The 112,834-nt window shown below is 72.0% G+C and carries 105 protein-coding genes and 9 pseudogenes (2 of these 114 only partly in view); 68 read left to right on the top strand and 46 right to left on the bottom strand.

The window, feature by feature from the left end:
- The 7 genes from NEH16_RS32855 to NEH16_RS32825 form a co-directional block, all read right to left on the bottom strand.
- On the bottom strand, positions 1-265 hold the 5' portion of the coding sequence (locus NEH16_RS32855) for a hypothetical protein (protein ID WP_265546808.1). The gene continues 416 nt to the left of window position 1, outside the view; 265 of the gene's 681 nt are visible here — the first part of the coding sequence; its start codon is at positions 263-265; its stop codon lies off the left edge, out of view.
- Entirely contained in the window at positions 262-672 is a 411-nt protein-coding gene (locus tag NEH16_RS32850) for a hypothetical protein (RefSeq protein WP_265546806.1), read from the bottom strand. Before NEH16_RS32850 ends, NEH16_RS32855 begins: the two co-directional genes overlap by 4 nt.
- 112 nt (positions 673-784) lie before the next feature.
- Positions 785-1,525: a hypothetical protein gene (locus NEH16_RS32845; protein WP_265546804.1), complete on the bottom strand. Its 741-nt coding sequence runs from the start codon at positions 1,523-1,525 to the stop codon at positions 785-787.
- Positions 1,526-1,627: 102 nt separating this feature from the next.
- A complete protein-coding gene (locus NEH16_RS32840; protein ID WP_265546802.1) occupies positions 1,628-2,152 on the bottom strand; it encodes a DUF6197 family protein in 525 nt (174 codons plus the stop codon).
- A gap of 418 nt (positions 2,153-2,570) precedes the next feature.
- Positions 2,571-4,688 (bottom strand): chromosome segregation protein ParM, encoded by a 2,118-nt coding sequence (locus tag NEH16_RS32835; protein WP_265546800.1) that lies wholly within the window; start codon positions 4,686-4,688, stop codon positions 2,571-2,573.
- An 81-nt stretch (positions 4,689-4,769) separates the two neighbouring features.
- Entirely contained in the window at positions 4,770-5,186 is a 417-nt protein-coding gene (locus NEH16_RS32830; RefSeq protein WP_265546798.1) for a conjugal transfer protein TraB, read from the bottom strand.
- 17 nt (positions 5,187-5,203) lie between these two features.
- Positions 5,204-5,815, bottom strand: a complete 612-nt coding sequence (locus tag NEH16_RS32825) for a hypothetical protein (RefSeq protein WP_265546796.1) — start codon at positions 5,813-5,815, stop codon at positions 5,204-5,206.
- 1,049 nt (positions 5,816-6,864) lie between these two features.
- Here NEH16_RS32825 and NEH16_RS32820 point away from each other — a divergent pair.
- On the top strand, positions 6,865-7,251 hold the full coding sequence (locus NEH16_RS32820) for a hypothetical protein (RefSeq protein WP_265546794.1): 387 nt from the start codon (positions 6,865-6,867) through the stop codon (positions 7,249-7,251).
- Positions 7,252-7,507: 256 nt separating this feature from the next.
- On the opposite strand, the gene NEH16_RS32815 is transcribed toward NEH16_RS32820, so the two are convergent.
- The 10 genes from NEH16_RS32815 to NEH16_RS32770 all read right to left on the bottom strand — a co-directional run bounded on the left by NEH16_RS32815 (position 7,508) and on the right by NEH16_RS32770 (position 13,247).
- Positions 7,508-7,981, bottom strand: a complete 474-nt coding sequence (locus NEH16_RS32815; RefSeq protein ID WP_265546792.1) for a hypothetical protein — start codon at positions 7,979-7,981, stop codon at positions 7,508-7,510.
- Between the two features lie 123 nt (positions 7,982-8,104).
- Complete coding sequence (locus NEH16_RS32810) at positions 8,105-10,312, bottom strand: hypothetical protein (protein WP_265546791.1); 2,208 nt, start codon at positions 10,310-10,312, stop codon at positions 8,105-8,107.
- A gap of 66 nt (positions 10,313-10,378) precedes the next feature.
- Entirely contained in the window at positions 10,379-10,666 is a 288-nt protein-coding gene (locus tag NEH16_RS32805) for a hypothetical protein (protein WP_265546790.1), read from the bottom strand.
- 190 nt (positions 10,667-10,856) lie between these two features.
- A complete protein-coding gene (locus tag NEH16_RS32800; protein ID WP_265546789.1) occupies positions 10,857-11,243 on the bottom strand; it encodes a hypothetical protein in 387 nt (128 codons plus the stop codon).
- A 106-nt stretch (positions 11,244-11,349) separates the two neighbouring features.
- Entirely contained in the window at positions 11,350-11,670 is a 321-nt protein-coding gene (locus NEH16_RS32795) for a hypothetical protein (protein WP_265546788.1), read from the bottom strand.
- Positions 11,671-11,811: 141 nt separating this feature from the next.
- Complete coding sequence (locus NEH16_RS32790; protein WP_265546786.1) at positions 11,812-11,958, bottom strand: hypothetical protein; 147 nt, start codon at positions 11,956-11,958, stop codon at positions 11,812-11,814.
- 19 nt (positions 11,959-11,977) lie between these two features.
- Positions 11,978-12,172 (bottom strand): hypothetical protein, encoded by a 195-nt coding sequence (locus NEH16_RS32785; protein WP_265546784.1) that lies wholly within the window; start codon positions 12,170-12,172, stop codon positions 11,978-11,980.
- Positions 12,173-12,178: 6 nt separating this feature from the next.
- Positions 12,179-12,310: a hypothetical protein gene (locus NEH16_RS32780; protein WP_265546783.1), complete on the bottom strand. Its 132-nt coding sequence runs from the start codon at positions 12,308-12,310 to the stop codon at positions 12,179-12,181.
- Positions 12,307-12,708, bottom strand: a complete 402-nt coding sequence (locus tag NEH16_RS32775) for a hypothetical protein (RefSeq protein ID WP_265546781.1) — start codon at positions 12,706-12,708, stop codon at positions 12,307-12,309. Before NEH16_RS32775 ends, NEH16_RS32780 begins: the two co-directional genes overlap by 4 nt.
- The gene (locus NEH16_RS32770; RefSeq protein WP_265546779.1) at positions 12,705-13,247 is read right to left on the bottom strand and encodes a WhiB family transcriptional regulator; all 543 of its coding nucleotides are present in this window, start codon (positions 13,245-13,247) and stop codon (positions 12,705-12,707) included. Before NEH16_RS32770 ends, NEH16_RS32775 begins: the two co-directional genes overlap by 4 nt.
- A gap of 653 nt (positions 13,248-13,900) precedes the next feature.
- Here NEH16_RS32770 and NEH16_RS32765 point away from each other — a divergent pair.
- The 3 genes from NEH16_RS32765 (at position 13,901) to NEH16_RS32755 (ending at position 18,601) form a co-directional block, all read left to right on the top strand.
- Entirely contained in the window at positions 13,901-14,266 is a 366-nt protein-coding gene (locus NEH16_RS32765) for a putative quinol monooxygenase (protein WP_374215716.1), read from the top strand.
- Positions 14,263-15,516 carry a helix-turn-helix domain-containing protein gene (locus NEH16_RS32760; protein ID WP_265546778.1) on the top strand — a complete coding sequence of 418 codons (1,254 nt, stop codon included), beginning with the start codon at positions 14,263-14,265 and terminating at the stop codon, positions 15,514-15,516. The genes NEH16_RS32765 and NEH16_RS32760 overlap by 4 nt, the downstream gene beginning before the upstream one ends.
- A 619-nt stretch (positions 15,517-16,135) precedes the next feature.
- The gene (locus NEH16_RS32755) at positions 16,136-18,601 is read left to right on the top strand and encodes a hypothetical protein (protein ID WP_265546776.1); all 2,466 of its coding nucleotides are present in this window, start codon (positions 16,136-16,138) and stop codon (positions 18,599-18,601) included.
- A 179-nt stretch (positions 18,602-18,780) separates the two neighbouring features.
- Here NEH16_RS32755 and NEH16_RS32750 read toward each other — a convergent pair whose 3' ends face one another.
- A complete protein-coding gene (locus NEH16_RS32750) occupies positions 18,781-19,041 on the bottom strand; it encodes a hypothetical protein (protein ID WP_265546775.1) in 261 nt (86 codons plus the stop codon).
- 191 nt (positions 19,042-19,232) lie between these two features.
- Between NEH16_RS32750 and NEH16_RS32745 the strand changes: the two genes are divergently transcribed.
- The 5 genes from NEH16_RS32745 (at position 19,233) to NEH16_RS32725 (ending at position 22,293) form a co-directional block, all read left to right on the top strand.
- The gene (locus tag NEH16_RS32745; protein ID WP_265546773.1) at positions 19,233-19,589 is read left to right on the top strand and encodes a hypothetical protein; all 357 of its coding nucleotides are present in this window, start codon (positions 19,233-19,235) and stop codon (positions 19,587-19,589) included.
- 42 nt (positions 19,590-19,631) lie between these two features.
- Positions 19,632-19,814: a hypothetical protein gene (locus NEH16_RS32740; RefSeq protein ID WP_265546772.1), complete on the top strand. Its 183-nt coding sequence runs from the start codon at positions 19,632-19,634 to the stop codon at positions 19,812-19,814.
- A gap of 83 nt (positions 19,815-19,897) precedes the next feature.
- Positions 19,898-20,296 (top strand): DUF3307 domain-containing protein, encoded by a 399-nt coding sequence (locus tag NEH16_RS32735; protein WP_265546770.1) that lies wholly within the window; start codon positions 19,898-19,900, stop codon positions 20,294-20,296.
- 690 nt (positions 20,297-20,986) lie between these two features.
- On the top strand, positions 20,987-21,274 hold the full coding sequence (locus NEH16_RS32730) for a helix-turn-helix domain-containing protein (protein WP_265546769.1): 288 nt from the start codon (positions 20,987-20,989) through the stop codon (positions 21,272-21,274).
- A gap of 284 nt (positions 21,275-21,558) precedes the next feature.
- Positions 21,559-22,293, top strand: a complete 735-nt coding sequence (locus NEH16_RS32725; protein ID WP_308286073.1) for a restriction endonuclease — start codon at positions 21,559-21,561, stop codon at positions 22,291-22,293.
- A gap of 39 nt (positions 22,294-22,332) precedes the next feature.
- Here NEH16_RS32725 and NEH16_RS32720 read toward each other — a convergent pair whose 3' ends face one another.
- A complete protein-coding gene (locus tag NEH16_RS32720; RefSeq protein WP_265546768.1) occupies positions 22,333-22,674 on the bottom strand; it encodes a hypothetical protein in 342 nt (113 codons plus the stop codon).
- Between the two features lie 50 nt (positions 22,675-22,724).
- Between NEH16_RS32720 and NEH16_RS32715 the strand changes: the two genes are divergently transcribed.
- Complete coding sequence (locus NEH16_RS32715; protein ID WP_265546766.1) at positions 22,725-23,051, top strand: DUF6233 domain-containing protein; 327 nt, start codon at positions 22,725-22,727, stop codon at positions 23,049-23,051.
- A 424-nt stretch (positions 23,052-23,475) separates the two neighbouring features.
- The gene (locus NEH16_RS32710; RefSeq protein ID WP_265546764.1) at positions 23,476-23,910 is read left to right on the top strand and encodes a RapZ C-terminal domain-containing protein; all 435 of its coding nucleotides are present in this window, start codon (positions 23,476-23,478) and stop codon (positions 23,908-23,910) included.
- Positions 23,911-23,924: 14 nt separating this feature from the next.
- Here the strand turns inward: NEH16_RS32710 and NEH16_RS32705 are convergent.
- Positions 23,925-24,038: pseudogene (locus tag NEH16_RS32705) on the bottom strand (IS5/IS1182 family transposase); the annotation flags it as partial.
- 210 nt (positions 24,039-24,248) lie between these two features.
- Here NEH16_RS32705 and NEH16_RS32700 point away from each other — a divergent pair.
- Complete coding sequence (locus tag NEH16_RS32700) at positions 24,249-24,467, top strand: hypothetical protein (RefSeq protein ID WP_265546763.1); 219 nt, start codon at positions 24,249-24,251, stop codon at positions 24,465-24,467.
- A 321-nt stretch (positions 24,468-24,788) separates the two neighbouring features.
- Here NEH16_RS32700 and NEH16_RS32695 read toward each other — a convergent pair whose 3' ends face one another.
- Together NEH16_RS32695 and NEH16_RS32690 are read right to left on the bottom strand one after the other, a co-directional pair.
- Positions 24,789-25,109, bottom strand: a complete 321-nt coding sequence (locus NEH16_RS32695; RefSeq protein WP_265546762.1) for a DUF6115 domain-containing protein — start codon at positions 25,107-25,109, stop codon at positions 24,789-24,791.
- Positions 25,106-26,017, bottom strand: coding sequence for a replication initiation protein (locus tag NEH16_RS32690; RefSeq protein WP_265546761.1), 912 nt, complete (start codon positions 26,015-26,017; stop codon positions 25,106-25,108). Before NEH16_RS32690 ends, NEH16_RS32695 begins: the two co-directional genes overlap by 4 nt.
- Before the next feature lie 1,180 nt (positions 26,018-27,197).
- Between NEH16_RS32690 and NEH16_RS32685 the strand changes: the two genes are divergently transcribed.
- From NEH16_RS32685 to NEH16_RS32650, 8 genes are all read left to right on the top strand, one after another.
- Positions 27,198-27,371 carry a hypothetical protein gene (locus NEH16_RS32685; RefSeq protein WP_265546760.1) on the top strand — a complete coding sequence of 58 codons (174 nt, stop codon included), beginning with the start codon at positions 27,198-27,200 and terminating at the stop codon, positions 27,369-27,371.
- Between the two features lie 355 nt (positions 27,372-27,726).
- Entirely contained in the window at positions 27,727-29,154 is a 1,428-nt protein-coding gene (locus tag NEH16_RS32680; RefSeq protein ID WP_265547507.1) for a hypothetical protein, read from the top strand.
- A 147-nt stretch (positions 29,155-29,301) separates the two neighbouring features.
- Positions 29,302-29,529 (top strand): hypothetical protein, encoded by a 228-nt coding sequence (locus tag NEH16_RS32675; protein ID WP_265546758.1) that lies wholly within the window; start codon positions 29,302-29,304, stop codon positions 29,527-29,529.
- Between the two features lie 116 nt (positions 29,530-29,645).
- Complete coding sequence (locus NEH16_RS32670; RefSeq protein WP_265546757.1) at positions 29,646-29,912, top strand: hypothetical protein; 267 nt, start codon at positions 29,646-29,648, stop codon at positions 29,910-29,912.
- Positions 29,881-30,414, top strand: a complete 534-nt coding sequence (locus tag NEH16_RS32665) for a DUF6879 family protein (protein ID WP_265546756.1) — start codon at positions 29,881-29,883, stop codon at positions 30,412-30,414. The genes NEH16_RS32670 and NEH16_RS32665 overlap by 32 nt, the downstream gene beginning before the upstream one ends.
- A 16-nt stretch (positions 30,415-30,430) precedes the next feature.
- A complete protein-coding gene (locus NEH16_RS32660) occupies positions 30,431-31,279 on the top strand; it encodes a helix-turn-helix domain-containing protein (RefSeq protein ID WP_265546755.1) in 849 nt (282 codons plus the stop codon).
- Positions 31,280-31,375: 96 nt separating this feature from the next.
- Positions 31,376-31,558, top strand: coding sequence for a hypothetical protein (locus tag NEH16_RS32655; RefSeq protein ID WP_265546754.1), 183 nt, complete (start codon positions 31,376-31,378; stop codon positions 31,556-31,558).
- Between the two features lie 44 nt (positions 31,559-31,602).
- Positions 31,603-32,001: a DUF6415 family natural product biosynthesis protein gene (locus NEH16_RS32650; protein WP_265547480.1), complete on the top strand. Its 399-nt coding sequence runs from the start codon at positions 31,603-31,605 to the stop codon at positions 31,999-32,001.
- 57 nt (positions 32,002-32,058) lie between these two features.
- Here the strand turns inward: NEH16_RS32650 and NEH16_RS32645 are convergent.
- Both NEH16_RS32645 and NEH16_RS34045 read right to left on the bottom strand, forming a co-directional pair.
- A pseudogene (locus NEH16_RS32645) lies at positions 32,059-34,976 on the bottom strand (Helicase associated domain protein).
- A gap of 1,150 nt (positions 34,977-36,126) precedes the next feature.
- Positions 36,127-36,365 (bottom strand): annotated as a pseudogene (locus NEH16_RS34045) (IS5/IS1182 family transposase); the annotation flags it as partial.
- Positions 36,366-37,232: 867 nt separating this feature from the next.
- Between NEH16_RS34045 and NEH16_RS32630 the strand changes: the two are divergent.
- A complete protein-coding gene (locus NEH16_RS32630) occupies positions 37,233-37,877 on the top strand; it encodes a hypothetical protein (protein WP_265547478.1) in 645 nt (214 codons plus the stop codon).
- Between the two features lie 28 nt (positions 37,878-37,905).
- On the opposite strand, the pseudogene NEH16_RS32625 reads toward NEH16_RS32630, so the two are convergent.
- The 7 genes and pseudogenes from NEH16_RS32625 to NEH16_RS32595 all read right to left on the bottom strand — a co-directional run bounded on the left by NEH16_RS32625 (position 37,906) and on the right by NEH16_RS32595 (position 46,801).
- Positions 37,906-38,850, bottom strand: a pseudogene (locus NEH16_RS32625) (helix-turn-helix domain-containing protein).
- A 1,171-nt stretch (positions 38,851-40,021) separates the two neighbouring features.
- A pseudogene (locus NEH16_RS32620) lies at positions 40,022-40,731 on the bottom strand (ParB/RepB/Spo0J family partition protein); the annotation flags it as partial.
- A pseudogene (locus NEH16_RS32615) lies at positions 40,728-41,965 on the bottom strand (ParA family protein). The pseudogenes NEH16_RS32615 and NEH16_RS32620, both read right to left, overlap by 4 nt.
- Before the next feature lie 213 nt (positions 41,966-42,178).
- Positions 42,179-42,562: a DUF6009 family protein gene (locus NEH16_RS32610; RefSeq protein WP_073969596.1), complete on the bottom strand. Its 384-nt coding sequence runs from the start codon at positions 42,560-42,562 to the stop codon at positions 42,179-42,181.
- A gap of 123 nt (positions 42,563-42,685) precedes the next feature.
- Positions 42,686-44,224, bottom strand: a complete 1,539-nt coding sequence (locus NEH16_RS32605) for a DNA primase family protein (RefSeq protein ID WP_073969595.1) — start codon at positions 44,222-44,224, stop codon at positions 42,686-42,688.
- Positions 44,221-45,246 carry a bifunctional DNA primase/polymerase gene (locus tag NEH16_RS32600; protein WP_265547477.1) on the bottom strand — a complete coding sequence of 342 codons (1,026 nt, stop codon included), beginning with the start codon at positions 45,244-45,246 and terminating at the stop codon, positions 44,221-44,223. Before NEH16_RS32600 ends, NEH16_RS32605 begins: the two co-directional genes overlap by 4 nt.
- 688 nt (positions 45,247-45,934) lie before the next feature.
- Positions 45,935-46,801: an NAD(P)H-binding protein gene (locus NEH16_RS32595; protein WP_265546752.1), complete on the bottom strand. Its 867-nt coding sequence runs from the start codon at positions 46,799-46,801 to the stop codon at positions 45,935-45,937.
- A gap of 125 nt (positions 46,802-46,926) precedes the next feature.
- Between NEH16_RS32595 and NEH16_RS32590 the strand changes: the two genes are divergently transcribed.
- The gene (locus tag NEH16_RS32590; RefSeq protein WP_073969592.1) at positions 46,927-47,598 is read left to right on the top strand and encodes a ScbR family autoregulator-binding transcription factor; all 672 of its coding nucleotides are present in this window, start codon (positions 46,927-46,929) and stop codon (positions 47,596-47,598) included.
- Positions 47,599-47,628: 30 nt separating this feature from the next.
- Here NEH16_RS32590 and NEH16_RS32585 read toward each other — a convergent pair whose 3' ends face one another.
- From NEH16_RS32585 to NEH16_RS32570, 4 genes and pseudogenes are all read right to left on the bottom strand, one after another.
- Positions 47,629-49,125 carry an FAD-dependent monooxygenase gene (locus tag NEH16_RS32585; protein WP_265546751.1) on the bottom strand — a complete coding sequence of 499 codons (1,497 nt, stop codon included), beginning with the start codon at positions 49,123-49,125 and terminating at the stop codon, positions 47,629-47,631.
- 113 nt (positions 49,126-49,238) lie between these two features.
- Positions 49,239-49,631 carry a DUF6009 family protein gene (locus tag NEH16_RS32580; protein WP_073969590.1) on the bottom strand — a complete coding sequence of 131 codons (393 nt, stop codon included), beginning with the start codon at positions 49,629-49,631 and terminating at the stop codon, positions 49,239-49,241.
- Positions 49,628-51,114, bottom strand: a pseudogene (locus NEH16_RS32575) (DNA primase family protein). Before NEH16_RS32575 ends, NEH16_RS32580 begins: the two are co-directional and overlap by 4 nt.
- Before the next feature lie 17 nt (positions 51,115-51,131).
- Entirely contained in the window at positions 51,132-52,247 is a 1,116-nt protein-coding gene (locus NEH16_RS32570) for a bifunctional DNA primase/polymerase (RefSeq protein ID WP_276103097.1), read from the bottom strand.
- Positions 52,248-52,791: 544 nt separating this feature from the next.
- On the opposite strand from NEH16_RS32570, the gene tap reads away from it, so the two are divergent.
- Together tap and tpg are read left to right on the top strand one after the other, a co-directional pair.
- A complete protein-coding gene (gene tap / locus NEH16_RS32565; RefSeq protein ID WP_265547476.1) occupies positions 52,792-54,939 on the top strand; it encodes a telomere-associated protein Tap in 2,148 nt (715 codons plus the stop codon).
- Positions 54,940-54,951: 12 nt separating this feature from the next.
- A complete protein-coding gene (tpg, locus tag NEH16_RS32560; protein WP_073969587.1) occupies positions 54,952-55,506 on the top strand; it encodes a telomere-protecting terminal protein Tpg in 555 nt (184 codons plus the stop codon).
- 213 nt (positions 55,507-55,719) lie between these two features.
- Here the strand turns inward: tpg and NEH16_RS32555 are convergent, their stop codons facing one another.
- A complete protein-coding gene (locus tag NEH16_RS32555; protein ID WP_265546748.1) occupies positions 55,720-56,676 on the bottom strand; it encodes a ScbA/BarX family gamma-butyrolactone biosynthesis protein in 957 nt (318 codons plus the stop codon).
- Positions 56,677-57,119: 443 nt separating this feature from the next.
- Between NEH16_RS32555 and NEH16_RS32550 the strand changes: the two genes are divergently transcribed.
- The 9 genes and pseudogenes from NEH16_RS32550 (at position 57,120) to NEH16_RS32510 (ending at position 64,993) form a co-directional block, all read left to right on the top strand.
- Complete coding sequence (locus NEH16_RS32550; protein ID WP_265546746.1) at positions 57,120-57,704, top strand: ScbR family autoregulator-binding transcription factor; 585 nt, start codon at positions 57,120-57,122, stop codon at positions 57,702-57,704.
- Positions 57,705-58,055: 351 nt separating this feature from the next.
- On the top strand, positions 58,056-58,862 hold the full coding sequence (locus tag NEH16_RS32545) for an AfsR/SARP family transcriptional regulator (protein WP_265546745.1): 807 nt from the start codon (positions 58,056-58,058) through the stop codon (positions 58,860-58,862).
- Between the two features lie 139 nt (positions 58,863-59,001).
- A complete protein-coding gene (locus tag NEH16_RS32540; protein WP_343299528.1) occupies positions 59,002-60,930 on the top strand; it encodes a condensation domain-containing protein in 1,929 nt (642 codons plus the stop codon).
- 84 nt (positions 60,931-61,014) lie between these two features.
- Entirely contained in the window at positions 61,015-61,212 is a 198-nt protein-coding gene (locus NEH16_RS32535; protein ID WP_265546742.1) for an acyl-CoA carboxylase subunit epsilon, read from the top strand.
- Between the two features lie 40 nt (positions 61,213-61,252).
- On the top strand, positions 61,253-62,839 hold the full coding sequence (locus NEH16_RS32530) for an acyl-CoA carboxylase subunit beta (protein ID WP_265546740.1): 1,587 nt from the start codon (positions 61,253-61,255) through the stop codon (positions 62,837-62,839).
- A gap of 108 nt (positions 62,840-62,947) precedes the next feature.
- Positions 62,948-63,780: pseudogene (locus NEH16_RS32525) on the top strand (AfsR/SARP family transcriptional regulator).
- Between the two features lie 43 nt (positions 63,781-63,823).
- Entirely contained in the window at positions 63,824-64,471 is a 648-nt protein-coding gene (locus NEH16_RS32520; RefSeq protein ID WP_265546738.1) for a ScbR family autoregulator-binding transcription factor, read from the top strand.
- Position 64,472: 1 nt separating this feature from the next.
- A pseudogene (locus tag NEH16_RS32515) lies at positions 64,473-64,589 on the top strand (acyl carrier protein); the annotation flags it as partial.
- A gap of 128 nt (positions 64,590-64,717) precedes the next feature.
- Positions 64,718-64,993, top strand: a complete 276-nt coding sequence (locus NEH16_RS32510; protein WP_265546736.1) for an acyl carrier protein — start codon at positions 64,718-64,720, stop codon at positions 64,991-64,993.
- Here NEH16_RS32510 and NEH16_RS32505 read toward each other — a convergent pair.
- Positions 64,975-65,964 carry an AfsR/SARP family transcriptional regulator gene (locus tag NEH16_RS32505; protein WP_265546735.1) on the bottom strand — a complete coding sequence of 330 codons (990 nt, stop codon included), beginning with the start codon at positions 65,962-65,964 and terminating at the stop codon, positions 64,975-64,977. The genes NEH16_RS32510 and NEH16_RS32505 overlap by 19 nt on opposite strands.
- Positions 65,965-66,268: 304 nt before the next feature.
- Here NEH16_RS32505 and NEH16_RS32500 point away from each other — a divergent pair, with 304 nt between their 5' ends.
- The 6 genes from NEH16_RS32500 (at position 66,269) to NEH16_RS32475 (ending at position 71,699) form a co-directional block, all read left to right on the top strand.
- The gene (locus NEH16_RS32500) at positions 66,269-67,090 is read left to right on the top strand and encodes an AfsR/SARP family transcriptional regulator (protein ID WP_073969577.1); all 822 of its coding nucleotides are present in this window, start codon (positions 66,269-66,271) and stop codon (positions 67,088-67,090) included.
- 94 nt (positions 67,091-67,184) lie between these two features.
- Positions 67,185-67,949 carry a thioesterase II family protein gene (locus NEH16_RS32495; RefSeq protein WP_265546734.1) on the top strand — a complete coding sequence of 255 codons (765 nt, stop codon included), beginning with the start codon at positions 67,185-67,187 and terminating at the stop codon, positions 67,947-67,949.
- Positions 67,946-69,211: a beta-ketoacyl-[acyl-carrier-protein] synthase family protein gene (locus NEH16_RS32490; protein WP_265546732.1), complete on the top strand. Its 1,266-nt coding sequence runs from the start codon at positions 67,946-67,948 to the stop codon at positions 69,209-69,211. The genes NEH16_RS32495 and NEH16_RS32490 overlap by 4 nt, the downstream gene beginning before the upstream one ends.
- Positions 69,208-70,461, top strand: coding sequence for a beta-ketoacyl synthase N-terminal-like domain-containing protein (locus NEH16_RS32485; RefSeq protein WP_073969574.1), 1,254 nt, complete (start codon positions 69,208-69,210; stop codon positions 70,459-70,461). Before NEH16_RS32490 ends, NEH16_RS32485 begins: the two co-directional genes overlap by 4 nt.
- A gap of 74 nt (positions 70,462-70,535) precedes the next feature.
- A complete protein-coding gene (locus NEH16_RS32480; RefSeq protein ID WP_073969573.1) occupies positions 70,536-70,799 on the top strand; it encodes an acyl carrier protein in 264 nt (87 codons plus the stop codon).
- Complete coding sequence (locus NEH16_RS32475; protein WP_265546730.1) at positions 70,800-71,699, top strand: MBL fold metallo-hydrolase; 900 nt, start codon at positions 70,800-70,802, stop codon at positions 71,697-71,699.
- A 15-nt stretch (positions 71,700-71,714) separates the two neighbouring features.
- Here NEH16_RS32475 and NEH16_RS32470 read toward each other — a convergent pair whose 3' ends face one another.
- A complete protein-coding gene (locus NEH16_RS32470) occupies positions 71,715-72,203 on the bottom strand; it encodes a nuclear transport factor 2 family protein (protein ID WP_073969571.1) in 489 nt (162 codons plus the stop codon).
- A gap of 156 nt (positions 72,204-72,359) precedes the next feature.
- Here NEH16_RS32470 and NEH16_RS32465 point away from each other — a divergent pair, with 156 nt between their 5' ends.
- From NEH16_RS32465 to NEH16_RS32395, 15 genes are all read left to right on the top strand, one after another.
- Positions 72,360-73,934 carry a class I adenylate-forming enzyme family protein gene (locus tag NEH16_RS32465; RefSeq protein WP_265546729.1) on the top strand — a complete coding sequence of 525 codons (1,575 nt, stop codon included), beginning with the start codon at positions 72,360-72,362 and terminating at the stop codon, positions 73,932-73,934.
- Between the two features lie 43 nt (positions 73,935-73,977).
- A complete protein-coding gene (locus NEH16_RS32460) occupies positions 73,978-75,681 on the top strand; it encodes an FAD-dependent oxidoreductase (RefSeq protein ID WP_265546728.1) in 1,704 nt (567 codons plus the stop codon).
- A complete protein-coding gene (locus NEH16_RS32455) occupies positions 75,678-76,472 on the top strand; it encodes an SDR family NAD(P)-dependent oxidoreductase (RefSeq protein ID WP_265546726.1) in 795 nt (264 codons plus the stop codon). Before NEH16_RS32460 ends, NEH16_RS32455 begins: the two co-directional genes overlap by 4 nt.
- 62 nt (positions 76,473-76,534) lie before the next feature.
- Positions 76,535-77,491 (top strand): aromatase/cyclase, encoded by a 957-nt coding sequence (locus NEH16_RS32450; protein WP_265546724.1) that lies wholly within the window; start codon positions 76,535-76,537, stop codon positions 77,489-77,491.
- Between the two features lie 142 nt (positions 77,492-77,633).
- Positions 77,634-79,409: an acyl-CoA dehydrogenase gene (locus NEH16_RS32445; RefSeq protein WP_265546722.1), complete on the top strand. Its 1,776-nt coding sequence runs from the start codon at positions 77,634-77,636 to the stop codon at positions 79,407-79,409.
- The gene (locus NEH16_RS32440) at positions 79,406-80,236 is read left to right on the top strand and encodes a 4'-phosphopantetheinyl transferase family protein (protein WP_073969565.1); all 831 of its coding nucleotides are present in this window, start codon (positions 79,406-79,408) and stop codon (positions 80,234-80,236) included. The genes NEH16_RS32445 and NEH16_RS32440 overlap by 4 nt, the downstream gene beginning before the upstream one ends.
- A gap of 227 nt (positions 80,237-80,463) precedes the next feature.
- The gene (locus NEH16_RS32435; protein ID WP_265546720.1) at positions 80,464-82,233 is read left to right on the top strand and encodes a condensation domain-containing protein; all 1,770 of its coding nucleotides are present in this window, start codon (positions 80,464-80,466) and stop codon (positions 82,231-82,233) included.
- Positions 82,234-82,651: 418 nt separating this feature from the next.
- Positions 82,652-83,863, top strand: coding sequence for a methionine adenosyltransferase (metK, locus tag NEH16_RS32430; protein ID WP_265546719.1), 1,212 nt, complete (start codon positions 82,652-82,654; stop codon positions 83,861-83,863).
- 40 nt (positions 83,864-83,903) lie between these two features.
- Positions 83,904-84,887, top strand: coding sequence for a carbohydrate kinase family protein (locus NEH16_RS32425; protein WP_265546717.1), 984 nt, complete (start codon positions 83,904-83,906; stop codon positions 84,885-84,887).
- Positions 84,884-88,354, top strand: a complete 3,471-nt coding sequence (metH, locus tag NEH16_RS32420; protein ID WP_265546715.1) for a methionine synthase — start codon at positions 84,884-84,886, stop codon at positions 88,352-88,354. The genes NEH16_RS32425 and metH overlap by 4 nt, the downstream gene beginning before the upstream one ends.
- Complete coding sequence (gene metF, locus NEH16_RS32415; RefSeq protein WP_265546714.1) at positions 88,354-89,229, top strand: methylenetetrahydrofolate reductase [NAD(P)H]; 876 nt, start codon at positions 88,354-88,356, stop codon at positions 89,227-89,229. Before metH ends, metF begins: the two co-directional genes overlap by 1 nt.
- On the top strand, positions 89,219-90,670 hold the full coding sequence (gene ahcY / locus NEH16_RS32410) for an adenosylhomocysteinase (protein ID WP_265546712.1): 1,452 nt from the start codon (positions 89,219-89,221) through the stop codon (positions 90,668-90,670). Before metF ends, ahcY begins: the two co-directional genes overlap by 11 nt.
- Before the next feature lie 166 nt (positions 90,671-90,836).
- Positions 90,837-91,646, top strand: coding sequence for an NmrA family NAD(P)-binding protein (locus NEH16_RS32405; protein WP_265546711.1), 810 nt, complete (start codon positions 90,837-90,839; stop codon positions 91,644-91,646).
- Between the two features lie 84 nt (positions 91,647-91,730).
- The gene (locus tag NEH16_RS32400) at positions 91,731-92,432 is read left to right on the top strand and encodes a hemerythrin domain-containing protein (protein ID WP_265546710.1); all 702 of its coding nucleotides are present in this window, start codon (positions 91,731-91,733) and stop codon (positions 92,430-92,432) included.
- The gene (locus tag NEH16_RS32395) at positions 92,429-92,956 is read left to right on the top strand and encodes a DUF1772 domain-containing protein (RefSeq protein ID WP_265546708.1); all 528 of its coding nucleotides are present in this window, start codon (positions 92,429-92,431) and stop codon (positions 92,954-92,956) included. The genes NEH16_RS32400 and NEH16_RS32395 overlap by 4 nt, the downstream gene beginning before the upstream one ends.
- 62 nt (positions 92,957-93,018) lie before the next feature.
- Here NEH16_RS32395 and NEH16_RS32390 read toward each other — a convergent pair whose 3' ends face one another.
- Genes NEH16_RS32390 through NEH16_RS32370 form a run of 5 tightly spaced genes read right to left on the bottom strand, consistent with a single transcriptional unit; the run spans position 93,019 to position 98,380 of the window.
- Entirely contained in the window at positions 93,019-93,867 is an 849-nt protein-coding gene (locus NEH16_RS32390) for an alpha/beta fold hydrolase (protein WP_073969556.1), read from the bottom strand.
- Positions 93,864-94,394, bottom strand: a complete 531-nt coding sequence (locus NEH16_RS32385) for an SRPBCC family protein (RefSeq protein WP_265546706.1) — start codon at positions 94,392-94,394, stop codon at positions 93,864-93,866. Before NEH16_RS32385 ends, NEH16_RS32390 begins: the two co-directional genes overlap by 4 nt.
- Before the next feature lie 28 nt (positions 94,395-94,422).
- Positions 94,423-95,916: an FAD-binding protein gene (locus NEH16_RS32380; RefSeq protein ID WP_265546705.1), complete on the bottom strand. Its 1,494-nt coding sequence runs from the start codon at positions 95,914-95,916 to the stop codon at positions 94,423-94,425.
- Positions 95,917-95,935: 19 nt separating this feature from the next.
- A complete protein-coding gene (locus tag NEH16_RS32375) occupies positions 95,936-97,492 on the bottom strand; it encodes a flavin-containing monooxygenase (RefSeq protein ID WP_073969553.1) in 1,557 nt (518 codons plus the stop codon).
- 9 nt (positions 97,493-97,501) lie between these two features.
- Entirely contained in the window at positions 97,502-98,380 is an 879-nt protein-coding gene (locus NEH16_RS32370) for a class I SAM-dependent methyltransferase (protein WP_073969552.1), read from the bottom strand.
- Positions 98,381-98,572: 192 nt separating this feature from the next.
- Here NEH16_RS32370 and NEH16_RS32365 point away from each other — a divergent pair, with 192 nt between their 5' ends.
- Genes NEH16_RS32365 through NEH16_RS32355 form a run of 3 tightly spaced genes read left to right on the top strand, consistent with a single transcriptional unit; the run spans position 98,573 to position 100,576 of the window.
- Positions 98,573-98,827: a hypothetical protein gene (locus tag NEH16_RS32365; RefSeq protein ID WP_073969551.1), complete on the top strand. Its 255-nt coding sequence runs from the start codon at positions 98,573-98,575 to the stop codon at positions 98,825-98,827.
- Between the two features lie 10 nt (positions 98,828-98,837).
- Positions 98,838-99,824, top strand: a complete 987-nt coding sequence (locus tag NEH16_RS32360) for a 3-oxoacyl-ACP synthase III family protein (RefSeq protein WP_073969550.1) — start codon at positions 98,838-98,840, stop codon at positions 99,822-99,824.
- The gene (locus NEH16_RS32355) at positions 99,821-100,576 is read left to right on the top strand and encodes an SDR family NAD(P)-dependent oxidoreductase (protein ID WP_073969549.1); all 756 of its coding nucleotides are present in this window, start codon (positions 99,821-99,823) and stop codon (positions 100,574-100,576) included. The genes NEH16_RS32360 and NEH16_RS32355 overlap by 4 nt, the downstream gene beginning before the upstream one ends.
- Positions 100,577-100,710: 134 nt before the next feature.
- On the opposite strand, the gene NEH16_RS32350 is transcribed toward NEH16_RS32355, so the two are convergent.
- Positions 100,711-101,568 carry an AfsR/SARP family transcriptional regulator gene (locus tag NEH16_RS32350; protein WP_265546701.1) on the bottom strand — a complete coding sequence of 286 codons (858 nt, stop codon included), beginning with the start codon at positions 101,566-101,568 and terminating at the stop codon, positions 100,711-100,713.
- Between the two features lie 378 nt (positions 101,569-101,946).
- Between NEH16_RS32350 and NEH16_RS32345 the strand changes: the two genes are divergently transcribed.
- From NEH16_RS32345 to NEH16_RS32295, 11 genes are read left to right on the top strand one after another with little or no spacing between them, the layout of a single operon-like run.
- Positions 101,947-103,164, top strand: a complete 1,218-nt coding sequence (locus tag NEH16_RS32345; RefSeq protein ID WP_073969547.1) for an aminotransferase class I/II-fold pyridoxal phosphate-dependent enzyme — start codon at positions 101,947-101,949, stop codon at positions 103,162-103,164.
- Positions 103,165-103,210: 46 nt separating this feature from the next.
- Positions 103,211-104,461 carry a beta-ketoacyl-[acyl-carrier-protein] synthase family protein gene (locus NEH16_RS32340; protein WP_265546700.1) on the top strand — a complete coding sequence of 417 codons (1,251 nt, stop codon included), beginning with the start codon at positions 103,211-103,213 and terminating at the stop codon, positions 104,459-104,461.
- Entirely contained in the window at positions 104,458-105,291 is an 834-nt protein-coding gene (locus tag NEH16_RS32335) for a MaoC family dehydratase (RefSeq protein WP_276103120.1), read from the top strand. The genes NEH16_RS32340 and NEH16_RS32335 overlap by 4 nt, the downstream gene beginning before the upstream one ends.
- Entirely contained in the window at positions 105,288-106,817 is a 1,530-nt protein-coding gene (locus NEH16_RS32330) for an AMP-binding protein (protein WP_265546698.1), read from the top strand. Before NEH16_RS32335 ends, NEH16_RS32330 begins: the two co-directional genes overlap by 4 nt.
- The gene (locus tag NEH16_RS32325; RefSeq protein WP_265546697.1) at positions 106,814-107,071 is read left to right on the top strand and encodes an acyl carrier protein; all 258 of its coding nucleotides are present in this window, start codon (positions 106,814-106,816) and stop codon (positions 107,069-107,071) included. The genes NEH16_RS32330 and NEH16_RS32325 overlap by 4 nt, the downstream gene beginning before the upstream one ends.
- A 2-nt stretch (positions 107,072-107,073) precedes the next feature.
- On the top strand, positions 107,074-108,114 hold the full coding sequence (locus NEH16_RS32320) for a hypothetical protein (RefSeq protein ID WP_073969542.1): 1,041 nt from the start codon (positions 107,074-107,076) through the stop codon (positions 108,112-108,114).
- Positions 108,107-108,943, top strand: coding sequence for a tryptophan synthase subunit alpha (gene trpA, locus NEH16_RS32315; RefSeq protein WP_265546696.1), 837 nt, complete (start codon positions 108,107-108,109; stop codon positions 108,941-108,943). The genes NEH16_RS32320 and trpA overlap by 8 nt, the downstream gene beginning before the upstream one ends.
- A 2-nt stretch (positions 108,944-108,945) precedes the next feature.
- Complete coding sequence (locus NEH16_RS32310) at positions 108,946-109,320, top strand: ectoine synthase (RefSeq protein WP_073969540.1); 375 nt, start codon at positions 108,946-108,948, stop codon at positions 109,318-109,320.
- A gap of 35 nt (positions 109,321-109,355) precedes the next feature.
- Positions 109,356-110,501, top strand: coding sequence for an acyl-CoA dehydrogenase family protein (locus NEH16_RS32305; RefSeq protein WP_265546693.1), 1,146 nt, complete (start codon positions 109,356-109,358; stop codon positions 110,499-110,501).
- Positions 110,498-111,253, top strand: coding sequence for an N-(5'-phosphoribosyl)anthranilate isomerase (locus NEH16_RS32300; protein WP_265546692.1), 756 nt, complete (start codon positions 110,498-110,500; stop codon positions 111,251-111,253). The genes NEH16_RS32305 and NEH16_RS32300 overlap by 4 nt, the downstream gene beginning before the upstream one ends.
- Positions 111,250-111,966, top strand: a complete 717-nt coding sequence (locus NEH16_RS32295; protein ID WP_073969537.1) for an indole-3-glycerol-phosphate synthase — start codon at positions 111,250-111,252, stop codon at positions 111,964-111,966. The genes NEH16_RS32300 and NEH16_RS32295 overlap by 4 nt, the downstream gene beginning before the upstream one ends.
- A gap of 60 nt (positions 111,967-112,026) precedes the next feature.
- Here NEH16_RS32295 and NEH16_RS32290 read toward each other — a convergent pair whose 3' ends face one another.
- Together NEH16_RS32290 and NEH16_RS32285 are read right to left on the bottom strand one after the other, a co-directional pair.
- The gene (locus NEH16_RS32290) at positions 112,027-112,662 is read right to left on the bottom strand and encodes a DUF6875 domain-containing protein (RefSeq protein WP_265546691.1); all 636 of its coding nucleotides are present in this window, start codon (positions 112,660-112,662) and stop codon (positions 112,027-112,029) included.
- On the bottom strand, positions 112,659-112,834 hold the final stretch of the coding sequence (locus tag NEH16_RS32285; RefSeq protein ID WP_265546689.1) for a hypothetical protein. Its footprint extends 466 nt past the window's final position; the window shows 176 of its 642 coding nt (coding positions 467-642); its start codon lies off the right edge, out of view — the gene reads right to left on this strand; it ends in the stop codon at positions 112,659-112,661. Before NEH16_RS32285 ends, NEH16_RS32290 begins: the two co-directional genes overlap by 4 nt.

Genomic DNA, 112,834 nt, shown 5'->3' with positions numbered 1-112,834 from the left:
CGCGGGGCTCGGCGTGCCAGTCGTGCTCGTAGCGGGGCACGTCGTCGGCGAGGAGCTGCCACATCCGCCGGTCGTCGATGTTGAGGATGTCGCGCGTCCTGGTCCAGACACCCTGTTCGGGGTGATGGCGGCGTGGGTCGCGGAGGGTGGCCCAGCCCAGCGCGAGGACCAGGTCACGGGTGCCGGCCGGGATGCGGCGTTCCTCGTAGACGCGGGCGGCGAGCTGGTCGTAGCGGACCATTGCCTCACGGTCGGTCGCGGTCACGGTGCTCCCGGGACAGCGAGAGGCATCTGCGTGACGGTGGTGGTGACTTCCACCAGCTGATGCTCGTAGTGCGGCCACCGCTGCCGTGCCTCAGCGAGATGGGCGAGGGCCTCGGACTGGTTGGTGCAGGACCAGCGGACGCCGATGCCCGCCGTGCCCGGCTGCCACACGTCGTCCTCGCACTCTCGGTACTCCAGCCGGTAGGTGACCCGGACGTGCGGGGCGTCCGCGTCGGCGAGGTACTGCTGTTCGCGCGCGATCATCCCGGCGTGCGCGTGGATGCGTTGGCGGGCGGTGTCCGCGTCCAGCCCGGCCTGCAGCAACAGGTTGAACAGGACGGTGCCGGGGTGCTCCTGTGGTCTGCGAGGAGTGGGCGACACGGTAGGGGTGACGGACTCAGTGATCACGAATCCTCCGAGGAGATCCGGTGCGAAGGGGAGTTCAGGCCGGTCGGCCTGTCCGACCCTTGCCCCGTCCCGCGGCTGCGGGACGGGGCAAGGACCAGGCGGAGCGACCGGGTCAGTGGTTCAGGTGGCGGACGTTGTCCGGGGCGGAGCCGTCGGACTGGGCGGGGATGTGGATCTGAGGCTGGAGGGTGACCTGCGGGGCGCCGGTGTGCACGGAGGAGTGGAACTGCGGGCGGAGGCTGAGCCCGCGCAGGGCGAGGGCTGATGCGGTGGTCCAGGCGAGGACGGCGATGGCGGTAGCGACGGTGCGGGAGGTGTCCGGGGTGGTCGTCCAGACCATCGCGATGCCTGCGAGCCCCCAGCATGTCCAGGTGAGCCGGATCCCGTTGTTGCGGGTGATGAACCCGGCGAGCAGGGAGAACAGGCCGGTGATCTGCCACAGGGTGTAGACGGTGGAGGCGGTGATGGGCAGGCCGGCGGTGTGGGCGGCGATGTAGGAGCGGACCGGGTTGTCGATCGTGGCCCAGACGCCGGTGGAGGTGTTGTTGCCGACCTGGACGTCGGGGACGGCGGTCAGGATGCGGTGCGCGGTGTCCAGCAGGACGCCGACGGCGCCGTTGAAGAGCAGGATGACGAGCGAGGCTCCGGCGATGGCGGCGACGGCCTTAATCCAGTTGGCCATGCCGTGCCATCCCGCTCCGGGTGCGCGCCGCACGTCCTCCCACTTCTCGTGGAGGGTGCCGCCCTCGTCCCACGCTTCACTCCACCAGGCGCGGGCTGCGGCAAAGCGGTCCTTGTTGGGCTTCGTCGGGTGGTCGTTGTCGACGGCCTGGGCGGGGTCGTTGGGTGTCACGGCGGGGCTGCTCCTTCAGGGGCGGTGGTAGAGGCCGGGCGGCCTGGCACGCACCCGAACCGTTCGCGGTCGGGTGCGAGGCAGGTGGTCCGGAGCGGTGGGTCAGATGCTGCGGGCGTGGGCGAGGTCGGCGGCCTGACCGAGGAGACGGATCGGGACGCGGCCGTCGCTGCCTTTGTGGGCGTCGTTGAAGGCCACCGCGGACTGGAAGCGGTCGCCGAACTGGCGGCGGATGGCGTCCAGCAGCACGTCCATGGCGGCCATCTCCAGCCGCAGGTCGAAACGCGCTTCGGTTCGGACCGCGCCGAACAGGCACAGGGCTCCGTTCTCGTCCTCGAACCGTCCGGCGCACCAGCCGCCGGTGAGCAGCCGGTGGTGGGCTCGCTGCAGGAGGGCCGCGACCGGCGTCGGGTGCGGAGTCGGTGGCTGGAGGGTCGGGGTCAGCGGGAGAGTGACGAGGTCGGCCAGGTCGACGGGCTCGGTGGTGATGTGTGCGGTGTTGACCTCGTAGGCAACGGCGGCTTCATCCAGCCGGGCGGTCATCTCCGTGTTGGCGAGGGCGAGCCGTTCGTCGAGGGATAGGGCCGGGGCGGGGGTCGGAGTGGGGGAGAGCGTGGTGTGGGGCATCGGGGGCTCCAGGCAGGGCACGGCAACGGGAGCCGCCGTAGGGGGTGTGGGTGGCGTCCTTTGGGCAGGGTGGTGAGGTGTGGCGGACGGGCCTGTGCAGCTCGTCCGGCCTGGGTGCGTTGTGCTGGTGCGCTGGGCGGGCAGCCCCTGTATGCGGGCAGCCTGGGCTGGGAGGGGCCGGGATGGATTTCGTCTTCTTGTGCGGCTGGTGCGGGGAGGAATGCGTGATGTTCTGTCCGCGCGCGGGGTTCTGGGGGACTCGTTTCGAGGATCCGGGGGAGTTCGACTGCTGGTCGTGCGGGGGCACGAGCACGACGCCGGACGGGCCGTGGACGCCCGCCGACTGACTGCCGGCGGGCGGGTGATCGGTAGGGGCCGACCGCGCTCGGGCGACTGGCCCCAGGGGTGCGCGTGTGTGTCAGATCCCGGAGAGGTTCTTGATGGCTTCCAGGGCCTGGCGGGGTGAGGTGACCGTGTCGCGGCGTGTGGCGGGCTTCCCTCCGCCGTTGCGCCCCTGACCGCCGCGCTTCTTGGGCGCCTCGATGTCGCTGTCCTCGTCGTCGGGTTCGGGGCCGAACTCACCGGGCCGGGGCGGTTCGGTCCAGTCGAACCACAGGTCGCGCGCTTCGAGTTCGCGGATCTCGTGGTCGGTGAGGGTGGCGACGGTGTCGGGGAAGAAGCCGTCGATGCCGGCCTTGAAGTCCATGTAGAGCGTGCGCAGGACATCGGGCTGTTTGCCCTCGATGATCCATCCGGCGCCGCCGGTGTTGGAGTCGGAGGGCGGTTCGGGCTGCCCGGCCATCACCCGCTCGATCCGGCCGGCTTCCTCCGGGGAGAAGCTGCGGGGGAGGGGGTCGGGGGTGTTCTCGGAGGGGATGCCGAGGGCTTTGAACATCTCGCCGACCTTCTTCGGCGCGACCTTCAGTACGACGGGGATGCAGTTCTCGCGCAGGTTCTCGCAGAGCAGCTGCGTGAACCCGTCCTGGACGTAGATGGACTGGCCGGCGACTTTGAGCCCGACGCCGTATTTGCGGCCCTTGACCGAGACGAGCTCGGCAAGGTCCATGATCTCCGGGCCGTAGTCGCCGTGGCGGGCGGCGGAGAGGAACTCGTCGAGGTAGGCGGAGAGCATCCGGTAGGGGCAGCCGGGCCGGGTCGGGTCCCACTCGTGGATCTGGCCGTCCTCCCAGATCATTTCGCCGCGGATCTCCATCAGCGCGTTCATGACCCGCAGGAGCCGGATCATGAACAGGGCGCCGACGCCGTAGCGGGCGGTGTGCTCGCCCAGGGCCAGGGTCTTCTCGTCCGGTGCCTCGGTGGCGAGCATGACCACGGCCCCGAACAGGGCGTCGGCCGCGACGTGCAGGGCCATCAGCTGGGTCTTGCCGCCGCCGGAGGGGGCGACGAACAGGCCGTGGGCTGCGCCCCGGTCGGTGTAGACGCGGTTGCGGGCGGGCTGTCCGTTGCCGAGGTAGCCGGTCACCCACCGCCCGTCCTTGTCCGGGGTCAGCAGCTCCCGCGTGGCGGGGAAGACCTGGGCGAGCGGGCTGGAGTCCCACAGGGAGACCAGGACCTGGCTGCCGTCGACGGTGACGAACAGCCGGCCCTCGTCGTACTTCGTCTTCAGTGCCGCGGCCAGGGCGTGCTGGTTGACGCGCGGCTCGCCCAGCTCGTCGGGGACCTGGGCGATGTAGTGCGTGACGCGGCGGCGCTCGTCGCGGACCTTCTTGACGAATTCGGAGCCGGGGACGCCGCCGCCGGCGGCGCCGATACGGTCGGCCCACCACTCCTGGGCGGTGGGCGCCTTGCTGCGGCGCTCGTTCAGGTCGGGGGTGACGTGGACTTCCTTCCAGCCGGGGCCGCCCTCTCGCCCGTACTGCCGGGCCACGTCCTCGATGCGCACATCGCTGACGTCGACGCCGAACGCGGCGGCGACGGCCTCCTGGGTGAGGCCGGAGACCGGGCGCCCGGCCTCGGCCGCGCGCAGCAGGAGGCTCAGGTCGTGTGGCATGCCCGCGTGCGGGGTGGCCTTGGCGACGATGGTCCGGCCGGGCATGCCGCGGGCCTCCCACAGCTGGCGGACCTGCCGGGTGAAGGAGTCGGCGCCGTCGGCCGGCTGCGTCAGGACCGGCTCGGGGGCGGCGGGGTGGAGCTGTGGTGCGGGGGCCGGGCCGGCGAGGGCGGGGCGGTGATGGCGGCGGGTGTGCCGGGAGAACGGCATCACCGCCCATCCGGCCGCAGCCCAGGCTGCGGCGAGGATGCCGTCCAGGCACCACGGTCCCCAGCCGATTGTGTTCCTCGCGGCGATATCGACGGCGGCCGCGAGGACCAGCGGCGACCAGCGCAGGATCTTGCGGCCGGCGCCGGACTCGTCGCTCTTCACGGCCAGCACCCAGCCGCCGATCCCGGCGGCGCCGGCCAGCTGGACGACGGTGTTGACGGGACTGTCGGGGGAGAGGTTCGGGGCCGCGGCGAGAACCGGCGCGGCCAGGCTGTAAAGGGTGCGTTCCAGGACGACGCTGCGCGGCACGGACACCGGGGTTCTCCTTCTGGATGTGGTGAAGGGGCGGACCGCCGTCATGGCGGCCGGCCCTTCAGGGGGCTGGGGTGGGTGGGGTCAGTGGGCGAAGAATCCGGGCTTGGGGGTGCGTTCCTTGCGGCCGGAGCGGATGGTGTCCAGGCCCTCGTACAGACGCGCGTGAGTACGGCGGGTGTCGTGGGCGAGGCCGGAGACCTCCCGGGCCGTCTCGTGGAGGTTGCGCACCTCGACGGCGGCGCCGCCCAGGGCGAGGGAGACCTGGTTGGTCATCTCCACGAACGTCTTGTCGAGTTCGGCGTTCGCGATGTCGACGGCCAGGCCCTCGGAGCGCTGCGCGTTCATACGCATGCTCCACTGGAGCCTTTCGAGTTCGTTGCTGGCCATGTCCATGGCCGTGCCCAGTGTCCTGAGTTTGTGCTGGACAGCCTTGTACCGGTTGTCGCCGTCGGTCGGGGCTGCTGCGCCACCCTCGGGGTGAGGGGTGAGGTCGCTCATCAGGGCGTTCCCTTCTGCTAGTCGTGGTGGGTGGCGGAGGAGGCGTTGGTCAGACCGGCGTTGTCCATGGCGTGGATGTCCTCGCTGTAGGTCCGGCCGACCGCCGTGGCGGCGGTCAGGGCGGCCTCGGCGGCGTCGTCGCACGCCGCCGCGCACCGTTCGGCCAGTGCCTTCATGCGGGATGCCGCGTCGGCCAGGTCCGTGATCTGGCTGACGACCCGGGTGTCGATGTTGTGGTCGCCGCCCAGGTCCGTTGCCATGTCCCGCAGCGCGTTGGAGACCTTGCCGAGCGCGCCGGCCAGGCTCTGGGCGTGGTCCTTGTCCCTCCCGGCGTCGACCGCGATGTTCACGATGTCCGTCAGGTACTCGCCGAACGTGATGTCGGTACGGTGCTGGGCCGCCATACCTGTCTGGGTCGGGACGGGTTTGCTGACCTGGGATGCCACGGGTTCCTCCTGTGCGGTGGGGCGGGTCGTGCCGGGTCGCTGGGTGTGCGGCTCCGGGGCCGGGGGGAGGCCCTTGGCGCCCGGTGTCAGGGCCGACGGCTGGTCAGGAACGATGTCCGCGTCGACGATGTCCTCCTGATGCCGGGCGTCGCGGCGCGGCGGGCGGTCGTAGCCGGGGGCCACTGCGGGGTTTCCCTGCGGTTCCCCGCCCATCCCGGGCCCTCGGCCGAGGCGCCGCCGGCGCCCGCCCCAGGACCGTTCCGCGAGCCGCCTGACGGGCGCTCAGCCCGCTCGGACCTACCTCCCGGACCCGATGGCCGACGCTGCTCCTTCGGGCCGCCTGAGGGACGCTTGGGGCCGTTCCTGGGGTCGTTCTTCGGGGCCCTCGCCCCGGTGCCCTTTCCTGCACGGTGCGCGGCGTTCACGCAGCGGCGGCAGCGGCACTGATGCTCGACGTATGCCTCCGCGCTCCCATGCCGTACCCCGGGCGGGAGGTCCTTCGCCTTGCCGTACCGGACGGTGCGGTCCCGTTCGTCCTTGCTGCCCGGGCCACCGCCCGCGCCCGGGCCTGGGGCCTTCCCGCCGCCGCTCCCGGTGCCCTTCGTGCGCTCGGGTGTCTTCTTGCCGTCGCGCTTGGACAGGTCGACCTTCCGGCCTCCTGTCCGGTCATCTGTCCTTGACGCCGGCGGCTTCGGAGCCGGGGCTTTCGGCGCTGGGGCCGGGGCTTTGGGGACTGGCGGCTTCGGCGCGGGCTGCCTCGGAGCCGGAGCCTTCGGCCCGGGCGGCTTCGTGGCCGGTGCCGGGGTCTTTGGACCGGGCGGCTTCGGCGCAGGCGGCTTTGGAGTCGGAGCCTTCGGCGCTGGAGCCGGGGCTTTGGAGGCGGGCGGCTTCTGAACCGGCGCGAGCGGCTTCGGGGTCGGGGCGGTCGGCTTGGGCTGCTGCCTGGGAGCGGCTCCCTGTGAAGCGTTCTTTCGGCCACCCTTGTCCGCGCCCAGGCCGGACCCGCTCCTGCCACGGGCGCCCGCCTGGTCGGCGCGTGCCTTCAACTGGGCCGCCCGGAGCTTGTTCTGCTGTTCCAACAAGCCGACTTCCCGGGCCGTCCTCGCATTCAGCAGCTCTACTTTTCGGGCGATTTCCGCCTCGCGAAATGGCGCCTCGCCCTCAAAGCGCGCCTGCCCAAGAGAGATCCGGTATTCGAGCCAGTCACCCAGCCTTTCCGCCAGGGACCGGCGGTGAACATATTCGCTTTCGTCAGCACCGCCGGATTCTTCGTCGATTTCGGGGTCCGGAACCCCTTCCGAACGAAGGGCCATTTCCGGATCCATGGGGCGCGGGATTACCGGAAGCTGCAGGGTGATTTCCTCCGGGGCCTGTGGAGGTTCCTCCCGCACCGAAGGAAAAAGGCGTCCGGGATCCGGAAGTTCGGGTGGCTGATTGAGAACATCGGGTGCTGCGGGAAAGGCGATGAGCTGGGCGTCGGTGTCGTCGTTCGACACGAGATGCTCCCTCCCGAGGGGTTGACAAGGAGTGACGGCCTCGCGTACGCGTGTGCGCGCCTGGGCGTGTGGGCGCCTGGGCGCCTGGGCGTTGGGGACGCGCCGAGGGCCGCCGCTCAGTGAGCGGCGGCCCTCGTGGACTCGCCAAGTGGTTACGCGGTGTGCTTGAGGTAGAGCGCGTGCAGGTCGTGGGCCAGTGCACGCAGGGCCGCGGTGTCGCCGCGCTTGAGCGCTTTCCTGCCGTGCGTCTGAACCAGCATGACGAGGAAGTAGAAAGCGCCGAGGTCCTCGCCGTGTTTCTCAATAAACGCGGTCCGTTGAGCGAGAAGATATTCCCGGGACCGTTGCGTCTTGAGTTCGGATTTCAGGAGAGGCCTCGTCACGCCGACCGCCTGTCGAGGTCGTAAATCGACGCAGGACCACCATAGCCGGGATTCCGGCCGGTGTCACGCTCTTCTCCGCGATGGGGTGCGGCCTGGAGGGGCTGCGGGTTCTTCTTACGCTGCTTTTCGAGTTCCTTTTCCTTTCGCGTCTTGCCGGTATTCACGACGGTTTCGTCATGGGCGCGGCGCTTATAGGCGCTCTTCTCCAGGCCGTCCGTGAGGGAATTGACGCTCTTGAGAACGTCCCTGAGGGCCCTTTCGACGGGCAGGGCACGCAACCGGGCGTGGTACCAGCGGTCACCCTCCACGCCGACGCCACGGCAGTGCACACGGGTCTCACGCTGGAGGATCTCCAGGTTGGCGCCCATGTCGAGCAGGACGCGCTGCATGTCGGCGAGGTAGCGGGCGGTGGCCTCCGCGTTCTGCGCGACGTCGCGCAGGGGCGAGTGGTTCGGGTCGTTGCTGTTCACGAGCTCGGCCTCCAGGGGCGGTCGGTTCTGCTGTACTGGTGGAGGTGACTGCTTCCGGCAGTCGCAGCAAGGGCCAGCCCGCTTCCTTCGGGCTGGCCCTCACTGGTGTGTGCCGGACGGGGGTCAGGTCAGGTACTTGTCGGCGTCCTCGGGCCGCAGCAGGCCGGTCTCCTTCAGCAGCCGGACCGCGCGGGGCTGGTTGACCGAGAGGTCGGTACGAACCCGGTAGAGGGTGACGTAGCCGTCCTCGTCGCGCGGGAGCGCCTGTACGAGCGGGAGGAGTTCAGCGTCCGTCCGGGCGGGCGTGCCGGGGCGGTCCGTTCCGCCTGTACGGCCCGTCCCTCCGGTTCCGGTTGTACGGGAGTGACCGGTCGTCGTACCGGGACGCCCACCCTGTACGGGCTCACGGTCAGGCTGTGTACGGACGCTGACCGCACCGACGCGTCCCTGTACGGCTGCATGAGTCGTACCGGTACGCCTCGGGGTCGCTGCACCTGTACGCGCCGCCCCGTCCGGGGTGGTGTGTACGCCGTATGTACGGTCGCTGTACGAGCTGGTCAGCGCCCCTTCACCCGCGTCGTGGTGCGAGGGGTGGGAGGGGGCGTGAGCCGGGTCCGTACTGTCGTGTCCGACGCCCGTACCGTTCGGTCGTCCGCCGTCGTTCGCGGCGTACAGGCCGCCGCGTGCGGGCTGCGTACGGCCGGACGTCACGCTGTCCGTACCGTCCGTCCTGCGGTGCGTACCGGTACGGGCGGGCGTTCCGTTTCCGCCGTGGCCGTCCGTACCGTCGTTGTGCATGAGGGTGTGTACGCGCCAGATGACGGCCACGAAGATGAGCACGACGAACGTGGTCAGCTGCCAGGGAGCGGACTGGCCGTCCTGGACGATGTGGGCCTGTTCGGACAGGTGGTAGGTCACGTTCGCCGACGCCATCAGTGCGAGCGCCGCCGGGATGTCCCGCTTGGCGCGGAACGCGGTGACGCAGTAGACGTCGATCGACACGGGCAGGAGCGGGGCGACGTACTCGTTGATGCCGACCATGCGGGCGAGCTCGTACTCGCCGGAGGCGGCGAGCCCGACGCCGGCGGCCAGTGCGACCCACGGCGCCGCCTTCCACAGCTTGCCGCCGAGGTTCTGGCGCCAGCCGCGCCATTTCGAGGCGGCCTGCTTGGCCTCGCGGGCCTCGGTCAGCAGCCGGCGGGCGCGGGCCTCGTCGGCCTGCGCCCGCTCGGTGACGGCCGCGGCCTTGCGTTCGGCCTCGGCGGTGATGCGTGCGGCCTCTTTTTGGGCGGCCGCACGCAGCTCCTGGGCAACGGTCGTGGCCTCGGTCCGCAGCTTCTCGCGCTGCTGGTCGCACGCCGTTTTCAGTCCGGCGAGTTCCTCGGCCAGGGCCTTGCGCTTGGTGGCGGCCTCGCTGTCGAACTTCTCGCCGAGCTCGCGCAGCTCGGCGCGCAGCTCGGCGCGGGCCGTCTCCGCCTCGGTCTGGACGGCGGCGACGTGGGCGTCGGCCTCGCGGCGCCGTTCGGCGGCGGCCTCGACCGCGTCTGCGTACAGCGCCTCCGCCTCGGTGCGCCGGGCGTCGTACTGCTCGGCGGCGGCCCTGGCGAGCTGGGCGTGCCGCTCGCGGGCCTGCTCGACCTCCTTGTGGGCGGCGGCGAGCAGGGTGTCGGCCTCCTCCCGGGCGCGGGCGAGGATCTGCCCGGCCTCGGTGCGGCGGGCCTCGACCAGGGCGCCGATCTCGGTGAGGTCGGCCTCGGCCAGGCGCCGCAGTTCGGCAACCGCCAACGCGGTGGCCTGGTGCTCGGCGGCGGCCAGCTCGGTCAGCTCCACTACCTGCGCTCGCGCCTGGGCGAGGAACTCGTCGGCGCGGTCACGGGCTTCGGCCAGGAGCCGGTCAGCCTCGCCGCGCAGCTTCTGCGCCTCCTCGCGCAGCGTCTCGGATTCGGTGGCGGCCGCGGCCCGCTGGGCGGTGGCCTCCTCCTGGGCGCCGGCGGTGAGGGCCTCGGCGCGCGTGTGCGCGTCGGCCAGCAGGACGGCGGTCTGCTCGTGCGTGTCGGTGACGGTGCGCGCCGCCCGCTCTTCGGCCTGCGTCTGAAGGACGAGGGCCTGCTCGCGGGCGGTGTCGACGATGTCGGCAGCCCGATCCCGGGCGTCCGCGAACCTGGCCAGCGCCTCCCAGTCCATCTCCGGCACCGCCGCCGCCGTCTCCGGGGCCGGGGCCGGGGCCGGGGCCTGAGCGGGCAGGGTGGAGGCGGCGGGCTGCACGACCGTCGTGGCCGGCTTCTTGGTGCGGGCGGTGGCCCTTTTGTTCCGGGTTCGAGTGGCGGCCACGCCGCCTCCTTCCAGTTCGGGTGCCGCCCCGAAGGCCGGGGCGGCAGTTGTGCGGGGTGGGCGGGTTCAGCCGCGCGGGGCAGGCAGCTCGGGCGGCGTGTTGGCGGTGGCATGCTGCTGGGTGAGCCAGGCGAGCGCGGCCGCGGTCATGTCGTCGGCCGCCCGGTCGGTGTGCAGCGGGGCGGTGTCGATGTCACGCATCGCGTCGATCGGCGGCAGCAGCCGCATATATTCGGGCCGCGCGCAGGCGATCAGGCGGCCGGAGGACAGCGCGGTCAGCTCGTACGTGCCGCTCGTCCAGGCACGCGTGACCTTGCAGACGAAGGTGTGGCCGTTCTGCCCGGTCCAGAACATGGCCGGGTCGCGGTACAGGACGTAGTCGCCGTCCTCGAAGACGTTGACGACGAGGTGGTCTTCTCGGTGCTGCTGCGCACGATGACTCCTTCTCGGTGATGTGCGTCCGGACTGTCCGGCTCCCCGCTGCCCTGCCCGCGCCGGCTGGTCCGACGGTGCAGGCAGGGGAGGCAGTCGGCAGGCCGATGCATCAGTGCATCCAGCGGCCGTCCTTGATGACCTGGCGGCCGTCCTTCAGCGTGAGGTCGGTGATGAAGGCCGACAGGGTGGTGCCGTCCAGCACGCGACGGGTGTAGTCGGTCGCCCACACGTCCTCGCCGTCCCGGCGGCCCATCAGATGCACTCGGGTCTTGTAGGCGGGCTCCAGCGCGGCGGCGGCGTTCTCAGCCCGGGACTCGGTGGGCAGCACGATCGAGCCGCAGTTGTCGTTGATGCCGACCAGGAACAGGTCGTGCAGCGCGAAGCCCCGCACATCGAGGATGCTCAGCACAGGCTCGAGCGAGCCGTGGGTGTGGACGTTGTTCGGATGGGTTTTGACCCAGCGGCCGCCACCGAACTTGCTCATGTCGAACGCCATCGTGAACTCCTGTCGTAGCGAGGCGGTCCGGGCTGTCCGGCTCCCCTCGGCCCCGTCCGTACCGGCGCGGGGCCGGGACGGGCGGAGGAGGCAACCGACAGACGGGTCATTCGGCGTTGAGGAGGCGGAACGTCGCGAATGAGGTGGCGTGGGGGTCAGCCGTGGCCATGACGATGCGGTCGGCCTCGTCACCCTCGCCGCGGTTGACGGCGTCGGCGGCCGCCCTGGCTGCGACCCAGTCGATGCACGGGGTGTTCGGGGCGGGGCGGTGCAGCCGGGTGCGCAGCGTGTGCCAGGCCCGGCGGACCGGGTGGGGGCGGCGGGCCCGGTTCACCCGGGCGACGGCGTCTCGGTGTCCGAGCTCGTGGAGGATCTGCTGGGAGTCGTAGTCGGCGGCGGTCCAGCCGTCGCGGCGGATGGTGCGCATGGGCGCCTCCTGAGATGGAGTCGAACCGGGTCGATGCCCGGATCCGGGGATGCGAAGAGCCGGCCGCCCGTGGTGCGGGCGGCCGACCCGGTAAAGCAACTGGGGGCGGGAGCCCAGTTGGTGGTTCCTCCCGCCAGGCGGTCAGCGCTTGCGCCTCTGCTCGGCGAGGTAGGCGTCCTGCAGCCGGGCGAACCGCTCGAACAGTTGGGCGCCGGTCTCACAGTGCTGGCCGCTCCGGCAGGGCGAGCAGGTGTTGCGGTGGGTGCGCCAGGCGGTGCTGGCGGCCATGTATCGGGTGTGGAGGCTGTCAGCCACCGAGGTGTTTCCGATCAGGTTGTGCGGGGTGGATGTCGGTGACGCGGTGGCCTGCCTCCCATGCCTGCGCGGCCGCCGTGGCGGCGGCCGCGAGCAGGATGCGGGTGAGCGGGTGGGCCAGGCCGCGTGCGGTGATGGCCCGGGCCGCGCGTTGCTGCGCGGCCCGGGCGGCTCGTATGTGACGCACGCGGCTCTACTTCTGGCCGGTGCCGCCGCAGGAGGTGCAGGTCTGCATCTCGACGGACTGGTACGGGGTGCCGTCCCCGCCGACGTGGTTGACGGTGACCATCTTCTGTCCAGTCCCGCCGCAGGAGGAGCAGGTCATCGGGTCACCCCCGCCGTGCTCGCGGCCAGCACCGGGGGCGCGACCCCAGGAGGACAAGTGTTGGGGGTGCAGTTCCACCGGTCGCACAGCGGGCACGGGCCGTCTGCCGACCTGAACGTCAGCGGACCGACCATCCTCAGCACGGGCTGGCGCACATAGTCGGGCTGCATCTCGGCGAGCGTGCGACGGGCCCGTCGCCCGGCGGCCCGGGCGCGGGTGTCGCCGTCAGCGACCAGACGGTCGACGAGCTGGTGGTGCTGGTCGGTCTCGTCGCGCTCGTAGCCGCGGGCGTCGTCCTCGCTGCCGATGTCGTCGATCTTTCCGGCACGCGGGGCGACGATGGCGGGGGCGAGGCTGGCGCCGTTCAGAGCGCTGATCGGGGTGAGGGTCGTGGTCATGCCGCGACCTCCCAGCCGTTGCGGGCCCGTCGGGCCGACCGGAGTTCGCGGATCCGTGCCGTGAGGAGGCTGATCAGCACGTTCTGCTCGGCCTGCACCCGGCTGGGCGGGATCCGCTCACCCTCGACCGTGCGGTCGAGGGTGGAGGTGGCCTCGTGCTGGACCTGGGTGACCAGGTCGTTGAGCTCGCGCTGCTCGGTGTCCCGGTCCGCGGCGGTGGCGGCGGCCAGGCGTACGGCGTGGGCGGTGCGGACGGCGGCGAGTTCGGGGCCGGTCAGCCCCGCGCGGACCATGTCGTCCTGGCTGGCGCGGCCGTCGCCGTCGCGCAGGGCGAGCTCCTCGCAGGCCGCCCGGACGGGGCAGCCGGTGCAGAGCCGGATCGCCTCGGCGCGGCGGGCCTGCCACTCGCCGATCGGCTCGCGGTCGGCGCGGAAGAACAGGTCCGGGTCGCCGCTGACGCCGCTGGCGCAGCGAGCGCCGGCGTCGACCGCGGCCTGGAGTACGGCCCGGCGCGTGTGCCGGGCCTGAGTGGATGTCATCCTGTGCATGCGCGTTTGCCCTTCGAGAGAGGGTGAGCTGCGAAGACGCACCCCCGGGGGCCTAAGCCCGGGGGGTGCGTCGTGGTTGGGCCCTGCTGGCCCCCGCCGCCGCCGTACATGTACCGAGGTGCATGTACGGCGGCCACGGGTAGCGCAGGGCTACACGTAGTGGGTATTTGGCTCGGTGATCAGTGGTGTCCCCCTCTGACCCCAGATCTCGTGTGTGTGCGGAATCGCGTGGTGCGCCCTGAGAGATCCCTTCAGGCCGATGTCTGCCGCACACGTTCTTTTGCGTCGCGAGGGTGCCCACCCTCCGCACTAACCACCAGTAATCCGCACCAGGGCAGTTGCTCCCCTGGTCGCAGCTGACGCTGCGCCCGGCGGGTTGTCGTGCGTGTTGGCTACCACCACCACTGGTAATGGCGCCTCGCGACGGATCTCCACTCACCCCCGGCCGGCGTGGTCACAGCGGGACTGCGGTGGTGGATCGCTCTGTGGAGTTCTCAACCCGCGCTGCGCGGGGCAGGCGCTTCCATTCCGTGTCTGGAGTCCAGGCGTGTCCGGGCGCACCACAGAAGCTACTAGCACTTTTTGTGCGAGTCAACAGTTGGAGTGCTACCTAGCACTGCGGCGCCTGATGTGAGAATGTGTCCGTGACGCATCTGGATGAGAGAGCAGAGGGAGGGCCCGTGACTGGCGGTTTTGCGCTGATGGTGCGGTTCGCCCTACGAGACAGCGGAGCTGCCCAGGGGTTCGACGAGCTCGTCGAGCAGGCCGCCAGGGGCATCCGTAGGGAGCCCGGCACAGTCATCTACACCGTGCACGCGCCGGTCAACGAGCCGCTGGTACGGATCTTCTACGAGCTCTATGCCGACCGCGCCGCCTTCCAGGCGCACGAGGAAGCGGCGCATACCAAGCAGTTCCTCGCCGCGCGCGAGCAGTACCTCGTCAGCACCGAGGTGACCTTTCTGGATGAGCTGAGGAGCCTCAGCAAGCGTCCAGAGACGGAGGGGCCGTGAAGCCGACAGGAAAGGACGTCGATTCGACTGACCGAGCCTTCGGTCAGCGCGTCCAGAAGTTCCGCAAAGAACGCGGTCGTACTCAGATCAGCCTCGCGGCGGCGCTGGGGAAGACGAGCAGTTGGATGTCTCAGGTGGAGCGAGGTGTCCAACCCGTGCGGCGTGTTGATCTACTGCAGCAACTCGCAGATGAACTAGGGGTCTCTGTCCAGCAACTACGCCCCGGCGCGCCGTCGGGTATCGGCGCAGAGCTATCCGCTCCTGCCCCGCTCTCGCTGTCCAACGATCTAGACGAGACGCGTCGGCTCATCTCCGGCCACCCCGCGCTCCGAACTCTGCTTGCCGGCACGGATAGCGCGAACAGCCCAGTGGACACACTGCGCGGGGACGTCGATGACCTCTGGGACCTGACCCATGCGGGGCACCTTGCCCAGGTCAGCACCATGGCCGTCGACCTACTGCCAGCACTCGAACAGGCCGCTCGCACGGCTCCACAGGCGGATCGGACCGAGCTCTACTTGTTGGTGTCTCGGGCGTACCAGGCTCTTTCGGCGGCGTTCGTCCGCCAGGACGAAGCTGACGCTGCATGGGTGGCAGCCGACCGCGCCATCTTCGCCGCCGAGCGGTCAGGCGACCCGCTGCATGTGTGCGCGAGTGTCTTCCGCATGGTGCAGGCGTTTGTGCGGCTCCGTAGCCTTGGCCAGGCCGAACACGCGGCTCGCACGGCTATCGACGCTCTAGATGAGCTGGCGGACAGCTCGCCGCCGGCGCTATCGGTCCTTGGTTCACTCCATCTGGCCATGGCTCTGGTGCACGCGCGGGCAGGTGCCCGCGCCGAGGCCAAGAGAGAGATCAGCGCTGCCAGAGGTATCGCGGCCCGGCTTGGCGAGAACCGCAACTACTTCAACCTGGAGTTCGGCCCCGTCAACGTCGAGATCCAAGCTGTGAGCACTGCGGTGGACCTTGGCGACGCAGGCGAGGCCCTGGACATCGGACTCTCGATTGATCCCGAGGGCCTCTCGCCTGAACGTCAGGGGAGGCTGCTGATGAACTTGGGGCGAGCTCACGCGCAGAGGCGCCACGGGGGCGAGGCCCTCGACTGCCTACTGCGCGCCGAGGTAGTCGCGCCGGAAATTATCCAAACCCACCAGGCTGCACGCGCGACGATCCGTGACCTGGTCTTCATCGCTGGCCCGAACGCGTCGCGCGAATTGCTTGACCTGGCAGAACGAGCCGATGCCCTCGACTGAGTCAGCGCTCGACGGTTCCCAACTCCGCCACTCACAGCGGGGCATCAATTAGTGACAGGATGTGGCCATGATGAACTCTGCTCGATCCCCGTAGAACGAGCAAGGCCGTCCTTTCCCTGCCAGGAAAGAACGGCCTTCTAGCTACCGACTCGCACGCCTTCCACAGCTCCGAGTCGTGTCCGGTGAGGTGACCTCGCCGGGGTGATGCCCGTGGGCCTGTATAGGCCCGCGCAGTCACCTGTACCCAGAATAAGCGGTCCGTGTAGCAGTCCGCCACCATCCGGGTTTCCTGTCGGGTCACATCTGCTGGTCACGGCTCCCCTACCAGGGGAGTTCCACCCACCATGCGCCCCTCGCGCCACTGCTGGCGGCACCGTGTCACTGCCGCCAGCCGAAAAATTCCCAAGACCGGTGTCACGTTTCGCGTCCCGTCCACCCTTGTGCTGGGCGTGATCACGTCTGTCGCCCCTGATTTCACCGCCCCGACAGTGGCGGTGGTCCAATGAGCGCGGCCGCGGTGAGGCAGAGCGCTGTCCCGCTTGTCGCGGGGCCTCGGCGCGTCCTGAGGCGGACCCAGTTCGGGCCGGTCTCGCCACAGGCCGGCCCGGCAAGGGCCCCGGTGCCCGGTCATCCGCTGGCGCTCGGGCGTCGCACTCGGGCACAGCTGCGGGCTGCGGTGCACGCGCTGCTGGACGTCCCCGCTCTGGACGGCGCGTCGGACGCGGTACGTCTGGCGGTGCTGGTGCTGGCGTCGCGTACGCCGTGGGAGACCGGTGTGGTGGAGATCCGCACCTCCGAGCTGGGCCGGTGGATCGGGATGTCCGCGTCGTACACGGCCTCCGTGGTGGTCCCGGCGCTGAAGCGGTCGGGCGTGGTGTCCGCCGATGCGTCGGAGGGTGAGTTCCGCGAGAACACCGGTCTGGAGTGCAAGGTGCTGCCGCTGTGGGCGGCGCAGGACGTCGTCGGGCACCCGCTGGATCTCGCGAAGAAGGAGTACGCGACGTTGCAGCGGTTGTTCGAGGCCGTGATGGCGCCGGGCTGGAAGCACAAGGATGGCCGGGTCACTCCGGCCGGGCTGATCGGTACGCGTACCGGTCGGGGGGCTGCGACGGACCGTTTGGCGCTGCTGTTGCTGGTGCTGGAGGCGCGGGAGACCGGGCGGGTGCGGCAGTGCGGCGGGAGCGTGGACACCAAGCGCGGCCGCGCGGCGGCGACGGTGGCGCGGCTGCTGGGGTGTACGGCGTCGGCGGGGGAGCGGGTGCTGAAGCGTCTGGAGGACCGGGAGCTGGTGCTGCGGGTACGGCTGAAGACGGGCTCACGCATGCCGAACCGGTCACGGCTGATGGTGCCGGCGGTTGCCTCCGCGCACGGGCGTACGGTCGGCGACGACGTCCAGGAGGACCGCGCGGAGGCCCTGGAGTCCGAGTTTTCAGACCCCGACGTTGCGGCAGGGCCTAGTGAGGCGCCCAACCTGGCGGCGGAATCCCAGGTCAGCGGCGTGCCGGTGACTGATGGGGCGGATGTTGCAGAGCCCGACGTTGCGGCAGCCCTTCACTCTGACCACCCTTACCTGGTTACTCCTGTAGTTCCTCAGCAGCTCTCTGGTGGCTTTTCCGGCGAAGGCCGTGGAGCTGACGGCCGTCGGCCGGGACGCGTGTGCGTGCGCGAGGACCAGGCCTCCAACAACGAGACCGCCGTGGCCGAGCCCGGGAGCCAGGTGGCCGGGGCCGACCCGCTGCGCGGTGAAAAGCCCACCAAGTCACCGGTCGACAAGCAGCAGGCAGGCAGCGTCGGCGTTGGTGCCGGTGCCCGGCTGACGGTCGTGGGTGGTCGAAAGACGCAGCGGCAGGGGCGGCCGGAGCTTCCCGCCGATCTTGACCTGCGGGTGGCTCTGACGCCGGTGTCCTGGCTGTGGACGAAGCTGAACCGCTGGCAGCAGGACCGGGTCGTGGACGTCGCGAAGGCGGAGCTGGCACAGCTGCGGACCGTGCTGGAGTGGCCGACGCAGGCACCGTCGGTGCTGGCCGTCCGGCTGACGTCCCGGCTCGACGAGACCGGCGGCGAGGCCCTGATCGCGCGCCCGTACGGGTGGATCACCCACCGCGGGCTGGTGCGCCGACCATCGTGCTCGGACGTGCGGTGCGACGACGGCGTCCGGATCGACACCGGCGCCGACTGCGACAACTGCGACAACATCCTGCACGCGCGCCGGGCCTGGCGGGTGCGGATCGCGGCCGAGGTCGACCAGGAGCTGCCCGGCCTGGAGACGGACGCGCGGTTCCGGGAGATTGAGGCCCGGCTCCGCACTCATGCCGAGGCCGAGGCCGCCGACTTCGTGTCCCGTCAGGCCGAGGCCCAGCAGCGGGCAGCCCAGCGTGCGGCGGCCCGTGCCGAGGCCGAGGCGCAGGCCGCCATCGTGCGGGAGCGGGCGTCGGCCGACGCGGCGGTCCGGCAGGCCATGGCGTGCCAGGACTGCGGCCGGGAGCGGTCGGCCGGGCTGTGCGAGACGTGCGACCACCGGCGCCAGGCCGAGGCCCTGATCGGCGAGGCCGGTCTCCTCGCAGCCACATGGTCGGCCGACCCGACCAGCCCGGCCGCCGTCGCGGCCGTTGCCGCCGAGGTCCGCACGGCCATCGAGGACGCCATCGCCACCTCGTGGGCCCAGTTCCAGGAGATCACCGACCCGGCCGCTCTGGCGGCAGCCGGCCCGGACGCCGTCGAGGACGCCGCCGCGCACAACGCGTTCGTGACCGCTGAGAGCGCGGCCGCGGACTACCGGCACGAGGCCCTGGTGATGCTCGGTCGCAGCACGCAGGCCCAGGCTGAAGCCCGCAAGGCGTACGCCACCGAGCTCGCCAAGCCCTGGCACCAGGCGCTGCCCGACAGCAACGACGCCCAACGCGCCGCGACCGAGGCCGCCGCGAAGGCCCAGACCCGCACCGCCGAGCACCTGCTCGCCGTACGGCTGGAGCAGCTGCACACCCAGGCCCACCCCACCCCGGCCCGGCCCGCTCCGTGGCCGCAGCGCCTGCCCGAGCTCGCCGCCCGCCCGCTGGACGAAGAAGCCTTGGAGGTGACCGCGTGAACGCCGTCCCGGAGCTGTCCGGCGTCGACCTCGCCCGCCAGGCCCTGCTCGCCGCCCAGCAGGCGGCGAAGAAGAACGGCGCCCATCTGCAGGCTCGTCGCGTTCTGCCTCATCCCGAACGTCCTCGTCCGAATCGCTGTCGGTCGCCGCTGAAACGAAGCTGGGCCCGGCCTGGATGGTCAGGGGACATCGCCCTCCCAGACGAAGGGGCCCTCGATTTGGCCGGGAGCGGGTGCGTAGTCAGCACGGCCGCCGGGCCCGTACGCGCTGTGCGGGGTGATCAGGTAGGCGCCGCCGGCGAGCATGTCGTCGGTCCAGCCAGTGACGTCGAGCAGCTGGCCGTCCAGCGGTCCGCCCACCAGCTCGCGGTAGTCGTGGCCGGGCTCGGGCCCGGTGTCCGCCTCGCCGTCGCTGCCGTAGACCCGGGGTGCGTGCGTCATGCGGTCAGTGTGGCCCGGCGACCAGGCCCTCGTCCGCGAATCCGCCACGGCGCTGTTGCCGCGCCCGTCCGGCGGGGCGCCGGCCCACTTCCGGAATGGACCCGCCAACGGGCCTTGCACATTGTGCACACCTATGCCATTCTCTAGATGTGCACAAAGCGCACACCGGCACTGAGCAGGGGAGATACACCATGTCCGTCACCGTAACCAAGACGAGCGGCCACTCGGTGGAGATCACCTGGACCCCGGAGGACGACCCGCAGGGACTGATCATGCGGGCCATCGAGAGGGACCAACTCGCCGACGTGCTGGAGACCCTGGGCCGGGGCGTCGTCACCTCGACCGAGGGCCAGGAGGAAGCCGCCGCCAGGCACACGATCGAGTTCGGCAAGCTGATGGACCGCCGCGGCGCCGCCTACGTACTCCACCTGCGGGAGACGTACGGCACGTCCTGGCGCAACCTTGCCGAGACCCTCCTGGGCGACAAGGAACGACAGAGCGCGATCCGGCGCATGTACGACTCCGGCCGCCTCAACAGGGGCATCTGACCGGCCATCACCACCCGATCGCACATCTGAGAGGTCACTACCATGCGTTTCCACATCACCCGCTCCGACGCCGACCGCAACGCCGACAGCACCGACAACGGCGGCGAGGTGCCGGACCTGAGCGGCGCCACGATCAATGGCGGAGTGTTCGGCGGGACCAACCACGGCATCCGCGGCGGTGTCTTCCACGGCCGGATCATCGTCGAGGACGACGACAACAAGTAGATGCGCCACGGGGCGGCCGTAATCACTGCCAGGAGACCGGCCGCCCCCACGCCCCCGACAGCCCCAGCCACCGGAGAAGCCCTATGTTCGCATCCGTCTTCGTTCTGCTCTACGTCGCCCATTTACTCGCGGACTACCCGCTCCAGACCGACCACCAGGCCGAACACAAGGCCGCCCGCAATGCCGCCGGGTGGCGGGCGAACCTCACCCACGCCGGCACGCACGTCGCCGCTTGCTCGCTTGCCCTGGTCGTTGCCGCCGTCGTCCTGGACGAGAGCGTCGGCGTCCTGCCCGGCGCGGCCGCGGTCGCGCTGATCGGCCTGACGCACGGGTTCATCGACCGGCGCTGGCCCATCCAGTGGTGGATGACCCACACCCGCCAACCCGAGTGGGCCGCCAAGGGCGGCGCCGCGCACGTCGACCAGACCGCGCACGTCCTGGTCCTGGCCGTCGCCGCCCTCACCCTCACCGCACTGAGCTGACCACCCACCCGCACACATCTTGAGAACGGGAGACACCATGGACGCCCAGGAAATTCAGGAGCAGCTGCGCCGCGAGGCCGAAGAGACAGAGCGCGCGAGCCGGGAGCTGGCCGAGGCGCTGGCCGAAGCCGCCCGCCGGGACGGCGGGGCCTGAGAACGAGCAAGTCAGGGGCCGGTACGGATCATCCGTACCGGCCCCTGACGCGTTCACGATGTCGAAGAGCACTGTCAGCCGGCCACGGTAGCCACAGGTACGAGCTCCCGTTCTGATAGAACGGGGATTCGAGAGGAGGGCTCGTGACCACGCCCGCACCCACCCAGCGTTCGACGACCATCCTGACCTGCTCACCAGCCCAGGTAGGCCGGTGCGCGCGCTGCCACATGCCGTGTCACCGCTACGGCGCCGGCGGAAGCCCTCTGTGCGTCACCTGCCGCAAAGCCGTCGAGGCCGCGCGCAGCAAGAAGGCGTCATGAGCCGGCGCACCTCGACCATGGTTCGGCCCGCGTACACGTAGTCGGATCCCACCGGCCCCCACCGCCCTCGCTGCGGGGAGCGTCGCACACAGGAACGGTGCGGCACTGGAATCGGCCAGGTATCAGGCCAGAGCGCATGTTCTGCCCTCGGGGCGTCGCGGGTGGCGGGACGATGTGATCACCGGCTTCCACGCATACGTGATGCGGAGTGCGCATATGCCCAGTACAGAGCAGACGTTACGGCTCACCGTCGCCGCCCTGATGCGGCTGACCGGCGAGCGCCAGGCCGACCTCGCCGACGGCCTCCGGCTGAACCAGGCGCAGGTCAGCCGGAAGCAGGGCGGCTCCGCCTCGTGGTCCCTCGACGACATCGACCGCCTCTCAGCCCACTACGGCATCCCGGTCTGCGACCTGCTCGCAGGCGTCGACCGGGCCGTGCGCTGCCTGCCCGCCCGCCGTTACGCGCCCGCACCGGGCGCCGCCCAGCTCACCATCGCCCCGTAGCAGGAGACCGCCGGGACGAGCCCGTTCGCGGCCGCCCCCTGCTTTTCTTTGCCGTCCTGTGTCACGTTTCGCGCCTGGGTGCTCCTTGGGTCTGACGTGATCACCATTTCGGAGACAGCCAGTCGGCTGCGCGCTGTCGCACCTAGGCAGGTGCCTCGCCCGCAGCCGTACCGAAGAGAAGCCGACCGTCATCATTGCGCTCGCCCCGGGCGCGGCCATCGCCCCTGCCCCGGTGGGCGAAGGCATCACCGATTCCAGCCACTGACACCGCGGAGCGCTGCCTGATGCCCACTCGCCACCCGCGTCGCCGCCATCCCGCATCACGGCGGCCCCGGCCCGCGCGCCGCACGAGTCGGCGTCGCCGCTACCCGCGCTCCCGCCGCCAGCGCCGGCGCGACCGCCAGGTCCTCGTCCTCGGCGCCGGCGTCCTGTCCGTCGCCGCACTCTGGGCCGCCGTCGCCTGGCTGGTCACCCACCTGTGGGCCGTGGTCACGCTCGGGGCCGTCGCGGTCGTGACCGCGACCTGGTTCGTCAACCAACGCCGCCAGCAGCACGCCTGGAGCCGGGTCCAGCAACAGGCACTGCGCTACGAACTCCCGCAGCTCGACTCCTTGGACCACCGTGAGTTCGAGTACGCGATCCGGGACCTGATGCGCCGCGACGGATGTACCGACGCCCGCCAGGTCGGAGGATCCGGTGACAACGGCGCCGACGTCCTGGCCACCGACCCCCACGGCCGTGTCTGGGTCATCCAGTGCAAGCACCGCCGCGTCGGCGACCGCGGCTCCGCCGTCGGCACCCCCGACCTCCAGCGCGTCAACGGCACCGCCCGCCAGCTCTACGGCGCCGACATCGTCCTCGTCGTCACCAACGGACGCTTCTCCAACCGCTGCGCACCGCTCGCTCAGCAACTGCGCATGCACCTGGCCGACCGGCGGATGCTGGCCGCCTGGGCTGCCGGGAGTCGGCCACTGTGGGAGCTCCTGCCGAGGGTTCCCGCGCCGAGGTCCGGGAGCTGAGCGCGCCGCAAGCACCGGTTCCGCACGGGCCTGAAGAGATCAGGCCGCACCACAGTCGTCGCCGCACATGACCGTCACGGTCATACCGATCTCACCGGCCGCGGCCCGCACCACGGCGAGCACGTCCGCTACGGGCGGGCGTGGGCCGGGACTGCGGGTGGTGGTGGCGGCCAAGCAAGCTGTGCAGCGGTCCACCCAGCGGCGGCCGAAGCCGGCGTCCTCGATGACGCCGGCGACGGTCGCTGTGGCACCGCAGCGAATGCACGGATGCCGCTCAGTGAGCCGCTCGATATAGGCGGACCCACACGGTGTCCAGGGCGGGGCGGGGTCGAGGCTGGAGGGGGCGATGCCCAGGGCGTGCAGCAGGTTTGCGCTGGTCACGCACTCACCCCTCTCGGTCGGCTCGGGAAGGCGAGCGTAATATAGAACAAATGTACGATCTCCCGCCGGATCTGCCGCGTCTTCGGACATTGGAACAGCAGCTCACCATCTGGCTCGGGCACATCCGCAAAGCCATTGCCGCGGCCGAGCAGCGGGAGGCCGAGCAGCAACGGGGTGCCGAGCGGCGCTCGGCCGTGCCGGACTGGATCGTCGAACTCGGCATCGGGCAGGGGGCTCCGTCGATCGAGGTCCACGCGGGAGGGTGCCACGCGGCCGGCAAACGGCGCCGGGCCATCGACCGGGACCAGGCGCGCCGACTGATCGCCGATGGGTCAGGACGTGCACGCACTGTCAGCCGGATGTCGAGCTCCGGATGATCGACTAGAGACTGTTTCCCTGCTGTGTTCGTCGGTTGATCGAATGTGAGCTCCACGTCGCTGCCATCCTCATCTGGAGCCGGGGCCGAAAGCGCCGATACCAGACCGCCCTGCTCCCCGCCTCTGATACACGGGGCCCCTCCTCGATCGGATGGTTCCGCCGAACCACGGTTCCTGATACGCCCGTTTGTCCGATCCAGGAGGGGCCCGCCAGCGCCCAACCGGTCAGCTCTGACCCCCTTCCCGGATCAAGACCCACCAGAGAGCGCACAAGCACCAGCGCCAGGGCGCGCACGTCATCCACCGACCGGTGGGGAGGCTCGGCCCCCGATCCCGGGCCTAACCCCGGAGGCGGCTCCGTCCTCCGGTTCTGTCAACGGGCAACTCCTACCGCCGTGGTGGGCGTGCCGGAATCGTGGTGGGCATGAAGACCACCACCCTTGAGGGGCGCGGTTTCGTCACCGCTGTCATCCGTTCCATCGGCGCCCGCCACGACGGCGCGCACGATCTGGTCACCGATGGGCTCTACGTCGATCTGCGCCGGGCGCTGCGCAACCCGGCCGATGACCCGACCATGCGCTACCGCACCGGCCTGGACAACGACGTGTACGAGCACGTCCTGAACACCCCCGGCGCCCGCGACCTCATCAACCGAACCGCCGTCCAGCTCCGCCTCCTGGTCGACGAGGTGCCCGTCGGCCACGTCGCCCGCCTGACCGTGGCCTGCCAGGGCGGCCGGCACCGTTCGGTCGCAGTGGCAGAAGCGGTAGGACGCCGGGTCTGGGCGGCGATGGGTGGGGATTACGGGGTGGAGATCGAGCACCACCACATCGACCACCCCGTCCTACCTCCCGCCTAACGGGCGTCACTGCCCTTGCTGGACGCCCCCACGCTGCGATCACGGGTCGGCACCAGGGTGCCGTCGACGATGTAGACGGCACCCTCGCTCGGTCGGCGCGCAGGCGAGATGGGCAGCAACGGTGCTACCGCGGCGGCGGAACCCGACCGCGCCGGCGTCGTTTACCCGACGTGAAGCGATCGATTCTCCGGTCCCTCTTCGTGGCGGCCGCTACTGCGGTGAGCGCGGCCGGTGCCGTGCCCGCTCACGCTGCGGCCTCCGCCTGCACCCATCACTGGTCCGGTCCCCAGGTCTGCATCAGCGTCGACGGTGAGCCGGGCGAGGGTAATCCTGGCCATGTGACGACCGCCTGGACCAACCCGCCCAAGGGCCGCAAGACTGCGACCGTGTACGTCAAGGAGCCCGGCGGCTTCCGCTACGCCGTCCAAGCCCACCGGGTCCGTGGCCAGCTGATCGCCTCCTTCGTCCCGGGCCGCGTCATGGACGACGGAGAACTCTGCGCCCGCTACGCCGGCTCGACGCGCATGGCCTGCATCCGGATCATCAACCGCGTCTGAGGTGCGCCGGCTGAGGGGAGATGCGCGCCCCTCGGCTGCGGACGCCGTGCGGCCGGGGCGGCGCCGACCTGGAGGCGCCGCGAACCTGGAGCTTCCGACGCGCTCCCGGAGGCATCACTATGACCTGCGAGTGAGGCGGTCCGCTGTCGCGCGGCAGCACCACCGCCCCTCAATGCCGGTCAACGCGCTGCTGGTGGCCGGTGCGGCGTGCGCGTGGGCGGTGGTGCTGGGGCGGCCGACCGCGGGGTGAGTGACCCGGTCCGTACGCATCAGCCGGCCGTGGCGACACCGCTCAGAGGGAGCACCCTGAGGCTGACCCGGTCAGCTCGCCACGCGCTGGCCCTGTTCGTGGGCGTCCACGGCAGCGGCGTAACGGGTGAGGTCGACGCCGGCCGCGCGGGCCTCTTTGAGCCGGATGGACACCAGACCGGAGGAGACATTCAGCTTGCGGGCGATCTCGTACCCCTTCAGTCCCTGCCGGTGCAGTTCGACGATTTGGTCCCGCCGTTGCCGGGAGCGCTCCTCGTACGCCGCACGTTCCTCGGCCACCATGCGCTGCACCGTCCGCTCGGACACTCCGAACCGGTCCGCGAGCTCGCGGGCGGTCGCGGTGCGACGTTCACGCCTGGGTTCCTGCGTCACGGCTTCCCCCTCATGTACTCAAGCATGGCGTCGGTGCGCTCGGCCCGGCGTGCTACCCGCGCCGCCCCCGAAGCCCTTCCGCCCTTCTTCCCCCGGGCGGACTGGATAGCGACGAAGGTGGCCTCGTAGACAGCCGCACCGTCCTTCCACATCCTGGAGCGCGTCGTGATCCACCGGTGGATGCTGTTGGCGATCGCACGCGCCTCCACGGCCGGCAGCGGCTCCGCGAATTCGGCGTTACGGCTCTGTACCTCAGTGTGGATGGCGGTGTGGAGGGTGTCGGGGCTGCCGAAGTGGTGGCGTACCTCGCGGTACGCCCAGGTCCGGGCCGTCTCGAAGATCGAGCAATTGCGGCCCAGCCCGGTGACGTTGATGCGGAACCGTTTGGTCTCCCGCCAGCGGACGGGCGGCATGTGACTGCTCAGGGCCTCCTCCAGGCCGCCGAGCGTGTGGAGTCCACCGTGGAGCCACTCGGTACTCCAGTCCGTGTGCAACGGGTTCTTCGTCATCAGGCCCGAGTACGCCGCATCACCGTCCAGCGCGCGGCGCAGACCCTCAGTGACGGCGGCCGCGTAAGCCAGAGGCTTGCGCCGGGCGTACTCGGTCCGCGTCACCGCCTCCGCCAGCGCCCACACCGCATGAGCATGCCCGTTCACCGGGTTCTCCACGACCGCGTTGGGCAGCGGGTGCGACCCCACCGACGACACCGCTCGCAGCACCGCATCCGAGTGGTCCACATCCACGACGAGGAGGTTGCTCATCGCCGACGGGTTCGCCTCCACGTACCGACGCGTCATCGCCACCGGCCGCTGCTCACGCCGGATCCCCTCCTGCAGCCGGTTCGTCGCGTACGGCCGCAACGGCAGCCACAACTCGTCCCACTGCCCTGCGGGCAACTCCCCGTTCATACGCTGATCCTCGCGTGTCCGCCTCTCCCGACTCCGCCGGACACGCCGCAAAATTCAAAGTCCGCCACGAAGCCAAGTCAGATGGTTGGGGCTCCCGACCGCTGTCTCTGCACCTGCCAAAGCTGACGCCAGTAGGGCACATCTTTAAAGTCCGCCACGAAGCCAAGTCAGATGGTTCAGGTTTCCTGCGGTGTTCGCCTCTGCTCGCCCACTACGGCGGGAAGTGGCGGGGTGGCCGCCTCCGGGCCACCCCGGAACGGCGCAGGGCGGAGCATCGCGCCCGTGAGCACGAGGCCCGGGAACGTGAGCGCCAGGAGCAAGAGCAGTGGGCGGCGGAGCGGGAAGCTCAGTGCCCGGCGTGGGTGCGTTGCGGGTCGAAGTTCACCGACGAACGGTGGAAGGCGGCCCAGGCCACGTATTGGAGTAACTCCGGAGGACAGCCGCCCCACGTTCTGCGACCGGTGCAAGGGGCGGGCCGTCGCGGCCAGGCTGCTTGAGCAGACGGTTCGGGCCAGCATCGAGCATCGCGACCAGGAGGACCAGGAGCAGGCCGAGCCGGCGCGGAAGCCCGGCGGGTGGCTCTCACGTCGGCGGACCTGGGGAGCGGGGCGGCGGCCGTGACGCATCAGTACAACGAGGGGCCCCGTCCGTGCGGACTCGTTCGTGCGGACGGGCTCCCGGCACAGGACGGGAGCCCGTCCGCACGCGACCGGAGGCGTCCACGCCCGGGTCACGGTGCCGCCACATCGTAGAGCGCCCCCGTAGGCCGGTAGTTGCGGAGCTAGCACACGCATCCCGCACGGTGGGGCGGCGTGTGGCGTACATCACATGTGGGGCCCTAGGTCGGTGCCGCGCCATGAGTGCGTCGCGGTGACCTGCGGCGTTGAGTCCAGGAACCCCAACTTAGTGCACAAGTTTGTGCGTCGTGCCTGGTGAGAGGCGGTTTTCGGGGTTTCCGGGGGTCCTGCGGTGAGTTTCCGGGGGTCCTACAGTGAGGGGGTCGCAGCGCGCTCCGGACGCGCTGGCCGCGACGCCCCGAAGGGTGAACGGGCGCGCGGGTCTCTGACGCCCTTACCCCGGTCTAAGGGGGTTGCGGGGCTAACCGTCCGCCGTCGGATGGTGTGGCCGCCGCCCCCCCGTTGGGGCTCTCTGTCCATCTCGCTGATTCCGGAGATTCGCCATGTCCTCGTCCAATCTGCTGCTCAATTTGCTCCTGGTGCTCGTTGTCGTGCAGGGTCTCGGCGCGCTGGTCTATATCGCGTACCGCCACCCGCAGTCCCACGCTCCGCTGACCCTCGCGCTGGGCTACGCGGGTCTCCTCGCCGCCTGCGTCATGCCGATCGTGGTCCGGTGACCCGGCCGGTACCGGTGCGCCCGGCCGGGGCGGTCGGGTACGTCACCGCAGCCCGCTGTACGTCATCGGCATGACGTACAGCGGCCCCGCAGCCGTGTCGTGTCCGGCTGTGGGGCGGAAGCCGGGCGCCCCGCACCGGGGGTGAGGCTGACGGGCTGTTCGGCAGGGGTGGTGCGTGTCCCCCGGAAGGGTGTCTTTTCCCTCGCGTGCGCGTATGCGATTTCTGCGGTGTATGCCCAACTCACCCTGAAAATCTGAGTGTTGACAGTTGTTGTGATGGTTCGTCATGGTTTCGGCGTCGGCCCGGTCGGCGGGCTGCGATGTGTGGATGGGAGTGCGGGCTATGGGTCGTGTGGTGCGTGAGAGCTACGGCGAGATCGAGGCGGCTGTGCGGCTGCGGGTGCCGGTGGCGGCGTGGCGGTGGGCGGCGGCATCGGGCCTGGTCCCTCCGGCGGACATCGGGCCGGGGGTCTGGTCGCGAACGGTGGTGGAGGCCGCCGACGCGGAGGCGGTTCGGGCCGCACTCCGGCTGCTCGATGCGTGGGGGGCGGCGGACCGGCTCACCCGGGCGCTGAGGGAGCCGTTGGTGTGGCGGCCGGGGGTGACCGCTTCGGCGGTCGGTCACCTGGTGCGAGCCGGGCTGCTGGTCGGGCTCGGCGGGGACCGGGACACCCCGGACGTCCACGGGGACCAGCTCGACGCGCTCGCCCGCCGCCGCGACCTCCCGGCCCTGCTCGACCGGCACATGCCCCTGGGCGCGGGCCAGGCCGCCCGCCGCCTCGGCGTCCGCCGCACCGATTTCGACGCCGTGGTACGCCTCGGATGGGTCGAGCCGGTCTCCACGGTGGACGTCGACTACGGCAAGAGCCGGGGCGGCGCCGTGGCGGTCCCGCTGTACCGCGCCCTGGACGTCGCTCTCCTCCCGGTCGTGCACCCCGAGGTGGACTGGCGCGCGGTCCGGGCCGCCCGCCCCGGCACCCGTTCCTTGCTCACCGGCCAGGCGCCGACCGCGCCGGGCGGTGCCTGGCTGCCGCTCGCGGAGGTGGCGAGGATCTGCGGAGTACGCCGGGCGGCGGTGGTGAACTGGCGCCGCCGCCACGCCGACTTCCCTGCCCCGGCCGCAGGCACCGACCCGCACCCGGAGTTTGACCGGGCCGCGGTGGTCGCCTGGCTCCTCGACCACGACAAGATCGCGGTTCCCCTGGGGCCCGACCCGGCGCCCCTGGCCGTGCTCGGCGCCGGGCGCGCCGAATGCAGCATTCGGTTCTATGACGCGGTCCTGGACCTGGCCCACGACGCGGCCGGGGAGGACCGGGTCACCGCCTGGTGCACGGAGGCGGACGCCGAGGCCCTGGCGGAGCTCACGGCCGGGGAGTGCGGGGCGACCGTGCGCCGTCTCGCCGTCCCGGGCGCGGCACCGCTCGCGGTGACCGGCGAAGTACGGGTACTCAGCCGCTACCGGTCCGGGGAGGGCGCCGGGCTGCGCCTGACGCTGGCCTGGCCCGCCGGTCTGCGGGGCACCGCCGCACCGGTCGGAGGCGGCCTCGTCCGCCACGGAGCCCCGCTCGCCGCGCCGGGGGACGCCTGCTGGTGCACGCGGCACGACTGCGGCGGCCTTGTCCCCGCCTCCGGGTGCACCGAGCACGGCACCGCAGCCGCCCCGGCGATGGAGTGGCACCCCGGCGGCGGCATCCGGTGCGCCGACCTGGCCCGGCGGCGGCCGGGGAGTGCGGGGCGACCGTGCGCCCCCTCGCCGTCCCAGGCACGGCGCCGCTTGCGGTGACCGGCGCACGGGGTGGGCGGTACCGGTCGTCCCCGCGTTCGTTGACCGGTGGTGACCTCGGATTCAGCAGCAAGCCCCCCGGACTGGCGTCGGCGATACGTGGGCGCGTACGCCCGCGCACGGCGGATTCTGGAGGCGGCCCGGTGGGTGGGCCGGTGGGATGTCCCGCCGACCGGTGTCCTCCTCGGCCACCTGGAGGCGGGGGCGATCGAGGCGGCGGCAGCCGGTCTGCGCCGGCTGCCGCCGCCTGCCGCCCTCTCCCGCGCGGAGCGGCGGATCTGGCGCCGGGCCGCCGGTGCGGCTGAGGTCGCGATGCGCCAGGCCGCCCACGAGCGCGCCCGGTCCGAGGGGGGAGGGGGGCCTAGGGCTGGGTAGCACGTCATCGAATTGACCGTACGGGGGACATATTCGGTCCCGGTCTTGACTGGGGGCGCCGACTGGCGAGACGGTCGGCGCAACCAAGCGCAACAGACTCGACACGGGAGAGCGCCATGACGTTACGGTTCGTCGGGATCGACCCGAATACCGGCGGTGGTGGATCGCCGACGGTGTGGGTGGAGGAAGAGAGCGCCGACCTGGTCCTCCAGGGCCCGGAAGCCGAAGAGATTCTCCGGGCGCTGGTGGGCGGGACCCAGTGGGTGGCCGGCCATGCGGTGGGGATCCCGCCGCATGAGACGGTGATCCGGATTCCGGCCCGGATGATCTCGATTCTGAGGGAGGCGTGTGATGTCGCAGAGCAGCGTGCCCGACTTCGCTGAACTGCTGAGGGGCGCTCAGCACACGGCGGTCCACCTGGAGATGCGCGACCACTACGGCGTCGGCGACGAGGCCGAAGAGATCGCACTGTTCGCCCGGACCGGTCAGATCGACCTGGACCCCACGGCCCGCTGGTGGCCCGAGTGGCTCGGGCTGGTGAAGGAGACCCTGGCCCGGGGCGTGGCGATGCGCCGCGCACGGATCGTCTCGGAGCCGGTCACCGACTACATCCGGTGGGAGCACGCGGCCACCGTGCTGAACGTGGGCGCCGGTGAGCAGGTCCGCTGGCTGCCCCGCCGCAACGCCTCCGACATCGCCCTGCCCGGCAACGACTTCTGGCTGATCGACGACCGCCTGGTGATGTTCCACTTCTTCAGCGGCGACGGCGACTGGGTCGCCCCCGGCAGCGAGATCACCGAGGACCCGGCCGCGGTGAACCTGTGCGCGTCGGCGTTCGAAACGGTCTGGGAGCGCGGCATCCCGCACGAGAAGTACACCGTCTAGGCCACCGAGCAGCCCCGTGACCGTATCCCCGTCGTCCAGCGCACAGGCAGCCCGCGAGGCGCTCGCCGTGCGACTCACCCACCTGCGCAAGGACGCCGGCCTCACCGGCAAGGACCTCTCCGCCCGGTGCGGCTGGCATCCCGCGAAGACGACCCGCCTGCAGAAGGGCGCCGCTCCGCCCTCGGACGCCGACATCCGCACCTGGTGCACGGCGTGCGGCGCGGACGACCAGGCCGACGACCTCATCGCCACCGCCCGCGCCGTCGACTCGATGTACCTGGAGTGGCGCCGCCTGCACCAGGGCGGAATGCGCACGGTCCAGGAGGACTGGTACGCCCTGCACGAGCAGACCCGCATCTGCCGCGTCTACGTCTCCAACGTCCCGCCCGGCTTCTTCCAGACCCCCGGCTTCGCCACCGCCCTCATGGGCCAGATCACCGCCTTCCAGGGCACCCCGAACGACGTGGCCGAAGCCGTCGCCGCCCGCGTCGCACGCTCCCGGTTCCTCTACGAGGGCGGCCACCGCTACGTCGTCCTCATGGAGGAATCCATCCTGCGCTACCGCACCGCCGACCCCGACGCGATGCGCGGGCAGCTGCGCCACCTCCTGACCGTGATGCCGCTCGCCTCCGTCTCGCTGGGGATCATCCCGTTCACCGCGCAGCGCACCGTGTGGCCGCTGGAGGCGTTCTACCTCCACGACGACACCGTGGCCGTGGTGGAGACCCTGACGGCGGAGATCAAGGTGACGCAGCCCCGCGAGCTCGCCGACTACGCCAAGGCGTTCGCCGGCCTCGCGGAAATGGCCGTCTACGGCGACACGGCCCGCACCCTCATCCAGGCGGCGATCGACGCCCTGGAGTGAACCTCCGCAATTACCCGCAATCACCTTGAGGACCGACTCCCACGCTGCGTAGCGTCGAAGTCACCGACGGACCACCAGCCGGAGAGGCGGGGCCGCATGCGCGCACACCACGACACCACCGCCCCGGCCCCGGAGGACCGCGGCCTTCAGCCACCCGCGTACGGCATCCCCTCCCCGGCCCTGCTGGCCCGCGCGGACCGCGGCTTCGCCCGGTTCCTCGGTCGGCACGGCGAGGACCAGAACGACCGGGACGACGGCAGCGAGGACACCCCGCGGTGACCGCCGGCCACCCGCACGAGACGCTCCCAGCAGCGAGGCCCGCCATGCACACCAGCGCCCACACGGTCCTGTACGACCCCGACGGGCTGATCGAGGCGGAACTCCCACTCGACCGCGAACCGTACGAGTGCCTCGTCAAGGCCGTCCTCGCGTGGACCGACGAGGACACGCTCGCCGTACGCGACTACGAGCAGATCGCCCTCCAGCTGACCGGCCACGCCCGCGCGCTCGCCTCCGACATCCGGCGCCGCGCCAACCAGCTGCCCAAGAGCAGCGGACCCCGGGCACTCGCCGACATCGTCCTGCGCGAGGCGGAAGGCCAGCTGTCCGCGCCGATCGAAGGCACCGTGCACTGCGTTCAGAACCGCGCCCGCCTGGTCCGCGCCCTCTACGAACGTCTGGACCGCCTGGGGGTCGCGCCCGCCCGCACCGTCGGGCGGTGACGTACGAGACCCCGGGCCCTGTCGGTGGGCCCGGGGTCTCGTCGTGATGAGAGGCGGTCAGAAGTCGTCTCCGTAGCCCTCGCGTTCGGAGGGCGGCCCGAACCGCTTGATGGCCCAGCAGGTGCAGTTCCCGCCCTCGTACAGCTCCTTGTCGCACTCTTCGTGGTGCTCGCGCACCGCCCGCTTCGCCGGGGGCGCCGACGGCGCAGGCTGCGCGGCGGTCGGCTCCGAGGCGGCCTCGGCTGCCGGGGCCGCGCCCGCCCACACCATGCCCAGCGCCGCGAGGGCTGCGAGTTGCTGCCCGGTGAGCTTGTCCCGCCGTGCGCGGGTGTTGGAGAGCCATACGCCCAGTCGCACTGGCACGGTCTCGCCGTCGACGAGGACGTCCACGACCGCTCCGCGTGGGACGGGCCGGTCGGTACCTTCGTGCTCCACCCACTGGGTGAGGGCTGCCAGGCCGCGCTGGAAGGCGGCTTCGGCCTTGCTCCCGGGCTTCTTGGGGCCCTTGAGTGCGGCGGCCGGCTCGGGACGGAGCTCGGCCGGGGCCGTGGCCGTCACGGGGAGGGCCGCGCCCTGCACGCCCAGCGCCTCCAGGCGCTCGCGCTGCTCGGGCATCAGCTGTGCCCAGGTGCCCGGCTCTTGCTGTCGCCATCGCCAGGTGCCGATGTCGTCGCCGTCGAAGGTGACGCCGGGCGCGATGTAGGGCAGGTGGCCGTCGGCGTCGACGAGGTCGGCCAGGATGCGGTAGTGGCGTTGCCAGTTCAGTGGCCAGGGGCAGTTCCAGTCCTTGTCGATCGCGGCGAGCTGCGCGGCCCGTTTCGCGGCCCGGTCCGGGTCCTTGCCAAGGCCGTTCTTGGTGCCCGTGCGGCGGAGGTTGGCCATGTACTGTCCGATGGGTACGGACCCGGTGCCGGCCGGGTCGTCCCAGACCGCGTCCTGCCGGGGCGCGAGGTGTCCGGTGGCTCGCCGGTATGAGCGCAGGACGGCGAGCTTGGCCTCCCACGCCTCTTCGCCCGGCTCCCAGACCATGCCGGCTTCCGGCGCGTCGAGGAGTTCCTCGCGGTGCGGGTCGAGTTCCCCGGCCCTCAGGGATTTCCGCTGTTGGTGCACCCATCGGCCAAGGGGAACGACTTCGTCACGCCGACCTCGACCTTGACGTCGTAGGGAACGGCGTAGACGCCGGTGATCTCGTTCTCCTTGCGCCACTGGAGCAGGGCTTGGTAGCCCTCCAGCCAGACCAGGGATTCCGGGCGGTAGACCCGGGTGCGCAGGAACGCGGAGATCGTGGCCGCGTCGCGGGGGCTGGAGAAGTGCAGCAGCGCGGACTCGGCAGCGGCGTCGGTGTCGTCGCCCGGCTCCTGGTCCTCGCCGTCTTCGTTGCTTGCGCCGCCGCCCCCGACGATCCGTCCGTTCTCGTCGCGCTGGACGTGGATGGTGCGCTTGCCGCTGGTGAGGGCGCGGGAGGCGAGCTGCTCGACCAGGCGCTCATCGTGCGAGCGCAGGCCCTGGAGCACAGCGACCAGGCCGGCATATGAAGAGGAGGCGACCATGTCGGTTGGATCCTCGCCGGGCTCGAGGAACACCGGGACGATGATGCGGGCGACTTTGGTGGAGCCGTCGCGGTTGAGGCGGAGTGCGCGGCCGATGTTCTGGACGATCTCGACTTGGGAGCCGCGGGTGTCGGCGAAGCAGATGGAGTCGACTCCCCGTGTGCCGGTGATGTCGACGCCTTCGCCGAGGACGCGGCAGCTGGCGAGGAAGGCGCGGTGGACTCGGTGTCCGGTGGCGTCGATGCCGTTGGCGAATTGGCGCAGGACCTCGCGCCGTTCGGTGACGAGGTGGTCGCCGCACAGCCACGCTGACCACACCCGGTCCGGGGTACGTGGCGGCCGGCTTCCAGCTCGTAGAACTTCGCGTCGATGGATGACTTCGGCAGCTGGTCGGCGGCGGCCAGATCGGCGTCGGAGGCGTCGTTGACGTACAGCTCGGCTGCGGTCTCCGGCAGCTTGTCCGCGAACGCCTTCGCTTCCTCGACCTTCTGGTGGAAGGTCATGACGGTACGCAGGTTATGCGCGGCGGCGTGCTCCAGGAGCGCCGCCTGCAGCAGCGCCAGGCGCCGGCCGCGCCGGGCCTCGTCCGTCTCTCCGAGGGCGGGGAGGGGTCGCGGATCTCCAGGACGTCGATCTCGAATCCGGCGAGGATTCCCCGCTCGATTGCCTCCGAGAGTCCTAGCTCGGCGCCGGGAAGCCACGCGCCGTAGGTGCCCTTCGGGTCGTCCGACATCGTCGCGATCTCCACCTCCTGACTGTCCTCATCCTTCCTCGGCCGGGGTGCGGCGAGGATGCGCGGGGTTGCGGTGAGGTAGAGCCGGAAGTCCGCCGGGATCCGGGTGTTGTCGTGGATCGCCGCCCACGGGCGCCCGAGATCCCCTGCGGTTGAGTGGGCCTCGTCCACGATCGCGAGCGAGAAACCGTTCATGCGCTGCCCGTAGAGCCGTTCCCCGCCTGCCAGGGCGGCCTCCAGCGGTCCGCGGACCTTGCGTTGGCCCTCGGGTGCGTCGATGTCCTCGCGGTCGACGAGGGAGGCGTACGTGGCGAACACGACGACGGGTCCGTGGCCGGCCCACAGGGCGAGTTGGACCGGGTTCGTGGTCGTACGGACCCCGAGCGCGCGCAGGACCGGGTCGTTCTCCAGGGAGCACACCGCGACCATCGGTGCCCGGTGACCGACCGCCCGCCACGCCTGGGCGGTCTGGACGAGCAGGTCCAGGGTCGGCACCATCACGAGGATCCGGCCGCCGGCGAACGACTCCAGCGCGCATGCGGCGGCCGTGATCGTCTTGCCCGAGCCGGTGGCGGACACGATCGTGCCTCGGGCCCCTGCGGGGGCACGGATGATCTTGCAGGAAATCCGACCCACTTACGAAATGCCGCACGCTGGTCTACCTGGTGTTCCCTGAGCTGAATCGATGACATTTCATGCCTTCCCGAGCGCTGAATCCGTGTGGTCTTTTCAGCGGGCCGCGTGCGGAATGGCTGCCGCGCCCGAGTCGTTCCAGATCGATCCGTCCGCCTTGTGCCAGCCGCCGGGCTCCCCGCCCTGGCCGGCGGCTGGTTGGCCGGGTCGTAGTGCCCGGCATCGAGCGCGCACACGACGACGTCCCCGTCCGCGTTCCGCGTCCGGGCCGTGCACAGACCGCCGGCCTCGCCCAGCGCCTCCAGGACCTGGCGCCGCGCCGTGGTGTGAGGGTGGGTATTAGGCAGCACGCTCTCCCTGACGAACCGCTCCAAGCGCTCCAGCCGCACCGAGGCGGCCTGCTCTTCCAGCAGGGCCCGCTCGCCCCGTTGCCGCGCCATGTGCTCCGCGTGCTTGTCCAGGACCCGCTGACGCCGTTCCTCACGCTCACGAGCCCACGTCGTCCCCCGGGCGTCCTTCTCCGGGGTATAGACGCTCCATCCGCTTCGCTCCATCAGGTCCGCCAGGCGCTGCCACTCTGCGCGCTTGGCCGCCCATACCTCTGCCAGCCGCTCCAGATCCTGAGGGAACTCGGAGTAGACCTGAATACCGCGCCGGGCCTCCTCCGCCGTCTCCCGTTCCCGGACCGCAGCCTCCAAGGCGCGCTCCGAGACTGCTGCGGCATTCAGGCCGATTCCTGCACGGCGAACCGATTCCCTTGCTACATCCTCAGCACTCCACATAGCCAATCAACCCTCTCCAGGAAACCGAGGCCGCCCACTCCAGACGATTAAAGGGTGTCCCGTGTTTTCACCAACGGTACATGCTGAATCAATCTGATGCACGGAGTACGCTGGAACCCGACCCGAACGAGCGACCCCACCCCCTGCAGCCAGCCCGGCCCGCGTCAGCGGGCTGTTCCTGGCCCTGAAGGCGAAGCCGGAAGGGCCGGGGTGGAGCGGAGCGGAATCCCCCATCCCGCGTAGCGGGATGTCAGGGTGCCGCGAAGCGGGGCCCGTTCACTGGGGTTCTCGGAGCGGAGCGAAGAGAACCCCCGGCCCCTGGAGCGGAGCGGAGGGGGCCTTGCCCCGGCGCAGCCGGGGCTGCGGGGAGCGAAGCGAGCCGCGCCAGCACCCGCGGAGCGGGTGCGCGCCCCGCGAAGGACTCCTCCTTTGGGGCGATGCGGTGGGTGATACCGCGTTCGCGTAAACATCGTCGCAGGTGAGCGTAGTCGTAGCTCTGCCGGCGTGGAGCTTGGCGGGCTTGCGCCGCGCGGGCCGGGCAGACCGTCTCGTTCGGTGATCAGGTGGATCTGCGAGCCGTACTTACCTCTGCCGGCAGGATTCGGACCTGTCAGGCCCCCTTTTTTTCAGGGCTCGCATGTTCACCGAGTCGATCGCGCACCATGAGGACGGCACATTCACCGGTGGATCCGCTGGTGGCCGGACCGTCCGAAGCGAAGGCGCTCTCTCCCCCACCGACACGGGGCCGCGACGGCAAAGCAGGACAGCCCGGCGCGGCCGGGCTGTCCTGCATCCCGGCCGCCGCCTCCCGCCAGGGGCCCGACATCACCTGCCGGCGTCCCCGTCGTACGGCGGGATCTCAGGGGGCTCCCTCGAAACTCCCAGCAGGCCGGCCATCCGATCGTCCAGGGAGCGGTCGTGCGGGCATGCTGCGCGTTCCGCAAGAGGAGACGGCCGTCGGCTGACCCGTTGGCAGCCGCTGCGATCAGGAGTATCGCGTCCGGCCTGAAGCCGACGAAGCTGTTGTCCGGGATCAGGCGGGGTAGAGCTCCGCGAGCTGGTTCAGCAGCCGGGCGTACGCCTCGCGTTCCGGGCCGCGCGGCTCGGTGGGCTTCGTCGAGGATTCCCAGGCGGAGACCGTGGCCCGTCGCACCTGAAGTGCTTGGAACAGCCTGGTCGGCGCCGCGCAATGTTTCGGGGACCGGTCTGCTGGCCGGGAGCGCGACGGAGCAGCAGCTGCAGTCGGAGCTGGGCTGTGGCCGGGCGCGTGGCCGTCGGCGCCGAGCCGCCAGGACGGCGGCATCCGTCCGATGCCCGTTCCTGGATTCGGCCCTGGCCTGAGACCGGCGCGAGGTCTGGACGGCGCGGCGGCGCGCGCCCGGCATGAGGAGAGCCGGCCGGACCGGCGGGCGGCCTGACCTCACTCGTCCTGCTGACCGGCTAGTGCTGTGACCGCATACGTTGACCGGGTTGGGCGACCGTGAGGTGGTGGGGGCCAACCTCGCGGTGGGAACGTCCGCTTATGCTCAGCTCGTGCAGCCGCCTTTCGATAGAAGCGATCCGTTGATCACGGCGTTCCCAGTGGAGCTCGCGGGAGACACTGAGGCATTTCTGGCGGTCATGCCTGCTTCTCGCCTCCGCCCGGCAGCGTCGTTTTCGGTCGTTGTAGAGGGCCAGCAGGTGACCATCCCGGGGCGTCTCTACAACGACGAGCCGCCGCCCGGCGCGATGGCGTCGCTCTCGTCGCGTCAACGGCAACTTCTGCACTGCCTGTACTCAAGGCACTGCGACGGGATGGTCAGGCAGCGCCACCTGGCGAAGGTCGTTGACTCCACGGACCCGTGGGTCGTCCCGTTCGTCGTCCAGCTGGTCGGCGAGTACGTCTTGGAGATCCTCGTCGACATCTGCGACGGGCTTCGTGATCTGGCCGCTCCGGGCGCCCGGGGCCACGTCGCCTATGGGCAGTTCATCGTGGACAACCCGGCCTTCTTCGACCGTACTCAGCGGCGGGTCGTGAGCTACTGGAGCTGCTACTACCGTTCCGCCTATTCGAGTTTCCGGGGCTACCCAGGGTCTACTTTGCTTGACCTCCTTCGGTCCGCTGCCTCCGACAGGGCAGGGCATCCCTGGCCCGATCTCGCTCCTTCAGCAGGCGCCAGGGTGGACGGCTACCGCTAAGGCCGGCCGGCAAGGTTCACCGGGTTGATCAGGCTGCGACAGCGGCAGGTCGTCCGCCCCAGCGGACGCCCTTCTCGCTGCGGACCCGGACGCGCTCACGGCGTTGAGCTGCAAGGACAGCGGGATGTCGTGCGTTCTTGTTGCGCCAGTGCAGGTAGGCGTGCAGGGCTCGGGTCTGGACTATGTGGTTGCCGTGGTGGGAGTTGGCGATGGTGAACTGCCGCAGCGGCCCGAAGTGGGCCTCGATCGGGTTGGCCCAGGACGCGTAAGTCGGGGTGAAACACAGCTCGACGCGGTTCTTCCTCGCCCAGCAACGGATCTTCTCGCCCTCGTGCGCGGAAAGGTTGGGTGCCGCTCGGGGTGACCGACGGGGGCCCAGCCCGCACCGCCGGTGGGCCGGATGCCGAGCGGTCCGAACTCGTCAAAGGCGAAGACCCGGTCCGGGAACCGGGCCAGGACCTCCTCGATCCGGTCCAGCTTCGTCTCGCGGTCGGGGTCCGGGGATTCCTTCCACGTCTTGGTGCGCTGGAAGGTGACGCCGCGGCGGGCGAGCAAACGGCGTAACGCCTCGCGGCCGATGCGGATGACGCGGCCGTGGACTTTCCGCAGGTAGGCGGCCAGTTTGCGGATGGACCAGCGGGTGAGGGCTGGCCGAGCTTGGTCGGTCGGTTGGTGGCCGTCTGGACGACGAAGTCCTCGTCGTCAGGACTGAGCAGGCGGGGACGACCTCCCGCCCATAGAGGGTCCAGGCAGACCAGGCCGATCTCGTTGAACCGATGGATCACATCCCGGACGGTGTCCTCGTCGGCCTGCACCAGCTGGGCGATCACCGGGACGCGGTTTCCGCCAGCCGAAGCCAGCAGCATCATCGCGCGCCGGTAGCGAACCGAACCGGTGCTTCCCCGGCGCACGATCTGCTGCAGCTTCTGCCCCCCTGGTCGGTCAATCTGCGTACACGGACAGGCTCGGCCACCGTGCCTCCAGCGGGTCGGATCGGACGTCACCAACATCCAACCGCCCCGACCACCAACCCGGCGAACCTATGCGGTCAGAGCACTAGCCAGTTCTTCGCGCACATCGGCTGGATGCGCACCGCCAAGCGAGGCATCCTCCAGTTGCATCCCTGCCTCACCGTGGCCGGTACCTCCGACGAACAGGCGAAGCGGACTCGCCTGGAGTCTGGGAGACGGCCTCTATCAACTGCACCCCCTGCTCACCGGTGGCAACCTCTCCTCCCCCCTCATGCCGGTCCCCAAGATCCGAGCCGCCGAACCCGGGCGCTTCACCGAACAACGCCGAGCCAAGTTCGCCGCGCAGACGGCCAACCTCGACGCCACCGGCTGAGCATCCTGTTCTGAACCTCAACAGAACTCAGCCAGTGGCCGGAGGAGTTCAACCCGATGGTCGGCCAACTCCGTCGTGCCAGGGGCGACGTCACCCTTTTGGAAAGCGGAGCCAACACTCGGTACGCACGCCCCTTCCGCGACTGCCTTCGAGATCAAGGCGATCGTGAGGACGTCTCCTCCTCGCGCCAGTGTGCGCTCGCTCGGCGGGCGTTGAGCGCCTCACGGGTCACTAGGCGCACCAGGTAGGACTTGGGGCGGTCCAGCTCGAACCAGCCGCAAGGGTGGTCGTACTGGTCCCGCCCTGATCGCCTACTGCGCATTATTACGGCGTAATAATGCGGCCGGCGACTGGGGCCGGCGTGCCCATGCGCGGCGATGGACTTCAGCGGCTGAGGTGCGGGTTACGTGCTCGGCCTCAGCCCGCTCAGCGGAGCGGTTGCACTCCTGCCCCTTGGGGTGAGGTACTCCCCCGCTGGATTCCCCTGCTCGGTGCGGTGACCGTCTCGTGCCACCGCCGCCGTGTGGGGCGGCCTCGGTTATTACGCCGTAATAGCGAAGGGCTGGGTGCGCATTATTACGGCGTAATAATGCGCACCCAGCCCTGTGCGGCGGCTACTTCTCCGCCCTCATCCGCTTCGACTCCTCGATCTTGAAGTCGACGAGCAGCTCGGTGAGCTTGCGGCGGGATGCGACGTCGAGCTCTTCGATGATCAGGCTCGCCAACGTGTACGCGTCGGTCGAGGGCAAGCGGGTCGGGGGCTCCGAGGGGGACTGCCGCTTCTGCTTGGGGGTGCGCGGCTTCTGGGTCCTGGTCGCCTTCAGGTGCTCCAGGTGGGCCTCCTGCTCCTCGGCCTTCTTCTTGCCGACCAGGCGCAGCGTGGCCGCGGATTCCTCGCCCGACTGGAGCTTCTCCTTGAGTGACGGGGTCAGGGTCAGCAGCGCGAGGCGCTGGGAGACCCAGCCCTGGGAGCGGTGGAGGCGGGCGGCCAGGGCTTCCTGGGTGCCGTGGATCTTCAGGAGCTGTTCGAGGGCCTTGGCCTCGTCCAGGTGGTTGAGTTCCTGGCGGTGGATGTTGGCGACGAGGGCCGATTCCAGTATCTCGTCGGGGTTGCTGCCCAGCTTGTCGTCCAGCATCACCTTGATCTCGGTGAGGCCGGCTTCGCGGGAGGCGGCGAGGCGGGAGTTGCCGTCGATGACGACGTACTTGGTGCCGGGTTCGAGGTCGTTCTCACGGTCCGGGTTGCCTTCGAGGTAGGCGAAGCGGCCCATGATGCTGATCGCGGTCTTCTGGCCGTGGTCGCGGAGGCTGTTGGCGAGGTCGGTGAGGTCGCCGAGGTCGGACCTCGGGTTGTCGGGGTTGAGGCTGATGATGTCGACGGGGAGCTCGACCGGGGCGGGGCGCCCTCGGTGGGGGCGGCTGCGACCTGGTTGATGGCGGCGCGGCGGGCGCTGATGGACTGGGTCTGGCCGAAGGAGGAGCCGGCGCCGAGCCGGGATGCCTTGCTCATGAGATCTCCCGGGCGAGGGCACGCAGGCCGACGGCCTGGTCGCAGCGGGGGAGTAGGCGAGCAGGGGCTGCTTCACGCGTACGGCCTCCTTCTGTTCCTTGAGATCACCGATGACTCCGACGACCCTCGGATCCTTTATGTCCATCCAGGAGTTGAGGGACGAGGTGGCGATGTAGCCGCGGCGGGCGTCGTAGTGGTTGACGACGATGCCGAGGTAGTCGAGTTCGAGGTGCATGTCGTCGCGGAGGTCCTCGATCTGGGAGGTGAGGAGTCCGTAGGCGTCGGCGGAGCTGTCCTCGGCCTGGACGACGACGAGCACGCCGGAGTTGCCCGGGGCCTCGCCCTGGCGGCGGCGGCCGTAGTAGGCGGCGGCGTCCATGCTGAGGCCGAGGCTGGGCGGGCAGTCGATGATGACGGCGTCGTAGTCGGCCTCGATGGCGGACAGGGCGCGTTCCAGGGCTGCTTCGCGGGCCCGGACCCCGGAGAGCTTGACGTCCAGGAGGAAGGCGTCGGTGCAGGCGGGCAGCAGGTGGAGGCGGTCGCCGAAGCGGGGGTCCTCGATGGGGACGACGAGGTCGGCAAGCCGGCCCTTGGCCTCGCCGGCCATGTGCTTGGTCAGGCTGTCGCCCTCGATGGGCAGCGGCTGGTGGCCGAGCTGCTTGGTGAGGTGGCACTGGGGGTCGAAGTCCACGAGGAGGACGCGCAGTCCGAGACCGGGGAGGTCTTCGTAGTCGAGGGGTGAGGGGTCCGCGTCCTCGGCGAGGGCGGCCGCGAAGTGCTTGGAGATGCGGACGGGGTGGAGCGCGCCCGGGTCCTCGGCGAGGGCTTCGCCGGTGCCTGCGGCGATGGCGGTCTTCCCGACGCCGCCCTTCTGGTTGCAGGTGATGATGCGCTTCGGGTGCTCGGGGCGTACGACGGTGGGCGCCGGGTTCGTCTCCAGCCACATGACGACGGACTGGGCGAGGCCCTGGATGAGGGAGACACCCCGGGATGCGCAGTCGGCGCGGAAGCCGTCCCACTGGCCGTCAGGCAGGAAGGTGGCGAAGGACTTGGCGCCGGCGGTGTCGATGGGGGAGAGGTTGGAGCCGAGCCGCCGCCATGCCTCGATGCCCGCTTCGACGGCGTGCTGGATGTCGATGCTGTGCTGGGCGGCCCGGATCTTCAGGTCTTGTTGCAGGACCGGGGGCAGCTTGGAGACGACCTTCTCGCGGTCGCCGGGGGAGGGCGAAGTCATGCCCGCCACCTTACTAACTCCGATGATCCTTTTCCGTATTGACGCGTTAGTTCTGGCTGTTTTTTGTTTGAGGGACGCTCAAGAGCCCGGCTCCTGGGTGTGCGTGGAGCCGGGCTCGGTGGGCTGAGGGAGGGGCGGGGCAGTTATTACGGCGTAATAAGCCGACGGGGCGGGAGGGGGAGTATTACGGCGTAATAATCTCCGCCCGCCCCTTCAGCTGCCGGTCTCCGCCGTCGCGGCCAGTCCGCGTTGCGAGCGGGGTGTCTTGTCCCCGACGCGCTTCGGCTCGATGGTGCTCGGGTCGACCGCCTCGCCGGGTGCGCCCTCGTGGTACGGGCCGTCGGGGTCGGCGTCGCGGTCGTGGGGGAGCAGGAAGAAGACCCGGCGCAGGTGGAGTCCGCTGTCGGGGTCGGCCTCGGTGTTGGCCTCCAGCTCGGTGTAGCCGACCATGCGTCCGTCGCGTTCGTAGCGGGGCTTTCCGCGGCGGCGGGTGGTCTTGTCGAGCGCCTGGCGTACGTAGTCGAGGTTGTCGGGGTTCTCCAGCCAGACCACGGCGCTCTCGTGGTGGAGGTCGCTCTCGTTCAGCAGCGAGCTCATGGCTGCAGCCCCTTTGTGTGTCGGCCGGCCGGGAGGAGGCCGGGGTGGGTGTGAGCACGTTCCCTGGTGGGGGCACCGTGTTCATGGTAGGCCGGACCGGCGGGTGTGTGCCCGGTGCGTACGTCAGGCATGGCCGGTCCTGGAGTCGTCGTCGGTGAGGAGTCCCAGGCCGGGGTAGTACTTCTTGCCGCTGGACTTCATCATGTCGGCGGGCGAGGCGAGGGAGAGTTCCTGACGGACCCGGGTCGCGAACGCACGGGCCGTGGCGGGACGGATGCCTTCGCCGGCTCCGCACCAGCTGCTGTACGCGGCGTACAGCAGGCCCTGTTCGACGCGGAGGTCCGCGGTGTGGGTGGTGCAGCACTCGGCGAGGAAGCGGCCGATGTGGTCCTCGGTGGTGGCGTAGGCGGCGGTGGCCGAGCGGACCGTGGCGGGGCCGTCGAGCGGGTCGCGGGTGGCCAGGTAGAGCTTGGCGCCCTCGATGAGCCATTGCAGGATGCCGGGGCCCTCGCTCTGGACGAGTTCCTTGGCGAGGTTGTCGATCTTGCGGGCGGCGGGGACGACTCGCTCGAACGGGATGAGGCGGATGCGGCGCCAGAACGCGTGGCCTCCGGTGCCGACTTCGGGGCGGTGGTTGCCCAGCAGCCAGAGCTTGTGGGTCGGGTTGAAGCTGAAGAAGTCCTGGCGCATCCGGCGGGCCATGATGCGGTCGCCGCCGGTCAGCAGCTTGACCCGGGACTCGTCGAACTTGTCGTTCGGCTTGAGCTCCGAACAGACGACGATACGCCGACCGTGCAGTTCCGTCAGCTCGGTGGAGTGCTCGGAGAACTTGCCCTTCTCCATGAGGAAGCCCGGCGGGGCGGCCTGCGCGTAGTCACCGAGGATCTGCGTCATCACGTCCAGCAGCACGGACTTGCCGTTCGCGCCGGTCCCGTACAGGAACGGCAGTACCTGCGCGCCGACGTCGCCCGTCACGGAGTAGCCGAGGAGCAGGTGGAGGAAGTGGATCGTCTCCTCGCCCTTGGCGTCGTCGCCGAACGTGTCGTGCAGGAAGCGGTGCCAGCGCGGGGTGGGCGTCTCCTCGGGGGCGACGCTCGTGGCCCGGGAGTGCATGTCGCCCTCGGGGTCGGGCTTGCGTAGGTGCCCGGTGTGGAGGTCCACGACGCCGGCCGGGGTGCACAGGGCGTAGGGGTCGCCGTCCAGGACGTCCGGGTCCAGGGCGAGGGCGGGGGACGCCTTCGCCTGCGTGAGCATGGCCTTGATGCCGGGGGTCGACATGGACCGGCGGCGGTGGGCGCGCAGTTCCCGGTCCGTGAACTGGCCGGTGGGATCGGTGGGAGGCATCTGTTCGGCCAGGTCGCCCGCCGCCCACACCGCGGCCTTCTCACCGCCCGTGCGCTTCCAGCGGTACTGGTCCCAGTGGTACCAGCCGAGGCCCTCGACGTGCCGGAACTGGTCGCCGAACATGACGGCGAAGAGCTTGGCGTTGCCCCGGTCGGTCAGGAGGGAGGGCAGGCGGCCCTCGGGCGGGGCCGGTTCGCTGACCACGGAGGCGTTCTGCTGGGCGGGCAGGCCGGGGAGGCCGCCCTCGGCTTCCAGGGCGAGCATCTGCTGCGCTGCGGCAGTGGCGTCGAAGCGCGGGCTGCTGTCGGCGCTGCTCATGGGCGTCCTTCGGGATCGAGCGGGCGGGCTGCGCCGGCGGACAGGGCTGAGGCGATGACGGTGAGGCTGTGCCGGTGGCGGTGCGGGCGCGCGGCGTCGGCCGCTTCGGTGAGCAGGAGCTGGGCGCGGGGCTCGGCGAGGCGCCCGGCGGCGACGAGTCCGCCCGCGGTGTAGGCGGCCCGGTTGAGCTTTTCGGTGAACGCGGTGCCCTCGGCGGCCGCCGCACAGGCCCGGACCTCGGCCAGCAGGGGCTCGAGCACCCGGAGCGCGCGCGGGGTGCCCTGGGGGAGGCGTGTCGCGCGTACGGGGCGGGGGGCGGGGACTCGTACGGGCTCGGGGCGCGGGGTGTGGCCGGTGCGCTGGAGTTCGGCGGCGAGCCAGTCGGGCAGGGGGGCGGGCATGCGGGTCGGGCCGACGGGGGTGTAGGTGCCCGAGCGGGTCCGGGTGGCCGGGGTGACGATGTAGCCGCCGGTGGCCCGGACGTCGACCTGCCAGGCCAGGGCGACCTTGGGGCTGGAGCCCACGGACGAGCGGTAGGGCGGGCTGCCGGGTGCGGTGCGGTACCAGATGTGGAGGCCGCCGGACGGGGTGCGGACGCGCAGGGTGGCTTCGTCGTCCGCGGGGCTGGGGTGGCCGCGCAGTGCGGCGAGGAGCGCGAGGGTGTCGAAGCCGGAGGCCAGGCCGGTGAGGTTGACGCTCTCGTGGATCGGGATGCCGGGCAGCAGCCGGTCGCGGTGGGGGACTTCGGCGCTGTGTGCGTCGATGTCCAGTACGACGAGGCCGGCCGGGCCGCAGGAGACGCCGACGCCGAGTGCGGGGTTGACGCCCCACCAGGCGGCCAGGCGCTCCGGGGCGGTGGTCGCGGCGTGGAAGCCGTGGCACCACTTGCCGGCGGGCAGGCAGGGGCAGTCCGCCGGGCGGTGGGGGTCCTCGCGGCAGTCCGGGCAGTTGCCCGCGGGGGTCTTGCGGCCGACGGCCAGAGGGTGGACGGGCCAGCCGTTCGCCGCGCACCACCGGGCCATGTCGAAGGGACTCGTGGGTCCCGCCGCGCGCGGGCCACTGGTCTCTCTTTGACGCGGCACGCTGATCGTCCTTGCCGAGGAGCCAACAGGTTGTCCAGTCCTGAACGATTCAGTCCCTTCAGGGAAAGCCCAGGTCAGAGCGGTTCTGCCGCCAGGCTGAGGGACTGAAGGGACTGAGTTTTCAGATTCGGACCAGAGCCTACAACAGGCGTCCAGCGGCGGGCGGGACTCTTCGTTCCGCGAGTCCCTTCGGTCCCTTGTCCGGGGAGGCGTTGCGTGTTCGGGCTCGGCGTGTCGGGCCGGATGCCGGGTCCGGTGGGGAGGGACCGAAGGGGAGGGACTGAACGCGGAACGGAGGGACTGGAAGTTTCGGTCCCTCTTCGGTCCCTCGGGCGAAAGTGCAGGTCAGGGGCTTGCGGGCGAAAAATGGAGGGACTGAAGGGACTCAAGGTCGGTAGTTATCAGCGCTTCAGGACCAGAGTAGTAGGTACAAAGGGATATATAGGGTTGTTCTACGCGCGTGCGCATACACGCACACCCGCAATTGGCTTATAACTACCAACCTTGAGTCCCTTCAGTCCCTTTGGACCCTGGTTCTTGGGGGCGTAAGCCTCTGACCTGCGGTTTTGCTGGAGGGACTGAAGAGGGACCGAACGGTGAGGGACTGAAGGGCTCTGGTCTCCAGCCCCTAGCCCCTGGCGGGGGAGTTGGGCCGGAACGCGTCCAGGTGGTCGACTGCCCAGTCGCGGAACGTCCGGGCGGGGCGACCGAGCAGGCCGGGGAGGGTGGCGTCCACGCCCGCCTTGGAGCCGCTGTGCTGCCGTCTGGCGCTCTCCAGGAGGGCGGAGGCGATATTGGTCGGGTAGCGCGCTTCGAGGGCCGTACGGGCCTGCTGGGGGCTCAGCTCCTCGAAGCGCAGCGGCAGGCCGAGGAGCACGGCGAGCTGGGCCGTCTGCTCGGCGGCCGACAGGGCCTGAGGGCCGGTCAGGGTGTAGGCCCCGCACGCGTGGTCCCGCCCTCGCCCGGTGAGGGCCAGGGCGGCCACCTCCGCGACATCCCCCGGGTCGACGCAGGCGTTGGCGGAGCTGCCGTACGGGGCCCGTACCACCTGGCCGGAGCGGATCGAGCGGGCCCAGGACAGGGTGTTGGACATGAAGGCGCGCGGCCGCAACAGGGTCCACCGGATGCCCGAGGCGCGCAGCAGGTCCTCGTTGTGGCGCTGGCGACGGGTGATCAGGTCGGTGGCGGCCGGGTCGGTGACAGCGGCCGCCGAGAGCTTGACGATGTGCCGGACGCCGGCCGCGCGGGCCGGGCCCAGGAAGCGCGTGTCGTCGCCGCCGTCGGGATTCGTGACCAGGAAGGCGGTGTGGACGTTGTGCAGAGCGTCCGTCAGTGAAGCGGGGTCCGTGAAGTCTCCGTGGACGATCCGGGCGGCCGGAGAGGCGCCGGTGACCCGCTCGGGCTGTCTGGCCATGATGCGTACGGGCCGGTCCGAGGGGAGACGCTGAAGCACTTCACGGCCGATCGTCCCGGTTGCGCCCGTGATGAGGATCATGGTTTCCCTTTCCCGCCGGACATTTCCCCGACCAGGGCGGAGGGAGGAGGCCGGCCTGTAAGATACGAACTGGACGGTTTATTTATCCCCCCACGTTCGATCACCCCGAGGAGGGAGGAGACTCAGTGGCTGAGCAGCTGCGGGCCATCCGTACCCGGCAGACGATTCTTTCGGCGGCTGCCAAGATCTTTGAGGAGCACGGGTACCAAGCGGCCACGATCTCCCAGATCCTCACCGAGGCGGGGGTGACCAAGGGCGCGCTGTACTTCCACTTCCACTCCAAGGAAGACCTGGCCCAGGGCGTTCTCTCCGAGCAGGACCAGCGCATCATCGTGCCGATGCGCGCGTCCAAGGTGCAGGAGGTCGTGGACGTCGTGATGCTCCAGGCGCACCGGCTCCAGACCGATCCGATGGTGCGTGCGGGCGTCCGGCTCACGATGGACCAGCTGACGCAGAACCTCGACCGCAGCGGCCCGTTCCTGCGGTGGGGCGAGGTCGGTCTCGACCTGCTCCAGCAGGCGCAGGCCCAGGGCGAGTTGCTGCCGCACATCTCGCCGCCGGAGACGGCCGAGGTCATCGTGGGCTCCTTCGCCGGTGTCCAGTCCATGTCGCAGGCCGTGTGCGAGTACCGCGACCTGGTGGTACGGGTGTCCGCCCTGATGCGTCATCTGCTGCCCAGTGCGGTGGTGCCGTCGGTGCTGGCGTCGCTGGACCTGTCCGAGTCCCGGGGTGCCCGGGTGTACGCGGAGGCGCTGAAGGCCGCCGAGCTGCGCGATGTCCTGGAGACCGCGAGCTGAGAGCAGCGGGGCGCCCGTCGTCCGCCGGTCTCACCCGGCGGGGGCGCCCGGGCCGAAGTACGCCGTCAGCACCTGCCGCAGGCGGCCGTCGCCGGGGACCCAGGCGAGGTAGCCGTCGGGCCGCAGCAGCGCCGCTTCGTACGGCACGACCGGTGTGGGCCGCACCTCCACGGTGCGCAGGACGCCCGCCCAGTCCCGGGCCTCCTCCCGGTGTTCGTCCGCCTTCTCGCCCAGGAGCAGCAGGAGCGGACGCCCGTCGTGCAGCAGGCGGATGATGTCGGTGTCGCCTTCCGGGGTGCTGAGCGCGGTGTTGCCGAGGTACGTCCCCGCGGTTGGTCCGCCCGCGCCGGTGTGGTCGGGCAGGACGGTGTCCTGGGCGCTGATCAGGCTGCCGAGGTGGCCGCTTCCGCCCTCGTCCGCGAGCAGGCCGGTGAACATCGTGCGCAGGGCGTCCGCCTCGGGCCCCGGGCGCATCAGGGCGAGTTGGGCCAGGGTGCCGTCGAGCACGCGGCGGGCGAGCGGCCGGCGTTCCGCGTCGTAGCTGCTCAGCAGAGTGGGGCCCGCCGAGCCGTGCACCGCGAGGGCGAGCTTCCAGCTCAGGTTCAGCGCGTCGAGCACGCCGGTGCTCAGGCCCTGGCCGCCGATGGGGAAGTGGACGTGCGCGGCGTCGCCGACGAGGAAGACCCGGCCCCGGGCGAAGGTGCGGGCCAGGCGGGCGAAGTCGCTGAAGCGGCTCAGCCAGTGCGGGGAGTGCATCGCGATGTCGCGGCCCGCGATGCGCGCCACCTCGCGGCGCAGCTCGTCGAGGGTGACGGGCCGCTGCCGGTCCGGGTGGGCGCCGTCGCAGTTGAGCGTTCGCAGATGGGTGCGGTCGCCGTCGTGCTTGGCGACGATCCAGCCGCGCGGGGTGCGGTGCCAGCCTTTGGGCAGGGACCCCGGATCGGCCAGGGTGACGGTCCCCATCAGCGCGGACACCGTCGCTGGAAAGGTGTCGGACTCGATGCCCGCCCGGGCGCGGACCGTGCTGCGGGCGCCGTCCGCCCCGACCAGATACCTCGTGCGGAAGACCTCCGGCCCTTCGGGGCCCTCGGCCGTGATCCGTACGCCGTCCTCGTCCTGGACGGCGTCGGTGAGGCGGTGGCCGCGCAGGATGCGGGCCCCGGCGACGCGCGCCCGGCTCTCCAAATGGCGTTCCAGGACGGCCTGGGGGCACTTGAGGACCGGTTCCGGTTCGTCCGGGGGAGCGGTGATGGTCAGGCCGGGAAGCCCAGCGAAGTGGAAGGCGCTGGTGGTGGGTTCGGCGGCGTACGAGGGTGGGGGCGGCCCCGGGAGGTGGCCCCGGCGGGCCAGGGACTGCACCGCGCGGGCGTGCAGTGTGGTCGCCCTGGGCTGGTCGGAGACCTCGGTCCTGGGTTCGAGCAGTACGGTGTCGACGCCGTACGCGGAGAGTTCGGCGGCCACGAGCATGCCGACGGGTCCGCCGCCCGCGACGAGCACCTGGGCCTGGATGAGACGTTCCCCCTGCACGGCGGCGCCCTCCCTGTCCGCGATTGTCCCCCGACGCGCAGAAATATACCGGGCGTGCTGTTTATTGGCCATCCTGGCAGGGATCCGGCCCGGGAAGGGCCGTAGGCATACCGCTACGGCTGAAGTTCCCGGGCGGCCGCCGAGGACATCGGGCCGCCCTCGGAGCGCTCGGTCTTGTGGCCCTTCGTGCCCGGCGCCAGCGTCCGTACGTCCACGGCCTCGGCCGGTGCGCCCCGCGCGTAGAGCCCGTCGGGCTCGGTGTCCCGGTCGTGGGGGAGCAGCCAGAACACCCGGCGCCGGAAGGTGCCGGAGGAGCGCGACGGCTTGGCCTTCGGGCCGAGGAGGGCGTAGCCGACCATTCTTCCGTCGCGGTGGTAGGCGGGCTTTCCCCGGCGGGTCGGGAGGCGGTCCAGGCTCTGGCGGACGTAGTCGAGCGCGCTGATGTCCTCGAGCCACACGAGCTCGACCTCGTGGACGATCTCGTCTTCTGCGATGAGGGCGCTCATACTGTCTCCTCGTCCGCGAGCAGGCCGATGCCCGGGTAGTACTTGCGCTGGTTGGAAAAGATCATTTCCTTGGGTGATGCCAGCCCCACCACTTCGCGGATGTGCGCCGCGAAGGCTCGCGACGAAATCGCCGGAACGCCCTCATTCTGGCACCAGCGTTTGTACGCCGCGTAGAGCTGGGCCTGTTCGGCCCGGAGACCGGTGTCGAGCCGGCAGGTCTCGCCGACGAACCGCCCGGTGTGGTCCTCGGTCTCCGCGTACACGTTCGTCGCGATCCGCACCCGTTCCGGCCCCGAGAGGTCCTTGTCGCCGCCCAGGTAGCGGCGGGCGCCCTCGATCAGCCAGTTGAGGATGCCCGGCCCCTCCTGGGTGACCAGGATGTCCGCCAGGTTGTCGATCTTGCGGTGGTCCGAGACGACGCGTTCGAACGGGATGAGGCGCATGCGCCGCCAGAACGCGAAGCCGCCCGTGCCGACTTCGGGGCGGTGGTTGCCCAGCAGCCACATCTTGTGGGTCGGTTCGAAGCTGAAGAAGTCCTGGCGCATCCGGCGGGCCTTGATCCGGTCGCCGCCGGTCAGGAGCTTGACCCGGGCCTCGTCGAAGCGGTCGCCCGGTTTGACCTCGCTGCACACGATGACCCGCCGGCCGTGCAGTTCGGCGAGGTCCGTGGGGTGGCCCTCGTACGGGCGTGACATCAGGAAGCCGGGCGGCGCCGCGTCCGCGTAGTCCCGCAGGAGCTTCATCAGGACGTCCAGCAGCACGGACTTGCCGTTCTTGCCGGAGCCGAACAGGAACGGCATGACCTGGCCGCCGACGTCGCCGGTGATGGAGTAGCCGAGCAGCAGCTGGAGGAAGGAGATCATCTCCTCGCCGTCCGGGCCCTCGCCGAAGGTGTCGGCCAGGAAGCGGTCCCAGCGCGGTGTGGGCATCGCCCGGGGGCCGCCGAGGTGGAGCGGGAGTGGAAGTCCTTGGTGGGCTCGGCGGGACGGATGAAGCCGGTACGCAGGTCCACCACGCCCGCCGGAGTACACAGCGCGTACGGATCGGCGTCCAGGAGCGCCGCGTTGAGGACCATGCCCGGCGCGGACCTGGCCTGGGTCAGCATCGCGTTCATCCCGCTCGTGCTGAGCGTGCGCCTGCGGTGCTGCTGGAGCGCGGCGGGGGTGAAGACGCCGCGCGGGTCGGTGGTGGCCAGGGATTCCGCCAGGTCGCCCGCCGACCACATCACGGTGTCGTCCTCGTCGAACTGCCAGCGGGTGCCGTCCCAGCGGAACCAGCCCATGCCGGGCACATGCCGGTAGTCGTTGCGGTAGAGCCTGACGAACAGCTTGGCGTTGCCCCGGTCGGTGAGGGTGTCGGGCAGCAGCCCGTCCGCCGTGGCGTACGGCGTGGCGGCGTCCTCGCGCTGCCGGGGCTGCGGTACGGGCTGGGCGAGGATCTGCGCGGCCACGGCCCGTACGTCGAAGGAGGGCGAGGGGAGCACTCTGTCCTGGTCCGCGTTCACGCGCGCCCCCCGAGGGCCAGCGGCCGCAGCCGCCCCGCGCCCAGCCCGCCCCGGATGATGGCGACGCTGCGCCGATCCTGGTCCGGGCGGGCCAGTCCGGCGGCCTCGCGCAGGGCTCGTACGGCCTCGTCCTCGGTGAGATGTCCGGCGGCGACCAGACCGCCCGCCGTGTACGCGGCCCGGTTCAGCTTCTCGGAGAACGCTGCGCCCTCGGGGACGGAGGCGCAGCCGGCGACCTCGGCGAGGAGCCCTGTCAGCAGGCGCCCGCCCGGTGCGTCGGACCGGCCGCCGGCCGCGAGCACCGCCTGCCGGGCCCGGGGCGGCACGGGTCTGGGGCCCGGCGTGGGGCTGGTGGGCAGGTGGCCGGTGCGCTGGAGCTCCCGGGCGAGCCAGGCGGGCAGCGGGGCGGGGGTGCGTACGGCTCCGAGCGGGCGGTAGGTCCCGGTCTCGGTGACGGTGCCCGGCGCGACGATGTAGCCGCCGTGCGCCCGGACGTCGACCTGCCAGGCGAGGGCCCGGCCGCTGCCCGAACCGGCCGAGCACTGCCAGCGGTGGCCGCCGTCGTTCCGGTACCAGACGTGCATCCCGCCCGACGGGGTGCGGACCCGGAGCGTGGACGCGTCGTCCGCGGGGCTGGTGGCGCCGCGCAGGGCGGCCAGCAGGCCCAGGGTGTGGAAGCCGTCGGCCAAGCCGGTGAGGTCGATCCCGGGGGATATCCCGACGCCCGGCAACAGGCGTTCGCGGCGCGGGAGTTCGCGGGCGTGCGCGTCGATGTCGATGACGACGAGGCCCGCCGGGCCGGTGGCCACGCCGACCCCGAGGTCCGGGCGGATGCCCCACCACTGGCCGATCCGGTCGAGGTCGAGCGTCGCCGCGTGGAACCCGTGGCACCAGCGGCCCGCACGCAGACAGCCGCACCGGGTGCGGTCGTGGTCCGGGCGGCGGCATGCCTCGCAGTTGGCCACCGGTGTCTTGCGGCCCGGCGCAAGAGGATGAACCGGCCATCCCTGGCGCGCGCACCACCACGCGGTTGTCCGAGGCTGCGCGGCGACCGGCTCAGTCCCCGTGAACTGCCGTGAGTCGCCGCGCGAGACCCGCAGTTCAGCTGCCATTCACTTCCCCCATCAGCGACTGAAGCGACTCAACTCGCAAAATCAGATTAGCGAACCCCCTGGGGGAGTAGAGGCCCATGCGGCAGAACTGATGTGCGCATCGAAACGTGCCCGCAGCTACTCAGTGACCGGGCCGCGCGGGGGCCCGGTCACTCGGTCGCTCCCTGCGGTGTTCGTGAACTCGCAGTTCACAGCCGTACGACCGAGGGAAAAGCGACTGAAGCGACCGAAGCTTTCTATATATGACGCACACGCGCGCACACGCCAATGGCCGCATATATCTGACCCATGGGTCGCTTGGGTCGCTCAGCACTCCGGTCAAGCGTGTGACCTGCGGTTCTCGTTCCGACCGTTCAGCTACCGAGCGGGATTCCGGTCGCTCCGGTCCGGTCGCGGGATGCGGGAAAACAGTCCGGTCGTCTCTAGCCGGGCTGAATCCCGGTTCCAGTGACATCTGGCCCGCCTGCCCGGCATGCGCAATCCGTGCGACATCCACGAGTGTTCCGGTGAGCGGTTCGATAGGGTGGCGCACGAGGTGATCGTTTTGTCCCACGAGGAGCAGGTGCTGTTCAGCGCGGTCGACGCGCTGCTGGAGCAGATCGCGCAGGACCCGCTGCCGCCGCCGGCGGAACGCAAGCGGCTGCGCGAGGCCGCCGGGCTGAGCCAGGACCAGGTCGCGAAGGCGCTGAAGAGCCGCCGTGAGTCGGTCGGCAACTGGGAGTCGGGGCGCAGCGAACCCCGGCCGCCGAAGCGGGCTGCGTACGCACGGCTGCTCGAAGGGCTTGCCGCACGGTACCCGGAGGAGGCGGCCGCGCCTGCCGAGGAAGCCGTCGAGCCTGCGGAGCCGGACGAGGTCGTGGAGCCCGCCGAGGTCGCCGAAACCGAGCCCGCCGCACCCGCCGCCGTGGAGCCCGCCACCCCCAGGCCCGCCGACCCCGTCCCCGTACCCCGTACGTCCGAGGGCAACGCCTCCCCGTACGAGCACGGGCCGCTCGCCGTGGTCGACGTGGAAGGCGGTGACGTGTTCGCGTACTGCGTGGGCGGCCTGGTGCTCGACGTGCCCGCCAAGTCGCTGCCCGCCCTGGTCGAATGGACGCTGGGCGAGGCGCGCCTAGGTGCCGAGCGGCTGCACCCCAGCGGGCAGGACGCCGATCCGCTGCTCGTCCTCACCGAGGCCGCCTGCGAGCGGTTCGGGCTGCCCGTACGGCTTTCGCGGGAGGAGGGCCTGGCCGGGAGGCTGCCGGAGGACCACAAGGTGCTCAAGCAGCTGGCGCGGGCGGAGTGGAAGCTGACCCGGCGCGGGTTCGGCCCGTGGGCCCGGATCTACCGGCCCGCCCGGGGCGCGCGCCGCAGCTGCGTCCAGCTCTGCGTCCCGGCCTGGCACGCGCTCGACGTCCGCCACTGGAACGGCGCCTCGCAGCTTCCGCCGGCCGAACTCGTACGGCTGCTGGGGACGTACGCCTCGCGCGTGATGACGCCCCGGGGCTCCACCGCCGTGACCGGGCTCGAACTCATGACGTCGCTGCACCCGCCGACCCGGGCGAGCGCGCCGGACGCGGACGGCAAGCGGCACAGCGAGCGCAACCCCGGCTCGCTGGGGTCCGAGCCCGTCGAGTGCGCCCCTTGCGAGGCGCCCGACGGGCATCCGCTCCTCGCCGATCTGCCCCGCTTTCACCAGCGCGGCCCGGCCGAGATGCTGTTCGAGGAGGCGTACGACTGGGCGCGGCCCCTCACGGATGACGAGTGCCTGAAGCGGCATCTGGTCGGCATCGACGTCAACCTCGCCTTCGGTGCCGCCGCGAACGGCGCGGTCGTCGGCCTGGAGGCGCCCGTGCATGTCGACAGCCCCGTGTTCGACCCGGCGCTGCCCGGCTCCTGGCTGGTCGACCTGTCGCACGTCGACCCGTCCCACGTCGTGATCGGCAAGCAGTGGCGGCGGCTCGACGGCGATCTGCTGCCGAGCCCGTTCACGCCGAAGGGTGACCGCCCGGAGGGCCCCGCCTGGTACGCGACGCCGACCGTGGCGTACGCGGTGGAGCTCGGCTACGAGGTCGCGCCCGTGGAGGCGTGGGTGCGACCGGCCAACGGGCGCTATCTGGACGGCTGGTACAAGCGGCTGCGCGACGCGTACGTGGCGACCATGGCGGACCTGGGCGTGGGGGAGGGTCTGGCGCCCGACGCGTTCCTGGCGGCGATGGAGGGGTACCGGGACCGTGATCCTCAGCTGGCGGTCGTCCTGTCGGCGATCAAGGCGACCGTCAAGGGAGGCATCGGCAAGCTGCGGGAACGGCCGCGCGGCGGTGGCTGGCGGCCCGGCAAGCCGTGGCCCGCGCTGAGCCGGCCGACCTGGCGTCCCGACATCCGGGCCGCCGTCATCTCGCGGGCCCGGATCAACATGCACCGCAAGATGGTCCGGATGGCGGCCGCGACCGGCCAGTACCCGGTCGCCGTGCTCTCCGACTGCGCGGTCTACGCCTCGGACGGGCCCTCCCCGCTGGACTTCCTGCCGTACCGGGACGGAAAGCCGCTGCCCGGGGGCTTCCGGCTCGGGGTCAGTCCGGGAATGGTGAAGCACGAGGGCTCGCAGACCACGCTGTGGGCGGAAGCCGTCCGGGAGGAGTACGGTCCGGAGCTCAACCTGGCCCGGTACATCAAGGACGGCGCGGTCACCGCCAAGGACGACGGAGAGTAGGGGAACCAGCCGATGAACACGGTCGGGGAAGGTCTCGACGAGGCGGTCCAGCGGGCGTTCACCCGGCCCGCGCCCAAGTCGGCCGGTGCGCAGATGCGGTACCTCGTCAAGCAGCTCAAGGGCACCAGGGCCGCCGCCGAACTGCTGGGGATCACCCAGCGCACGGTCGAGCGGTACGTACGCAACCAGCTGAAGAAGCCCCGTCCGGATCTGGCCGCCCGCCTGGACCGCGAGGTCAAGCGGCGTTGGCAGCCGCAGATCCAGGCGAAGGCCCGCAAGGCGGCGGCCACCACCGGGGGCATCGTCATCGACACCCGGGCCCGGTTCGGATACACGGCGGCGCCCGGCTCCACCGACGACGCCCGGCTGCGCCACCTCACCGTGGCGCTCCCGCCCACGTACGCGGCCCGGCTCTTCGAACTCCGGGAGCAGGGCGGCAGCGACCGGCAGCTCCAGGAGGTCGCGGCCGAGGGCTTGCAGGAGATCTACTTCAAGGACGGCGGGCGCCGGGCGCAGGGGCTGCTCGTGGAGTACACCGACCTGGAGCATGTGGCCTTCGACCTCTGACGGGCGTCGGGCGGGGCCGTTCGACGCGCCCGTACGCGGAAGGCGCGGCCCTCTCGTGGGGGCGGCCTTCCGCGTACGGGCGCGAGCGGGTTCTTCGGTCGCTTCGGTCGCTGTGGTGCGGCGTGTGCGGGCGTGACCTGCGATGATCTCGCGCGGGCGGGTCAGCGACCCAAGGCGGTACGAGGGTGGGGTCCGGGCGGCGGGCGGGGCCGCCTAGTCGACCGGGCCGGTCAGCACCGAGGTGAAGACGTTCTTGCCGTCCTGGTGGCCGGTGACCTCCACGGTGACCATGTTGCCGGATTCGTGCTCGACCCGGGTCACCTCGATCCAGCAGGGCCGGTCGAGTTCGGCGTACTGGTGGAAGTCGTTGGCGGCGGCGGCCGGGGTGAACGTCCGGGGCGCCATCACGGCGCAGGCGGCCTGCCGGGCCGCTTCGAGCAGGACCATGCCGGGCACGTGGTCGCCCTTGTGGTCGAAGAGGATCGGGTGGTCGAGGTCCGGGGTGAGCAGCCAGCGCGGGCTGCCGCCGGGTGCGGCGCCGGGGGCGGGGGAGAGCACGACGTCCGTGGTGAACGGCCGGCCGACCATGGCCGGAGGAAGCGGATTGCGGGCCGGGTGCGGCTCGGTGAGGGGCGGTTGGGCGGCGCTGTTCTGGCGTAACCGGTTGTAGACGGCCGGCGGGATCACGGAGATCTGCCCCGTGCCGCCCGCCAGGGAGCGACCGCCCCGGCGGAGCGCGAACTCGAAGGCGACGCGGCTGGCGATACCTCTGCGCCGGACGATGTCCGTGCACCGGGTGTCGAGGTCGAAGTCGGTGGGGCCCGAGGCGATGAGCAGGTTCTCCGGGTCGGCCGTGTACGTGATGCTCGACATGACGAAGTTGTGGCCCAGCGGTACGCCCAGCTCGACGTGGGAGACGTAGATGCCTGCCTGCCGGAACGTTTCGGCGATCTGGAGCGGGTCGTGGCTCGTGCCGTCCTGGCTCCGGAACATGGTGTGGGCGCGGGGCCATTGGCCGGTCAGTGCGAAGTTCATCCCGTCCCGCGAGTCGCAGCCGGTGAGGAACACCTCCGCGACGGAGTCGCGGTGTACGTACTCCTTCGCGACCGTGCTGGTCAGCCGCGGTGCGGCCGGGAGTGCGGTTCTGGCTTCAGCAGTGGTGAGACTCATGGGGCCCCCGTCTGGACTTGAAACCTGTGTTCGGCGACGCCACTTAAGATACGGACCTACCGGTTTTCTTCAATCGGGCCAAAAGTAAAGACTTTACCAAGAGTCAAGCGTTTACTTGAATATCAGGTTCCGTTTCAGGTCCACGAGCGCGCAGTTGGCCCTTCGTGATGAGGTAGAAAAGCGACATAAGGCGCATGCCTCCCTTGCGTTGCCCGCCGTCACCGCTTTCATCGGCTCAGGAAGAAACCTATCGGACGGTTTCTTTTGTTGGTTCACGGTGCATTTTTCGGAGAGAACGACTGGAGAAACCAACTGGTGCCCGTCGGCAGCTAAACCAACCAGCCGTGCGGTTTGCTAGGGTGCGCACGAGTCAGTATGGAGAATCCAGGGTGAATCGGACGGCTTTGCGCCGCGGTTCCCCGCCCCGCCCGGAGGAGGACACGATGGTGAAGCAGGCGCGGGCGGCTGTGACGCGTCAGGCCCTCATCTCGGCCGCGGCGGAGGTCTTCGGCGCCGACGGGTACGCGATGGCGACGCTCCCGGTCATCAGCGGCCGGGCAGGCGTGAGTTCGGGCGCCCTGCACTTCCACTTCCCCAACAAGGACGCGCTGGCGGCCGCCGTGGAGGACGCCGCCGCGGAGTCCGCCCTCGCGCTGACCGAGGAGAGCGCGCTTACCGCCGAGGGCGGCCGGCTCCCGGGGCTCGTCGCCGCCGTGGGCCGGCTGATGGACGCGGTCACCGACGACCCGGTCGTGCGCGCGGGCTTCCGGTTGGGCGGCGACCCCTCGCGCAAGAGCGAGGCCAAGCTGCACGACTGGTGGTACGAGTGGGTGCGCGACGCCCTGGTCCAGGCCCGCGCCGACGGGGAGTTGGCCGAGGACGTCTCGGCCGAGGACGCGGCGGTGGTCATCGTGGCGGCGACGCTCGGCCTGGAGACCCTGGGCGCGGTCGACCGGTACTGGCGGTCCGCGGAGCGGCTGGTCCAGCTGTGGTCGTTCGCGCTGCCGAGGCTGAGCCCGGCGGAGTAGGGCCGTCGGGCCACCGGAGGTGGCGGGGCGCTTCCGCGTACCTTGCCGACCCTCGCCGTCGTGTCATCGGCACGCCTCCCTCCTCGTAAAACAGTCCACCCGGTCTGGTAATTCGGGCGCCTGGTGGTGGGGTCCGGGTCCTTCCGGGACCTCCAACCCCCTGCTCTTTGTCCGCTTTTGGGGAAACTTATCGGATCAAGGTGACCGTGCCTCAAGGATCGCTGGCGCTCCACACGAGAGCAAACAGGGCGCACGGTTTGGTATTGACATACCGCTCGTGCTGTTTTTAAATCGTTCCGTCAGCAGAAGTTCCGGGCCGTTCCGGCGGCCGGGGGATGACGGGGAGACCGCGTGGACATCGACGTACTCGGCACGCTCGCCGTGCGGGAAATGGGCACTTCGATCACACCGACCGCGCCCAAGCCCCGGCAGGTGCTTGCCCTGCTGGCCCTGCACGCCGACGAGGTGGTGCCCGTGGGCACGCTCACCGAGGAGCTGTGGGGGAGCGAGCCGCCGCGCAGCGCCCGGCCCACGCTCCAGACCTACATCCTCCAACTGCGCGAACTGATCACCGCCGCGCTCGAACAGCACGGCGACGACACCCGCACCGCCAAGGACGTCCTGCTCACCGTTCCCGGAGGCTACTTACTCAAGGGCGGCGAAGGCGGCCACGACGTGCAGGAGTTCGAGCGGCTGGCCGGCATGGGATACCGGGCCATGGACGCCGAGGACTTTCCCGAGGGCGCCCGGCTGCTCCGTGAGGCGCTGGCCCTGTGGACCGGTCCGGCGCTCGCCGACGTACACACCGGGCCGCACCTGGACACCCAGATCAAGCGGCTGGAGGAGAGCCGGCTCTGTGCCCTGGACCAGCGCATCGAGGCCGATCTCAAGCTGGGCCGCCACCGCGAACTGCTCTCCGAACTCACCGTCCTGCTCAGCCGGTACTCCACCCATGAGAGCCTGTGCGGCCAGTACATGCTGGCCCTCTACCGCTCCGGGCGGCGCGGCGAGGCGCTGGACGCCTACCAGCGGCTGCGGTCCACGCTGGTCCGCACGCTCGGGCTCGAACCCTCGCCCGCGCTGGCCAAGTTGCAGCGCTCCATCCTCATGGCACGGCCCGAGGGCGTCGCGGGGGCGAGCGGAGTACGGCTCGCCTGAGAGGGCAGCCGTACCGGCTGAGGGAGGGCACGTCATGCGGTGCACACGGGGTCAGGGCCCCGATGAGTGACGATCCGGTGCTTGCGGTGGTCCTCGCACCGGTGCCCGCCGCCTCCGGCCCGTCCGTCGAGGCGGAGCTGTGCGGTCCCCTGGACCCGGGCCGGGCCGAGGCGGTGGCGGCGCGGGTGACCCAGCGTCATGCCCGCACGGTGACCGCGGAGGCGTCCGGTACCGGGCGCCACACCCTGCGCATCGCCCCCACGCACGGCGGTCGGGGCAGGCCCGGAGCCGCGGTGTTCGCCGACGTCCTGGCGCTGGCGGGCGGCGCGCGCGACACCGTCGCGGTGGCCGGCCACCAGCAGGACCTGATCCGCGCGGCCGTCGAGGAGCCGGCGGGCGGGCACGTCGGACAGGTCGCCTGGAACTGGACGGGGCCCGTCGACCTCGCCCGGTTCACCGCTGCCTGGCTGTCCGTCGCCGACCGGGAGACCGTGCTGCGGGCGGCCTTCGACTGGACGCACCTGCCCCGCCTGGTGCTGCACGAGTGGGCGGAGATCGACGTCGCCCACCTCGCACACGGCGCCGTCTCCTGGAGCGACCTGATCGAGCGCGACCGTCTGCGCGGCTTCGCACCGCACCGCCCCGGCCTGCTGCGCGTGACCCTGATGGAGGGGCCGCCCCGGCCCGGGGCACCCGTGCGCCCACCCGGGTCCTGCTCACCTATCACCGGGCGCTGCTGGACGAGCGCGGCGTCCACCTGCTCCTGCGGGAGTTCTACCGGGCCTACGCGCGCGGCGGCACCCTGCCCGGCCGCGAGCGGCGGCCCGATGTGCGCGACCACGCCCGTTGGCTGGCCCGGCAGCGGACCGAGGGCGCCCGCGCCTACTGGGCGACGGCCGCCCCGGCCCCGGAGCCGGCCGTCCCCGAGGCCCCGGACGACGGATTTCCGGCCGGGGACAGCGGCGTCGGACGCGTCCACCGGCGGCTGCGGCCGCCCCAGACCACCCGGCTGCGCACCTGGGCCGCGATGCGCGGGGCGGGGGAGTCCAGCGCCCTGCACGCCGTGTGGGCGCTGCTGCTGTACCGGGCGGCCGGTGCGGTCGGCCCGGTGCCGGTCAGCTTCGGCGTGCACCTGTCGGCCCGGGACATCCCGATGGAGGGTGCCGCGGGCATTCCGGGGCTGCTGGGCAACCCGCTGCCGATGACGGTCACCGTCGACCCCGCCGAGCCGGTGGCCGGTCTTCTCGGGCAGGCGCGTGACGCCGCGCTGGACCTGGCCGTCCACGCCTGGGTGCCGGCCGACCGGGTCCGGGTCTGGACCGGCCGGAACCCCGATGCCGAACTCTTCGAGACCGGGGTCGTGTTCGACAACCGGGTCGAGCTGCCTCCGGCGCTGCTCGCCGAGCTGCGCGCCCAGGGCGTCGAGGTGGACGCCCCGCGCAGCATCAGCGCCCACCCCGGACTGCCGCTCACCCTCGCCGCCCGGCACGACGCGGACGGCGGGCTCGCCCTCACGGTGCGCCACGACCGCCGCTGCCTGGGGGACATGGACGCGTCCGCGCTGCTCTCGCACTGCGTGCGCCTGCTGAGGTCGCTGCCGGACCACCGCGACCCGCAGTCCGCCGTCGGCGATCTCCTCGAACTACTCCGGGGCTTCGAGGTGCCCCGCGTGCTGCCCCGCCCGCCCGTGCCGGAGGGGCCCGATCTGGCGGTGCTGCGCGCCGGGGACCCGTCGGCCGACACGATCGTGCTGGTGCGGACGCCGGGGGTGCCCATGGGCGCGTACGAGGCACTGGCACGCCATCACCGGGGCCCGGAACGGATCGTGAGCCTGCGGGCGGCGCGGCCGGGGGACCCTTCGTCGCTGCCCCGGCTGCTGGGGGCCGAGGGGCCCGGGCGGCTGGTGCTGTGCGGGGCCGGGCCGGGGGGCGCGGCCGCGTACGAGATGGCGTGCGCGGCTGCCGAGGGCACGGTCGCGGCCGTGGTCATGACGGGGGTCGGCAGCGGGACGGGCTGTGCCCGTGCGCTGGCGGCGGGGCTGAAGTCCGTCCGTGCGGGGAGCCGTTGACCGTTTGTCGAGCGGTTATCCAGTGGAGCCGGAGCGGTGCTCCAGCGGGGTGGCCGATGCTGCCGTAAACGCTGGAGGTGGGGTATGGGCGGTCCGGGACCGGCGGTGTCCGCGTTGCGCATCGAGCGCGGACGGGCCACCGAGGAGGAGCTTGCCGCGCTCACGGTGGTGCTGCTCGCCCTGCGCGCGGGCGGCGGCGGGCAGCGGGACGAGGCCCCGGCGGGGCGCGTCCCGGGGTGGAGCCCGGCGCCCGTCTACCGGGCTCCGCGCAGCTGGCGATAGTGCGGCAACGCATTCCAGGAAGGGACCTGACGACATGTCGATGACCACTTCCCCCGTCCCGGAACTGCTGGGGCAGGCCGGACTCCGCGGCCGCGTGGCGGAACTGCGCGAGATCCACGCGGCGGCGGAGCGCGGGCCCGGTGACCGGGCGACCGAGGTGCAGCACGCCAAGGGCAAGCTGACGGCGCGCGAGCGCATCGAGCTTCTTTTCGACCCCGGTTCCTTCCATGAGGTGGAGCAGCTGCGCCGGCACCGGGCGACGGGTTTCGGTCTGGAGGCGAAGAAGCCGTACACGGATGGTGTGGTCACCGGTTGGGGGACGGTGGAGGGCCGGACGGTCTTCGTGTACGCGCACGACTTCCGGATCTTCGGCGGGGCGCTGGGCGAGGCGCACGCGACGAAGATCCACAAGATCATGGACATGGCCATCTCGGCCGGTGCGCCGCTGGTGTCCCTGAACGACGGCGCGGGCGCCCGTATCCAGGAGGGTGTTTCCGCGCTCGCCGGGTACGGCGGGATCTTCCAGCGGAACACGCGCGCCTCCGGGGTCATCCCGCAGATCAGCGTGATGCTCGGCCCGTGCGCGGGCGGTGCGGCCTACAGCCCCGCCCTCACCGACTTCGTGTTCATGGTCCGTGAGACCTCGCAGATGTTCATCACCGGTCCGGACGTCGTGAAGGCGGTCACCGGCGAGGAGATCACCCAGAACGGCCTGGGCGGCGCGGACGTCCACGCCGAGACCTCGGGCGTCGCGCACTTCGCGTACGACGACGAGGAGACCTGCATCGCCGAGGTCCGCTATCTGCTCTCCCTGCTGCCGCAGAACAACCGCGAGAACCCGCCCCTGGCACCGACCGCCGACCCGGCCGACCGACGCTCGGACACCCTCCTCGATCTGGTGCCGGTGGACGGCAACCGCCCGTACGACATGGCGGAGGTCATCGAGGAACTGGTGGACGACGGCGAGTATCTGGAGGTCCACGAGCGCTGGGCCCGCAACATCATCTGCGCCCTGGCCCGGCTGGGTGGCGAGGTGGTGGGCATCGTGGCCAACCAGCCGAAGTCGCTGGCCGGGGTGCTGGACATCGAGGCTTCCGAGAAGGCCGCGCGCTTCGTGCAGCTCTGCGACGCCTTCAACATCCCGATCGTGACGCTCCTCGACGTGCCCGGCTTCCTGCCCGGCGTCGACCAGGAGCACGGCGGCATCATCCGGCACGGCGCCAAACTGCTGTACGCGTACTGCAACGCCACCGTGCCCCGTATCTCGCTGATCCTGCGCAAGGCGTACGGCGGGGCCTACATCGTCATGGACAGCCAGTCCATCGGTGCGGACCTCACCTACGCCTGGCCCACCAACGAGATCGCGGTCATGGGTGCCGAGGGCGCCGCCAACGTCATCTTCCGGCGGCAGATCGCGGAGGCCGAGGACCCCGAGGCGATGCGCGCCCGCATGGTCAAGGAGTACAGGACCGAGCTGATGCACCCTTACTACGCAGCCGAGCGCGGGCTCGTGGACGACGTCATCGACCCGGCCGGGACGCGCGAGGTCCTGATCGCCTCGCTCGCGATGCTCCGCACCAAGCACGCCGACCTGCCGGCCCGCAAGCACGGCAACCCCCCGCAGTAGAGGCTCCCCGGATCTCCCTTGTAAACAGGGCACGCGGTTTGGTATTGACAAACCGCGCGCCCTGTTTTTAGCTTCGCTGATGAGTCGTGCGTGAAGAGGGGGAGCACCATGGACATCGAAGTACTCGGCGCGCTGGCCGTCACCGAGGGCGGGGTCTCGGTCACCCCGACGGCGCCGAAGGCCCGGCAGGTGCTGGCGCTCCTGGCCGTGCACGCCGACCGCGTGGTCTCCGTGCCCGACCTGATCGAGGAGCTGTGGTGCGGGAATCCGCCGCGCAGTGCCCGTACCACCTTGCAGACCTACGTGTTGCAGGTGCGCGAGCTCATCGCCGCGGCCCTGGAACGCGCCCCGGGCGACGCCTCGTCGCGTACGGCCAAGGACGTCCTGGTCACCGCCCCCGGCGGGTACGTGCTGCACACCTCGGGCGGCACCGTCGACGTCCGCGAGTTCGAACGGCTGGTGGGCTGCGGCTACCGCACGAGCGACGCGGGCGACTACCGGCGCGCCGCACGCGAACTGCGCGACGCGCTCGCCCTGTGGACCGGCTCCCCCTCGTCGACGTACGGACGGGGCCGCGGCTGGACATGGAGATCCGGCGCCTGGAGGAGACCTGGCTGTGCGCCCTCGACCAGCGCATCGACGCCGACCTGCGCCTCGGCCGCCACCGCGAGCTGCTGAGCGAACTCACGGTCCTGGTCAGCCGCTACCGCACGCACGAGAACCTGCACGCCCACTACATGGTCGCCCTGCACCGCTCGGGCCGGCGCAGCGAGGCGCTGGACGCCTACCACCGGCTGCGGACCAGGCTCGTCGGTGAGCTGGGGCTCGAGCCATCCGCAGGGCTGCAACGACTGCAGCGCTCCATTCTGAAGGCCGGGTCCGCACCGGCACCCGGGACGGCCGCCGCCGACACCGGCGAGCGGCTGACCCAGGTCGGCTGAGCGCCGGCCGAGCGCAGGGGTCCCACGTCCTGGGAGGGCGAAAATGCAGGAGAGGTCGGAGCGCACCAGGCGCCGGCTCATCGACGCCGCGGCGGAGCTGTTCACCCGGAGCGGGTACGCGAGTGCCACGCTCGGCCAGATCGCCGCCGCCGCGGGCGTGACCAAGGGGGCGCTGTACTTCCACTTCCCGTCGAAGGACGCGCTGGCCGACGCGGTGGCGCTGCACGGCAGCGCCCTGCTCGGGGAGTTCCTGGACGAGCGGCGGGCCACCGGCGACGGGCCGGTGCAGCGCCTCATCGACCTCACGCACTGGCTGACCCTGGTCCGCCGCGACGACCCGGTCGCCCGGGCCGCCTTCCGGCTGGCCGACGACGGTGTGGACGGGCCCGCCGGCACCGGCGGCCTGCGCCGGGCCTGGCTCGCCGAGGCCCGGCGCCTGCTGGACGAGGCCGACGCGGCCGGGGAGCTGAGCGGCGACGCCCGGGGCGACGGCGCCGAGGCGCTGCTCGCCGCCCTGCTGTACGGAATCGCGCCGCCCGGTACGGACCGGACCGCCGGGGCCGGGGTGCGGCCGGAGGACGGCGGGGCGCTCTGGCAGCTGCTGCTGCCGGTGCTCGTGGGCCCCGGGCGGACCGGCCGCTACCGCACGGTGCCGCCACGCCCCCGGGCCGAGGCCGTGCGGGCCGCGTGACATGGTCTCCGCCCCCGCCGATGTCCTGGCCACGCTGCTCGGCCTGCTGGCGGACGTCATCCGGCGCGACGCGGGCACCCTGCGCTCCTGGCAGCCGTTCCCGGAGATCGGCCTCGACTCGCTGCTCGGCACGGAGTTCGTGGCGACCGTCAACGCCCGTTTCGGCACCGCCATCAAGGGGCGGCCGTCCTGGACCACCCCTGCCTGGAGGCGTTCGCCCTGCATGTGGCGAGGGAGGCGCGGTGCGTGGCGGCGCCCGCTCCCGTCGTCGCCCCGGCCGCGCCGCCGTGCCGTCCGCTGCCCTCGGCCGACGAACTGCGCGAGGAGCTGGCGCAGGTGCTGGCCTGCGATCCGTGGGACCTGGACCCCCGCACCCCGTTCAGCGATCTGGGGGTCGACGCCCGGGCGGGCGCGGAGTTCATGACGGCGGTCAACCGGCTGTACGGGCTACGGGAGCGCGCCGTCGTCCTCCACGACCACCCGGACCTCACCGCACTCGCCGCTCACCTCGCCACCGCCTGAGAGCCCGCCGCCTGAGAACCTGTCGCCTGAGGGCCCGCCGTGGCCGCGCTCAGCCGGCGGGTCAGCTCCAGCTGCTGCCTGGCCAGCTCGTCCACCCGGCGGCGCAGCCGGTCCAGTTCGTCCAGGACGCCGGGGGCCACGGGCGCGGCCAGGCCGGGGGAGTGGGTGAGCACCGACTCCAGGCGGCCGCGCAGCGCCGGGCCCGGTTCGATGCCGAGGGCGGCGACCAGGCGGCGCCGGGCCCGCTCGTACACGCCGATGGCCTCCGCCTGGCGGCCGCTGCGGTACAGGGCGACCATGAGCAGGTCGTAGAAGCGCTCGCGCAGCGGGTGGTCGGCGGTCAGCCGTTCCAGGTCGCCGATGCACTCGCCGTGCCGCTCGCAGCGCAGCCGCGCCTCGTACAGCGCCTCCAGCGTCGTGAGCCGCATCTCGTCCAGCCGGTCGGCCTCCGCCGCGCACACCGGGCCCCTGCGGCAGTCCTGCAACGCCGGTCCGCGCCACAGCTCCAGGGCACCGTGCAGGATCTGCGCCGCCCGCGCCGGGTCGGTGGCGACGGCCGCCCGCCCCTCGGACGAGCGCCGGGTGAAGCGCTGGACGTCGGTGGAGGCGCCGCCCAGGTCGAGCAGGTAGCCCGTCGGCAGGGTGCTGATCCACACATGGCCGTAGTCGCCGGGCGTGGGCAGCAGCCGCCGCAGCCGGGCCACATGGGCCTGAAGCGCGTTCGCCGCGTTCCCGGGAGGGGCCCCGTCCGCCCCGTCCCACAGCTCCGCCGCCAGCCGGTCCACGTCGAGCAGCACCCCGGCGTGTGTGACGAACGCGGCGAGCAGCGCGCGCTGTTTGGAACCGGCCGGGACGATGTCCGCGCCCCCGGTGGCGTCGTGGACCATGACCGGGCCCAGCAGCCGGAACTCCACGGGGCTGTTCGCGGCGGACCGCGCCGCATCCGGGCGTGGAGTGGCGAGGACGCTCATCGGGTGGCTCCCCCTCGTAATCCGGTCACGGCATGGACGGTAACGACCGGCCGGTGGCCGGGGGAGGCCGCCCGAGCGCCCCTCCAGCCGTCGTCTGCGTGTTCTCGAGACGGCGCTCCACGGGGCGCAATCCGGCCGCAATGCCTGCTTGGAAAGCCGCTCGAACGCTGATCGAGAGAATGAGGCGCACGGTGTGGCCGGGGCTAGCGTGCCTGGCGCCGACGGCTTTCGGCCACGGGGGCGAAGGCGCCGGCGCACGCGATCACGGCCGGGTCCACCCCGGCCGGTCCTTGGGGAGGCCACCGTGCGCATACAGGTTCTGGGTCCGTTGAGTGCCGAGGTCAACGGGATGTCGATCGTGCCCACCGCGGGCAAGCCGCGACAGCTCCTCGCGCTGCTCGCCTTCCATCCGGGCCGCGTCGTGCCCGTGCCCACCCTCATGGAGGAGATCTGGGGCAGCAACTCGCCGCAGAGCGCCATGACCACCCTTCAGACGTACATCCTCCAATTACGCCGCCGGCTCGGCACCGCCATGGGGCCCGACACCCCCGGCGCCGCCAAGGAGGTCCTGGCCACCCGGCACGGCGGCTACCTGCTCCAGATCCCGCCGGACGCCGTCGACGTGCACCGTTACGAGGAGCTGGTGACGGCCGGGCGCGGCGCCTTCGACCGGGGCGAGGACGTCCGGGCCTCCTCGCTGTTCGGCGAGGCGCTCGCCATGTGGCAGGGCTCCGCGCTGGTCGACGTACGGCTGGGACCGGTCCTCGACATCGAGGTGATGCGGCTGGAGGAGTCCCGCCTGGTCACCGTCGAGCGGCGCATCGACGCGGATCTGCGCTGCGGCCGGCACACCGAGGTCCTCGCCGAACTCACCGACCTGATCATGCGCCACCCCCAGCACGAGGGGCTGCACTCGCAGGCGATGGTCGCCCTCTACCGGTCCGGCCGCCAGGCCACCGCCCTCGACGTCTACCGCAGGCTGAGGCTCCGACTCGTGGAGGAGCTGGGCGTGGAGCCGTCGCCGCAGATGCAGCGGCTGCACCGGGCCATGCTCACCGTCGACCCCGCGCTCGACGTGCTCAGCGGGCCGCGCGGACTGTCCACGTTCGATCTGTACGCGGCCTGAGCCGAGGTCCAGCACCGTTCTAGCGGGAGTTGCCAGGCTGCGGTCGGGGAGGGCCCAGGCCGAGGGCCCGGACTCCTACGCGAGAGGACGGCCCATGCCCGACGAACGGCCCGTACGGCTCCACTGCTTCGCGCACGCCGGAGCGGGAGTCTCCGCCTTCTACGGCTGGGGCCCGCGCCTCGGCCCCGGCGTCGAGACCGTGCCGCACCTGCTGCCCGGCCGCGAACGCCGACGCTCCGAGCCGCGCCTCACCCGCCCCGCCGGCCTGCTCGCGGACCAGCTGCCCCACTTCACCGGGGAGAGCGGCGAGAGCGGCGAAGCCCCGTACATCCTGTACGGGCACAGCCTCGGCGCCCTCGTCGCGTACAGCGTCACCCGGGCCCTGCACGAGGCGGGGCTCCCGGGGCCCGCGCTGCTCGTCGTCGGCGCCTGCCCGCCGCCCGACGAGCTGTCCGCCCTGGCCGACCAGTGCCGGGCGGGCGACGAGGAGCTGCTGCGCATGCTCGGCGAGGCGGGCGCCCTGCCCACGCGCGCCCGGCCCGGCGACTTCTGGCACCAGACCGTGCTGCCGGTGCTCCGCGACGACCTCGTCCTCGCACACGAACTGCGGACGGCCGCCCGCGAACCCTCGCCCGCCGGGCCGCTCACGGTCCCCGTCCTCGCGGTCGCCGGAGCCGACGACCCGCTGGCGCAGCCGGAGGCCATGGCGCAGTGGCGCGCCTGGACCACCGGCCCCTTCGCCGTCCGCACCGTGCCCGGCGACCACTTCTTCCTGCGGGGTCACGAGCTGCCCCGGCTGGTGGGCCGCGCCGCCCGCGTGGTGCGGCGGCTCGCCCCGCAGCCGGCGGGTGTCCGATGAGGCGGGTCGTCATCACCGGGGTGGGGGTGGTCGCCCCGGGCGGCACCGGCACCGCCGCGTTCTGGTCGCTGCTGACGGAGGGCCGTACCGCCACCCGCCGCATCACCCGCTTCGACGCCGCGTCGTTCCGGTCCCGGATCGCCGCCGAGGCCGACTTCGACCCCGCGCACTACGGCTTCGACGCCGCCGATGCCCACCGCCTGGACCGGGTCGCGCAGTTCGCGCTCACCGCCGCCCGCGAGGCCGTCGCCGACAGCGGCATCGACCTGGCGGCCGGGGGCGAGCGCACCGGCGTCTCGCTGGGCACCGCCGTCGGGTGCAGCAGCGGGCTCGACGAGGTGTACGCGCATGTCAGCGAGGGCGGCGAACACTGGCTGCTGGACCCGGCCCGCGCGGAGGAACGGCTCGGGGACTACCTCGTGCCGAGCTCCGTGGCCGCCGAGGTCGCCCGGGACGCCGGGGCGCTCGGCCCCGTCGCCGTCGTCTCCACCGGGTGCACCTCCGGCCTCGACTCGCTCGGGCACGCCGCGGAGCTCATCCGCGAGGGCAGCGCCGACGTGATGCTGGCCGGTGCGTCCGAGGCGCCGATCACCCCGATCACCCTGGCCTCCTTCGACGCGATCCGGGCCACCTCCGCGCGCAACGACGAGCCGGAGACCGCCTCGCGCCCCTTCGACCGGACCCGGGGCGGCTTCGTTCTCGGCGAGGGCAGCGCCGTACTCGTGCTGGAGGAGTACACGCACGCGGTGCGCCGGGGGGCGCATGTGTACGCGGAGATCGCGGGGTTCGCCAGCCGCTCGAACGCGTACCACATGACCGGACTGCGCCTGGACGGGCGGGAGATGGCGGAGGCCGTCCGTACCGCCCTGGACGAGGCGCGGCTCGACCCGTCCGCCGTGGACTACGTCAACGCGCACGGCTCGGGCACGAAGCAGAACGACAAGCACGAGACGGCCGCCTTCAAGGCCAGCCTGGGCGAGCACGCCTACCGGGTGCCCGTCAGCTCGATCAAGTCGATGATCGGGCACTCGCTCGGCGCGATCGGCTCCCTGGAGATCGCCGCGTGCGCGCTGGCCATCGAGCACGACACCGTGCCGCCCACCGCCAACCTCCACGAGCCCGACCCGAGCTGCGACCTCGACTACGTGCCGCTCGTCGCCCGCGAGCAGCGCACCGACACCGTCCTCAGTGTCGGCAGCGGATTCGGCGGCTTCCAGAGCGCGATGGTGCTCACCGCACCCCGGACGGAGGCGCACCGATGACCGTCACCGCCCCGGAGACAGACGCCCCCGCCCGCACCGCGACCGCGGCCGTCACCGGCATCGGGATCGCCGCGCCCGGCGGCGTCGGCACCGAGACCTGGTGGTCGGCGGTCCTGCGCGGGCACCGCGCGATCGGCCCCGTCACCCGGTTCGACGCCTCCGGCTACCCGGCCGTCCTCGCCGGCGAGGTCACCGGCTTCGAGGACGCGGCGCACGTCCCGGCCAAGCTGCTGCCGCAGACCGACCGCGTCACGCGGCTCGCCCTCGCGGCGGCGGCCGAGGCCATCACGGACGCGGACATCGACCCGTCGGCCCTGCCCGAGTACGGCATGGGCGTCGTGACCGCCAACGGCGCGGGCGGCTTCGAGTTCGGTCAGCGCGAGCTCCAGGAGCTGTGGAGCAAGGGCAGCCGGTACGTCGGCGCCTTCCAGTCCTTCGCCTGGTTCTACGCCGCCAACTCCGGGCAGATCTCCATCCGGCACGGCCTGCGCGGCCCCAGCGGTGTCGTCGTCTCCGAGCAGGCGGGCGGCCTCGACGCGATGGCCCAGGCCCGGCGCCAGCTGCGCAAGGGCGGCCGGGCCGTCCTCACCGGAGGCTTCGACGCGACGGTGTGCCCGTGGGGCCTCACCGCCCAGCTGGCCGCCGGGGGCCTGAGTACCCGGCGCGACCCGGCCGACGCCTATCTGCCGTTCTCCGCCGACGCCTCCGGGCACGTCGTGGGGGAGGGCGGCGCCCTGCTCGTCGTGGAGGACGGCGACGCCGCGCACGCCAGGGGGGCCCGCGTCCTCGGCACCGTCGAGGGCTGCGCCGCCACCTTCGACCCGGCGCCCGGACGCGGCGCGCCCCGCCTGCTCGACGCCGCGCGCCTCGCCCTCGCCGACGCCCGGGTCGACGCGGCGGACGTGGACGTGGTCTTCGCGGACGCCGCCGGGGACCGGGACGCCGACCGCGCCGAGGCCGCCGCGCTCACCGCGCTCTTCGGCCCGTACGGGGTGCCGGTGACGGCCCCGAAGTCGCTGTTCGGGCGCCTCGGTTCGGGCGGGTCCGCCCTCGATCTGGCGGCGGCCCTGCTCGCCCTGCGTGACCAGGTCGTCCCGCCGGGCGCACCGGTCGGGCGGCTCGCCGACGACTGCCCGGTGGACCTGGTGACCGGTGCGCCACGCCCGGCGCGGCTGCGGCACGCGCTGGTCCTCGCCCGGGGCCGGGGCGGCTTCAACGCGGCGGCTGTGGTGCGCGCGCCCCGCGCGTGAGCGCCGTACATCTCTGAGCGCCGTACACCTCTATGCACCACCCGAACGCACACCCGTACCAGGAGGGGAACACCGTGGACCGCCTGAACCTGACCGACCTTGCCGCCCTGCTGCGCGACGCCGCCGGCAGCGACGAGGGCGTGCCGCTGGACGAGGCCGCCCAGGACACCCTCTTCCTCGACCTCGGCTACGACTCGCTGGCCCTGCTCCAGGTCACCGGCGTCATCGAGCGCGATCACGACGTGGCGCTGGACGAGGAGGCGCTGGACGAGGCGCAGACCCCGCGCGCGTACCTCGACCTCGTCAACGGGGCGCTGGCCGCCCGGACGGCGGCCTGAATGACGGACGGCCGGCTCACCGAGATCGCCGACGGCGTCCACGCCCACGTCCAGGGCGACGGCGGCTGGTGCCTGAACAACTCCGGGCTGCTCGCCGGCGGCGGTGAGAGCGCGCTCGTCGACACCGTCGCCACCGCGGGCCGGGCCCGCGCCCTGCGCGCCCGGGTCCTGGCCGTCGCGGACCGGCCGCCCCGGTACCTGGTCAACACGCACTTCCACGGCGACCACACCTTCGGCAACTGCGTCTTCCCCGAGGCGGTCGTCGTCGGCCACGCGCGGGCCCGGGACGAGGCCGCCGCGGCGGGGCTGCACCTGACGGGGCTCTGGCCCGAGGTGCGCTGGGGGGAGCTTGAGGTCGTCGTCCCGCAGGTCACCTTCGAGGAGCGGATGACCCTGTACGTGGGGGAGCTGCGGGCCGAACTCCTGCATGTGGGGCCCGCGCACACCTGCGGCGACACCGTGGTGTGGCTGCCGGACCAGCGCGTCCTGTTCGCCGGTGACGTGGTGATGAACGGCGTCACCCCGTTCTGCCCCATGGGCTCGGTCAGCGGCTCCCTGCGCGCCCTCGCCGCGTTGCGCGCCCTGGAACCGCTCACGGTCGTCCCCGGCCACGGCCCCGTCGGCGGCCCGGAACTCCTCGACGCCGACGCGGGCTACTTCCGCCGCCTCCAGGAGCTCGCCCGCGAGGGCGTCGCCGCCGGCCTGACCCCGTACGACGTCGCCCGGGAGGCGGGGCCCGGGCCGTACGCCGGGCTCCTGGACGCCGAGCGCCTGGTGCCCAATCTGCACCGGGCGTACGCGGAGGAGCGCGGCGCCCTCCCGGGCGCGCCCCTCGACATCGGGGCGCTGTTCCGGGAGATGGCGCGGTACCACGGCGGTCTGCCGGTCTGCCGCGCCTGACGCCTCCGCGCATCCTCAGACGAGCACCGGGGCCGGGTAGCCGGCGGTGAGGTCGTCCCGCGACACCACGCGGCTCCGTACCCGCAGCCGGCCCCGGCAGCGCACCAGTTCGTCCGCCATCACACAGAACCGCGACACCACCGGCACACCGCCCCGGGGCGTCGCGAAGACCAGCGCGTAGGCCCGGGTGTGCAGGACGCCGCCGGGGCGGGCGTCCACGTCGAGCATGCCGATCCAGTGGCGCAACTGCCCGCCCTCGCGCTCCTGACGGGCCCGGTTGCGGTGGACGTTGGCGGCCAGCTCCGCACGCCCGTGCACCGGGCTGTCCAGGGTGGGCACGCTGAACACGGCGTCCTCGGTGAAGGTGGCGGCCCAGCGCTCGGCCTCGTGCCGGTCGAAGAGCTGCATCTGATGGGCGTAGAACTGCTGCACCTCGGCGTACAGCGAACCGAATTCCGAGGTGTCCGGCGCCGGGCCGGTGAGGTGCGTGGTGTCGGCCGTCATCGTGTCTTCCTTTTCCTCCGAGGGGTCTTCGGGCGGTTCTCCGTCACCTTCCGTGGTGCTGATCGAGCGCTCTTCGAAGATTCCTCAAGCGCACCGGCGGAGGGTGAAGGCAATCCGGAGGTAAAGGCCGCCGGTGGACGACGGAAGGGGACCCCGGTGCGCGACACCCCGTACGGCGAACTCCTGGTGGACGGACTGCTGCGGCGCGCCACGCGGCGCGACCCCGACGGCACCGCCGTGCGCACCGCGACCCGCGTGCTGCGCTTCGCCGAACTCGACGCCTACGCCGACCGGATCGCCGGTTGGCTCTCCTCGGCGGGCGCCGGCCGCGGCACCCGGGTCGCGGTCACCCACACCCTCACCCCGGAGTTCGCCGCCGCGTACCACGGGGTCGTGCGGGCCGGGGCCGCGGTCGTCCTGGTCAACCCGCTGCTCCCGCCGGACGGGCTGCGCCATGTGCTCGCCACGTCGGGCGCCGGGATCGTCCTCGCGCCCGCCACCACCGCCGCCACCCTGACGAGGATCGCGCCCGGGTTGCCCGCCTTGCGCACCGTGGTGGCCATGGACGGGCAGGCCCCCGCCGGCACCGCCCCCCTGCACGAGCTGATCGCCGGGGCGCGGCCGTACGCCGGGCCCGCCGCATCGCCGGACGACGTGGCGTGCGTGCAGTTCACCACCGGGACGACCGGCGCCCCCAAGGGCGTCCTGCTGACCCATCGCAACGTGGTCGCCAACGCCTGGCAGACCGCCGACGCGCACGGCCTGACCGGCGCCTCGGTGACCCTCAACCACCTGCCGCTCTACCACGTCATGCACCTCAACTCGGCCCTGTACGCGGGCGCCTGCCAGGTCCTCTGCCAGGACCCGGACCCCTACGCATCGCTCGGCGCCGCCGCCGACGCGGGCGCCACGCACTACTACGGGCTGCCCGCCCGGCTGCACGCCCTGGCCGCCGACGAGCGCCTCGCGGCGGGCGGTGCGCCGGACGGGCTGCGGCTGACCGCCGTGCTGTCCGGCGGATCGGCGCTGCGGCCGCAGGCGGCGGGGGTCCTCGAGCAACGGCTCGGGGTGCCCGTCATCCAGGGGTACGGCATGGCGGAGCTGTCCCCGCTCACGCACAGCCAGCGGCCCGGCCGCTACCGCCCCGGCACCGTCGGTTCCGTCGTCGCGGGCACCGAGTGCCGCATCGTGGACCTGACGACCCGGCGCCCGCTCGGCCCCTGGTCGGTCGGTGAGGTCCTGGTGCGCGGGCCGCAGCTGATGGCCGGTTACCTGGACGAGGCGCACCCCGCCCGGGTGGACGCGGACGGCTTCTTCGCGACCGGTGACGTCGGCCGCCTGGACGACGAGGGCAACCTCAGCCTGGTCGACCGGCTCGCCGATGTCTTCAAGTACGACAACGAGATCGTCTCGCCCAGCCGCATCGAGCGGATACTCGCAGACGACCCCCGGGTCGCCGACTGCCTGGTCGCGGACTGGCCCGACCCCGAGCACGGGGCCCTGGTCTGGGCCGGGATCGTGCTGCGCGAGGACGCCGGGGCGGGCGGCGACCCCTACGGCCACGGCGTCCTCGACGTGCTCGACGCCATCACCGAACGCGCCAACGACCGCCTCGGCCGCTTCGAGCAGATCCGCTTCGCGGAGGCGATCGACACCGTGCCGCGCACGCCCACCGGGAAGCCCCGACGGCGCGCCGTGCGGCAGAAGCTGCGCGCCAGCGCCGCGCTGTGACCGTCCGACCCTCTGTTCCGCCACCCACCCCGGGAGACCGACCATGGTGAACTCCGGCACGGAGCCGGCCGTCCCGCCGCAGGTGCTGATCGCGGGCGCCGGGCCCGTCGGCCTGACCGCCGCCCACGAACTGGCCCGCCGCGGCCTGCGGGTCCGCCTCATCGACGCGGCCCCCGGCCCGGCGCGCACCAGCCGCGCCGTCGCCACCCACCCGCGCACCCTGGAGACGTACGACCAGATGGGCGTCGTGGACGCCATGCTCGCCCGGGGCCGCCGCAACGCCGCCTTCACCATGTACGCCGAGGGCCGCCGCCTGGTGCGCCTCCAGGCCGACTACGGGACGATGCCGACCGCGTACCCCTTCACGCTGGTCATCGGCCAGACCGACACGGAGGCCGTACTGCGCGAGGCGGTGGCCCGGCTCGGCGTCGACATCGAGTGGGGCGTCCGGCTCACCGGCCTCGACCAGCGCCCGGACGGGGTGCGCGTGACGCTGGAGGACGCCGACGGGGCCCGGAGCACCGCGGACGCCTCCTGGCTGGTCGGGTGCGACGGCGGCCACAGCACCGTCCGCAAACTCCTCGGCCTGGAACTCGCCGGCACCAGCAGCGAGACGTGGATGCTCGCCGACGTGCCCGTCACGATGGACCTGCCGCCCGACACCATCTACTGGGCGCACACCGGCGGACAGGCGCTCATGATGGTGCCGTACGCGCGCGAGGGCCACTGGCGCCTCCTCGACACCGTGCCGGACCGCGACGCGGAGGGCGTCGAGGAACGCCTGAGCGCGAAGCTGTCCAAGGGCCTCGGCCGCCAGGTCACCGTCGGGCCCAGCGAGTGGACGTCCGTCTTCACGTTCCAGCAGCGCAGGGTCGACCGGATGCGCGAGGGCCGGGTCTTCGTCGCGGGCGACGCCGCCCATGTGCACAGCCCCGCCTCCGGCCAGGGCATGAACACCGGCATCCAGGAGGCGTACAACCTGGCCTGGAAGCTTGCCCAGGTCGAGCAGGGCCACGCGGCAGACCGGTTGCTCGACAGCTACGGCGCCGAGCGCGTGCCCATCGGCGCCGCCCTGCTCGACTCCACCCGCACGGCCACCGTCCTCGTGCAGCTGAAGAACCTGCTGGCCGCGGCCGTGCTGCCCGTCGTCTTCACCGTCGTCCGCAACGTCACCCCGCTGCGCCGCGCCATTCAGCGCAAGGTCCTCGGCGGAATGTCCGGGCTGCGCATCGGTTACGGCGACTCGCCGCTCACCACCGCGGGGACCGCCGCCACCGGACCAGCCCCGGGCGGCCGCGCCCGGGCCGTCGCGCTGGACGGCCTGGAGCCCACCGTGCGCGAGGCGTTCGCGCGCGAACTGCGGGACGTGCGGTGGAGCCTGCTGCTCGGGGCGGGCGGCACCGGACCCGGCGACGTGCCCGTGGGCGTCGCCGTCACCGCGGCGGCCCAGTACGCGGAATGGCTCTCCGTGCGCACCCTCGGCGGCCGCGCCGACGGCTCCGAGGGGCCCGCGCCGCTCGCCGACCCGGACGCGGCGCTGCGCACCGCGCTCGGCCTGCGCCCCGGCGCCTGGCTCCTGGTGCGCCCCGACGGGTACGTCGCCGCGCGCGGACCCGTGCTCAGCCGGACCGCGCTGGACCGGGCGCTGGAACCGGTCGGGCCGTCCGCCCCGCTCGCGCTGCCGGCCCGTGTGGAGCCGCGCGCCGTTTCCGTACACCCGGCCACGACGAAGGAGCACCGCTCATGACCGCCACCCCCGAGACCCGTCCCGTCGCCCTGGTGACCGGCGGCACGAGCGGCATCGGCCTGGAGGTGGTCCGTACGCTCGGCCGCGCCGGCCACCGCGTCTTCCTCTGCGCCCGCACCGACGCGGCCGTCAAGGAGACCGTCGACGCCCTGCGCGACGAGGGCCTGGACGTCTCCGGGCAGGCCGCCGACGTGCGCTCCCGCGAGGACGTCGCCGCCCTGGTGCGCGCCGCCGTCACCGCGTACGGGCCGCTCACCGTCCTCGTCAACAACGCCGGGCGCAGCGGGGGCGGCGTGACCGCCGAGCTGACCGACGAGCTCTGGTACGACGTCATCGACACCAACCTCAACAGCGTGTTCCTGGTGACCCGCGAGGCGCTGGCGAACGGCGGGCTCCAGGACGCCGCCGCCCGGGGCCGGATCATCAACATCGCCTCCACCGCCGGCAAGCAGGGCGTCCTGCTCGGCGCTCCGTACAGCGCGTCCAAGCACGGTGTCGTCGGCTTCACCAAGGCGCTCGGCCGCGAGCTGGCGCCGACCGGGGTCACCGTCAACGCCGTCTGCCCCGGCTACGTCGAGACCGCGATGGCCGAGCGGGTGCGCGCGGGGTACGCCGCCGCCTGGGACACCACCGACGAGGACGTCCTCGCCCGCTTCGAGGCGAAGATCCCGCTCGGGCGCTACTCCACCCCGGAGGAGGTCGCGGCCCTGGTCGGCTATCTGGCGTCCGGGCCCGCCGCCTCCATCACCGCGCAGGCCCTCAACGTCTGCGGCGGCCTGGGCAACTTCTGACCCTCCCGGACCGCCCGCGCCGCGCGGGCGGGGTCCACGAACAACCGAGAAAGAGGTGTGTGGTGTCGGACGTACGTGTGCACCGGACGAGGCACAGTGTCGACGTGGACGCCCAGCCGGGCGTCGTCTACGGGCTGATCGCGGACGCCGAGCGCTGGCCGCTGTTCTTCCCGCCCAACGTGCATGTGGAGCGCCTGGAGTTCGACGGCCGCGACGAGCGGCTGCGGATGTGGGCGACCGCCAACGGCGACGTGCGGTCCTGGCTCTCCGAGCGGGCCCAGGACCCGGCGGCGCGCCGCATCACCTTCCGGCAGACCCGGCCGCAGGCCCCGGTCGAGACCATGGAGGGCACCTGGATCGTCGAGGAGCGCCCCGGCGGCGGGACCCGGCTGGTCCTGCTCCACGACTTCACCGTCGCCGGGGACCGTTTCGAGGACGTGCGCTGGGTCGAGACCGCGACCGACACCAACTCCCGGGCGGAGTTGGCGAGTCTGAAGGGGATCGCGGAGCGCTGGACCGTCCTGGACGACCTCGTGCTGTCCTTCGAGGACTCGGTGCGCGTCCACGGCCCCGCCGAGCTGGTGTACGACTTCCTGTACCGCATCGGCGACTGGCCCGAGCTGGTCCCGCACGTCTCGCGCCTCGACTTCACCGAACCGGCGCCCGGCGTCCAGGTCATGGCGATGGACACCGTCACCGCCGACGGGAGTACGCACACCACCGAGTCCGTCCGCATCTGCTTCCCGCACGCCGGGCGCATCGTCTACAAGCAGACCGCCACCCCCGCTCTGATGGAGGCGCACACCGGCGAGTGGTCCGTGGTGCCCGACGCGACCGGCGTCACCGTGGTCTCCCAGCACACCGTCGTCCTCCGCGAGAGCGCCGTCGAACAGGTCCTGGGCGCGGGCGCCGGACTGCCCCAGGCCCGGCGTTACGTACGCGAGGCGCTGGGCCGCAATTCCACGGCCACGCTCAACCTGGCGAAGCGGCATGCGGAGACCGCGGTCCGGATGCTGTGAGACCCCCTGGGCCGTGTCCGGAGCGCCCGTGGAGCGGTTCCCCAGCCGTTCTCGACCGCGTCGCGAGCGGCCGCCCGCAGGGTCGAGCCACGCCCACCCCGCACCCCGTGCACGTACGACGAAGGAGGCGGACGCCGCCGTCATGACCACCCTCGCAGAGATCCCCGGGCGCCCCGCCCCCACCTCCTCCTCGCCTGCCCCCGACCGTGCGGACGCGGACGCCCTCGACCGGGCGCGGCGCCTGGAAGCACGGCTCGGCGACCCCTACGACCCCGCCAACCCGCACGGGCTCGCCGCCCTGTTCGACGCCGACGCCCGCAGCACCCCGCCCGAGGCGACCGAGGCGCTGCTCACCGAGGAGGGGATCGGCGCCGAGTTCGTGCCCGTCGCGCTGGGCGGCAGGCTGACCCGCGCCGATCTGCTGGCCCGGGCCGTGCGGCCGGTGTTCCGGCGCGACCTGGGGCTCGGCATGGGCCACGGCCTCATCTCGCTGTTCGCGGCGGGCGCCGTGTGGGCGGCCGGGGACGAACCGCAGCGCCGCGCGACCGCCCGCCTGCTGCTGGACGGCGGCCGGATCGCGATCCTGCACCACGAACTCGCCCACGCCAACGCCATCCTGCGCCACGAGTTCACCGCCCGCCCGGCCCCCGGCGGGCGCCGGATCAGCGGCCGCAAGGACGTCATCCTCAACGCGTCCCGCGCCGACCTCCACGTCGTCTACGCCCGCACCGACGAGGCCCCCGGCCCGCGCGGCCACTCCGTCCTGCTGCTCGACCCGGCCGGACAGGACCCGGCCCACCTGCGCCACCTGCCCCGGGTCGAGAGCACCGGAATGCGCGGGGCCCTCTTCTCCGGCCTCGAATTCGCCGAGCTGCCCGTGCCCGAGGACGCGCTCGTCGGCCACCCCGGGGACGGGGCCGCCATCGCCCTGCGCGCCTTCCAGGTCAACCGGAGCCTGATCTGCGGGCTCGTCACCGCCGCCGCCGGAACGGTCCTGCACTCCGCGGCGCGCGCCGCGACGGAGGGCCGCGCGAACGGGGTCGCCAGGCGCTGGCACAAGCCCCTCACCGGGGTCTTCGCCGACCTCCTGGCCTGCGACGCGATGTCCACCACCGTCCTGCGCGCCCTGAGCCTGCTGCCCGCGAGCGCCCACCTCTTCGCCGCCGCCGTCAAATACGTGGTGCCCGAACTGCTGCGGGAGAACCTGGAAGAGCTGGCCACGGTCCTCGGCGCCCGAGGCTACGACCACACGAACCCCGCGTACGGGGCGCTCGGCAAGCTCGGCCGCGACCTCCCCGTCGCCGGGCTCGGGCACGCCGGATCCGCCTCCTGCCAGTCGGTCCTGGTGCCCCAGCTGCGCGGCCTCGCCGAACGCTCCTGGTTCGCCGAACCGGAGCCGCCCGCCGAGCTGTTCACCACCGGCGCCGCGCTGCCCCCCCTGGACTACCGGCTCCTCGGCATCGCGGGCGGCGGCGACTTCATGGCCGCCTCGCTCGCCGCGACCGCCGAACGGCTCGCCCCGCTCCGCGACGCCGGCGGGCACACCGGCGCGCTGGCCGGGCTGGCCGAGGCGTTCGCCACCGAACTGCGCGGGCTGCGCGCCCAGTGCCGCCGCATCCCGCCCGGCCCCGCCGCCCTCGCCGACCCGGCCGTCGTCCGGCTCAGCGACCGCTACAGCCGGATCGTCGGCGCCGCGGCCGTGCTCGCCGTCTGGGAGGGCCAGGACGGCGCCGACCCGTTCCTCGCGGACCCCGCCTGGGCCGTGCTCGCCCTCACCCGGGCCGGGCAGCGCCTCGGCATCCCCGTGCCCGCCCTGCCCGACGGCGTCCAGGACCAGGTGCTCGCCGAACTGCTCCGCAGGCACGGCGAGGGTCTGGGCTACGACCTCGACGCGCTCCCGTACGAAGGCAGGCCATGACGACCATCCCCGCGCCCGGTGCCGGGCGGATCAGCGCACCCCTCCATGTCGCGGGACCGGGTGCGCCCTGGCATCTGGTGCGCGAGGCCATGGACCGCCACGGCAACGCCGTCGTCCACACCACCTGGGGCGAGTGGCTGGGGGCGGCCGTCACCCAGCCTGCGCTGCGCCAACTGCTCGGCGGCGACTGGCAGCGCTACCGGCGCACCCAGGACCCGACGCTCCGCTTCCGGTTCCTCGCCTCCCGCCTCGTCACCAAGTACACGGCGGCCGCCGCCCTGCGCACCGGACCGGCCGAACTCGACCTCGCGTACCGGATCGGCGGGCGCCCGTATCTGCGCAGCCTCGACCAGATCGACGTGAGCCTCACCCACACCGAGGACATGATCGCCGTCGGCATCAGCCGCAACGGCCGGATCGGCGTCGACGTCGAACCCGCCACCCGGCCCATGTCGTACGACCTGCTCCAGGGACACGTACTGACACCCGGCGAGCGCGCGGCGCTGGAACACCTGCCGGAGGCGGAGCGGGCGGCCCGGCTGCTGCGGCTGTGGACGCTCAAGGAGGCGTACACCAAGGCGCTCGGGCAGGGGCTGCGGCTCGACTTCACCGAGTTCGGCTTCGCCGAGGGCGGCGGCGAACTGCTCGCGCCCGACGGCCGGCCCGCCGCCGACGGCGAGTGGGCGTTCGACACCCACCGGGTCCTGGGCGGGCGGTACATGCTCAGCGTCGCCTGCCACGACACCGGCCTGGCCGGCTCCGCCGACACGACGGTCCGCACCATGCTCGACACGGGGTTCGCGGGGGCGGTCACCGAACTGCTCTGAATCGTGTCGCACTCGGCCCCGCGTCCAGTCCCGCTGGAGGAAGACGCGGGGCCTTCGCATGCGCCCGTACGGTACGGAACCGGTCGCCTCCCCGACGGAATCCTGCGGGACCACGGCGCCCCACCACCGGACCACCGCCGTGTCAGTGCCGTGTCGGTCCCGTGTGGGCGGGCCCTCGCATACTCGTTCCGCATTCGCCGACAGAGGGGAGGGAGGGGGTCTCCCGCATGCGCGTCGCAGCCGGTCCGCCGCGCTCCCGCATGCGTGCCCCGCAGGACGATGACCACCGACCACTCCTCGCACACCACCTCGGCCCGGGCCACCCCCGGCGGCCCGATGACCGTCGTCCTCGACCTCACCGGCCAGGACCCGGCCGCATCGCCCGTCCTGGAGCTGCGCGGCCCCGTGGACCCGCACCGCGTCGAGGCCGCCCTCGACCGCCTGGCCCGGCTCGGCACGCGCCCCGCCCCTCCTGGCTGCCGAGCCTGGAACCCGCCGACGACGGGCACCACACCCTGCGCCTGACCCCGGACGGGCCGTCGGCCGGACACGCCGCCGCGCCCTTCCCCGCCGGGCTGTTCGCGGACCTGCTGACCGTCGCGGAGAGCGGCCCCGCGCCCGCGCCCCGGATCGAGCCGACCCCGCTGCAACGGGAACTCCTCGCGGACGCGGACGCCCACCCCGGCACCGAGGGCTGGTGCGAACAGCTCGCCGTCACCTGGTACGGGCCGCTCGACCCGGAACGGCTCGCCGCCGCCTGGCAGTCCGTCGCCGAACGCGAGAGCGTGCTGCGGGCCGCCTTCGAGGAGGGGCCCGAGCCGTGGATCGTCTGCCACGAGGGCGCCGGGCCCGAAGTGCTGCGCTTCCCGCACGGCAGCGTGGACTGGCACGCACTGGTCGAGGCCGACCGGCGCCGGGGACTCGACCCGCGCCGCCCGGGACCGCTGCGCGTCACCTTCCTGGGCGGCGGCCCGGACGCGGCCGGCAGCACCCGCGTCCTGCTGAGCTTCCACCCCGCGCTCCTCGACGACTGGAGCGTGCGGCTGCTGCTGCACGAGTTCTACCGCGCCTACCTGGCGGGCGGTGAGCTGCCCGGCGGCGCCCGCCGCCCCGACCTCGGCGACTACACGCGCTGGCTCGCGGCCCAGGACACCGCCCCGGCCCGCGAGTTCTGGCGCGACGCCCCGCCCGGCCCGGCCACCCTTCCGCCCCCCGGCGACGGCACCGGCCAGGTCCGGACCCGGATCACGCCCGAGGAGAGCGAACGGCTCGCCGCGTGGGCGGGGGCCCTCGGCTGCCCGGAGAGCAGCGCCCTGCACGCCGTGTGGGCGCTGGCCCTCTACCGGGCCGGCGGCCACGAGGGCGCGGCCGACATCGGCTTCAGCGCGGCGGTCTCCGGCCGGTGCATCCTCCTCGACGGCGTCGAACGGCTGCCCGCCGCCCTGCGCAACCCGCTGCCGATGACCGCCGGCGTCAACCCGTACGCCCCGCTCGCCGAACTCCCGGCCCGCCTGCGCGACCAGGCCCTGGACCTGTCCGGGTACGAGTGGGTCTCGCAGGGGCGCATCCGGTCCTGGACCCGCCCGGGCGGCCCCGCCGCGTCCGGCTCCACCCCCGCGCCGACGGCCGTCCCGCGCACCGGCAGCCTCGTCGTCTTCGAGAACCGGCCGCGCCCGCCCGGCGACCTCGCACCCGCGCTCGCCGCGCTCGGCGTCCGCGTCAGCACCCCCGAGACGCTGGGCGCGCGCACCGGATTCCCGCTCACGCTCGTCGCCCACCGGGACGACGAGGGGGCCTCGTGCTCACCGCCACCTGCCTCGGCACGGGCCTCGCCCAGGCCGAGGACCTGCTCACCAGGACCGCGCACGCCCTGCGCGAACTGCCGCGCACGGCAACGCACGCGACGACGGTCGGCGGGGCGCTCGCGCTCCTCGCGGCACCGCCGGACCGGACGCCGCGCGGACGGCCGGGCCCCCGGCGCGCGGCTGCCGCGCTGACGGAGCTGCGCCCCGCCGCGCGCCCCGGCACCGGCACCGTCTGCCTGGTCCGGGCGCCGGGGACCCCGCTGTCCGCGCTGACCCGGGTCGCGTACGCCTACCGGGGCCCGGAGGCCGTGGTGCTGCTGCGGCCGCCGCCGTACGCGGACGCCTCCGCCCCGGCCGCCGACGCGGTTTTGGCGGCGCTGACCGACCTCGGCGGGCCCCTCGTGCTCGGCGCGTTCTGCGGGGGCGGCGAGCGTGCCCACGCGCTCGCCGGGCAGCTCGTCGCCGCCGGTTCCCGGCCGCCCGGAGTGGTCCTCACCGGCACCGCGACCCCGGCCGGGACCTTCGCCCACACCCTCGAAGCGGTGGTCCGCCGCATCCGGTGACCGCCGCGGTCACCGTCAACCGCCCCACCTCACACCTCAGGAGAGTCATGACGACACGTCTGTTCACCTCGGAGTCCGTGACCGAGGGACACCCCGACAAGATCGCCGACCAGATCAGCGACGCGATCCTGGACGCGCTCCTCGCGCAGGACCCCGGCTCCCGCGTCGCGGTGGAGACCCTGATCACGACCGGGCAGGTCCACATCGCGGGCGAGGTCACGACGTCGGCGTACGCGGACGTACCCGGCATCGTGCGCAAGACCATCCTCGACATCGGCTACGACTCCTCCGCCAAGGGCTTCGACGGCACCTCCTGCGGGGTCTCCGTCTCCATCGGCGCGCAGTCGCCGGACATCGCGCAGGGCGTCGACACGGCCTACGAGAAGCGCGTCGACGGCTCCGGCGACGACGCGCTCGACCAGCAGGGCGCCGGCGACCAGGGGCTCATGTTCGGCTACGCGTGCGACGAGACGCCGAGCCTGATGCCGCTCCCGATCGACCTGGCGCACCGGCTCTCGCGCCGCCTCACCGAGGTCCGCAAGAACGGCACCGTCCCCTATCTGCGCCCCGACGGCAAGACCCAGGTGACGATCGGCTACCTGGGCAGCCGCCCGGTGCGCCTGGACACGGTCGTCGTCTCCAGCCAGCACGCCGCGGACATCGACCTCGACGGCCTGCTGACCCCCGACATCCGCGAGCACGTCGTGGAGCACGTCCTGAACGAACTCGCCGACGAGGGCATCAAGCTGGAGACCGACGACTACCGGCTCCTGGTCAACCCGACCGGCCGCTTCGAGATCGGCGGCCCGATGGGCGACGCCGGCCTCACCGGCCGCAAGATCATCATCGACACGTACGGGGGCTACGCCCGGCACGGCGGCGGCGCCTTCTCCGGCAAGGACCCGTCGAAGGTGGACCGCTCGGCGGCGTACGCGACCCGCTGGGTCGCCAAGAACGTCGTCGCCGCCGGCCTCGCCACCCGCTGCGAGGTCCAGGTCGCGTACGCGATCGGCAAGGCCGAGCCGGTCGGTCTCTTCGTGGAGACCTTCGGCACCGCGAAGGTCGCGCAGGCCCGGATCGAGAGCGCCATCCGCGAGGTCTTCGACCTGCGCCCGGCCGCCGTCATCCGCGACCTGGAACTGCTGCGCCCCATCTACCGGCAGACCGCCGCCTACGGGCACTTCGGCCGCGAACTGCCCGACTTCACCTGGGAGCGCACCGACCGCGTCGAGCAGCTCAAGGCCGCCGCCGGTCTCTGACCGGCGTCCACCGGCCCAGTCGAGAGGGACAGGGATTCGTATGCGTATCGCGGTGACAGGCTCCATAGCCACCGACCACCTGATGGTCTTCCCGGGCCGGTTCGCGGACCAGCTCATCGCCGACCAGCTCGCCCATGTGTCGCTCTCGTTCCTCGTGGACGACCTGGAGGTGCGACGCGGCGGTGTGGCGGCCAACATCGCCTTCGGGCTCGGCTCACTCGGACTGGATCCGCTGCTCGTCGGCGCGGTCGGCAGCGACTTCGCCACGTACGAGGTGTGGCTGAAGGAGCACGGCGTCGACACCGGTGCGGTGCGCGTGAGCGACGAGCGGCAGACCGCCCGTTTCTCGTGCATCACCGACCAGGACGACAACCAGATCGCGGCGTTCTACGCGGGCGCCATGGCGGAGGCCCGGGAGATCGACCTGACCGCTGAGGCGGACCGGGCCGGCGGCGTCGGCTTCGTCCTCGTCGCCCCCGACGACCCGGCCGCCATGCTGCGGCACACCGCGGCCTGCCGGACCCTCGGCGTCCCCTTCGCCGCCGACCCCTCCCAGCAGCTCGCCCGCCTCGACCGCGACGAGGTGCGCGAGCTGGTCGACGGCGCCCGGTGGCTGTTCACCAACGAGTACGAGGCGGCCCTCCTGCTGGAACGCGCCTCCTGGGACCGCGACGACGTGCTGGGCCGCGTCGGCAGCTGGGTCACCACGCTCGGCGCGCGGGGCGTCCGCATCGAGAGCGCCGGCGCCCCCGCCCTGACCGTGCCGGGCATCGCGGGCGTCGAGACCGCCGACCCGACCGGGGTGGGCGACGCCTTCCGCTCGGGCTTCCTCGCCGCCACCGTCCGGGGCGCCACCCCGGAGCAGGCGGCGCGCCTCGGCTGCGCGGTCGCCTCGCTGGCCCTGGCCGCGGTGGGGTCCCAGGCGTACGAGCCGGAGGCCGGGCGGCTGCTGGATATCCTGCGGCGGCAGTACGGCTCCGAGGCGGCGGCCGCGCTCGCCCCCGTACTGGGCGGTGCGTCATGACCGCCGGGGAGCGGGTGGCCGCGCTCCGGGCCGCGCTCGCCGGCCGGGTGGTGGTGGCCGACGGCGCGATGGGCACCATGCTCCAGGCCCAGGACCCCACCCTTGAGGACTTCCAGCAGCTGGAAGGGTGCAACGAGGTCCTCAACGTGACCCGCCCCGACATCGTGCGCTCGGTCCACGACGCGTACTTCGCCGTCGGCGTGGACTGCGTCGAGACGAACACCTTCGGCGCCAACCACGCGGCGCTCGGCGAGTACGACATCCCCGAGCGGGTCCACGAGCTGTCCGAAGCCGGTGCGCGCATCGCCCGCGAGGCCGCCGACGCGTTCACCGCGTCCACCGGCGAGCAGCGCTGGGTCCTCGGCTCCATGGGCCCGGGCACCAAGCTGCCCTCGCTCGGCCACATCCGGTACGCCACGATCCGGGACGGCTTCCAGGCGAACGCCGAGGGGCTGCTCGCCGGGGGCGCCGACGCGCTGATCGTGGAGACGACGCAGGACCTCCTCCAGACGAAGGCCGGTCTGGTCGGCGCGCGCCGCGCGATGGACGCGACGGGGGTCCGGGTCCCGCTGATCTGCTCGCTCGCCTTCGAGACGACCGGGACCATGCTCCTCGGCTCGGACATCGGCGCGGCGCTCACGGTCCTGGAACCGCTGGGCATCGACCTGATCGGGCTGAACTGCTCGACCGGCCCCGCCGAGATGACCGAGCACCTGCGCCACCTGGCCCGCCACTCCGCGACCCCGCTGATGTGCATGCCCAACGCCGGTCTGCCGGTGCTGGGCGCGGACGGCGCCTACTTCCCGCTCGGGCCCGACGGCCTCGCGGACGCGCAGCAGGCGTTCGTACGGGACTACGCGCTGGCGCTGGTCGGCGGCTGCTGCGGCACGACGCCGGACCACCTGCGGGCGGTGGTGGAGCGGGTGCGCGGCACCGTGCCGCCGGACCGCACCCCGCAGCCGGAGCCGGGCGCGGCGTCGCTCTACCAGACGGTGCCGTTCCGCCAGGACACCGCGTACCTGGCGATCGGTGAGCGTACGAACGCCAACGGGTCCAAGAAGTTCCGCGAGGCCATGCTCGAAGGCCGCTGGGACGACTGCGTGGAGATGGCCCGGGAGCAGGTCCGCGAGGGCGCGCACATGCTCGACCTGTGCGTCGACTACGTGGGCCGCGACGGGGCCGCCGACATGGACGAGCTCGCGGGGCGTCTCGGGACCGCGTCGACGCTGCCCATCGTGCTGGACTCCACCGAGGTGGACGTGTTGCGCACCGGCCTGGAACGGCTGGGCGGCCGGGCCGTCGTCAACTCGGTCAACTACGAGGACGGGGACGGGCCCGAGTCCCGCTTCGCCAAGGTCACCCAACTGGCTGCCGAGCACGGCGCGGCGCTGATCGCGCTGACCATCGACGAGGAGGGCCAGGCCCGCACGGTCGAGCACAAGGTCGCCATCGCCGAGCGCCTGATCTCCGATCTGACCGGCACCTGGGGCATCCGCGAGTCGGACATCCTCATCGACACCCTGACCTTCACCATCTGCACCGGTCAGGAGGAGTCCCGCAAGGACGGCATCGCCACCATCGGGGCGATCCGCGAGCTGAAGCGGCTCCACCCGGACGTGCAGACGACCCTGGGCCTGTCGAACATCTCCTTCGGCCTGAACCCGGCCGCCCGCGTCGTGCTCAACTCGGTCTTCCTGGACGAGTGCGTGAAGGCGGGCCTGGATTCGGCCATCGTGCACGCGTCGAAGATCCTGCCGATCGCCCGGCTCGAAGAGGAGCAGGTCAAGGTCGCGCTGGACCTGATCTACGACCGGCGCGCCGAGGGCTACGACCCCCTCCAGAGGCTCATGGAGCTGTTCGAGGGCGTCAACATGAAGTCGCTCAAGGAGGGCAAGGCCGAGGAGCTGGCCGCCCTGCCGCTGGACGAACGGCTCAAGCGGCGGATCATCGACGGCGAGAAGAACGGCCTGGACGACGACCTCACCGAGGCGCTGACCAGCCGCAAGGCCCTGGACATCGTCAACGACACGCTGCTGGACGGCATGAAGGTCGTGGGCGAGCTGTTCGGCTCCGGGCAGATGCAGCTGCCGTTCGTCCTCCAGTCCGCCGAGGTCATGAAGGCCGCGGTGGCGTTCCTCGAACCGCACATGGAGCGGGCCGAGGGCGAGGAGGGCAAGGGCACCATCGTGCTGGCCACCGTCCGCGGCGACGTCCACGACATCGGCAAGAACCTCGTCGACATCATCCTCTCCAACAACGGCTACAACGTGGTCAACCTGGGCATCAAGCAGCCCGTTTCGGCCATCCTCGACGCGGCCGTGGAGCACAAGGCGGACGTCATCGGGATGTCGGGGCTCCTCGTCAAGTCCACGGTGATCATGAAGGAGAACCTGGAGGAGCTGAACCAGCGCAAGCTGGCCGCCGACTACCCGGTGATCCTCGGTGGTGCCGCGCTCACCCGCGCCTACGTGGAGCAGGACCTGCACGAGATCTACGAGGGCGAGGTGCGCTACGCGCGCGACGCCTTCGAGGGCCTGCGCCTGATGGACGCGCTCATCGCCGTGAAGCGCGGAGTGCCGGGTGCCACCCTGCCCCCGCTCAAGCAGCGCCGCGTACCGCTGAGGGAGCCGAAGTTCGAGGAGCCGGCGGACGTGGGCCGGTCGGACGTCGCCGTCGACAACCCCGTCCCCGCCCCGCCGTTCTGGGGCAGCCGGGTCGTCAAGGGCATCCCGCACAAGGAGTACACCTCCTGGCTGGACGAGGCCGCCCTGTTCAAGGGGCAGTGGGGGCTGAAGGGCGACACGATCGAGGCGGAGGGCCGGCCGAGGCTGCGGATGTGGCTGGACCGGCTGCGTACGGAGAACCTGCTCGAAGCGGCCGTCGTGCACGGCTACTTCCCGTGCGTGTCCAAGGGCGACGACCTGATCGTCCTGGACGAGAACGGGCACGAGCGGACCCGGTTCACCTTCCCCCGCCAGTCGCGCGGCCGCCGCCTGTGCCTGGCGGACTTCTTCCGGCCCGAGGAGTCCGGCGAGACGGACGTGGTCGGGCTCCAGATCGTGACCGTCGGCTCGAAGATCGGCGAGGCCACCGCGGAGCTGTTCGCCTCCGGCTCGTACCGCGACTACCTCGAACTCCACGGGCTCTCCGTGCAGCTGGCGGAGGCGCTGGCCGAGTACTGGCACGCGCGCGTCCGCGCCGGACTGGGGATCGCCGGCCGCGAACCCGACGGCCTGGACGGCATGCTGCGCACCGAGTACCAGGGCTGCCGCTACTCGCTGGGCTACCCGGCCTGCCCGGACCTGGAGGACCGCGCCAAGATCGCGGACCTGCTGCGGCCGGAGCGGATCGGGGTGCACCTGTCCGAGGAGTTCCAGCTCCACCCGGAGCAGTCCACCGACGCGATCGTCGTCCACCACCCCGAGGCGTCGTACTTCAACGCGGGGCGGGCCGGGGGTGGCCGGTGATGGGCCCGGTCATGGACCGTCCGACGTTCTCCTTCGAGTTCTTCCCGCCCCGCACCGCACAGGGCGAACGGACTCTGTGGCAGGCCATCCGCCGCCTGGAGCCGCTGGGCCCCGACTTCGTGTCCGTCACCTACGGCGCGGGCGGATCGTCCAGGGACCGCACCATCGAGGTCACGAAGCGCCTGGTGACCGAGACGACCCTGCGGCCCGTCGCCCACCTGACCGCCGTCGGTCACTCGGTGGCCGAGCTGCGGCACATCATCGGCCAGTACGCGGACGCCGGGGTGCGGGACGTCCTGGTGCTGCGGGGCGACCCGCCCGGCGACCCCAAGGGGGAGTGGACCGCGCATCCGGACGGCTTCCACCACGCCTACCAGCTGGTCGAACTGGTCCGCTCGCTGGGGGACTTCACCATCGGTGTCGCCGCCTTCCCCGAGCGGCACCCGCGCTCGCCCGACTGGGACAGCGACATCCGGCACTTCGTCGCCAAGTGCCGCGCCGGCGCCGACTACGCCATCACGCAGATGTTCTTCGACGTGGAGGACTACCTGCGGCTGCGGGACCGGGTGGCGGCGGTCGGCTGCACCACCCCGATCATCCCGGAGATCATGCCGGCCACCGACGTCCGGCAGATCCGCCGCTTCGCGGAACTCTCCGACGCCGCGTTCCCCGAGGACCTGGCCCACCGCCTGGAAGCCGCGCAGCACCGGCCGGACATCGCGTACGAGATCGGCGTGGCCCACGCGACCCTGATGGCCGACCGGCTGCTCGCCGAAGGCGCGCCCGGGCTGCACTACATCACGCTGAACAAGTCGACGGCGACCCTCGACATCCACCGCAACGTCATGAGCACTAGGAGCCTCCATGCCAGTTGAGACCATCGATTTCAAGGTCGCCGACCTCTCCCTCGCCGCTTTCGGGCGGAAGGAGATCACTCTGGCCGAGCATGAGATGCCCGGTCTGATGTCGATCCGCAAGGAGTACGCCGCCGCGCAGCCGCTGGCGGGTGCCCGGATCACCGGTTCGCTGCACATGACCGTGCAGACGGCCGTGCTGATCGAGACCCTGGTCGCCCTCGGCGCCGAGGTCCGCTGGGCCTCCTGCAACATCTTCTCCACCCAGGACCACGCGGCCGCGGCGATCGCGGTCGGCCCGAACGGCACCCCCGAGGCCCCCGCCGGTGTTCCCGTCTTCGCGTGGAAGGGGGAGACGCTGGAGGAGTACTGGTGGTGCACGGAGCAGGCGCTGACCTGGCCGAACACCCCCACCGGTGGTCCGAACATGATCCTGGACGACGGCGGTGACGCCACGCTCCTGGTCCACAAGGGTGTCGAGTTCGAGAAGGCCGGTGCGGCTCCGGACCCGGCGACGGCGGACAGCGAGGAGTACGCGTACATCCTCACGCTGCTGAACCGGACGCTGGGTGAGTCGCCGCAGAAGTGGACGCAGCTGGCCTCCGAGATCCGTGGCGTGACGGAGGAGACCACGACGGGCGTGCACCGCCTGTACGAGATGAATCGGGACGGGAGCCTGTTGTTCCCGGCGATCAACGTGAACGACGCGGTGACGAAGTCGAAGTTCGACAACAAGTACGGCTGCCGGCACTCCCTGATCGATGGCATCAACCGTGCTACCGATGTCCTGATCGGCGGGAAGACCGCCGTCGTTTGCGGCTACGGCGACGTGGGCAAGGGTTGCGCGGAGTCGCTGCGCGGTCAGGGTGCCCGGGTGATCGTCACGGAGATCGACCCGATCTGCGCGTTGCAGGCGGCGATGGACGGGTACCAGGTCGCGACCCTCGATGACGTCGTCTCGCAGGCGGACATCTTCGTCACGACGACGGGCAACAAGGACATCATCATGGCCTCGGACATGGCCAAGATGAAGCACCAGGCGATCGTCGGGAACATCGGTCACTTCGACAACGAGATCGACATGGCCGGTCTGGCGAGGATCGACGGCATCGTCAAGGACGAGGTCAAGCCGCAGGTCCACACCTGGACGTTCCCCGACGGCAAGGTCCTGATCGTGCTCTCCGAGGGCCGTCTGCTGAACCTGGGCAACGCGACGGGCCACCCCTCGTTCGTCATGTCGAACTCGTTCGCGGACCAGACCCTGGCCCAGATCGAGCTGTTCACGAAGCCGGAGGAGTACCCGACCGACGTGTACGTGCTGCCCAAGCACCTCGACGAGAAGGTCGCCCGCCTCCACCTCGACGCGCTCGGCGTCAAGCTGACGACGCTCCGCCCGGAGCAGGCCGCGTACATCGGTGTCGAGGTCGAGGGCCCGTACAAGCCGGACCACTACCGCTACTGACTCCCACAGCCGTACGAGGTGATCGTCCAGAGACGCCCTGGAGAACCGCTAGAGACGGGACCCGGTTCCGTGGCTCGGGCGGCGAAGGGCTGCCTACGCTCCCTGACGACGGCAACGACGAGCAGAGCACCACACCACCACGCAGGCCACGACAGACGGGACGAACATGACGAACACGACCCTTGTGATCGGCGGCACGGGCAAGACCGGGCGGCGGGTCGCCGATCGGCTGTCCGCCAAAGGGCTCCCCGTACGCATCGGATCGCGCTCCGGCACGCCCCCCTTCGTCTGGGAGGACCCCGCGACCTGGGATGCCGCCCTCGACGGGGTGAGCGCCGTCTACATCACCTACTACCCCGACCTCGCCTTCCCGGGAGCCGCCGAGACCGTCGGCGCGTTCGCGAAGGCGGCCGTCGCCAAGGGGGCGCGCCGCCTGGTGCTGCTGTCCGGGCGCGGCGAGGAGGGCGCGGTCATCAGCGAGGACAAGGTGAAGGAGTCGGGCGCGGACTGGACCGTCGTCCGCGCCAGCTGGTTCAACCAGAACTTCAGCGAGAGCTTCTTCCACGACCTGGTCATGGCCGGCGAGATCGTCCTGCCGACCGGGGACGCGGTGGAGCCCTTCGTGGACGCCGACGACATCGCCGACGTCGCCGTCGCCGCGCTCACCGACGACAAGCACATCGGCAAGACGTACGAGCTGTCCGGCCCGCGGCTGCTCAGCTTCGGCGACATCGCCCAGGAGCTGGGCAAGGCGACCGGCCGCACCATCACGTACATCCCCGTCAGCGTGGACGAGTACCGCCAGGCCCTGGAGGAGAACGGGCTGCCCGTCGAGTTCGCCGACCTGTTCGGGCTGATCCTCGACGGCCGCAACGCCCACCTCGTGCACGGCGTCGAGGAGGCCACCGGCCGCAAGCCGAAGGACTTCGCCGACTTCGCCCGGGACGCCGCCGCCAGCGGTGTCTGGAACGCCTGACCGACACCGGGACCCGTGGGACGGGCGGCCGCACACCGCGGCCGCCCGTCCCTGTCCCCGTACCCCCTCGCGTGAGGAGGCACCATGACCGGAACCGAACCGATGACGAGCGAACACCTCCCGTCGCTGCCCGGGCACTTCCACGGATTCGCGCTGATGCACATCGCGATGCGCCGCGACGCCGCCCGCCTCGTGGCCGTCGCACGCTCCGGGCCCGGCGCCCGCACCGGCGGGACGGTCACCTGGTGGCACAGCCTGCGCGAGGTGATCGACTGGCACCACCACAGCGAGGACGCCGTCCTCTGGCCCGAACTCCGGCGCGCCGTCCCCGGCTTCGACCGGGCCGCCGACGCCATCGACGGCGACCACCGACGCCTCGACGCGGCGATGGACGCCGTCGGCGCCGCGCTCCGCCCGGGCGCCGACCCCGGGGCGCTGCCCCCCGCGGCCGACGCCTTCGCCGCCGTCCTGCGCGACCACCTCGCCGCCGAGGAGCGCATCGCCTTCCCCGCCTTCACCGCGCTCGGCGCCACGCGCTACGCGTCCGTGGAACGGCGGTTGCTGCGGACCGCGCCGCCCGGCGTGCTCGGCCGCCTCCAGCCCTGGATGTTCGACGGAGCCGACCCGGCCTCCGTCGCCCACGTCACCGCCACCATCCCGCCACCGGTACGGCTGCTCGGCCGGACGGTGCTGCGCCGCCGCTACGAACGGCTGCTCGCCCCCGTACTGCGCCCCGCATCGCGCCCCGTTTCGCGCCCCGTTTCGCGCCCCCAGGAGAAGCCATGACCGCGCCGACCACCTCCCTCCCGGCCCGGCCGGGCGGACGCACCGAAGCCTCGTTGTACGCGGCCACCATCGCGATGGGGCTGAGCGCGGGGCTGTACTTCGCGTTCGACGTGTCCGTCATGCCGGGGCTCGACCGCACCGACGACGCGGCCTTCGCGAGCGCCATGGGCCACATCAACGACGCCATCGAGAACGGCTTCTTCGGGCTCGTCTTCTTCGGGGCGTTCCTGGCCACCGGCGTCTCGGGCGTCTCCCTGCGCCGCCTCGGCCACACCCGCGCCGCCCGCTGGACCTGGGCCGCGCTCGCCCTGTACACGGCCGCCGTCGCCGTCACGATGAAGGTCAACATTCCCCTCAACCGCCGGCTCGCCCGGCTGACCGCGGAGGCGTCGGGCCCCGAACTCGCCCTGCTCCGCGAGCGCTTCCGGGGCAGCTGGACCCCGGCCAACGCCGCCCGCACCCTGGCCTGCACGGCTGCCTTGGCCTGCCTGGGCCGGGCGCTCACGCTGCGGGCCCGGGCCTGACCCATACGCGGAAGGGCGGCCGGCCCCCGCCCGGGACCGGCCGCCCTTCCGCGCGCGCCGCGCTATCCGTGGTCCCGCGTCAGCTCGCTGACCGCGCCCACCACCGTCTGCGGCGCCTCCAGGGGCAGCATGTGCCCCGCGCCCGGGACCTCCTCGAAGCGTGCCCGGGGCATCGCCTCCGCGACGACCCGGCCGAGCTTCGGCGCGATCACCTTGTCGGCGGTGCCCGCGAGGACCACCGCCGGCACGGTCACCGACACCAGGGCCCCGCGCAGATCCATGCCCCGCGAGGAACGGAACGCCTCGGCACGCACCGCGGGCCCGGCCGCCGCGAACATCTGGCGGTTCACCTCGCTCAGCCGCCGGTCCGCCTTCGGGCCGAGCATGTTCTGGCCGAGGAGCTTGCGGCCCAGGGCCGGCCGCGAGACGGCCCGCTGGAACAGCGCGCTGCCCATCATGCGGACCTCGCTGTCCGGCGTGTCCTGGTCGTGCGCCGCCGTGGCCAGCAGCACCAGGCCGCTCAGCGCGCCGGCGTTCCGGTCCTCCGACGCGGCGTACGACAGGGCGGCGAACCCGCCCCCGGAGTGCCCGACGACGACCGCGTCCGGCGCCTCCACATGGGCCAGGACCGCGGCCAGGTCCGCCCCGAGCCGGGCGATCCCGAAGGGCTCGGCGCCCTGCGAGGAGGCGCCGTGGCCCCGCAGATCGTAGGAGACGACGCGGTGGCCGAGGCGGATCAGCCGGTCGGCCACCGTGCTCCACACCCGGCGCGAAGCGCCCCAGCCGTGGACCAGCACCACGGTCACGCCGGTCGGGGGCGTGAGCGGCGGCAGGACGGACACCGCGAGGCGTGCCCCGTCGTCGGTGCGCACCTGCGTCTCGGTCGCCGGGGCGGCGGCCACCGTCGTCATCGGGTACTGCCCTCCAGCTTCCGGGCCTGTGCCGCCTCACCGCTCCGTACGTCCGCGGCGCGCTCCGCCGCGAGGATCTCGCCGAGTCGGACGAACGCCTCGCGGGTGGCGGTGGAGTGCTCGGCGCCGATGTCGGCGACCTTCGCGAGGAGCTTCAGGAAGCCGTTCGGCCGGCCCACGAAGTGCATGCCGACCTTGGTGCGGCCCCCGTCGAGAGGTTCGACGTAGAAGTCGCTGGTGCCCCGGAACACCCCGGCCACGTAATCGACCGACAGCAGCCGTCGGGGCTCGACGGCCCGGGTGCGCGCGGTGAACCGCAGCTTCGGACCGCCCTTGTCGACGCCCTTGGTGTGCACCGTGACCGCGACCTCGCCGCCCACCTCGTCCGGCGAACCGGACACGGTGGCGAAGGTGTTGGCCGGCACCCACCAGCGGCCGGCGCCGCGGAACTCGGCGATCAGCGCCTCCCACACCGCCTCCGGCGGCGCGTCCACGATCGCCTCGTCGATCAAGTCGTAAACTGTCATGCCGATTCTCCTGTCGGGGTGTTCCGGATCAGCCGAAGAAGCCCTGACCTGGGGTGAGGATGCCCGCCGGGTCGTAACGCCGCTTCGCCGCGACGAGCACCTTCCAGCGGGCGCCGAAGTGGGTCCGCCAGTCCGCCGAGGTCATGTTCGGGATCGCGCCCACCAGATACCGCTTGGCGCCCAGCGCGACCGCCTTGTCGTACAGGCGGCGGTTCTGGTCCAGCATCCGCGCGATGTCCGCGCCCGGGGCGGGGAAGCGGAGCACGTCGCACAGGTATGCGGTCGGCTCGGAGGGCTGCACCGACAGCGGGCGGGTCAGCTTCGACGTCGGGTACGGGTAGTAGAGCAGGAAGCCCGCGCCCAGGTCGTCGCCGTTCAGCTCGGCGGTCAGCAGGTCCGCCATGGCCTTCGCCTTCGAGGCCGGGACGAACAGGCTCAGCCACGGCTTGGGCTGGCCCCAGAAGTCGTTCTCCTTGAGCCACGCCTCGTCGCCGTCGGTACGGAACACGGCCTCGCGGAAGGACAGGTCCTCGATCGTCGCGGACGCCCGCTCGTCGTGCAGGCCGGTGAGCAGCGCGGTGCGGTTGGGCGCGGTGTTGCCCTTCCAGTACGCCTGGCCCTCCAGCTTGTACCACCAGCCGGAGTTGTCCGGGGTGCGGGCGATCTCGCCGACCTGGCCCTCGAACCGCTTCTCCGCCATGAGCTTCTCGGAGTCGGCGAGGAACGCGGTCACGTCGTTGTAGTAGAGGGTGAAGACGGTCATCTTCGGCGGTGCCGGGATCAGGGCGACCTCGGCCCGCACGATGATGCCGACCTGGCCGCCACCGCCGAGCGCCGTGTTGAACAGGTCGGCGTGGCAGCTGGGGCTGGCCGTGATCAGGTCGCCGTTGCCGGTGACGATGTCGATCGACTTCACGGTGTCGATCTGGAGCCCGTACCGCGCCACGGTGGAGCCGATGCCGCCGACGCTGAGCGTGCCGCCTATCGACAGGTGCAGGTAGTCGGTGAGCGCCGGCGGGGTCAGGCCGCGGGCGAGGGCCGCGTCGGTGAGCTGGGCCCAGGTGACCCCGGCCTCCACGACGGCGGACGAGGAGCCGATGCGTACGATCTTCGTCAGACCGCGCGCGTCGATCGCGATGCCGCCCTGCGGCACCTGCGCCTGCCCATAGCAGGAGTGCGACTCCTCGTCGCCGTTCTGCCCGCCGCGGCCGTTCATCGCGATCTTCAGCCGGTTGGCCCGGGCGTAGTTGACCATCTTGACGATGTCTTGCACCGAGCCGGGACGCAGCACCGCCCAGCACGCGCCGGTCACCATGTGGCCGAAGTCGTGGTTGAACGTGGAGGTGACACCCGCCGAGGTCTCCAGCGTGCCGTCGAGCGCCGGCAGGCTCGCCGCCGTATGGGCGAAGGAGTCCGATTCACGCGCCCACGCCTGGTGCGAAGTGCTCCAGCCGATGACCGTGGCGGCCGCCATGCCCCCGAGGATGCTGCGCCGCGTGATGGGGGTGCTGCTGCTTCTCATTCGGTCTGTCTCCCGTCCATTACGTGTGGTTCAGGGCCGGCAGGCCGGCGCCCGCGAGGGTGGCGAGCTGGTACTCGGAAGGGGTGAAGCGCTTGGTCTGGCGGCGGAAGCGCCAGGTGTACGTCGGCCAGATCGACGGGTTGCGCCCGTGTGCGTCGAGGTACCAGCTCTTGCAGTTGCCTGCGTTCCACACGGTGCCATCGAGGCGGGCCTGCAGCCGCTCGTTCCAGTCGTCCTGGACCGTCTTTCGAACCTCCACCGAGGCCAGGCCCTTCTGGTCCATGACCTTCAGCGCGTCCAGCACATAGCCGATCTGCGCCTCGATCATCACGACCTGCGAGGAGTGCCCCAGGGTGGTGTTCGGGCCGAGCAGCAGGAACAGGTTCGGGAAGCCGGCGACGGTGGTGCCGCGGTGCGCGGCCATGCCGTGCTCCTGCCACACCTCGCGCAGCGACCTGCCCTCGCGGCCGGTGATCCGCCCGGCGACCGGACGGTCCGTGGCCTTGAAGCCGGTGCCCAGGATGATCGTGTCGACCTCCCGTTCCGCCCCGTCGGAGGTGACGATCGAGTGGGCGGTGACCTTCGCGATGCCGTCGGTGACCAGGTCCACGTTGGGCTGCTGGATCGCCGGGTACCAGGTGTTGGAGAACAGCAGCCGCTTGCACGCCATCACGTAATCCGGCGTCAGCTTCGCGCGCAGCGTCTCGTCGGCGACCGACTTCTTCAGATGGTCGCTGGCCATCTTCTGCATCTTCCCGGCGACCTTGGGCCGCTTCATCACGAACGCCAGGATCTCCCGGCCCCACATGTTGAAGTTGCGCCGGAAGTTCTGGTAGCCGGGGACCCCGCGCAGCAGCTTGGACTGGAGCGGGCTCGTCGCCTTGTCGTTCTTCGGGCCGATCCACGGCGGGGTGCGCTGGTAGAGGTCGAGGCGCCCCACCTCGGGCTGGATCTTCGGCACGAACTGGATGGCGGAGGCGCCGGTGCCGATGACGGCGACGTCGCGCCCGCTCAGGTCGTGGTCGTGGCGCCAGCGGGAGGAGTGGAAGACGGTGCCCTGGAAGTCGGCCAGGCCCGGGATGTCGGGGACCGCCGCCTCACTGAGGTAGCCGGTGCCGCTCACCAGGACCTGCGCGGTGTAGTCGCCCTGCGAGGTCTCGATGTGCCAGCGCCGGGTCGTCTCGTCCCAGCGGGCCCCGAGCAGTTCGTGGCCGAAGCGGATGTGCGGACGCACCCCGAACCGGTCGGCGGTGTCCCGCAGGTACGCGTACAGCTCGTCGCGCTTGCCGAACGTGGACTTCCACTCCGGGTTCTGCGCGAACGAGAACGAGTACAGGTGGGACATCACGTCGCAGGCCGCACCCGGGTAGGAGTTGTCCCGCCAGGTGCCGCCCACCTCGTCGGCGCGTTCGAAGACGAGGAAGTCGTCCACGCCCTTCTGCAGCAGCCGGATCGCCATGCCGAGGCCGGAGAACCCGCTGCCGATGACGGCGACGCGCAGATGCCGCTGCGGTCCGCCGCCGCCGGCCGGGCGGCTGTCCTCGTCGCTGCGCGGCGGCTCAAGAGTGCTCGTCACGTCAGCCTCCTAGCGGCGCGCGATGGTGACGCGGAAGTTGTTGAAGAACTTGTCCTCGAGCGTGTACGCGAAGATGTCGAGGTAGCGCTCGAAGCGGGCCACGACCTCCTCGCCCTCCATGGCGACGGCCTCGTCGCGGCGCTCGGCGAGCAGCTTCAGCCAGGCCCGGCAGGCCACCGCGAACGACTCGCGCTCGTTGACGATCTCGACCACGTCGAACAGTCCCTCGGCGGCCTGCGTCAGCTCGTGCAGGTGCGGGATGTGGCAGTTCTCGAACTCCGAGCGCTGAAGGAACTTCAGGTCGTCGAGCAGCTGCCGGTTCATGGGCAGCGCCTCGGCCGTCATGGTGTGCAGCACGAAGTGGGCGCCCGGCTTCAGGGCGGCGCCGACCTTCTGGAAGAACACCCGGTACTTCTTGGTGCGCTCGCGCGGCGGCAGCGTCGAGGAGACGAAGTGCTCCAGGGCGTTGATGCAGAACGCCGCGTCGTACGGGTCGTCGGTGGTGTGGTCCTCCCAGGACTCCACCCGCGTGGTGATCCGCGGGTTGTCCAGGCCGGCGATGAACTGCTCCTGCGTGCGGCTGAGGGTCAGCCCGACCGCCTGCTCGACGCCGTGCACCGTGGTGACGCGGTTGAGCATGGTGCCCCACCCGCAGCCCACGTCCAGGACGCGGCGGACGCCGGCCGCTCCCGCCAGCTCGACGAACTTGTCCAGCTTGCGCTCCTGGGCCTCGTCGAGGGCCTCGGTGAGACCCTCGCCCTCCTCCCAGTAACCGCCGGAGTACATCATCGTCGGGCCCAGCAGGAGGCGGTAGAAGTCGTTGCTCACCTCGTAGTGGTGCCTGATCGCGTCGACCTCGGGGACCGACTGGTTTGCGACCGTGGTCATCTTCGTCCTCAACTCCCGTCCGGCTCATGCTCATGGCGTGGTGCCTGCGATGTCATCGCGAGACGAGAAAACCCCCGCATCGCAAGAGACGTGCAACACGACGGGGGCGCCGGCTGTTGCGCGCCGGTTGCGTGCGTACGGGTTCCATGCGTTTCGAAAAGGCCAAGCCCTGCGGAGGAAGGACCTCACCCCATGTCTCTGCCCACCATCGAAGAACTGGCGAGCCAGCTCGAGGCCGTGTCCGGCGCCCAGAAGGTCGACCCGGACCACCCGCTCCAGCACATCCCGGACGTGGACTCGCTGGACCTCATGGAGTGGCTGTACGGGTTCCAGAACAGCTACCCGGACATCCCGGCCGACGAGTCGCTCTTCGCCGACCTGGACGACACCACGACCCTGCGCCACGTCTACGACCGCATCCTGGCGCTCGTGCCGGCGCAGGCCTGAGCGGGCGCGCATGAACGGCTTCGACATCACCGGATGGGGCATATCCGTCCCCGAAAAGGTGGTCACCAGTGCGGAGCTCGCCGAGCGCTTCGGCGTCGACGAGCACTGGATCACCAGCCGGTGCGGGATCAGTGAACGGCGCGCCGTCGGGCCCGGCCAGACGACAGCCTCGCTGGCCGTCGAGGCCGGCCGGCGCGCCCTCGCCAAGGCGGGCCTGAGCGGCGGCGACATCGCTCATCTGATCGTCGCCACCGCCACGCCCGAGCAGCCCTCGCCGGCGACGTCCGCGTTCGTCCACCACGAACTGGGCATCGCCGGCAGCGCGCACGACGTCAACTCCGAGTGCGCGGGCTTCGTCTACGGGCTCGTCTCCGCGATGGCCCTCATCGCGATCGACCCCAGGCCGATCCTGCTCATCGGCTCCGACACCCACACGCTGACCGCGAACCCCGCCGACCGGGACCTGTCGATCCTGGTCGGGGACGGCGCGGGAGCCGTCGTGCTCGTCCCCGCGGCCGACAGCAACGTCCTCGCCTGGAACCTGGGCGCGGACGGCAGCTGCACCGGCAGCCTCAAGGTCCTCGCGGGTGGCAGCCGTATGCCCACCACCGAGGAGACGGTGCGCCAGGGTCTGCACTACGCGCAGATCAACGGGAACGAGATCTATCTGAACGCCGTGCGGTACACCGTCCGTACGGTCCGGGAGACGCTGAAGAACGCCAAGGTCGAGGCGGCCGACGTACGCCACGTCATCCCGCACCAGGCGAACATCCGCATCATCAACTCGATCCTCGGCCACACCGGGCTGCGGCCCGAGGCCCTGGTCGCCAATCTCCAGAAGTACGGGAACACGGCGTCCGCCTCCATCCCGATCGCCCTGGCCGAGGCGCTGGACGAGGGCCGCATCGAGAACGGCGACCTGGTCCTGTTGGCCGGCTTCGGCGCAGGCATGACCTGGGGCTCCATGCTCCTCGAATGGCGCGGAGGGACACGATGAGTACGCAGAAGCCCGCCGGCACCCGGCCCGAGCATCCCGTCGCCCTGGTGACGGGCGCCTCCGGCGGGCTCGGCCAGGCGCTGGCGATCGAACTGGACGCGCTCGGCTGCAAGGTGGCCGTCCACTACAACAGCGCGAAGGACGCCGCCCTCGCGGTGCAGGAGAAGCTCACCAACGACTCCGTCCTGGTGACCGGCGACGTCGGCTCGTACGAGGCCGTCACGGCGATGCACGCGCAGATCGCCGAGCGACTGGGCCCGGTCGACGTCCTCGTCAACAACGGCGCGATCCGCCGCGACCAGGTCATGGCGATGCAGAAGCCCGAGGACTGGGCGGCGGTGATCCAGACCAACCTCATCGGCTCCTTCCACACGGCCCGGGTGTGCGTCCCGCACATGCTGCGCAAGCGGTGGGGCCGGGTGATCAACGTGGTCTCGCCGTCGGGTCTGATCGCCACGGCCGGGCAGACGGCGTACTCCGCGTCCAAGGCCGGCCTGATCGGCTTCACCCGGACCCTGGCCGCCGAGTGCGGGCGGCGGGGCGTCACGGTCAACGCGCTCTCGCCCGGATTCATGATCACGGGAATGACGCAGACCCTCCCCGACCATGTGGTGGAGTCGATGGAGAAGAAGGCACCGGTGCCCCGCTTCGTGACCGTGGAAGAAGTCGCGCGCAGTTCCGCCCTCTTCCTCGACCAGGACTGTATGACCGGCCAGGTCATCAGCATCGACAGCGGCGTCACCATCACCTGATATCCGCCCCGGGCGGGCTTTCCCCGGAAAGCCCGCCCGGGGAAACGAATTCCGCATGAAACGTCCGCGGAATGCTCCTGCGAACCGGATTTCGCAGGAGCATTCCGCGGACGTTTCCCTGCCCGGGCCAGGGCCTACGCGGCCGGCGGGAGCAGGGGCTCGTACGCGCTCATCAGGAGCGGGTCGATGCCGGCCGGGCCGCCGTACGGGGCCATCGGACGGGGCGCCTCGCGGGCCGGGTCGGGCTCGCGGAGCAGGCCCAGATAGAGCGTCTGGGTGGACGGGGCGGGCTCGATGCCGAGCTCGTCCGACAGGAGCTCGCGCAGCTGCTGGTAGACGCGCAGCGCGTCCGCCCGGTTGCCGGCGGCGGCGTGCGCCGTCATCCGGCAGCGGTGCGCGCTCTCCCGGAACGGCGCCCTGCGCACCGCCTCGTCGGCGTACCGCAGGGCGTGGTGGCTGTTGCCGAGGGCGGCGGCCGAGGCGCTGGACAGCTCCAGGGCGCTCAGCCGTACCGCCTCGATGCGCTCGCGGGTGGTGTTCACCCACTCGCCCTCGTGGGCGGGCAGGAAGGCGCCGCGCAGATTGGCGACCGCGCCGGAGGCCAGTTGCAGGGCCACCGCGTGCGCGCCCTCCCGGCACGCCTGCCGGGCCTCGGAGACCGACGCCTCGGCCATCTCCACATCGGTCAGCGCCTCGCCCGGCAGATGCAGCAGGTAACGCCCGCTCTGGGCGACCAGCGGCGTCTCGCCCGGCTTCTGGTGTGCGCTGGTGACGAAGGACCGCACCCGGCTGACGACACTGCGCAGCGCGGACGCCCAGGTGTCGGGCAGCCCCTGCGGCCACAGCGTGTCCGCGAGCTGGTCGCGGCTGGTGCCTGCGGAGCGCTCCAGGACGAGTCGGGCGAAGGCGATCTGAGCCTGCGCGCTCGACAGGTGCCGGGGCGGTTCCGCCTCGTGCTCGATGCTGACAAGTCCTACGAGCCGGATCAACACGTCGACACTCCCCCTGCGGCGGATCAGGAACCGAGCGGGGAACACGGCGCCCTTGCTTTCGCGTTGCGCCGTTCAGTTCTCGCCATTCCCCGTGATGTCGACGTGACCCTCGCAGGGGCGTTCAGGCCGTGTCAATTGAGCCCGGGAACATACCGGGGGAATGAGTGGAAGCCCAAGTTCCGCTGAATCGCGGGCCCATGTCCCTTCCCTTCTCCATGCATTCACCAGGGGATTTCTAGCGAATCCCGAGCGGCTTCGAGCGTTATTCGAGAAGGGCTCCGGCTCCCTTGTTGCGGCCGCGTTGCGGAGCGCGGCGTAGAAAACCTTTCATGAATAGGCCGTTCGCCGGCCGACTGAATCAGCCTGAGGAGACCCACTGTGAACGCAACCGGAGGTTGGGAACGGCTGGCGCCGAAGCTGGCCGTCACGAACAGGCGTGTGGCGGCACTGGAGTCCGAGCCGGAGCGCCGCAACAGTTTCGTCTCCTACACGGTCGAGCGGGACAGCGCCTACGCCGATCTCGACGGACAACGGCTGCTGATGATGTCCGGCTACAGCTATCTGGGTCTGGGCGGCGACGAACGCGTCGTCGCCGCCGCCAAGGCCGCGCTCGACCTCTACGGCAGCGGCAACCACGGCGTGCGCGCCCTGGCCGGGACGATCCCGCTGCACGAGGAGCTGGAGGCCGAGGTCGCGAGCTTCGCGGACCGCGAGGCGTCCATGGTCTTCAGCTCGGGCTACGCGGCCAACGTGGGCACCGTGGGCGGTCTCGTCGGCGCCGGCGACACCGTCTTCATCGACAAGTACGACCACGCCTCCATCGTGGACGGCTGCCGGCTCTCCGGCGCCACCGTCACCCGCTTCCGGCACAACGACGTCGACCACCTCGACCGCCGCCTGGCCGCCGCCTCGCCCGACGGGGTGCGGCTCGTCATCGTCGACAGCGTCTACTCCATGGACGGCGACATCGCCCCGCTGCCCGAGCTGCGCAAGGTGTGCGACGAGCACAACGCGCTGCTCATGGTGGACGAGGCCCACGCGCTCGGCGTCATCGGCGCCACCGGGCGCGGCATCGAGGAGCACTTCGACCACCGGGTGAAGGCCGACATCAAGCTCGGCACCCTGTCCAAGGGCATCCCGTCCATGGGCGGCTGGGTCACCGGACCCGCCGAGCTGATCGGCCACCTGCGCTACGCCGCCCGGCCGTTCCTCTTCTCCGCCGCCCTCGCCCCGGCCCAGGCCGCGGCCGCCCTGGAGAGCCTGCGCATCCTGCAACGCGAACCGGAGCGGGTCACCCACATCCAGCGCGAGTCCGCCCGCCTGCGCGCCCTGGTCAACGCCCAGGGACTGCGTACGCAGGACAGCGTGACCGCGGTGCTGCCGCTGATCGCCGGCTCCGACGAGAAGGCGTACGACCTGGCCACCACCTGCCGCCGCAACGGCGTCATCGGCATCCCCGTGGTCACCCCGGCCGTCCCCAACGACCTGGCCAGGCTGCGGATCGCGGTGACCGCGCGGCACACGCCCGAGGACATCGACTTCGCCGCCGACGCCTTCATCAAGTCCGCCCGCGAGTGCGGCATCATCCCGGCCTGACCGGCCGGTCCACGCCCCGGGACACCGGACGGAGACGAGACCGAAGATGACAGCCGCAGCCTCCCACCGCACCCCGGTGGTGATCACCGGGATCGGTGTGGTCACCCCGGCGGGGTGCACCCCCGAGGCCCTGTGGGCCGCGCTCCGCGCCGGCCGTTCCACCGCAGCCCCGCTCGACCACCTGGACCTCTCCCGCCACCGGGTCCGGATCGGCTGCCGGGTCAGCGGACTCGACACCCAGGGCCCCGACGCCCTCGTGTCCGCCAAGGACGCCCGGCGCATGGACCCCTTCGCGCTGTACGGCACCACGGCCGCGCTCGCCGCGCACCGCGACGCAGGCGCCCCGGTGCCCGAGCCCGGGCGCACCGCGATCGTCGTCGGCAACGCGGTGGGCGGCCGCGCCACCAGTGACCGCGAGTCCGCGCACTACAGCGAGGTGGGCCCGCACCGGGTCAACCCGCTGATGCCGCTGCTCACCATGCCGAACGCGGCGGCCGCCCAGATCGCCATGCGCCTGGGCTGGACCGGTCCCGCGACCACCATCGCGACCACCTGCGCCAGCGGCGTCGACGCCATCGGGCACGCCACCGCGCTCCTGGAGTCGGGCCGGGCCGACGTGGCGATCGCGGGCGGCTGCGAGTCCACCCTGACCCCGGTCACCCTCGCCGCCTTCGGCAACCTGAACGCGGTCTCCGGGCGCAACGAGGACCCGGCGCGCGCCTCCCGCCCGTTCGACCGGGACCGCGACGGGTTCGTCATGGGGGAGGGGGCCGGCTTCGTCGTCCTGGAACGCCTGGACGACGCGCTGGCCCGGGGCGCCCGCACCTACGCCCGGATCGCCGGGTACGCGGCCACCTCGGACGCCTACCACCTGTCGATGCCGCTGGCCGACGGGGCAGGCGCGGTCTCCGCGATGACCGGCGCGCTCACCGCCGCCGGGCTCGCCCCCGACGAGATCACGCACATCAACGCGCACGGCACCTCGACCCCGCACAACGACCGCGCCGAGGCCACGGCCCTCGCCAAGGTCTTCGGCTCCGACGGGCCGCCGGTCACCGCCTCCAAGGGCGTCATCGGCCACCTCATCGGAGCGGCCGGCGCCGTCGAGATCATCGCCGCCGTCCAGGCCATGCGCGCCCGAGAGGTGCCGCCCACCGCCAACCACGAACACCTGGAGCCAGGAATGGAGATCGACGTGGTGCACACCAGTCCACGGCCCGTCGCCCTGGGGCCCGCGCTGTCGAACTCCTTCGGCTTCGGCGGCCACAACGCGAGCATGGTGGTGGCGCCGGTATGACGACCACCACCGCCCGGCCCCGCACCGCGATCCGCACCCTCACCGCCGACGAGGTGGCCGCCTTCCGGGCCGCCGTCCGCGCGGACCTGCCCGCGGCCGAGGCACCCGGCGCCTCCCCGGTGCACGCCTTCGTCCTCGCGCACACCCTCGCCGACGCGACCGTACGCGACCTGGCGGCGGCCGAGCCCGAGCCCGTCTCCGTCGTCCACCTCGGCCAGGACATCCTGATCGAGCAGCCGCTGCTGCCCGGCGAGCAGATCACCGTCGCCCTCGACGTGGTCGGCGCCCGCCGCGAACCGAGGGGCACCCGCGTCGCCGTCCGGGCCCGCCTCACCGCAGCCGACGGCACCCCGCGCGCCGAACTCCTCACCAGCGCCCTGCTGATGGGCGCCGCCGCCATCGAGCCCTTCGGCGGGATCCCGTCACCGGCCGCGCCCGCACCCTCCGGCGGAGCCGGTGAGCCGGCCGTCGCCGAGCACCGGCTCACCCCCGCCTGGATCCGCGGCTACGCGCACGCCTCCGGCGACCTCAACCCGATCCACCTGGACGACCGGGCCGCCAAGGACGCCGGCTTCCCCAGCGTCATCGCGCACGGGATGAGCGTGCTCGCCCTCGCCGTCGAGGAGATCGCCGACCGGTACGCGGACGGCGACGCCACCCGCGTCCTCGCCGTCAGCGGGCGGTTCTCCGCCCCGGTGGTCCCGGACGTGCCGCTCCGGATCGAACTGGCCCCGGACGCCGACCGCACCCTGGTCCGCTTCACCTGCCGCACCCCGTCGGGCATCGCCGTGAAGAGCGGCTGGGCCCGGCTGGCGGGACGGCGGCCATGACCGGCCGGGGCGGCGCCGCCGGACTGCTCCCCGGCTTCCTCACCCAGGTCCGCGAGCGCCCCGACGCGCCCGCCCTCGTCTGGCACGGCGAGGAGACCAGCTACCGCGAGCTGTACGAGAGCGCCGGCCGCGAACGCGAGCGCCTGGCCCTGCTCGGGCTGCCGGCCGGCGAACCCGTCGGCATCCTCGCCGAGAAGTCGCCCGACGCCCTCGCGCTCGTCCTCGGCTGCCTGCTCGCCCACCGCCCGTTCCTGCTGCCCTCCCCGCACCTCGGCGAGCAACTGCTGACCCAGCTGTTCGCGCAGGCCGGCTGCCGGCACGTACTGGCCCCGGGCGGTGAACCGAGGAGTGTGCCGGTCCCGGCCCGGTCGGCGGCGTACCCGGTGCCTCCCCGTACCGCCTTCATGCTCACCACGTCCGGCTCCACCGGGCTGCCCAAGACCGTCCCGCTGGACGAGGGGGCCGTGGACCGGTTCGTGGCCTGGGCCGGGCCGGCCTTCGCCGTCGCGCCGGGCACCACCGTCCTCAACTACGCGCCGCTCAACTTCGACCTGTGCTTCCTCGACGTGTGGACGACCCTCGCGCACGGCGGCCGGGTCGTCCTCGTGGACCCGGACAAGGCCGTCGACGGACGCCATCTGCTCGACCTGCTGCTCCGGCACGACGTCGAGATCGTCCAGGCCGTGCCGATGTTCTACCGGCTCGTGCTGGACGCCGCCCGCCGGGCCGGTGTGCTGCTGCCGTCGGTGCGCCGGGCCGCCTTCACCGGCGACGTCCTGCCCGAACGCACCCTGGCCGAGCTGCGCGACGTCCTGCCCGCCGCCCGCCTCACCAACATCTACGGCTGCACGGAGACCAACGACAGCTTCACGTACGACGTCGACACCACGGCCACCGTCTTCGGCCCGCTGCCCATCGGCACCCCGCTCCCCGGGGTCTCCGTCCTCGTCCTGGACGCCGACGGCCAGGAGGTCACCGGGCCCGGCGCCGGCGAGCTGCACGTCAGGACGCCCTTCCAGACCGCCGGCTACCTCGACCCGGCCCGCAGCCGGGACCGGTTCACCGGCCACCCGCTCGGCCACGACGACGGCACCTGGTTCCGCACCGGCGACCTCGTACGGCGCGACGCCGACGGGCTGCTGTATCTGACCGGACGCAGCGACTTCCAGGTCAAGGTGCGCGGCGTCGCCGTCAACACCGCCGAGATCGAGCAGGTGCTGCTCAGCCACCCCGCCGTCCTGGAGGCCGGGGTCGCCGCGCAGCCCGACCCGCTCACCGGCAAACGGCTCGTCGCCGGGGTGCGGCGCGCACCCGGCAGCGGGCTCAACAGCCTGCTCCTGAAGGAACACTGCGCCCGCGCCCTGCCACGGGCCGCCGTTCCCGGTGTTCTGCGGATCACCGATGAACCGCTGCCCAAGACCGCCACCGGAAAGGTCGACCGCACCGCGCTCGACCGGCTGCGCGGACCGTCCCCGGCACCGGACCACTCCCGCCGGCTGACCACCGTAGAAGGAAGGACGTCATGAGCAACACGGCCACCATCAAGCAGTTCCTGATCGAGGAGTTCCTGCCGGACCTCACGCAGGACGAACTCGCCGACGACCAGGACCTCCTGTCGAGCGGAGCCATCGACTCGCTCGGCCTGCTCAAGCTGATCGCCTGGGTGGAGGACCGCTTCGGCCTCGCCGTGGACGACACGGACCTCGACCCCAACAACTTCCGCAGCGTCACCGCCATCGACACCTTCGTCGCCGGCGCCCGCCAGGAGGTGAACGGCTAGCCATGCACGACGCGCTCACCGGCCTGCTGGCGCGGCGCACGGTGGCCGAGCACGAGACCTGGCGGTCTCTGTGGGACCGGCTCGGCGACGGCACGCTCCCCCGGGAGCAGGCCGTCGCCCTGCTGGCCTCGCTGACCACCCGGCTCCCCGACCCCCCGACGCTGGCCGCCCTGCACGGCACCCTCCTGGAACGGCGCCCCGCGCGCCCCGGGCCCGCCTGGCCCGCGACGGTCAACGTCGTGGGCACCGGAGGCGGGCCCGCCACCTTCAATGTCTCCACCGCGGCGGCCTTCGTCGCGGCCGCCGCCGGTGTGCGCGTCGTCAAGTCCGGCTCCCGGGCCTACACCTCAAGCCTCGGCTCCGTGGACCTCCTCGAACGCCTCGGGGTACGCCTCACCTCCTCGTACGAGCAGACCGAGGAGCACCTGGAGCGGGACGGGATCGCCTTCACCGGGCCGTTCGTCTACCCGGTCGAACTCGCCCGGCTCGCCCGCCTGATCGCACCGGTGAGCATGAAGCCGTTCGGGCGCTTCCTCAACGCGCTCGGCCCCCTCCTCGCCGACCTGCCGGTCACCGCCCAGGTCACCGGGGTCTCGCACACCATGCCCCTGGACGACCTGCGCCGCCTCGCCGCCACGGTCACCGGCCGTACGGTGTGGCTGACCAGCAACGACCGGGGCGCCGACGAACTCCTCGGCTTCGCCCGCAACACCGTGCACATCGCGCGGGGCGAGGACCAGGTCCTGGAGCCCGGCGCGCTGATCCCGGCGGACGGCGGCTTCGAGGCGCTGGCCCCCGCGCCCAAGGACGCGGCCGTCGACCACTTCCTGGCCGTGCTCGCCGGGCGCGCCCATCCGGCGGCCACCCACACCGTCCGCCTCAACGCCGCCGCCCTCGCCCTCGCGGCCGGCCACCACACCACCTGGCGCGACGCGCTCGACGCCACGGACGACGCCGTCACCAGCGGGGCCGCCGCGGCCCTGGTCGAGCGGCTGCGCTCCCGGCGGACCGCGGCGACGGCGGGGGCGGTCCGCCATGGCTGACTTCTTCACCGGGAGCGGACCCGGCCGACCCGGGCTCACGCTGTTCCTCAACGCGGGCGACCCGCCGCTGGACGAGCTGGCCGACGTCGTCCACATGCTCGACGAGGAGGGCGTCGACTGCCTCGAACTGGCGGTGCCCTTCCCGGACTCCTTCACCGACGGGCCGGTCGTACGCCGCTCCGCCCGGCGCGCCCTGGACCGGGGCACCGGCCTGGACGACGTCCTCGGCTTCGTCGCCCGCGTCCGGCCGGGGCTGCGGCGGCTGCGGATCGCGCTGCTCGCCGACTGGAGCCACTCCCTCAAGCACCGGGACCTGGGCGCTGCCGTCAAGGACATCACCGCGTCCGGCGCCGACGGCCTCCTGGTGCACGGCCTGCCGCCCCGGCTGCGGGACGCCTACCGCGAGGCCACCGAGGCGGCCGGCACCGCCGTCGTCACCACCTGCTACCCGACCAGCCCGGAGGAGACCCGGGCCCGGGCCGCCCGCGAGTCCTCCGCGTACGTCTATCTGGTGGCGCACTACGGCCGCAGCGGCACCGCGCCGCCCGCCGGGCACGCCGCGCTCGCCCCGGTCGTCGCCGGGCTGCGGGCCCACACGAACTCCCCGATCGCCGTCGGCTTCGGGGTCAGTACGCGCAGCCACGTCGCGGCGGTCGCCGCGAGCGGGGCCGACGCAGCGATCGTCGGTTCCGCGGGCGTGGCGCGCGTGGAGCAGGCCCTCGACGAGGAGGGTTCCGTCACCACGGCACTGCGCGACTTCGTCCGGTCGCTCCAGCCCGGACCGGACGAGACAAGTACGGCCAATACCCCTATCCGAACAAGGAGTTGACCATGATCATCCGTGACCTGGAGACCGTCAAGAGCGTCGACTGGGGCAACGGGCTCAGCCGTCGTTTCCTCACCGAGTCCGACGGCGTCGGCTACTCGATCACCGACACCACGGTGCGAGCCGGCACCAAGTCCCGCCTGGAGTACCGCAACCACCTGGAGTCCTGCTACTGCATCGAGGGCTCCGGCGAGGTGGTCGAGCTCGACGGCACCGTGCACCCCATCACGCCGGGCCGGCTGTACTCCCTCGACCAGCACGACGCGCACTACCTCGTCGCCTCCCCGCACGAGGACCTGAGACTCGTCTGCGTCTTCACCCCGGCGCTCCAGGGCGACGAGGTGCACAGCCTCGACGCGCACACCTCCTCCGCCTACTGATCCGCACGGCACCCGCACCTCTGAAAGGGGTCCCAGTGATCCGCTGGAACACCGACCAGGCCGACCTCCGGGCCGGCCTGGCCCGGTGGGGCGAGGCACTCAGCGCCGACCACATCGCCCAGGACGAACGAGCGGAGTTCTCCTGGGAGAAGTGGAAACTGGTGCGCCGGGCCGGCATCCTCGCCCTGCCCTTCGCCGAGGAGCACGGCGGCCTGGGCCAGTCCCTCCTCACCACCATGTACGTCCTGGAAGGGCTCGGCGAGCACTGCCGTGACGCGGGTCTGAACTTCTGCGTCACCACCACGCTCGCCAGCACGGGCGTCCCCCTCATGCGCTTCGGCACGCCCGCGCAGCAGGCGGAGTACCTTCCCCGGATCAGCTCCGGCGAGGCGATCGGCGCCCACGCGATCACCGAGTCGGAGTCCGGGAGCGACGCGATGGCCATGGCCACGCGCGCGGAACGCGACGGCGACGACTTCGTGCTGAACGGAAGCAAGTGCTTCGTCAGCAACGGCCCCGTCGCCGACGTGTTCGTCGTGTACGCCCGCACCCACCCCGACGGCGGCGCCCTCGGCGTGACCGCGTTCCTCGTGGACCGGAACACCCCGGGCCTGACCGTCGGCAGGCCCGTCAAGAAGATGGGCCTGCGCACCTCCCCGCTCAGCGAGCTGTACTTCGACGACTGCCGCATCCCGCGCGACCGGGTCCTCGGCCGAGTGGGCGGCGGCTTCATCGTCCTCGACTACGTGATGAAGCGGGAGATCCTCCTCTCGTTCATCGTGAACGTGGGGGAGATGCAGCACCGGTTCGACCGCTGCGTCGAGTACGCCCGCACCCGCCGCTCGTTCGGTAAGACGATCGGCTCCTACCAGTCCATCGCCAACAAGATCGTGGACGCCAAGATCGGCCTGGAGTCGGCCAGGAAGTGGCTCTACGACACCGCCGAACGCCTTGAGGAGGGCGAGGACGTCACCGAGGACCTGGCCATCGCCAAGCTGATCACCAGCGAAGCCAACCTCGCCGGCTCGCTCACCGCCGTCCAGGTCTTCGGCGGCCACGGCTACATGAGCGAGTACGGACTGGAGATCGACGTCCGCAACGCCGTGGGCGGCACGATCTACTCGGGCAGCAACGAGATCCAGTACAACCGCATCGCGTCCAAGCTGGGCCTGGGCCGATGACCACCCTGTCCCCACCGCGCACCCTCAAGGTCTGCGGCGCCACCAGCACCCGCGACATCGAGGTGCTGGCCGGCGCCGGCGCCGGACTCGTCGGCCTCTGGCACGGCGTCCCCGGCGGCCCCGCGGACCTGCCCGAGCACGAGGTGGCCGCCCTCGCGGCGGCCGTCCGTGCCACCGCCACCCTGCACCCCGTCCTGGTCACCTTCCTCGGTGACCCGGACGCGGTGGCCGGCGTCCTGCGCCGCACCGGCATCCGCACCGTCCAGCTCCACGCCTACCAGCCGCCCGCCACCGTCCGCGCCCTGCGCACGGCACTGCCCGACGCCGTCATCGTCAAGGTGCTGCACGTCGCGGACGGCACCTGCCCGGAACGCCCCCTGATCGGGGCGTACGAGCGGGCCGGCACCGACCTCTTCCTCATCGACGCCACCACCGCCGACGGCCGCGTCGGCTCCACGGGGCAGCGTCTGGACGAGGAGACCGTCCTCCGCCTGGCCGAACGGTTCACCCTGCCGTTCTGGCTCGCCGGCGGACTCGACCGGACCAACCGGTCCGCGTACGAACGGGTCCTGCGCCACCCCCGGCTGCGCGGCATCGACGTCGACACCGCGGCCCGCGGCGGCGACGGCCGCTTCGGCGCACCCGAGGTGGCCGCACTGGCCCACGCCTGGGACGCCGGGCCGGGCCACCCCACCCCCCGCACTCCTTCCGCCACGGACACCCCGACCACACGGCCTACGGAGCAGCCATGAGCCTTCCCTTCATCGAGTCCCTGCTGTCGGCCCCGCAGCCCCTGGTGATGGAGGTCAAGCGGCGCGACGCGTTCGGCTTCGACCTCATCTCGGGACACACCCCCGCAGAGATCGTCACCGCGTACGAGAAAGCCGGGGCACCCTGCATCTCGGTCGTCACGGGACGCTGGTTCGGCGGCACCCGCGAACTGCTCCGCGATGTCGCCCGGCTGACCGAACTCCCGCTGCTCCAGAAGGACTTCATCACCCGCAAGGACCAGCTGGAGACCGCCCGGGAGCTGGGCGCGTCGGCCGTCCTGCTCACCGCGGGACTGCTCTCCGCCTCCGCGCTGCGCGGGCTCACCATCGCGGCGCTCAGTGCGGGCCTGACCCCGTTCGTCGAGGCCACCACCGAGGCCGAGATCGCGTCCGTGCCGCACGCCGACGAGTGCGTCATCGCCGTCAACAACAAGGACATCAAGACCCGGGAACGCGACCGGGGCGACCTGGACCGCAGCTTCGAGCTGCTGCCCGCCCTGATCGCGAGCGGCACCCCCTGCCCGGTGAGCGCCAGCGCCATCGACAGCCCGCAGACGGCGGCCCGGCTGCTGGACGCCGGCTACAAGGGCCTCCTCGTCGGCACCGCCCTGCTGCGCAGCGGCGACCCCGGCGAGTGGCTGCGTACGCTGGAGAGCAGTCGGCAGACCGTGCGGTCGGCCCTCCATCCGTCGTGAGTGTCCGCACCGCGCGAAGGGGGCTCCGCGGCCACGGAGCCCCCTTCGCGTGTCACGTCCTCAGGACACGACGCGGTTGACCAGCTGGTCGCGCACCCGCGCCGGGATGTCCGGGGCGAACCGGCGCAGATAGTGGTCGATGTGCCGGTCGGCGCCGACCAGGAACGGCAGGTCGAACACCAGCAGCCGGCGCACCGCGAGCAGCGGCACGGGTGAGCGCAGCGGCGCGAAGTCCTCGTTCCACAGCCCCGGTTCGGCGCACAGCGGATGGAACTGGCCGATCATCAGCCCCTGGGCCACGAAGTCGTCCTTCGCGTCCGCCTGCAACAGGTCCAGGTCCGCCGGGTCCGCGTGGTCGAGCTCCGGAAGCACCATCAGTACGGTGAGGAGTTCCCGCTCGTCCTCCGCCAGCTCCGCCGCCAGCCGTTCGTACCAGGTACGCAGCGCCTCCACGGCACCCGGCAGCGCGGCCGGGGTGCTCTGCGCCGGCACGGCGAGCAGGAACCGGCCGGCGCGCAGCGACGGCTGGGTGTACGGGCAGACGGGACCGCTTCGGCCCAGCTCGGGATGGCTCGACACCAGGAAGGTCCGGCTCCACTCCAGCACCTCGCGCAGCGGCCCGAGCTGTCCGGCCGGGACGAGGCCCCGGTCCACCTGACCCGGCGTGTAGATCTGGAGCCGGCTGTCGCCCCTCATCGCGGCTCCCGCCACATCGGCCGGAGGCGTGGCCCGCCGTCCGGCAGCACGATGTCCTCGCCCAGCCGGACGAAGCCCTGGCCGCGCGCCGACGCCTCGCCGCCGGGCGAGCTGGCCTCCGCGTACGCCCCGCAGCCCGCCGCGTCGGCCTCCCGCAGCACCTCGGCGACGA

Origin of the sequence: Streptomyces drozdowiczii (genome assembly GCF_026167665.1) — a bacterium.
In the GTDB taxonomy this organism is placed as follows: Bacteria; Actinomycetota; Actinomycetes; order Streptomycetales; family Streptomycetaceae; genus Streptomyces; species Streptomyces drozdowiczii_A.
Note: the sequence above shows the minus strand (reverse complement) of the source record. Positions and strands in the feature narration are given on the sequence as shown.

Bases quoted from the DNA above. Each gene is read 5' to 3' on its own strand.
- NEH16_RS32800 (WP_265546789.1), bottom strand. From the start codon at position 11,243: ATGGCGTTCGACATGAGCAAGTTCGGTGGCGGCCGCTGGGTCAAAACC.
- NEH16_RS32770 (WP_265546779.1), bottom strand. From the start codon at position 13,247: ATGACATCCACTCAGGCCCGGCACACGCGCCGGGCCGTACTCCAGGCC.
- NEH16_RS32775 (WP_265546781.1), bottom strand. From the start codon at position 12,708: ATGACCACGACCCTCACCCCGATCAGCGCTCTGAACGGCGCCAGCCTC.
- NEH16_RS32365 (WP_073969551.1), top strand. From the start codon at position 98,573: ATGTCTCTGCCCACCATCGAAGAACTGGCGAGCCAGCTCGAGGCCGTG.
- NEH16_RS32655 (WP_265546754.1), top strand. From the start codon at position 31,376: ATGCGCGCACACCACGACACCACCGCCCCGGCCCCGGAGGACCGCGGC.
- NEH16_RS32830 (WP_265546798.1), bottom strand. From the start codon at position 5,186: ATGAGCGACCTCACCCCTCACCCCGAGGGTGGCGCAGCAGCCCCGACC.
- trpA (WP_265546696.1), top strand. From the start codon at position 108,107: ATGGCTGACTTCTTCACCGGGAGCGGACCCGGCCGACCCGGGCTCACG.
- NEH16_RS32340 (WP_265546700.1), top strand. From the start codon at position 103,211: ATGACAGCCGCAGCCTCCCACCGCACCCCGGTGGTGATCACCGGGATC.
- NEH16_RS32495 (WP_265546734.1), top strand. From the start codon at position 67,185: ATGCCCGACGAACGGCCCGTACGGCTCCACTGCTTCGCGCACGCCGGA.
- NEH16_RS32405 (WP_265546711.1), top strand. From the start codon at position 90,837: ATGACGAACACGACCCTTGTGATCGGCGGCACGGGCAAGACCGGGCGG.
- NEH16_RS32380 (WP_265546705.1), bottom strand. From the start codon at position 95,916: ATGAGAAGCAGCAGCACCCCCATCACGCGGCGCAGCATCCTCGGGGGC.
- NEH16_RS32445 (WP_265546722.1), top strand. From the start codon at position 77,634: ATGACCACCCTCGCAGAGATCCCCGGGCGCCCCGCCCCCACCTCCTCC.
- NEH16_RS32440 (WP_073969565.1), top strand. From the start codon at position 79,406: ATGACGACCATCCCCGCGCCCGGTGCCGGGCGGATCAGCGCACCCCTC.
- NEH16_RS32320 (WP_073969542.1), top strand. From the start codon at position 107,074: ATGCACGACGCGCTCACCGGCCTGCTGGCGCGGCGCACGGTGGCCGAG.
- NEH16_RS32355 (WP_073969549.1), top strand. From the start codon at position 99,821: ATGAGTACGCAGAAGCCCGCCGGCACCCGGCCCGAGCATCCCGTCGCC.
- NEH16_RS32290 (WP_265546691.1), bottom strand. From the start codon at position 112,662: ATGAGGGGCGACAGCCGGCTCCAGATCTACACGCCGGGTCAGGTGGAC.
- ahcY (WP_265546712.1), top strand. From the start codon at position 89,219: ATGCCAGTTGAGACCATCGATTTCAAGGTCGCCGACCTCTCCCTCGCC.
- NEH16_RS32325 (WP_265546697.1), top strand. From the start codon at position 106,814: ATGAGCAACACGGCCACCATCAAGCAGTTCCTGATCGAGGAGTTCCTG.
- NEH16_RS32300 (WP_265546692.1), top strand. From the start codon at position 110,498: ATGACCACCCTGTCCCCACCGCGCACCCTCAAGGTCTGCGGCGCCACC.
- NEH16_RS32740 (WP_265546772.1), top strand. From the start codon at position 19,632: ATGCGTTTCCACATCACCCGCTCCGACGCCGACCGCAACGCCGACAGC.
- NEH16_RS32605 (WP_073969595.1), bottom strand. From the start codon at position 44,224: ATGAGCAGCGCCGACAGCAGCCCGCGCTTCGACGCCACTGCCGCAGCG.
- NEH16_RS32535 (WP_265546742.1), top strand. From the start codon at position 61,015: ATGGGCGGTCCGGGACCGGCGGTGTCCGCGTTGCGCATCGAGCGCGGA.
- NEH16_RS32520 (WP_265546738.1), top strand. From the start codon at position 63,824: ATGCAGGAGAGGTCGGAGCGCACCAGGCGCCGGCTCATCGACGCCGCG.
- NEH16_RS32790 (WP_265546786.1), bottom strand. From the start codon at position 11,958: ATGGCCGCCAGCACCGCCTGGCGCACCCACCGCAACACCTGCTCGCCC.
- NEH16_RS32725 (WP_308286073.1), top strand. From the start codon at position 21,559: ATGCCCACTCGCCACCCGCGTCGCCGCCATCCCGCATCACGGCGGCCC.
- NEH16_RS32505 (WP_265546735.1), bottom strand. From the start codon at position 65,964: ATGAGCGTCCTCGCCACTCCACGCCCGGATGCGGCGCGGTCCGCCGCG.
- NEH16_RS32550 (WP_265546746.1), top strand. From the start codon at position 57,120: ATGGTGAAGCAGGCGCGGGCGGCTGTGACGCGTCAGGCCCTCATCTCG.
- NEH16_RS32805 (WP_265546790.1), bottom strand. From the start codon at position 10,666: ATGTTCTGGACCGGGCAGAACGGCCACACCTTCGTCTGCAAGGTCACG.
- NEH16_RS32455 (WP_265546726.1), top strand. From the start codon at position 75,678: ATGACCGCCACCCCCGAGACCCGTCCCGTCGCCCTGGTGACCGGCGGC.
- metH (WP_265546715.1), top strand. From the start codon at position 84,884: ATGACCGCCGGGGAGCGGGTGGCCGCGCTCCGGGCCGCGCTCGCCGGC.
- NEH16_RS32795 (WP_265546788.1), bottom strand. From the start codon at position 11,670: ATGCGCACCATCCGCCGCGACGGCTGGACCGCCGCCGACTACGACTCC.
- NEH16_RS32360 (WP_073969550.1), top strand. From the start codon at position 98,838: ATGAACGGCTTCGACATCACCGGATGGGGCATATCCGTCCCCGAAAAG.
- NEH16_RS32330 (WP_265546698.1), top strand. From the start codon at position 105,288: ATGACCGGCCGGGGCGGCGCCGCCGGACTGCTCCCCGGCTTCCTCACC.
- NEH16_RS32400 (WP_265546710.1), top strand. From the start codon at position 91,731: ATGACCGGAACCGAACCGATGACGAGCGAACACCTCCCGTCGCTGCCC.
- NEH16_RS32595 (WP_265546752.1), bottom strand. From the start codon at position 46,801: ATGATCCTCATCACGGGCGCAACCGGGACGATCGGCCGTGAAGTGCTT.
- NEH16_RS32730 (WP_265546769.1), top strand. From the start codon at position 20,987: ATGCCCAGTACAGAGCAGACGTTACGGCTCACCGTCGCCGCCCTGATG.
- NEH16_RS32475 (WP_265546730.1), top strand. From the start codon at position 70,800: ATGACGGACGGCCGGCTCACCGAGATCGCCGACGGCGTCCACGCCCAC.
- NEH16_RS32335 (WP_276103120.1), top strand. From the start codon at position 104,458: ATGACGACCACCACCGCCCGGCCCCGCACCGCGATCCGCACCCTCACC.
- NEH16_RS32435 (WP_265546720.1), top strand. From the start codon at position 80,464: ATGCGCGTCGCAGCCGGTCCGCCGCGCTCCCGCATGCGTGCCCCGCAG.
- NEH16_RS32425 (WP_265546717.1), top strand. From the start codon at position 83,904: ATGCGTATCGCGGTGACAGGCTCCATAGCCACCGACCACCTGATGGTC.
- NEH16_RS32580 (WP_073969590.1), bottom strand. From the start codon at position 49,631: ATGAGCGCCCTCATCGCAGAAGACGAGATCGTCCACGAGGTCGAGCTC.
- NEH16_RS32485 (WP_073969574.1), top strand. From the start codon at position 69,208: ATGACCGTCACCGCCCCGGAGACAGACGCCCCCGCCCGCACCGCGACC.
- metF (WP_265546714.1), top strand. From the start codon at position 88,354: ATGGGCCCGGTCATGGACCGTCCGACGTTCTCCTTCGAGTTCTTCCCG.
- NEH16_RS32650 (WP_265547480.1), top strand. From the start codon at position 31,603: ATGCACACCAGCGCCCACACGGTCCTGTACGACCCCGACGGGCTGATC.
- NEH16_RS32685 (WP_265546760.1), top strand. From the start codon at position 27,198: ATGTCCTCGTCCAATCTGCTGCTCAATTTGCTCCTGGTGCTCGTTGTC.
- NEH16_RS32310 (WP_073969540.1), top strand. From the start codon at position 108,946: ATGATCATCCGTGACCTGGAGACCGTCAAGAGCGTCGACTGGGGCAAC.
- NEH16_RS32750 (WP_265546775.1), bottom strand. From the start codon at position 19,041: ATGACGCACGCACCCCGGGTCTACGGCAGCGACGGCGAGGCGGACACC.
- metK (WP_265546719.1), top strand. From the start codon at position 82,652: ATGACGACACGTCTGTTCACCTCGGAGTCCGTGACCGAGGGACACCCC.
- NEH16_RS32780 (WP_265546783.1), bottom strand. From the start codon at position 12,310: ATGACCTGCTCCTCCTGCGGCGGGACTGGACAGAAGATGGTCACCGTC.
- NEH16_RS32490 (WP_265546732.1), top strand. From the start codon at position 67,946: ATGAGGCGGGTCGTCATCACCGGGGTGGGGGTGGTCGCCCCGGGCGGC.
- NEH16_RS32555 (WP_265546748.1), bottom strand. From the start codon at position 56,676: ATGAGTCTCACCACTGCTGAAGCCAGAACCGCACTCCCGGCCGCACCG.
- NEH16_RS32460 (WP_265546728.1), top strand. From the start codon at position 73,978: ATGGTGAACTCCGGCACGGAGCCGGCCGTCCCGCCGCAGGTGCTGATC.
- NEH16_RS32570 (WP_276103097.1), bottom strand. From the start codon at position 52,247: ATGGCAGCTGAACTGCGGGTCTCGCGCGGCGACTCACGGCAGTTCACG.
- NEH16_RS32470 (WP_073969571.1), bottom strand. From the start codon at position 72,203: ATGACGGCCGACACCACGCACCTCACCGGCCCGGCGCCGGACACCTCG.
- NEH16_RS32715 (WP_265546766.1), top strand. From the start codon at position 22,725: ATGTACGATCTCCCGCCGGATCTGCCGCGTCTTCGGACATTGGAACAG.
- NEH16_RS32690 (WP_265546761.1), bottom strand. From the start codon at position 26,017: ATGAACGGGGAGTTGCCCGCAGGGCAGTGGGACGAGTTGTGGCTGCCG.
- NEH16_RS32530 (WP_265546740.1), top strand. From the start codon at position 61,253: ATGACCACTTCCCCCGTCCCGGAACTGCTGGGGCAGGCCGGACTCCGC.
- NEH16_RS32665 (WP_265546756.1), top strand. From the start codon at position 29,881: ATGTCGCAGAGCAGCGTGCCCGACTTCGCTGAACTGCTGAGGGGCGCT.
- NEH16_RS32390 (WP_073969556.1), bottom strand. From the start codon at position 93,867: ATGACGACGGTGGCCGCCGCCCCGGCGACCGAGACGCAGGTGCGCACC.
- NEH16_RS32840 (WP_265546802.1), bottom strand. From the start codon at position 2,152: ATGCCCCACACCACGCTCTCCCCCACTCCGACCCCCGCCCCGGCCCTA.
- NEH16_RS32735 (WP_265546770.1), top strand. From the start codon at position 19,898: ATGTTCGCATCCGTCTTCGTTCTGCTCTACGTCGCCCATTTACTCGCG.
- tpg (WP_073969587.1), top strand. From the start codon at position 54,952: ATGAACACGGTCGGGGAAGGTCTCGACGAGGCGGTCCAGCGGGCGTTC.
- NEH16_RS32745 (WP_265546773.1), top strand. From the start codon at position 19,233: ATGTCCGTCACCGTAACCAAGACGAGCGGCCACTCGGTGGAGATCACC.
- NEH16_RS32670 (WP_265546757.1), top strand. From the start codon at position 29,646: ATGACGTTACGGTTCGTCGGGATCGACCCGAATACCGGCGGTGGTGGA.
- NEH16_RS32395 (WP_265546708.1), top strand. From the start codon at position 92,429: ATGACCGCGCCGACCACCTCCCTCCCGGCCCGGCCGGGCGGACGCACC.
- NEH16_RS32610 (WP_073969596.1), bottom strand. From the start codon at position 42,562: ATGAGCTCGCTGCTGAACGAGAGCGACCTCCACCACGAGAGCGCCGTG.
- NEH16_RS32600 (WP_265547477.1), bottom strand. From the start codon at position 45,246: ATGGCCCGGTGGTGCGCGGCGAACGGCTGGCCCGTCCACCCTCTGGCC.
- NEH16_RS32370 (WP_073969552.1), bottom strand. From the start codon at position 98,380: ATGACCACGGTCGCAAACCAGTCGGTCCCCGAGGTCGACGCGATCAGG.
- NEH16_RS32710 (WP_265546764.1), top strand. From the start codon at position 23,476: ATGAAGACCACCACCCTTGAGGGGCGCGGTTTCGTCACCGCTGTCATC.
- NEH16_RS32385 (WP_265546706.1), bottom strand. From the start codon at position 94,394: ATGACAGTTTACGACTTGATCGACGAGGCGATCGTGGACGCGCCGCCG.
- NEH16_RS32295 (WP_073969537.1), top strand. From the start codon at position 111,250: ATGAGCCTTCCCTTCATCGAGTCCCTGCTGTCGGCCCCGCAGCCCCTG.